Source organism: Marinomonas lutimaris (assembly GCF_019426345.1).
GTDB classification, from domain to species: Bacteria; Pseudomonadota; Gammaproteobacteria; order Pseudomonadales; family Marinomonadaceae; genus Marinomonas; species Marinomonas lutimaris.
The window spans coordinates 1-115,343 of sequence record NZ_JAHLLW010000003.1 but is presented as its reverse complement, the minus strand read 5'-3'; the positions used below and the strand labels follow the sequence as shown (position 1 = coordinate 115,343).

Here is a 115,343-nt window from a genome sequence, read left to right as displayed (position 1 = left end):
ATGATTACGGCGCCATGAAACAAGCGCTGACTCGACGTTACAAGCGAGTTAAAAGTGGCGAACTAGAAGCGCCAGACGTGTTGCTTATTGACGGTGGTAAAGGACAATTAACACAAGCGGAAGCGGTTTTAAAAGAGCTAGGTCTGGTCAATATCTTTTTATTGGGTGTGGCAAAAGGTGATACTCGTAAACCGGGTCTTGAAACCTTATATATCGGCTCCAAAGAAGATGAAGTAGTGTTGCCGCCAGATTCGGCAGCATTGCACTTGATTCAACATATTCGCGATGAAGCTCATAGGTTTGCGGTCAAGAGTCATCGCCGTAGACGAGACAAGAAACGTCGGCACTCGGTATTGGAAGATATTCCAGGTATCGGGCCAAATCGACGCAAAGAGCTGCTGACAGCCTTTGGCGGATACCAAGAGTTGCTCTCAGCTAGTCAGGAAGATATTTCAAAGGTCAAAGGGATTAGTGCCAAAAAAGCGGAAGAAATTTATCTCTACCTTCATAAAAATTAAGCTTGGCTAGATGTTGGTGCATTTAGCGTAATAATTAGGAATAAGATGAACATACCAAATATATTAACTTCCGTGCGGATCTTCATGATCCCCATCTTGGTGGTTATTTACTACTTGCCGTGGGAAGGGCGCTATTACACCTGTGCGATTATTTTTGCCTTGGCAGCCATTACCGACTGGCTAGATGGCTACTTGGCAAGAAAGCTTGACCAAAGTACCGCGTTTGGAGCGTTTTTTGATCCAGTGGCCGACAAACTTATGGTATCGATTGCCTTAGTCTTATTAGTAGCAAGCTATTCTAATCCACTGCTGACGTTAGCCAGCGCTGTCATCGTCGGCCGCGAGATCGTTATATCGGCATTACGTGAATGGATGGCAGAAATGGGCAAGCGCGCCAGCGTAGCGGTTTCATACATTGGCAAACTGAAAACCACCATGCAGATGCTGGCTATTTTCATCTTGCTAGGAAGTCGACCAGACACCATGGTCGCTCATGTGGGAGAGATGGTACTCATTGCTGCAGCCTTGCTAACCCTTTGGTCTATGTATATTTACTTAAAAGCGGCTTGGCCTGAACTAATGTCCAAAGAGTCGAACAAAAACTAAACAGATTTAAAAAAAGTGCCTAAGTTAGCTATTTATTTGGATTTTTTCCTTGACGTGAAAGCTCAAATACATAGAATAGGCACCGTCTTTTGAGACGCGGGAATAGCTCAGTGGTAGAGCACAACCTTGCCAAGGTTGGGGTCGCGAGTTCGAGCCTCGTTTCCCGCTCCAATCAAAAGATGTATCTGATAGAAGGCCGGATGGCAGAGTGGTCATGCAGCGGACTGCAACTCCGTGAACGCCGGTTCGATTCCGACTCCGGCCTCCAAAATCAGATATGCCCGGGTGGTGAAATTGGTAGACACACAAGACTTAAAATCTTGCGCTGAATAAGCGTACCGGTTCGATTCCGGTCCCGGGCACCATTTATGGTGCCTTTTTTTATGCCTGCACTTTCTTATCTTGCTCAATCCCTTTAAATATCGACTCTCCAGCATTTTCTTAGTACTACTTCAAATTGTAAGCTTTTCCCTTTATATGCTATCTTTTCTGAAATTCTGCACCGAAACTGCACCGCACATTGCACCGGAGAATATTCAGTGGCGTCTATTTTTAAAACCGATGATGGATCATGGCGTGCTCAAGTTAGCGTGAAAGGTAAGCGTAAGACGAAGCGTGGCTTCTCTACAAAGCGTGAGGCGCAAGCATGGGCGTCTGAATTAGAGCGTGAAGCTAAAGAAAGTACTTCCTCTGATATTCCAGATCGTCCTTTTAGTGAAGCACTAGAACGCTACCGCGATACGGTCAGTGTGACCAAGCGCGGTCAGAAATTCGAAATCCGAAGAATCGAACGCTGGTTAGGCAAAAGCGCCGATGAGCCAGCAGACCCACTTTGTTATATTTCCCTCCAAGACCTACAATCCAAACACTTTGCCGAATGGCGAGACAGACGCCTACAAAAAGTGGCCGTTGGTACTGTGCTTCGTGAATGGACCGTGTTGTCTTCTATTTGTAGCCAGTGTGCGAAGGAGTGGGGCTGGTTGAGAGAAAACCCAATGACAAGGGTGAAGCGTCCTAAAGAGCCTGAGGCTAGAACGAGACGGCTGTTACCTGGTGAATTTGAACAACTGATGATCGCCACACAATACGACATAGACATACCGCCAGAATCCAAAAGCGAACGTATCGGCGCGGCCATCGTCTTTGCCATAGAAACCGCCATGCGTGCCGGTGAAATTTGCGGCATAACATGGGAAGACGTGAATTTAGAAAGACGAACTGTTCATCTACCCAAAACAAAGAACGGTAATCCTCGTACCGTGCCGTTATCCACCACAGCGGTGAAAGTATTGGAAAAGCTCAAAACACTAGATGACTGCAAGCTAAAAGCCTTTAACCTGAAATCAGATTCGCTAGATGTGAATTTCAGAAAGATACGTAACAAGTGCCTAATAGACGATCTGCACTTTCACGACCTGAGACGGGAAGCACTGACACGACTAGCCACCAAAGTGGACGTGCTAAACCTAGCGAAAATATCAGGCCATACAGACCTAAGAATCCTGCAGCGGGTTTACTACGCACCAGATATGGGTGACATAGCATTGATGTTGGATTAGGAGATATTTCATGACAAATGTAGGCTTTTGTCCATTATGTCGAGAAAATAAAGCCATTGTTAAGTCTCACATTTTCCCTAAATCTCTTTTGGGGTTAGATAGGGAAGCTGTTGTTCCAAAGTTCTTTAAAGGTAATCGATCTGTTAGTGCTGGATCTCCACGTAGGGAGGGGGTGTATGAGAAATTATTATGTAAGGGATGCGAAGATAAAATTGGGGCGTTTGAAAGTTACGGGATAAAAATATTGAAGCAAGCTGAAACACATTTTTGTCGTAGTGATGATTTTTTTTCTATTAAATTTGATTACAAGCTATGGCGGTTATTTTGTTTGAGTATGTTTTGGCGTGCCTCGGTAGCCAAAAGGGTAGAGTATATTGAATGTGATATACCAGAAAATATTTTAGATATGATAAGGGTATCTTTGCTTGATCCTAGTGCCTCAGATTGGCCTACAAACTTGTATCCGATAAGAGTGATTAGATCGGAACAAAGTTGTATTGATATGAGGGGGATGCATATTTTTCCGAAAAAATACATTAGGAACGACAATAGTGAGTTTTTGTATTCGTTTATTAATGGATGGGGTTTTATTTGCTTTCCTGGTCTATATGAAAAAAAATCAAGGCTTGAAGCTCTTTTTTCTTTTGAAGCAAGGAAAGATGTTTTAACTATATTTAAATATATAGATAAAAAAGATAAATTTTTTACGTCTTTCTGGGAAGAATATAGATTGGAATACTACAATAGAAATCATTAAATGCATGGCTAATAAAAAATTATAGGTCAGGAGAAAGTGTATGGATGCTGCAGAAAAATTAAAACAACTAGCTTTAAATTGGACGCCCTATAAATATTGTTATTTTTCTTCATCAGATGGTAATAGATGCTCTAATAGAATAGTAAATGCCCATACGATTCAAAAAAGTGGTGGATTGAAAAATATTTCTGCTAAAAGTCATGTAATGTATTTTAAGCCAATATTCCATAATATCATGAAAAATAATGGTAAATTTGCGCCCAAACTTGAAGGGATAAAAAAAGCATCAACATTTTTTGGTTTTTGTTCTGTACATGATGCAGAGTTATTTTCACCTATTGAGAACAATGTATTTATCGATTGTGAGGAGCATTCACTACTTTTAGGCTATAGAACTTTTTGTAAGGAAATATATGCTAAATCAGAGCAGATGAGGATGCATCAAGAAAGTTACAAAATATTAAAAGATGATCATTCAGATCCTCAATTACTTCGTAATCTGGATATGCAATATCATGGCATGGAGCTTGCTGAATCTGAGCTGTCTTCTTTGAAATTTTATTTGGAAAATTTGATTGTTAATAAGAGATATGAAAGTGTTAAGTTTTTATCTATTAGAACTGCTAGTTTAACTGAATTTATGTGTTCAGGAGCGCTTATTCCAGAGATTTCTTTTAATGGTTATTACATACAGTATTTGGGTCAGCCAAAACATAGTAGCGATTATTTAAGTTTAAATATTTTTTCTTCTGATTTAGGTGGTGTGATTTTGTTTCAGTGGGTTGATGAAAGCCAAAAAAATATAGGTTTCTTGTTAGATCTTCTAAAAAAAGGGTTAAAAAACATACCAGAATATATTACTCGGTTTGTATTTGAATTTTTGGAAAATACATTCATGTCGCCATTGTGGTGGAATTCACTTTCGCAGACTGATAAAAAAATCATTCAAAATAGAGTGATGAATTTCTCTGATCATGAGTCTAATTGCTTATCTGAAGGTAAGGTAGCTTCAGTAGATTGGGATATTACTAGTATTAAGACAAATGTCGTTGAACTAAAACCTTACGAAATATAAAAATATATAAAGCACTAGACCTATGATATGTAAATTTTTCGAATACACAGTTTTACGTTAGTTGGTATTGACTCAAATAACGAGTGAGAGCAGCTTTAAAAAAGCCGCCCAAGTGGCGGTTTTTTTTGTGCCTGGCGTTTGGTTCGACTAGCGCAAAAGGTCAAAACGATTTACTGTAAAGGAAATGACAACAATATGAAGCAATCATACACTCAGATTGCAGTGCAACCACGCTAGAAAAAGCGCAGCACGTCACACCAGTAGTACAAGGGAAGTTATGGCTAACAACAATGCAGGACGTGTCTTCGGCCATATTCCTAGTCAAATTTTTAAAGACCGTGCCGAACTTGCAGAAGCCGCCCACATCAAACCATTAGGCCAACCACACAACGGGCCTGATGTAGAAAGCAACATTCTCTGTCTTTGCCCCAATCACCACGTACTTTTTGATAACGGCGGTTTTACCATTGCTGATGATCTAAGTTTGGTCGGCATAGAGGGCGAATTGAAGGCAGTGAAAAGGCATAAGATTGATTTAGAGTTTATTCAATACCACCGAGAGCACTATCAAGTTTAAAAGAGGCTTCTATATTGAAGTTACTTAGGAAAATAGAGTTATTTTTTATCCATTTAGTTTTTATCAAGGAGAGTGATATGTCTAACGTAGTATTTTTTAGTTTCAAAGAAGAGGATAGAGGTGTTGTTCTAACCGTTAAGGGGCGAGCGGTTAATTCAAATTATACTAGCCTTAATTTCAGAGTAAGAGATTTGCTAACGCGTTGGAAAACTGAAGATGCTGCTGTTATCAAGCAAGCTATTTCTAAAACGATTACTGGTACATCTAGAACAATAGTCTTTGTTGGTAATGAGACCTATACAAGTTACTGGGTTCCCCATGAAGTAAACATGACACTGGCTGCAGAGAAGCCGGTTTACGCGATTAGGCTGAGTGGTACAAATGGGCCTATACCAAAATGTTTGTCTGATAATAAAATTAGAGTATATGCGTGGAGTGAACAAAACCTCCAAGCTCTAGCTACAATGTAGGATTTTTTAATGAATCATCAAGATTATCCGGCTCTATATAGGGCCGCAGATTCCGCATCTAATAACGCACAAGCGAAATATCTGTTGGCAATAAGGTGTCAGATATTTTTGTTTTTAGTAGGTGCTTTATTGTCTGTAAACCCACTTCCAACAAAAGAATATTCATTGTTAAATGCATTAGTTTTTATAGCGGCAATTTGTATATCAATATTGCTTGCTACAAAAAATTATGAAAAGACATGGTATAACTCTCGAGCTCTTGCTGAATCTATAAAGACAGCAAGTTGGCGTTTTATGATGAAAGCTGATCCATTTTTAGATGCAACTTCAATTATCGAGGTGAAGGCTTTATTTGGAAATTTACTTACTGAAATACTTAGAAGTAATAACAACCTCGGAGAAGTTTTAGGAGGAGAAGATAGTAACGAAGAACAAATTACAGCCTTGATGCTTTCTACTCGTAATGGGACATTAGTTGATAGGAAAGCGTTTTATTTGAAGTATCGAATTGATGAGCAAAGAAAGTGGTATGCAACAAAATCTGCATTAAATAAACGAAGAGGTGGGCAGTTTTTTTTCGCATTAATATTGCTTCAGGTTTTTGCTGTTATATCCGTGTTATTAAGGATTGTCTATCCAGAATGGAGTTTGTGGCCAACCGATATTTTTGTAGTTGCCGCAGGTGGGGTTTTGACCTGGATGCAGCTTAAGCGTTATCGAGAGATTACTGCTTCATACTCTCTTGCTGCTCACGAAATTGGAATAATTAGAGGGATGTTAGAAGATTCGGAAACCGATACGAAGTTTTCTGAGTTCGTGAGGGATTCTGAAAATGCATTTTCTAGAGAGCATACTCAATGGGCAGCTAAAAGTGACACCTAAAATTTTTAGATACCATTCATACTAGTAAAATCTAGTTTCGTAAAGTGTTTGAAGTGCAATTACATCTTAAAATGGAATGTGTAATGAAAATATTTATTAGTTGGTCAGGAAATAGAAGTAAAGCTGTCGCAGAGTTGATGAGTGATTGGCTAAAATGCGTAATTCAAGCCTCTCAGCCATGGATTTCAACGAGAGATATTGACAGAGGAGCGATTTGGTTTACAGAAATTAATGATAAATTAAAAGATGTTTCTGTTGGTGTTGTTTGTTTAACTCAAGAGAATAAAGATAAACCTTGGATACTCTTTGAGACAGGAGCGTTGGCTAAAGGATTAACAACAAACCGCGTATGCACTTTATTAGTAGATTTAAAGCCTGAAGACTTACAAGATCCTTTGGGGCAGTTTAATCACACTACAGTTGATAAAAGTAGTGTTTGGGCTTTAACTCGAACAATCAATAGTTGCTTGGATTCTAATGCTTTAGAAGAGCGTATACTTGAACAGGTATTTGAGACGTATTGGCCTGCTTTCAATGACGGTTTTGAAAAAGCAATAAGAGATAATCCACCCCAAGAAAACATACCTCCCCGGTCAGAGCAAGATATATTAAGTGAAATTTTAAATCATACAAGAGGTTTATCTAATAGGATTAGAAAGCTTGAATCTAATGTTAAATTTGATAGTTTCGATAATGCACATTACTTTAAAATACATGATGACGATATAAATAAAAGAGTTTCTGAAATGATTTATTCTGGCGAATATGGTTTAGGGAGTGTTTCTAATTATTTAAATTCATTAGGTTTTGGTAATGAAGAAAAAGATAGGATCATTAATGAAGTTATGGAATCTGAGAAGTTAAATATTAAAGGATTTAAAATAAAAGATACAAAAAATACCAAAGGTAGATAGTGTTTTTATTTTTTTCTATGTTTAAAAAATGAGTGTGTATGGATAAGCCAACAGTGTTTTTTAGTCATTCTTCCGTTGATAAAGATTATATTTCTGCGCTACAAAATGGCGTTAGTAAACGTACATCAGGAACTATAAATATATTTCAATCAAGTGATGGTGAAAGTATTCCTTTTGGAAATAATTGGATTCATAAAACAGAAGAAAATTTACATAAAGCAAAATTAATGTTTGTTTTTGTTTCTCCAGAATCACTCTCATCAAGTTGGATATATTTTGAAACAGGGTTTGCCTATGCGAAAAATGTAAAAGTTATTCCAATTGGAATAAAGGGGGTTGATATTGGTTCACTCAGGCCACCGCTAAATCTTTTGCAGGGATTTAACCTTGTTTCAGAAGAAAGTCTTAATAATTTTATCAGTATATTGAATAAAGAGTTTAAGTATGATTTCCCAATGTCTTTTTCAAAAGAAGATTTTGATTCTTTATTAGAATTGGATTTTGATATTCTATTTGAATCAAATAAATATTTTGAGCAAATAGATTATTTAGAATTTGATTTTCCTCCTTTTTTTGGTGGAGATGATCAAAAAAACCTTATTAGGGAAGACTTTATTGATTTCTTTGGAATGAAATTGAAAACAGACGGTATTGACTCTTCCTTTAATGGCAAAAATGAATTATATGCGCATGGACTAATGGCATATAAAGATATAAGAAAAAGTTCTAGAAGTGTTTTTGTAATTAAAGTTGATCCTTATATGATTAAAAAATATGAAGATACTATTAGTAATGTTTTTAAAGATATGTATGAAGAAAATCCTAAGAAATGTTGGTTTTCAGTAGTCTTTAAAAACTCTATATCATTAGAAACAACTGACTTTAAGGCTTCTTCTAAATTGTCTAAAGTTGAAATAAAAATATCAGAAATTTCAGGTCGTTATTTTGATTTTAGTGGAATGGTTTTTACATTGACGTCTAGAGATGATTCATATATTTATAGTGGGGCTGCGCCACTGGAAAACCTTAGGATTGTTTATAATATGAATGAATTTAATGTTGATAATTTTGTTAGTTTACTAAAAATTCTAAATAAAACTAAGGTTATATCATGAATATTTTTTATTCTATGATAATCTCCATTGAAGCCGTTTGGCTAGATGGCTAAGCGCTTTATAAAATATTCTACTAATTAATGCTTCCTACTTACAAAATTAAAACAGGATTGAATGAGATGGAACTTCAGAAATTTTACGATAAGTTAATAAAACTGCAAAGTGCGGCTATATTTGATAAAGAGTTACGAGACGATGAGGAAGGATTGCCAGCCAACAGTATACAAGGATTTGAGAGTACAGAAAATGGCATAGAGGCAATACTTGGTGAAGATGATGGATTGGTGATTTCGAAGGCAATTGAGGCGTTAGCTGATTTTGTTAAGCTAACCCCAAAAGCCATTGTACATAGTGTTCATGAGGAAGAGATTCTTCCTTTGAAATATGTATATGAAGACTTTCCTATATTCATTGTTGAGTTTGAGTTGCCAAAGGATTCGGAGTGGCGTTAATCAAAGTTGGGTTTTCGCTAGCTTGATCAGGGTGTAGCATTTTATTTTCAATGTACTGAATTGCTCCTTCTTCGGTTAGCGTTTCCATTATTGTGATTTTGAAATTAGGTTTTGGAAAAGCATCAGATAGCTGATTTTTAATAGCCTCAATTGAAGCTCTTGGAACAAAAAAAGCTACTTCAAGTATCTGTCTTCTTCGCTTTATGCTTGTTTTAAAGCGCCTTACGCCTTGAAGTTGTATGTTATTTATTTTGCAGTGAGCGCGAAATTTATTCCATGATTTGTGCATTTCTTCGACATCACTGATATCGGAAAAATGAAAATCTCTTGTTGGTGCGAAATATGCGAAGAGTAATTTATGGCCTTCGCTTTGCATTGCTTTTATCTGGCTCATGAGTGTTTTTGATTGCTGAATGTTCATCTTTTTTGCTCCCTGTTAATAAAGTTTTAAAAAAACCGCCCTTTGGCGGTTTTTTTATGTCTGCTGTAAATCAACTCAGTGTGTCATTTTCTGAGCCAGCGCCCATGACATTACGTCGCTGGCGACCCAACGCAAGTTGGTGCGGTTTTCTGATCCACCGACGTTTCTTGCTTGTGGGAAGATGCGTTTGCACGCTACGTCGCCCATTATTTTCTTTTTAATCAATACGTCTCATTTTCCGAGTGAACTGAAACCGAGGTTGAGCCGTCGAAGGCGGTGTCGATGTTGAAGGTGATCGGGCGGCAGCAGACTTGGCAGTCTTCTATATATTCTTGGCTTTCATCTAGCACTTCTATCACGACGTCGATGCTTTCACCGCAGTAGGGGCATGAAATGTCTGTCTCTAGTAGTTCGCTCATTTGCACCTCTCATCTCACTTTAAGCGTTTCAAAATTACCTATAATTTAATCATAGGTGATAATTAGTCTGCTAGCTTGCGGGTTGATCCCTTTATTTGTATGTCTTTTGTATGAAAATCCACACTTTTATCGATCTGCTTTCACGCTCTTTGTGCAACACTGTTATGATTTAAGCTTCTAAGGTGAGGTGCTGTCATGATCAATTCTATTAAATACTTATCCGTTTTAGCGTTACCTGTGTTGTTGTTTGGTTGTTCTTCTGGGTCTCATGTGGTCACTGGGCAGCAGATGCCAGAGCTTGAAGTAGAGCAAGTAACCATATTCGAACAAGCACCAACGTTTGATTATAAAGTTATTGGCACGGTAAAGGCTTCTAGTGATAACGGCTTTACGGAAGATTCTAGAAAAGAAAAAGCCACTCAAGAGTTGAAAGAGCAAGCTGCTAAAATAGGCGCGAATGGGGTGATTTTAGATGAAGTCACGCAGTTGTCTTTTAGGCGTTTAGGAACGGGCGTTGGTGTTAGTGCTGGCAGTGGTGGTGGAATAGGAACGTCTATTGGCTCGAGCTTTTCGTTCCCGACTACCGAGGCGAAAGGAACGGCAATTTATTACGAGACTGAGTTAACAAAATAACTCGGCGTTTATAAATGCTGTCATGAGTTTTTTAAATGCTTGCGATAATATTTTGTTGTTACCCTCTGACTACATAAACAGATACACTTGCTTTTAGTAAGCATAGAAAATTGATTGAGAGAGCGTTATGTCAGAGTTTGAAGAAAAGGCAAAAGGTCGTCTTACGACTAGGACGGTTGCTATGCCGGGAGATACTAATCCAGCAGGTGATATTTTTGGTGGTTGGGTGGTATCGCAAATGGACATCGCGGCAGGTATATGTGCGGGTCAGCGTGCTCAATCTCGTGTAGTGACGGTTGCCTTGGATGGCATGAGTTTTATTCGCCCCGTAAAAGTTGGTGATATTTTAGGTGTTTATACTAGAGTTGAATCTGTTGGTCGTACGTCTATGAATATTCTAGTGGAAGCTTGGGTGCGTCGTGGCCGTATTGGTCAGCGCGAAAAAGTAACAGAAGGCATGTTCAAGTTTGTTGCGATTGATGAGTCTGGGGCGTCGACACCGATACCGAAAGAAGAAGATCTACCTGATTATGTAATGCATGGATTTGACGACTGATCATTGATTAATTGTTGTTGCATTGCTCGACTTGCTGATGCTTGCTAAAAAATAGATTTTTTTAGTGAGTATTGGTTTGGTTTTGAATGATGCAGAGGGCTTTAATTGCGTTTATTGAAGGGAATGGAAGTCGAGAGCAAAAAAAAAGCGCTTACCGAAGTAAGCGCTTTTTTAACGTTGGTACCAGTAGGCGGACTCGAACCGCCACACCCGAAGGCAACGGATTTTGAATCCGTCGTGTCTACCAATTCCACCATACTGGCCTTGAAAAAGGTGAAACGCATTCTATATTTTTTTCTATAGGTGTCAATCGTTTAACAAAAAAAAATGCATTTAATTTAATTAATCGACTGCATAACTTCTTCTGACCACAACATTGCATCTAAAAACGCTCTATTTAAGATGGTTCTTTCACCTGGGCTCATCTTTTGAATTCTATTCCAGTCTTGTTCTTCGCAATATAGTGTTTGCTTTAAGTAGGCTCCAAGCTCCCCAGTCTGATTGATGATGGCGTCTAAGGCATTTTTGTCTAGGGCTATTTGCTCTAGTACGACCGATTTTTCAACGTTAAAAACCGCGTCTATGCCGGACATCAGTCCAACCATAAATGCAGAGTCTGCCATAGCTGACTTTTTACTCTCAGCAAGCAGCTGGCAGCAGCGGCCACGCGTTAATAACATTTTTAGCAAGGAGCTGGGTTGGTTCGTTGATGAGGTCAGTGTAATCAGTAGAGCCCATTTCTTTAATTGCACCAATCCAAGAAAAATGACAGCTTCTTTTATCGATACAACGGTTTTAGCAACTCCACAGACTGGGCTATTAAGAATTCGCAGTAGTTGGTAAGATAGCTTTGGATTTTTGGTCACTAGGTCTGCTATGGCTTCAATGCTGATGTCTCTATTTTGCAAAGCGTTGACCAGTTCAATGGCACCATGTGTTGCAGAGTCAATTTTTTTGCCTTTGATGAGCTCTGGGCGTTGCAAAAAGTACCCTTGGAATAAATCAAAGCCGAGACTTTTGCAAAGTTCGAACATGGCTAAATCTTCAACCTTTTCGGCAAGCAAGATTAAACCGCGCGATTTAAGTTCGGCGATTTGTATCGCGTGCTGTTCTGGTGGTGTGATCAATACATCTATTTTGACAATGGATACCCACGGCAATAGCGCTTGGTAGTCCGCATCAAATTGATAGTCGTCTAAGGCAAATCGATAGCCAGCAGAACGCCATTTTTGTAATGCGGTAAAAAATTCTGGTGTCAGCCTTTGGTTTTCGAGAATTTCTATGTAGACGGTGTCTGGATCGATGGGAAAGAAAGCATCGGACAACATGAGATCTGTTGTCATGTTAATAAAAAAAGGTTTTCTTAGCTGAGATTCTAATTTGGTAATCCCAATGCATAAGTTGACTAGTACTTGGCTGGTAGCGGCTTCGCCATCAGAAATATTCGCATTTAGGGCATCCTTTCCACGGAATAAAAGCTCATACCCAAAAATTTCTTTTGTCCTTTTGAGTATTGGTTGCTGAGCCATCATTAGATCATCTAACACCGTTGGAAATTCGATCATTATGCTTCTCTTATTATTAAGGCTTATTGCGGTACTGCTTTGTATTGTTAAAACAAAGATTTATCAAAACATAGGTAGGTTTAACATAACAACTCTTTAAGTGTTAGATTTTGTTGTTTGGACTGTTTAAAAATACTTTCTATGATTTGCAAAAAGGTTGACACGGTGGGGAAGCGCCCATAGAATTCTTGCCTGTTTTTGGGGCCTTAGCTCAGCTGGGAGAGCGGTTCGCTGGCAGCGAACAGGTCAGCGGTTCGATCCCGCTAGGCTCCACCAATTATTCTGAAATAAAGCATAATTGGAAAACACTATTCTCAGGACATTCTGTCCACATGCGCTAAGCGCTTTGTGGGGCTATAGCTCAGCTGGGAGAGCGGTTCGCTGGCAGCGAACAGGTCAGCGGTTCGATCCCGCTAGGCTCCACCAATTATTCTGAAATAAAGCATAATTGGAAAACACTATTCTCAGGACATTCTGTCCACATGCGCTAAGCGCTTTGTGGGGCTATAGCTCAGCTGGGAGAGCGGTTCGCTGGCAGCGAACAGGTCAGCGGTTCGATCCCGCTAGGCTCCACCAATTATTCTGAAATAAAGCATAATTGGAAAACACTATTCTCAGGACATTCTGTCCACATGCGCTAAGCGCTTTGTGGGGCTATAGCTCAGCTGGGAGAGCGGTTCGCTGGCAGCGAACAGGTCAGCGGTTCGATCCCGCTTAGCTCCACCATATACTAATGTAAATTCGCATTTCATGTGGTTTTCATAGTGTGCTGAATTGTACGTACCTTCCCTAGTCTTTTTGTATATGATTCGCTTCCTCTCTACGATGGCGGTAGTGTTTTGGTGATTCGTTATACTTTCGTTTAAACCATCGGGTTAGGTGGGCGCTATCAGCAAAGCCGCACTCCTGTGATATTAGGGTAATTGAGAGTGAACTATTGGTCAGAAGCCACTCTGCATGTCGGATGCGCATGTCCCGATAGAAATCGGAGGGCGTAACATTTAGGGAATCCATAAATGCTTTATTTAATTGCCGCATGGTGACGTTGAGCTGTTCAGCGATCTCTTTGATTTCCAGAGGTTCTGCGATCGTTTTTTCCATAATAACCACGGCACGGCGTACCCGAACATCGTTAACCTGCAACACAATGTCGGCAAACTGGTTACCTATATGGGTTTTACTCTTTTCATCATTACCATAATCAAGAATTACCAACTTGAGGGCTTTTCTTGCGAGTAGAGGGCCGCAGTGTGTTTTGACCAGCTCTGCTGCCAAATAGGCTGGGGCAGCACCTCCGATCGAGGTATAGCGACCACCGTCGATAATGTAGGTCTGATCTGATATAGGCAGGGGAGCCGAATACTTTTTTGTGAACTCATTGAAATGTTGGAAATGGATGCTGCAACGATAGCCATCTAATAATCCCAGACCAGCCATAATAAAACTACCGGTGCATATTCCGACAATGGGCAGGCCATGCTCAGCCGCACCCTGAATAAACTTTCCCAGAGTGGGGGCAAGTTGATAGCTACCGCGCAGTATTCCGCCAACGACGACGATGTAATCAAACTCATCGTAGCTGACTTCGGTTATGAGTTTTTTAGGTGCAATCTCAATACCGGAACTGGCACAGATATTATCTTGAGTGTCGGCAACAACTGTCCAGTGACACAGGTTCATCTGGCTGCGATCTGCTGTATCTCCAGCCAATCGTAGAATATCTACGAACGCAGAGAAAGATAACATGCTGAAAAAAGGGCTTAGTACAAAGGCAACGCGTAATTTTGGCTCCAGGTCCTTTACCAACACATCATTTAACGTAAGCATGTCACCTGAATCAGTCATAAGCGCTATAGCCTGTGAGTAAATGTGGATTTGCTATAAATTATAGGGGAGTTAGCTCTTAAAGCACTAATGAAATAATTCAGCATTTCGGGTGTTGTTTATATGGATTTCAGTGAGTACTGGTCTCGTTTTTTCAAGTATTTACTAAGATATAATTTGAAGGAAAAGGGTCAGTAGGGTCAACGCCATGCTCTTTGCTGAAGTAGATTTATGCTCACTTTCAATTCGAGATCTGCCTGAGCTTGAACCATCTTCTCCATCATAGTTTTGCCTAGAATATCCAATGCACCATCGATGATAACACGGCCGATTTCTCCTTCGGCGTGTACCCCGAGCTCTGACATCCTTTTACTTCACCTCATCATCTCCCCTGTATAGAATGCCGGCCAGATACTGGCCGGCAAGGTACGGCTACCTAAGTGCCACATTTCAGCTGCTATATTCTTTAGCAGCATCGAGTAACCAGCCCCAGATGTACTCGCTGTAACTACGCTCAACATAGATATCGAAACTGTCTGCGCCTTTGCGGTGAAGAAATACTTTTGTAATAGCAAGACGAGTCTGCAGACACTGACCCGTTGCAAAGTGTGTATCATTGAAGTTCAGGCTACAGCCTTTTTTCAGCAGATCCACAGCTGATGGCCCCTTCAGGTGAAAACAGCACTGTCCATCTGTCACTGACATATGGATCTGTCCACTATCAGCAAGTCGTTCAGCAAGCTCAGTCTCATTCTGCTCTTCACAGATCAAATACCAGCGTTTGGGATTTGCCCAGATTGCTCTGTACGGACCCTTTTCTGAAACTTCTCCACACTGGCGCGGCAGAGACAACCCTGTCGCAGTTTGGACTGACTGTATAAAGTTACTGTCTTCAGGATTTCCCCAGAGGATAAATTTGCCCTGGAAGCTTACATCAGTCAGTTTTACCTGCTTGAGGTTGGTGCTTTGTTGCAGTAACCGCGTAGTGATAGCGCCGGTTCGCGGCACCTTGTTGGGTTTAGTAATAGCATCAAGCATTGAGCAGCCCCCCATCTTCATCATAAAACAGTGGTTTAGTTACCTGCGCTGTGACAGTTTTGCCATCAATATGCAGGGTTACGTTTTCGCCATGACGATCTAGGCCGTTTTCCAGCATAGCCAGTGCTATAGAGCGGTCCAGAGTGGCACTCATATAGCTGGAAGATACATGGCCCTGAGAGCGAGACAGACCTCCAGTTTTTAGACGAATCTGGGCTCCTTCAGGTATGACATAGCTAGGCTCATCGGTTAGCAAGCCAACCAGCTGACGACGTCCTGGACGGGTAAGATCTGGCAGTTTAAGTGCGCGTTTACCCAGGAAATCAGTTTTTTTCTTGCCAACGGCCCAACTCATACCAAGATCAAAAGGCGTAACCGTGCCGTCAGTTTCTAGGCCTACAGCGATATAGCCTTTTTCTGCCCGCAGGCGATGAATCGCTTCCAAACCAAATGGCTCAATACCTAGCTTTTCACCAGCTTTCATCAGAGCATCCCACAATGCCGGTGCATAACTTGAAGGTACGTTGATTTCATAGCTGTGTTCACCGGTGAAACTGATGCGGAAAACTCGGGCGGGTATATCAGCAACGGTGCCTTTTCGGAACTGCATGTGTGGGAATGCTTCGGTAGACAAATCGATGTCGGTGCCAACCTGGTTCAGTAGTTCACGTGCATTCGGGCCGGCAATGGAAACCGCGGCCCATTGGGTCGTAACAGGGGTCACATAAACATCCCAGTCAAGCCATTCACACTGCAACCACTCTTCGATCCAGTTATAGACGGTTTCAGCGTTACCTGTGGTGGTGGTCATATGGTAATGATTCTCGCCCAGACAGGCGGTAACTCCGTCATCAAAGATAAATCCATCTTCCTTGAGCATTACACCGTAGCGACAAGCACCTAGTTTGAGGGTATTCCAACCATTAGCGTAAAGCATATTGATCAGTTTCAGCGAATCGGGGCCCTGAATATCCAATTTACCCAGTGACGACGCATCAAAAATACCAACACTTCTACGTACCGCACGACACTCACGCAATACAGCCTGTTCACGGCTTTCACCTGCTTCAGGATAAAAGTCAGGACGCATCCAGAGACCGGCTGGCTCAAAGATAGCTCCTGCCTTTTCGTGGGTTTCGTACAGTGAGGTTTTTCGGCGAACCTGGAAAAACTCACCAACCCGGCGTCCGGCCACTGCACCAAATGAGATAGGAGTATAAGGTGGACGGAAGCGCGTCGTACCTACTGCAGGAATGGTACTTTTCTGCTCTTCTGCCAGTATTGCCAGAGCGTTGATGTTTGAAGTACGGCCTTGGTCTGGCCCCATACCGATCGCGGTGTATCGCTTAAGATGCTCTACTGAACGGTAGCCTTCTCGATTAGCCAACTCCACATCGCTGGTGGTGACATCGTTATGCAGATCGACAAATTGCTTGATGCTCTGTTTACGTACAGGTACTCGCCACAATGCTTTAGGAAGGCAGGAGAGTGATTCACTTACTTGTGGATAGTTCGCATCCGTGCTTTTAAAACCTGCATTGGCCAAAGCCTGAGAAGCTGCTTGAGCACCTTCACTCAATGCATCTGCCAGAGTGAAGCTACCATTACAAGACCCGACTGACTGCACCTGCTGAGATACTGTTGCTGAATCAGGACGCAGACAGAGCTGATTTTCATCAAACAGTAGCTTGCCGCCAGCCTGAGAAAACAGATGTACGGTCGGTGTCCAACCCCCAGACTGGATGACCAGGTCACACTGAATCCGCAGATTATCAGATCCCAACGTGTTTTGATTATTCAGGCTGGCGACTTCAACACCAGTAACCCGCTTGTTTCCTAATACGTTATGCACAACAGAGCCGGACAGTAGTTTTATAGTGTTGTTGCGTAGCATATTGCGCACTTCTTGCGGCGGCGATTGGCGATTATCGACAATCGCTTCAACGTTAACACCGCTCTGTTGTAGCTCTATCGCTGTTGCATAAGCGGTATCATTATTGGTAAACAGAACCGCTTTCTGACCAGGTTTTACGCCAAAGCGGTTGATATAGGTGCGGGCACCGGATGCTAGCATAACGCCAGGACGATCATTATTTCCGAACACTAGTGGTCGTTCAATTGAGCCGGTAGCCAGAATGACCTGTCCTGTACGTACTTTCCACAGACGCTCTCTGGCAATTCCACTGCGGCGTATATTGATTGGTAGGTGATCTGTAACCCGTTCCAGAGCGGTCAGAAAGTTACCATCGTAATAACCTGTCAGGGTGGTGCGAGTTAACAGAGTTACATTATCAAAAGGCTGAAGCTCAGCAGTAACAGATTCAGCCCAGTCAGACGTTGTTTGGTTTTCGATCTTTGCGCTATCACTCAGCAAGCTGCCGCCCAGTTTAAAGTCCTGCTCAACTACCAGAATCCTTGCTCCACTGGGGGCTGCCTGACGTGCTGCCATCAGACCCGCAGGCCCAGAGCCTACGATAACCAGATCATAGTGGTCATAACGGTACTCGTAGGTGTCTGCATCTTCTGTTTCAGGCGCTTTACCCAGACCTGCAGAGCTACGTATAGCATGTTCGTATATTTTCCAGAATTTGGCTGGCCACATAAAGGTTTTATAGTAAAAGCCACTTGGCAGAAGACGGGAGAATTTACCAATCACAGCGCCCACATCATTTTCAACACTTGGCCAGCAATGAATACTGCTTGCAGCCATACCTTCATAGATTTCAATCTGGGTGGCGTTAACATTGGTTGTGTGGCGGTCACCGCTACCAACTTGTACATAGGCACTGCATTCCTCAACGCCGGCAGACATGATGCCCCGGGGACGATGTAGTTTAAAACTACGGCCTACCAGATCTACTCCGTTTGCAATCAGAGCGGAAGCTAGAGTGTCACCGGCAACACCGGTATAGCTCTTTTTATTGAAGGTGAAGTTGATCTGTCTATTACGGTCGATCAGGCCACCTTCATTGAGACGATTATTGAACTTGCTCATTTCAGCCCCTCCGGAGCGGCTTCGCCCATTCTGTATACAGCTTTAAATTCATGAGTCTGACTGCAGCGCAATGCATTAAACCATTGGCCGCATCCAAAGCTGTGTTGCCAGCGTTCGGCCTGCATGCCCATCGTGTTTTTTCGGTAGTACATATAGTCAGCCCACTCTTTGTCATCGACCTGATCCGGGTCTTCAGGACGGATGATATGGGCCTGACCACCGTAGTGAAATTCGTGTTCTTCGCGAGCCCCGCAGAAGGGGCAATCAATCAATAGCATGGGATGTCCCTCTGTTAATGCACGCCGGAGGCAGCACCTTCATCAATAAGTCGGCCTGAGGTGAATCGGTCGAGCCCAAAAGGCTTAACCAGTGGATTGGCTTTGTCTTTGGCGACCGTATCAGCCATGAGATGTCCGGCACCTGGTGTTGCTTTAAAGCCACCGGTGCCCCAGCCACCATCAAGGTATAAGCCCTTCACTTCGGTCAGGCCCATGAGTGGGCTGCGGTCCGGGGTGATATCAACGATTCCGGCCCAGTGGCGCATCATCTTGACGCGGCTGAATACTGGATACAGTTCAAGAATTGCTTGCAATGTCTCTTCGTTAACTTCCCAACTTCCGCGTTGTGAATAAGACAAGTACTGATCATTCGAGGCACCTATCACCAATTCCCCTTTATCTGACTGACTGATATAGGCGTGCACAGTGGAGTCATTGATAATGGTATCCATACAGGGCTTCATCGGCTCTGATACCAGTGCTTGTAGCGGAACACTGACCATAGGCAGTTCTAAGCCCGCCATCTTTGTTAGGTGGCCGGAGTGGCCCGCAGCACAGAGCAGTACTTTATCTGCCTTTATTGTACCTTTGGTTGTTTCTACCCCCTTAATCTCATTATTCGTTACGATCAGATCCTGAACTTCGCATTGCTGGATGATATCGACACCCAAAGCATCAGCCCCACGGGCGTAACCCCAGGCGACTGCGTCGTGTCGCGCTGTACCACCTCGGCGTTGTACAATTGCCCCGGTGACTGGGTAGCGTGCGGAAGCTGACAGGTTGGCATTTGGCAGCCATTTCTTCAGCTGCTTCATATCCAGAATTTCTGACTCAATTCCGTTTTCAATCATCGCGTAGTGTCGTTGTAACAGTGTCGACATCTCATGATGTGAGTGAGCTAGGTTAATTAACCCTCGCTGACTGAACATGACGTTATAGTTCAGTTCTTGTGATAAACTTTCCCATAATTTCATGGAGTGTTCGTATAAGCGAGCACTGTCATCACGAAGATAGTTAGAGCGGATAACTGTAGTGTTTCGGCCAGTATTGCCACCGCCAAGCCAGCCTTTTTCAATTACGGCTATGCGTTTAACACCATGCTCTTTAGCAAGATAGTACGCAGAGGCCAGTCCATGTCCGCCGCCACCGACGATAACAACATCGTATTCTTTAGCCGGGGTAGGATTACGCCAGGCGGCCTGCCAGTTCTTATGATGGCTCAAGCTGTGTTGCAGGAGTTTGAAAAAAGAGTACTTCTGCATAATTAACTCCTATGAGAGCGTTTATGTTTATTGATGCCTTCGAATGGATGGCCATTACAATTTAAAAACTTATGCCCAGTTTAAATTGAACGATAAATACGTTTTTTTGAATGGATTCTCTATCGAAGTTGAAAAATGCAGAAGCCTGAGCTTCTGCATAAAAAGATCACCTTAGTGATCCAGAAATCCGCTTCTGCTAATCATTACGCAAGCTGATGAGGCGAGCCGTGATTTTTACTGGTTAATCCCACTCCAGAATGACTTTACCTGATGCACCGGATAGCATGGCGTCGAAGCCTTGTTGGTAATCGTCGATACTGAATCGGTGGGTTATGATCGGCGTCAGGTCCAGTCCACTCTGCAACATCGCGCTTATTTTGTACCAGGTCTCGTACATTTCGCGGCCGTAGATCCCTTTGATAACGAGGCCTTTGAAAATAACTTTACTCCAGTTGATCGCCATGTCATTACTCGGGATTCCCAGCATGGCGATTTTTCCACCGTGATTGATACAGTCGAGCATGCTGTGGAACGCTGATTCCACACCGGACATTTCCAGTCCGACATCGAAACCCTCGTTCATACCCAGTTCCTGCATTACTGCATTCAGATCTTCTTTGGCAACATTAACGGCTCGGGTAACTCCGATCTCTCTCGCCAGATTCAGCCGGTATTCATTTACATCTGTAATAACCACATGACGAGCTCCGACATGACGACAGATAGCTGCAGCCATAATGCCTATGGGGCCGGCGCCAGTAATCAGAACATCTTCTCCGACCAGGTCAAAGGAGAGGGCTGTATGGGCGGCATTACCCAGAGGGTCTAGAATAGCCGCTATCTCATCACTGATAGCTGCTGGAAGTTTAAATGCATTGGCAGCTGGGATAACCAGATACTCTGCGAAAGCGCCCGGGCGATTAACGCCGACCCCGTAGGTTTCTCTGCAAAGATGCTGCTTACCTGCACGACAGTTTCGGCAATGCCCACAGACGATATGTCCTTCGCCAGATACCCTGTCACCCAGTGTAAATCCGGAGACTCCTTTGCCAATCTCAACTACTTCACCGACATATTCATGGCCAATGGTCATCGGCACTGGAATCGTTGCTTGTGACCAGTTATCCCAGTTATAAATGTGAATGTCGGTACCGCAGATCGCTGTTTTGCGGATCTTAATTAACAGGTCCTTGTAACCGGGCTTCGGTGCTGCTTCGTTACGCAACCAAAGCCCGGTTTCTGGCTTTAATTTGGCAAGTGACTTCATTGGATTACTCCTAGTTCGCGGCCTACTTTGGAAAAGGCAGAGATTGCTTTATCAATATGTTCTTTATCCAGTGCTGCAGACATCTGAGTTCTGATACGGGATTTACCTTGTGGTACAACCGGGTAAAAGAAGCCGATAGCGTATACACCTTCTTCAAGTAATCGGGCAGACATTGCCTGAGCCAGTTTGGCATCGCCAAGCATGACAGGAATAATCGGATGCTTACCTGGAACAAGATCAAAGCCCAGCTGGGTCATAGCGCTGCGGAAATATGCAGCGTTACTGTGCAATTTTTCTCGGGATTCGGGAGATTGTTCTAACATATCCAGAACTTTCACCGAAGTGGCCGCAATCACTGGAGCCAAGGTGTTGGAGAATAGATAAGGCCGAGAGCGCTGACGTAGAATTTCAACAATGGAGGCTTTTGCCGAAACGTAGCCGCCAGATGCACCGCCCAGTGCTTTACCTAGGGTGCCGGTAATAATATCTACGCGGTCTATAACATTGCAGTACTCGTGTGTGCCTCGACCGTTCTCACCCATAAAACCAACGGAGTGAGAATCATCGACCATGACCAGTGCACCATATTGTTCTGCTAGATCACAGACTCCCTGTAGGTTTGCAATGGTTCCATCCATGGAAAATACGCCGTCAGTAGCGATCAGTTTATGTCGAGCTCCGGCTTTATCGGCAACCTTCAACTGAGTTTCAAGATCACTCATGTCATTGTTGGCATAGCGGAAACGTTTTGCTTTACACAGGCGTACGCCATCGATAATTGAAGCGTGGTTAAGAGCATCGGATATGATCGCGTCTTCAGGCCCTAATAGAGTTTCAAACAGCCCCGTGTTAGCGTCGAAGCATGAAGAGTACAGAATCGTATCTTCCATTTTTAGGAACTGGCTGATGCGACCTTCCAGCTCTTTATGAATAGTCTGTGTGCCACAGATGAAGCGAACGGACGCCATACCATAGCCATACTGGCTGAGTGCATCTTGAGCGGTTTCGATTAATTGCGGATTATCAGCAAGACCCAGATAGTTATTAGCACATAGGTTAAGCACCTGTTCGCCAGAGGTAATGCTAACCTCTGCTTTCTGATGAGAATCCAGAACCCTCTCTTTTTTAAACAGCCCTTGCTGTTCAATATTCTCAAGTTCGTGTTCAAGATGATCAAAAAATGACTGTTTCACAGAGTATTCTCCTCATTAGTTATTCGGGTTGGCTAAAAAAAGCACTGTGGAGGGATGAAATTGCTTTAGCGATCTGAAAGTCATCAACAATCAACATCAGATTGATACTCTGATATCCAAGGCTGAGCATTTCGGCGTCAATCTGTTTGTCTTGCAGTACCGCAAGGACATTAACTTCGTGCCGAAGAAAGTGATTATGATTAGGTGCGACAATAGCGATGATGGTTTTATCAGTGACCACATTGCAATTACCAAGTCGGGCGAGTTCTTCCAGCGCTCGCTCAAGTTGAGGCGAACTTTCAGTAGAGAAAGATAGAGATATTTCAGAGGTCGAGATCATATCGACAATGATCTGATGCCGCCCCAGCACACTAAATACATCAGCCAGGAAACCTGCATGTTGAAACATTGCCGATGACGTGATGGTTATAATGGTCTGTCGTTCTTTGTAGGCGATGCTGGTAATACTGTATCTCGAAGAGCTGTCTTCGTGAGTAATCAGTGTCCCCGGATGTTCTGGAGCGTTGGTATTCATTACCCGCAAAGGGATCTCAGCCCGGGTTACTGGTTCCAGTGAAGCGGGGTGCAAGATACGGCTACCGAAGCGTGCCAGCTCAGAAGCTTCACGAAAACTCATTTGTGGAATGTTGCGGGCATCGGAGATCAATCCCGGATCAGCACTCATAACACCATTAGTGTCACTCCAGATTTCGCAACTATCTGCCTGCAGTGCTTCGGCAAACAGAGTAGCACTCAGATCGCTACCGTTACGGCCTAATGTGGTGATATTACCGTTTATATCTTTACCGATAAAACCAGTTACGATTGGTATGATCTTGCCCATCTGTTGTAAACGAGTGGGTATTTCTTGTAGATAGTTTGGCAAAGGACGGGCAGCACCAAAGTTAGAATCGGTCAGCAGTCCCAATTCCCAGGCATCAAATGGCAGAGCCTCAAGCCCTTGCTGACGTAGATACCAGGCGATAACTCTGACAGACATTCTTTCACCGAAACTAGCTACGTAGTCGAGTGTACGCTTGCTCAGTTCGCGTACCAGTGAGATACCTCGGAGCAGGGTTGTCAGTTCTTCATACAGCGACTTTAAACAAGTTTCCGGACAGTTAAGCTCTAGGCAGATCTGCTTCTGACGGGCCAGCGCTTTTGTTATATCAAGATTGCCCTCAGCCGCAGCTTTTGCTGAGTCAATCAGTTGTGTCGTTACCCCTTGGTGGGCAGAACAGATTATTAATTGAGACTGTTCTGATCGTTCTTGAATTATTTTGGCTACTTTATCTATTTGTTCCCGGTTTGCGACCGAACTACCGCCAAATTTTATTACTATCATTATATTTGCCTGTTTTGTTTTTTTGCCGCTATGGCCTGTGTGAAGTCGCTGAACATGACTATAAAATAAGCGCCTGAGAGCTCTTTGGATTGAATGAAAGCAGCCTTTTTTTGAACAAAAAAACAGCCGCTCAGGATGTAAGCGGCTGTATACAATCCCTAACTTCCCTTTTGTCAGTTTCAGATGGGTGAGCAAGGGTAGCAGGAGACAATTCTGTTTCGTATGGGGAAGTTCTTTTGCAAGGCTCAGGCAGTGGCAAAGATAATGGTTTTGCTCTGATCAACAAAAATCCGCTTTTCAATGTGGTATTTAATCGCGCGAGCCAGAGTTTGACACTCAATATGCCGGCCTTTTTCTGTCAGATCTTTAGTGTTGTAGGTATGGTCAACTGTCTCTACACACTGAGTAATAATCGGGCCTTCATCCAGATCTGAAGTGACGTAGTGTGCGGTAGCACCGACCAGTTTTACGCCCATATTAAATGCTTGCTCGTAAGGGCGGGCTCCTTTGAAGCACGGCAGCAGAGAGTGGTGAATATTAATCGCCCAACCGTCCAGTTTTTGGCACATATCCTGTGAAAGTACCTGCATATATCTGGCTAGGACAACAAGGTCTGCGTTGGTTTTATGTACAATTTCCATAACCTGGCTTTCTTGCTGGTGTTTAGTTTCAGCGCTGATTGGTAGATGGTAATAGGGGATATCATGCCATTTGGCCAACTCTGCAAGATCAGGGTGGTTAGAGATGATTGCAGGTATTTCAATTTGCAGTTGCTGGGTACGATAACGGTACAACAGATCGTTAAGGCAGTGATCGTGTTTAGATACCAAGATGACTACCCGTGGTTTGTTACTAATCTCTGATAGTTGCCAGTCGATTTCGTATTCCCGTTTTTTTTCATTTAAAACACTATTAAATTCAGCTTCATCAAACGGCTTGCCGTCACCAAAGCAGAAGGCTGTTCGGAAAAAGAAAAGGTTACTTTCGACATCGTCGAATGAATGAACTTCATTCATGTAGGCACCAAACTGAGACAGAGTGGAGGTCAGTAGGTTGAGCACGCCCACTTTTCTGGGAGCGCTTGCTGTAAGGATATGGGTCGTATTTTTATTCATTTCTGGATTCCGTTTAGGTTGTTGGTTGTTAGTCTATTACTCGTTGAGGGCTATTGTTTCATGTAGTACTAGCACTCGATAATGTAGGTAGAAAGGCTTCTAAGGGAGGGGGCTTTATACATTTCCCAAGGAGGTTGGCGTGTACAGGAGATCATCACGGGCCAAGCTCATGCTCAGTACGGCAATAATTAGATGGGTGCATAGCAATTTTTCACCTGAGAACTAGAAAAGAGTTTTGTACTCGCGTAATCAGCTCCGAAAGGTTCTTTAGCCTGTTCAATATCCAGTGATCCGATATCAAAGTATTCGCAGTAGCTGCAATGGCTCTTGGCTGGATAGCATTCTGCTTGCTTATTTTTTAGCACTTCCATAACTAGAGTGTAGGTATAGCTTTCAGATAAAATAAGTTTGATGGGCTCTTCCTGGCGAAAATCTTCACCTATCATTACCTGCCACAGTGCTAGATCGTTTTTCTGAATAGAATCATTTTTATTAAACATAGAGCCGATACTCGCAATTGGGTCAATTGGAGAGCTAACGTTAATTCAGAGTTTTGTATTAGAAATAGAATGCTTCGCACTTAAATTTGAATGAAAGGGTAATCCTCCTGAAATCCAGATTAAGAAGTTCTAGAAGGCTGATATCTGAATATTAAGACGTGCCAATTAAGTGATTTTAGTTGTTGTGTGAGTATTTATGAAATTGATAAATGCTTTAGTCGGGACTCTGGAATAGCGGTTTTTTTAGGGATGGCGTACTTTTTGTACTGAAAAAAGGATTATTCGTACAATTTTTGAATACATGATGGTTGTAAAAATAAGATTGTGGAAATGTGTTGAAAGTTAAAGAGGCTGGAAAACCAGTTAACGAAAAACAATCTATCAGTGTTCATTGGAGTGCATTAATGTCTAAAATAATTGCTACATTTACAATGTTAACCCGAAAAATAGCACATGTTTTAAGTGTTGCTATGTGCGTTGGAGCAGTTACCTCTGCATCTATGGCTTATGCTGACACTCGCCTGAAAATTTCTGGGCAGCATGCACCAGATCATCCGGCTACGCATGCTCTGAACGATGTAGCTAATACAATTAATGGTGCCGATGTTGGGTTAAAAGCTAAGGTTTATCCATCTAACCAGTTGGGTGACTACACGCTTGTTTACGAAGATATCATCCGTGGCAGTGTTGATATTGCGCATTTATCCGTGCCAAGCCAGTTAGATCCAAACCTTGAAGTAAATTTCTTCCCATTCTTGGTGTCTAACTATGATGAGATGCGCAAGGTCTACTCTCCTGGTTCATGTTTTTATAATGCATACAGTAAGATGCAGGAGAATCTGGGTGTACGTTTGATGGGGATTGTTCCTGAAGGCTTTATTGGTGTAGCCCTGACTAAGCCAGCTAAAAATCTGTTTAAGGCTGGTGTGGATAAAGGTGTTCAGATCCGTGTTCCTCCAATTGATACCTTTAAAACTGGTGCCTCAGCAATGGGGTTCCGTGGAATTACAATTGCTTACGCTGACCTGTATCCAGCTTTACAAACGGGCGTGGCGGATGGCTGGATCGGTGGTACAGCTGCGTTGAATTACACAGGTTTCCGTGACGTTATCACCGAGTATGTACCTTATCGTGCCTACGTTGAAGCAACAGCCTATGTTATGAGTCAAAAAAGCTGGGATAAGCTGACTGAAGATCAGCAGAACGTTGTTAGTAATGCTTTAACAAAAGCTGCGCAGGATGCTATTAATCGGGCTGAAGCGGAAGATAGTGAGTATCTGGCGAAGCTAAAGGAAGCAGGAATTAAGGTTCATGATTTTTCAGGTGAGGTTGCCCAAAAAATGGTAGCCGACGTACGTGCTACAGCATGGCCTGCTTTGGAAAAGCGTTTTGGTTCTGAATTGGTTGCATGCATGCAGTCTGACATAGAGTAATTTTACTCCTTAAGGCACTGCACCTGCTTGAACTTTTCAAGTCGGTGCGGTGCCATCATCGAGATGGGCTCTGGACGTCTGGACGGCAGAGCGGCAGGTTTTTCGGGAGTATTAATTATGCTTTTATACAAACTTGAGCAGGTAGAACGGATTATTTTAATTACTTGTAATCTAGCTATTATGCTAATAGTTGTTGCCTCTTTTCTTTCCCGCTATTTGTTTTCGATAGATTTCTATGGAGTAGAGGAAATACTGCTTGTATTTGCTTTTTGGCTCTATTTTATCGGTGCGGCATTTGGGTCCTTTGAGCAATCCCATATTGAAGCTGATTTCATTCAATCGATTTATGGCGATACACCTTTAACGCGTATCACATCATATCTACGGGATATTATTGAAATTGCTGTGCTGCTGGTGCTGACCTATTGGAACTTTCTGTTAATCCAATTTGCAATTGAGCGATGGCCAATCACTCCGAGTTGGAAGATTCCTATTTTACTTCCACAGTCTGCGATTGCTGTTGGTTTCATTCTGATGACATTTCATGCTCTGCTTCACTTTTATTACCGTCTGACCGGTAAAGTTAACAATATGCAACAGAAGGATTAATGCTATGGAAATTGTTGTAATTGCACTTCTAATCCTTTTGTTTACCCTTATTATTGGTGTGCCGGTACCTTTTTCATTCGGAGCAGCAACCATCTTCCTAGTTTATTTCGGAGGGTATAGTCCTGATTCATTAATACCTGTTGGGTATAGTAAAATGAATACGGTCGTTTTGCTGGCTATTCCATTATTTATTCTTGCTGGCGGGCTTATGGAAAAGGGCCGGATAGCTGATCCGTTAGTGAATATAGCCGAAACCGTTTTTGGCCGGCTTAGAGGCGGGCTAGGAGTTGCAGGTGTTCTGGCTTGTGCAGTATTTGGTGCGATATCAGGTAGTGCTGCGGCAACCTTATCCTGCATAGGCTCAGTAATGTTTCCAAAGCTTGCGGAGCGTGGTTATCCTAAAGGACATAGTGCAGCGTTATTGGCTTGTTCTGCCCCGTTAGGTTTACTGATCCCTCCAAGTGCGCTGATGATTCTGTATGCTTGGGTTGCACAATTATCTGTCTTGAAGTGTTTTCTGGCGACTGTGGTGCCTGGTTTGATAGTAGTTGTTCTGCTAACCATTACAAACCTGATCATGCTGCGCAAAAATTCAAATATCAGTGTCAATGAATATGCATCGTCCGGAGAGGTTGTTAGAAAGACCGCCCAGCAAACTGGACGAGCAATACCAGCCTTGTTAATGCCCTTTATTATTCTAGGTGGTATTTATGGTGGTCTAATGACACCAACAGAGGCAGCTGGGGTTGCAGCGTTGTATGCAATTCCTGTGGGCTTCTTAGTTTATCGCGGCCTTAATCTTAAGAATTTTGGCAATGTCTTGGTTGATACAGCGGTCACTACCGGGGTAGTGATGATCATGCTATTCGTAGTGATGATTCTCAGTAGACTCTTTATTTTCGAAGATCTGCCTGATGTTATTCTGAGTGCGTTAAGTAATATATCTGATAATCCATTGATCATTATGCTGATGCTGAACTTATTTATGATCATCATAGGGATGTTGATGGATGATGTCAGTGGGGTGTTGCTATCAACACCGATTCTGTTACCTGTAGCTGTTGAGATTGGAGTAGATCCAATTCATTTTGCGGCGATCTTAGGTGTAAATCTGGGAATGGGAAATATTACTCCGCCAACAGCTCCGCTACTCTACCTGTCTTCCAGAATCAGTAAAGCAAAGATAAACGAAACATTGACTCCAACACTGATCTTAATTACCGGGGCATGGCTACCTGCACTGATGATCACAACATATGTTCCTGAAGTCGCTCTCTGGCTGCCTAACAAGCTTCTAGGACCATAGACATTCAATTAGTTAGTCTGCGAAGAAAGTAGCAGGCATATTTATATAAACTCAAAGTAGTTCTATAGGGGGTTCTCTAATAAAAGCAATTATAATGATTGCTTTTTAAAATTTAGGTGACATTCGTGTTGAAGCACTGTCCGCGTTCATAAACAATTGTTTTATTGCTTTGCCCCATGTTTGCTGCAATGGATTTTGCTTAAAATCCTAGTTTATTTAAACCTTCAGTCTAGTATCGTTCTTTTAGTATCAGTTGCTTAATGGTTGTTAATCTTCGGACGACCTTGGTAGATAGGGTAAGAATTCGAAGCTTATAGATAACTGACTTTCTAATTTATACCAAAAGTATCGGTTATTGGTGAGTTGAACTGCAATTCAAACAGGCTTATGAAGAATCTGTGATATGTTGTCTATATTTGACAAATATAGACAACGGGTGACAGCTTGAAATGAGAGGATTATGAGGTCTATATAGTATGAATATCAGTTTCACTGACAAACAAGCTGCTTACATTGCTGCCCAAGTAAAAGGCGGCGATTTTCAGAATACCAGCGAGGTAGTGCGAGACGCATTACGCCTGCATCAAATCTACCGTCATCGCATAATAGAAGACTTGCGCGCAGAGATAGCTAAAGGTTGGGACGGTGAAGCGAGTCCGAATAAAGTACAGGATATTATTAGTGCTAAGCTGGAAGAAAGACGCGCTTAATGGCTTCTTCTATTGCAAGCTATGAGCTGTCTCCAGAAGCAGAACAAGACTTGAGCAATATTTTTGATTATACCGAAAAGGAATTTGGTCTCGATCAGGCTGTGCAGTATTTAAAAGATCTAGAGCGCTGCTTTATCCAGCTCTGTAACAATCCTAATACCGGGCGTGAACGCACCGAAATTCTCAATGAGCGCTTAAGAGTTGTTCGCGTTCTGCATGGTAGCCGCGATCTACCTAGGCATTTTTGAATAAAGATTTTTAGTAAAGCATCCTTAAATATCTCTTTCCAATGCGCTAGAGCTAGGATGAATTCGTATTCACTTTTTAAACTATTCAGTTCTTCTTTTTTATCGCTTCCAAGGTTAGGCTTATTAGTATTTTATTAAGTTCCTTTCTAACGCGTAGGATTCTTGCATGTTTCAACTTTACACAGGTAACCGCCTAGAGGATTTAGCCGTGTTGCTTGCGAAGATTCTGGCTGTTTCACCACCAGAAAATCCGTTTGATGATGAAGCTATCTTGGTGCAAAACCCTGGCATGGCACAATGGTTGAAAATGTTTTTGGCCGAGTCCCATTCTATTGCCGCAGGTTTGGTGTTTCCTCTGCCTTCTACCTTTGTTTGGCAAACCTTTTCTCAGACGCTTAATGATATTCCCGCGCAAAGTGAATTTAATAAACCTTTCTTAGTATGGCGTTTAATGCGCTTGTTGAATGCTCGTCTTGGTGAGCCAGAGTTTCAGGCGCTTAGTTGGTACCTCGAAGAAGATGACACACAAATTCGCCGCTTTCAGTTATGCAGCAGCATTGCCGATATTTACGATCAATATTTGGTTTACCGTCCGGATTGGATTAAATCTTGGGAAGGCGGCGAGACACAAGATCCTAAGCTGAAAGCCATCTTTGAGCAGCAACCTTGGCAAGCCATTTTGTGGCGCGATCTGGTTGCCGATGTGAGCCAGCAGGGAACATCGCTTTATCATCGTGGTAATTTGATTGAAGCCTTGCATGACGCCACGCAATCGTCTTCTCGGCCAGCTGGTGTGCCTGAGCGTATCTTTATTTTTGGTGTGTCTTCTTTGCCACCAAATACGCTGGAATCTCTTCGCGTGTTGGCGGCTTCTGGTTGGATTGATGTGCATTTATTTTTGCAGAATCCTTGCCGCTTTTACTGGGGGGATGTGGTCGACAAGCATTATTTAGGTCGAGAAATAAAACGCCAAACCCTCAAGCCTGGATTGAGTACCGATACTTTGCATCTTGATGCCAATCCTCTACTGGCAAGCTGGGGGCGTTTGGGGCGAGATTATATTGCTCAGCTACAAGAAATGGCCGACAACGAACTAGAAGTCTTTGAAGACTATCAGAGCGAGCAAGCGAGTGGTTTGCTGCAATGGATTCAGCAAGATGTGCTGACCTTAGAAAACCACGGCTCGCAACAAGAGCGAGACGCTAGCATTACCAATGCTGAGTATCGCCATTCGATTACTGCTGATGATCAAAGTATTCGTGTGCATCGTTGTCACAGCCCATTGCGTGAAGTGGAAGTCTTGCATGATCAGTTGTTGCAAATGTTCGAGAGCGATCCGAGCTTGACGCCAAAAGACGTCATCGTCATGTTGCCCGACGTCAACACCTACAGCCCGTTTGTGAAGGCCGTCTTTGGTGCTGAAAAAAAGAGCGGACAAGCTCAAGTCAGAAAACACATTCCCTTTGCCTTGATTGACCAATCTGGCGGCATGGAAAACCCGATTGTCGATGCCTATTTGTATTTGCTCGGCTTAGGCGAAAGTCGTTTCACCTTGTCTGAATTAATCAGCGTACTTGAAGTCCCTGCGGTGTTGGCGCGTTTTGAATTAACCGCTGATGAATTAGAGCGTATTCGTCAATGGTCGACGGAAGTGGGTATTCGCTGGGGGCTTGATGGCAAAACCGCGCAGCAACATGATTTACCAATACAAGAATCCCATACTTGGCTGAATGGTGTGCGTCGCATGTTATTGGGTTACGCCATGGGTCACGATCATATTTGGGAAGGCACATTAAGTTACGGCGATGTGGAAGGTTTAGAAGCCTCTGTGGCCGGTAAACTCGCAGAGTTTTTGGTCGCCATTAATGATGCTCAAGCGAAATTAATGGAATCCCTCGCGCCGAAAGAATGGATTTCGACCTTGTATTATTTGGCGGAACGATTCTTTTTGGTCGACGAAGACGATGCGTTTCCCGCCTTGTTGAGTAAGCAGCTCGATGCTTTGACGCTGCAATGGCAGCAAGCGCATTTTGATGCGCCATTGGATCAACAAGTGTTACGCCAGCTGCTGTCGCCTTTGTTGCAAGAATCCCAAGGCGGCCAACGCTTCCTAGCGGGACGAGTGAACTTTTGTACCTTGATGCCAATGCGCTCGGTGCCGTTTAAAGTTATTTGTGTGTTGGGCTTAAACGAGGGGGATTATCCACGTAGCGTTGCGCCGATGGGATTTGACCTGATGGTTGGACAATATCGCAGCGGCGATCGAAGCCGACGTGAAGACGATAAATACTTGTTCCTCGAAGCCTTAATGTCAGCCCGAGATTGTTTCTATATCAGCTATGTTGGTCGCAGTATTCAAGATAATAGCGAAAAGAATCCGTCGATCTTAGTAAGTGAGTTGTTGGAATACATCGGCCAGAGTTGCGTGTTTGAAGGCGACCAAGCATTGGCGCCAGATGAAGCGCAGAAAGCCTTGTTAGAGAAACTGATTCTCGAACATCCTTTGCAGCCTTTTAATGCGGCCTATTACTTTCAACCGCAAGGCGCTTTTCAACAGGACGCTTTTCAAGAACAGGGCGCGTTGCAAGAATCTACTGCTCAACTTGATAAACGCTTATACAGTTATGATGAGCAATGGCTGCCTGCCTTGCTCAGTGTTCCTGTGGACGACGAATACCATGAGTTCTCACCACTCGATGGTTTAGAGCAACCAAGGTTAGATCTTGCTCTTGACGAGTTGTCGCGCTTTATCGGGCATCCGACGCGTTACTTTACTCAGCGTCGCTTAAAAGCCTATTTGAGCCTGCAAGAAGAGGAAGAAAAAGAAGACGAGCCGTTCGCTCTGGATGGCTTGGCGGGTTATCAATTACGCGAAGGTTTGCTGCAAGCCATGCTAAAAGGCGATGAAGATCAATTCGTCGAGCGTTTGTCTCTAATGGGCGCGTTGCCTTATGGCGCGTTAGGGCGTTTGTCTTTGCAGCAGAGCCGTGGCCAATGCCGTCAGTTGTTGTCTGTGTTGCAAGGTTATGCGTTGGAAGAGTGTGAACCGATTGAAGTGAATTTGGCCCTTGGCAGTATTGTACTGCAAGCGTGGTTGGATTTACCGACGGCGACGACGCGTTTGTCTTATCGCATCGGTGATTTATCCGCTCATCAAAAAATGCAGGCGTGGATCGAGCATTTGTCCTTATGTGCCCAAGGAACGCCAAAACAGCATCATCTTATTAATCTGACCAAAACCGGCAAGTTGCTGCAGCACAGCTTTATTATCATTCCGCCAAACGATGCCCAAGAACATTTAAATAATATGCTGGCTTTGTTGCAGCAAGGTTTGTGTCAGCCGATTGCCTTGCCCGCCAAAAGCGCCGATGCATGGTGCAAAAGTTATTGTTCGAGCAAAACGCAAGAAGACGCGGATATCGCTTGGGAGCAAGCGTTGAAACTGTATCAAGACAACAGCAGTGCTTTCACTCGCAGCGAGGTGGACGACGCTTATTGGCAGCGCTATTTCCCTGATTTAAATCGCCAAAAGGAACAGTTTGTTGCCTTGTGTGAGCAAATTTGGTTGCCCATGCATCGTCATTTGGAGGTGATGGAATGAGTTTTTCTACCGACCTAGTTTCTGTAAATGAGCCTTCAACTAATGCAGAAGCCTTAAACATGATTCCTGAGCCGCTTAACGCCTTAACCTTCCCATTATTTGGCAAACGCCTAATTGAAGCCAGCGCAGGCACAGGCAAAACCTACACCATTGCTAACTTGTATTTACGTTTGCTGGTGCCAACGGGACAAGATGGTGATCTTGATAAATCACTAACGGTGGATCAAATCTTGGTGGTGACTTTTACCGAAGCCGCCACAGCCGAGCTAAAAGCGCGGATTCGTAATCGTATTCGAGCAGCGAGAAAAGCCTTATTGCAAGGCGAAAGCAGAGATGTTTTTCTGGCGGATTGGATGGCGCAAATGTCAGCCGAACAACGCGCTGGCGCCATTGAAAAGCTGCTGTACGCCGAAAAGCAAATGGACGAAGCGGCGGTGTTTACCATTCATGGTTTTTGTCAGCGCATGTTGAGTCAGAACGCCTTTGAAAGTCGCATGTTGTTTCAACAAACCATTGAGACCGACGAACTCGCGCCATTGTCTATGGCGGTGAAAGACGTTTGGCGCAGTGTGTTTTATCCGATGGACGACACCAAAGCGGCCTTGATTCAGCCAATTTGGTCGAATCCAGATGCTTTGCTGAAAGACTTATATTTACTGAATAATCAGCCTGACGCCAAAATCGCTGTACCAGATTACGACTGGGAAAGTGCATTAAGTCAGGCGCAACAAACCATGTCAGCAGTTCGTGCTATGTGGCTTGATCAATCGCGAGACATTATTGACGCCCTTGAGCGCAGCGGCATTAAACGAACCTTTTGGCGCAAAGATCCGTCGAAAGACATTCAAGCTATCACGCAATGGGCGAACTCGACGCGTTTTGAACTAGACAAGAGCCTAGAAAAATTTGATACCAATGAACACGCCAGCCGATTGAGCAAAGGCGGTGATCTGCCTGCTCACGAATTCTTTGGCTTGGTGCAGTCTTTGCGTGAAAGCTTTCCCGATGCGGGGCGATTAAAAGCGGTCTTGCTGACTCAATTGTGGCAGCAAACTCAAGAGCGCATGAAACGCTGGAAGCGCAGTACTCAATCGCTGACTTTCACCGATTTGCTTACTTCCCTTGATGTGGCGCTGACGCAAGACGAAGCAGGTAAATTAGCGGAACGTATTCGTCACCTTTATCCCATTGCCTTGATCGATGAATTCCAAGACACCGATGCGGTTCAGTATCGAATTTTCTCCACCATTTATGCGCCAGCGCAAGTGGATCAAAACGCCTTAGGTTTGATCATGATCGGCGATCCTAAACAGGCAATTTATGCCTTTCGTGGTGCGGATATTTATACCTATTTGGCGGCGAAAAAGCGTGTCGATAGCGTGTATTCTTTGGCAACCAATTATCGTTCTTCGGCGGCGATGATTCAGTCAGTGAACGGACTTTTTACCACGCAAGCAGAACCCTTTCGTGTCACTGGGATTCCTTTTGTTGAAGTGCAAGATCGTGGCGTTGCAGGTGGCTTTTCTCGACAAGGTCAAACCCAAGCCGCGCTGCAGTTTTTGTATCAACGCAGTGATGAGCCAGTTTCCGCCAAAGAGTATCGTCAAACCATGGCGGAATCTTGTGCGGCGCACCTTCATGAGTTGTTGCTAGAAGGGCAGCAAGGCTCTGCGCTTATAGATGGCAAAGGTGTACGACCAAAAGATGTTGCATTGTTGGTGACTAACTTTAGTCAAGCCAATGCTTTGAAAGACGCCTTGCGTCAGCGTGGTATTTCCAGTGTGTATTTGAGTGACAAAGGCTCGGTGTTTGAAACGGTCGAGGCACGAGAATTATTGATCGTGCTGACGGCGATCTTATCTAATGGACAAGAAAGCAAACTGCGCTCAGCCTTAGCAACCAGTTTAGTCGATTGGTCATTAGAAGATTTGGATACGCTGAATCACGACGATGTCGTGTACGAAAAATGGGGACAAGCCTTTCGTGATTATCTAGATATCTGGGATAAGCAAGGCTTGTTGCCTATGTTGCGTGAATTTATGCAGGACGTATCGCTGGCGGCAAACATGCTTAGCCATACTGGCGGCGAACGTCGCTTGACGGACTTTTTGCATTTGACCGAAAAGCTCCAGCAGAAGTCTCTTGAGTTGGATTCTAAAGAAGGTGTTTTACGCTATCTCAGGTTGGCGATTCAAAACCCCAATGGCAACAGCGACGAGCAAAAGATCCGTCTTGAAACCGATGCTGAACTGGTTCGAATCGTCACCATCCACAAAAGTAAGGGTTTGGAATACCCAATCGTCTATTTACCCTTTGCCTTTACTCCATACAGAGATCAAGACAAATCGGCTTTATATCACGATGCGCAGCAGCAACTGTGGATCGCCATTGATCCCGATGAAGAGCAAACCGAGCTTCATAAAGAGGAATTGTACGCCGCAGAAATTCGCTTGGCTTATGTGGCGTTAACTCGCTCAAAAGAGGCGTGTTTTATTGGCACCATGGATGTGGGGAAAAGCGCCAATAAAACTCGTGGTGCTGTGTCCGATGTCCATCTTAGTGGCGTTGGCGCTTTGATTAGCGAAGGAGAGCCGTTGGAAGCTGGTGACTTGTACCCAAGTATCGAGCGCCTTTGCGAGCGCTATCAAGCAGGTCAAATTCAGCTGTTGGAATTGCCTGATGAGCCGCCGCGTTTACCTAGATTTAAAATGGCACAGGCCGAGTTGACCGATCCTAGTGTGCGACATTTTTCTGGTCGTATAGAGCGAGACTGGTGGGTGGGAAGTTATTCCTCGCTGGTGGTAGAAGACAAAGAGCAACACGATGAAAGTGTGCCTGGCTTGGATGAAACCACACGCTTGCTGGATCCATTGGCGGAAGAAATCGATCTAAAAGACAGTCAAGAAGCGCCAGAGCAAAATCGCTTCACATTCCCCAAAGGCGCCAAGCCGGGAACATTCTTGCATGACACATTGGAAGGCAAAGCGCTGCATGACGTGTCGAGCAATCCTAGCTTTAAGGACTTATTAAAAACCAGTCACCATAAATTAATGGCCGATTTTTATAAAAGACAAGGTTTCGATGAATGGCAGGATGTATTGAGCGAATGGCTAGCAGATATTATTGATACCGAGCTAATGGCGGGAATGAGTTTGGGGAGTTTGACGCCCTCAGCTTGTCGTAAGGAGATGGAGTTTTTTATTCCGGTGACTGGCATGAATGCCTTGCAGTTAGACCGTATTTCCCGTGAGCACGATGCGGTGTCTCGGGTCGCGCCGATGATTCAGGATCGTCCGCTAAAAGGCATGCTAAAAGGCTTTATCGATTTGCTGTTCGAATATCAAGGCCGTTATTACGTGTTGGATTATAAGTCGAACTATTTGGGCGATGATTTTGCTGATTACGAACCTGAGAAATTGGTTCATGCCATTGCCGAGCACAGATATGATCTGCAATATCAACTTTATACCTTGGCTTTGCATCGTTTATTAAAGCAACGCTTGCCAAATTATGATTATGACAAGCATGTGGGTGGCGTGGTGTATTTGTTTCTTCGCGGTATGCAGCCAGAACAGCAAACAGGCGTATTCAAAAGCCGATTAAGCCTTGAACATCTAACCGCCCTAGATAAGCTGTTTAGCGGCGAAAGCGATAAACCAAAAAATGACGAGGCGGTGCAATATGGACTTTTCTAATCAGTTAGGTTTGCTCGACTCTCTTAATGAAACAATGCTTGAAGAAAACTCTTCTGTAGCAACGTCATTCAGTTTGTCTGCTTGGCAAGCTAAAGGTGTATTGCGAGCGATTGATTGTCAGTGGATTGAGCAACTAGCGCAACATGCCAAAGAAGGTAATCTAGATGAAAATAAGAGCGCGGTTCATATCGCTGGCGCTTTATGCAGTGCCTATCTTGGCGCGGGGCATATTTGTGTTGATCTGGCGACTATCTGGCAAACTCCGCCAGAAGGCATTGAACTAGACGAGTTACGAACGGCGTTAGGCAATAGCGGCGTGAAGAGTGTTGCAGCTTGGTGCGAAGCCTTGCAAGCGAGTCGTTTAGTTTCGTTAGCAGAAAGTGTTGTTGAACGTCCTATGGTATTGGCTGGCTCACGTTTGTATTTGTATCGCTATTATCAATATGAACAACAGGTGCTGAATTATCTTAAAGGCCAATTTTCTGTGTCGCCTTTTGATGTCGATGCCGGTTTGTTAGCACAACTTTTTCCTAACCAATCCGATACGGTGGATTGGCAAAAAGTCGCTGTCGCCAATGCAGCGAGCTTGCCTTTTTCAGTGATCAGCGGCGGTCCAGGAACGGGAAAAACAACAACAGTAACTAGGTTGTTGGCTTTGCTGGTGGCTCAGTCTATGGCGGAAGGCAAAGTACTGCGTATTGAACTTGCTGCGCCAACAGGAAAGGCGGCGGCGCGGCTGACGGAATCCATCTCAAAAGCCAAAGCGGCTTTGCCATTAAGTGACGACGTTAAGCTAGCCATTCCAGAGCAAGCCAGTACCTTGCATCGCCTATTAGGCAGTGACTTTGGGCGTAGTCGATTTAAGCATCACAAAGATAATCCTTTGCATTTGGATGTCTTATTAGTAGACGAAGTGTCCATGGTGGATTTGCCAATGATGGCGAAGTTGATTGATGCCATGCCGCCTCATGCTCGACTTATTTTATTAGGAGATAAAGATCAACTTGCCTCTGTTGAAGCGGGCAGTGTGCTCGGTGATTTATCTTACGGCATTGAAGAGGTTTACTTTCAACCAGAATGGGCAGAACGACTGAGTAATCTTACTGGGGAAAATCTAGCCCCGTTTGGTAATCCATCGGCACCGCCAATTAGTCGAGCGCTTACTTTGCTGCGCACCAGTTATCGCTTTGATGCGAATAGCGGCATCGGACACTTAGCAAAAGCAATGAACGCTGGTGACAGCTCTGCCGTGTTGCGTTGCCTTGAGTCCAATTACGCCGATGTGGAGTGGCGAGCGCCAGATGAAGGACAGACTAAAGCGGATATTGCGACGTTGGCTAAAGGCTATGATGATTATTGGGAAGCGGTGCGTCAGAATCTAGATATTGCCAAGTTGTACGAAGTGTTTTCACGTTATCAGATTTTGACAGCGGTTCGCCAAGGTGAGTTTGGTGTCGAGAAGGTGAATGCCCAGCTGGAACAGTATTTTTATCAGCGAGGACGAGTAAAAGACCCCCATGTTTGGTATCCCGGAAAAGCCGTAATGCTAACCCGAAATGATGCAGCATTGGGCTTGTTTAACGGCGATATTGGTCTTTGTATGCCAGATGAGTTTCAGCGTCTTCGTGTGTGGTTTATGCAACCTGATGGCTCTTTTACTGGCTTGTTACCGAGTCGTTTGAGTGAGTTTGAAGTGGTCTTTGCGATGACGGTACATAAATCCCAAGGCTCTGAATTCGATCAGGTTGCCTTGTTATTGCCTATGACACCTTCGCCAGTATTAACCAAAGAGTTGCTTTATACAGGTATTACTCGGGCGAAAAAGTCATTTAGCTTATGGGGATCTAGCGGATTGATTCGGGCAGCGAGCAGCACGCGTATTCAGCGTTATTCTGGCCTTATTGGAGAGCTTTGGCATTGATATTGAAATATTTGGCTCCATTATTCCTGAAATGTTTAAAAAGCGAATAAAAGCGTAGGCTAAATAATCTTGTTGCGCGATTCTTGATGTGATTTTTTTATGTTAGGGTAAGCGGCATTTCAACACTGCAAAAATTTAAAATTTCGACATTATGTAAAGTAGGAAAGAGTAGCAACAATGGCAAAAGAAATTGTTTTAACCGGTGTTACCACCACAGGCACTCCACACCTAGGCAACTATGTGGGAGCAATTCGTCCTGCGATCGAAGCGAGCCGTCAAGAAAATACGGAATCTTACTTCTTTCTTGCGGACTATCATGCGTTGATCAAATGTCAGGATCCAGAACGTGTGAAACAGTCCCGTTTAGAAATCGCGGCGACCTGGCTAGCGTGTGGCTTAGATACTGATAAAGCAACTTTCTACCGTCAGTCTGATATTCCTGAAATTGCCGAATTGAATTGGTTACTGACTTGTGTAACTGCAAAAGGTTTGATGAACCGCGCCCATGCTTATAAAGGCGCTGTCGATGAAAATCTTGCGAACGGCCAAGACCCAGATTTTGGTATTACCATGGGCTTGTTTTGCTACCCAGTGTTAATGGCGGCGGATATTTTGGCGTTTAACGCGCATAAAGTGCCTGTTGGTCGTGATCAAATACAGCATATCGAAATGGCGCGAGACATTGCTGGTCGTTTTAATCATTTATTTGGTGAGCATTTTGTATTACCTGAAGCGGTTGTTGGCGAAGAAGGCTCGATTCTTAAAGGCTTAGATGGCCGTAAAATGAGTAAGAGTTACAACAATACGATTCCATTATTTGATACTGAGAAAAAGCTGCAAAAAGGTATTAATAAGATCAAAACAAACTTGCTAGAACCAGGTGAAGCGAAAGACCCAGATGATTCTACCGTGTTTGATATTTATAAAGCGTTCGCAACTCCAGAACAAACTGCCCAAATGCGTCAGAATTTTGCAGAGGGCATTGCATGGGGCGAAGCGAAGAAGGAACTTTTTGCTTTGGTTAATGGTCAACTATCTGAACCACGTGAAAAATACCTTGAGTTAATTGCTAATCCAACTCATGTAGAAGAAGTTTTACAGGCTGGGGCGGAAAAGGCACGAGCTCGTGCACGTGGAATGATTTCAGACTTACGCAATGCCGTTGGTTTGGTCAATTTTAAATAAAGGAGAGTTTTGTGAAAACAACAGTATTTGCCATGTTAATGGCGTTTGTTTTGGCAATCGGCGCTGGCGGTTATAGTGCGGATGTTCAGGCTAAAAAGTTTGGTGGCGGTAAAAGTTTTGGCAAAAGCTTTTCTGTTTCTAAACCGAAAAGCACTGCAGCTAATACAAGCAACACGACGAACGCTGCAGCTGGCGCTAAAAAGCCTGGATTTTTAGGCGGCTTAGGCGGTGGTTTGTTAGGTGGCTTGTTGGCTGGTGGTCTTTTTGCTGCCTTGTTAGGAAGTGGTGCTTTTGATGGCATTTCTTTCGGAGATATCTTGCTGTTTGCTGTGATTGGTTTCTTGATTTACAAGTTCTTTATCGCACCAAAACGCCGTGCTGCTCAGGCTCAAGCCAGTGGTGCCGGTGCGAATGGTATGTTCCGCGAAATGCCGAATTCAACTCGCGATAATGCTCAGCCTTCTCCAATGTCTGGTATGAGTGGCTTTGGTGCACAACCAGAGATCAAGCTTCCACCAGGATTTAATGAGCAGGCGTTTGTTGCTGAAGCAAAAAATCATTACATCACGCTGCAAAAAGCATGGGATGACAATAATTTTGATGAGATTCTAGATTATGTTAGTCCTGAGCTTTACAACATGTTGGTTGCAGAACGCGCGACTTATGGTGATGACAAGCCTCGTACCGAAGTTATCTCTTTGATGGCCGAGCTGGTTCGTGGTGAATATATTGGTTCAATCGCTTCTATCTCTTTGCAGTTTTCTGGCTGGATCAAAGAAGGTGATCAGACTTCCGATACCAATGAAATTTGGCATTTGGAAAAGAATATGTCTGATGCAAATGGAAATTGGACAATAGTTGGGATACAACAAGGCAACTAATTGTTACTTAACTTTGCTCGTAGGCTCATCACAGTTTGTTTACACTAGACAAAGCTTGTGATGAGTTCTACATTACTCTTATTAAACTGAATATGGATGTGAGCCATGTCTGAATTAGCGCCTATTAAAGAAAATGGGAAAGCCTTAGCGGAATCGAAAAAAGGCGAGTTGTTACAGTATCTAACCTTTAAGCTGATTGACGAGACCTATGGTATTAACGTCATGCAGATTAAAGAAGTGCTACGTTATAGTGAAATCGCCCCGGTTCCAGGAGCGCCTTCTTATGTATTAGGCATTGTTAATTTACGTGGTAATGTCGTGACGGTAGTGGATACTCGAGTACGTTTTAGTTTGCCAGAGTGCACTATTACCGATGATACTCGAATTATTATTATCGAGCATGACGGCGAGCAAGTTGGTTTGCTTGTTGATGCAGTCCAAGAAGTATTCTATTTATACCAAGGTGAAATTGAGCAAAGCCCTAGCGTTGGTAACGATGAAGCATTGAAGTTCATTCAAGGTGTTTATCAGAAAGAAGAAGAGTTGGTTATTTTGCTTGAGCTTAACCGTATGTTTGAACGCAATGATGCACTTGGTATCGAAGCGATGAACTAAGCCAGTCGATTCTTTTCAGAACAAATATAAAAACCATGCCGTTGAGCATGGTTTTTTTGTGTCTAAATATTGTGGTTTCTCGGGGAGGATCTTGAAGCTTATTTTTCCCAATAAGCTTCTTCAAGGCTGTCTTCTCTTTCTGGTAATCCTCTGGATAAGCGAGGCGCGTTTTGAGCAAGGATTTCATAACTCACGCGGTTAGAATATTTACAGATTTGGGCGAAAGAAGAATAGGCTAGAAATGGTGCCAAGTGCTTGCTGGAATTTGGAATCGCTTCTTTATGAAAATGATTCGCGGAAATATCATGCAGCAAGGCTGATAGTGCGCCATCGCCAGCACCATTGGTATTGCGAATCTTTTCTGGCCCACCCATGTATGGGTCTATATGAGAAAAGACTTTAACTGGCTGTTTGCAGGCTTCGCGTAACATCGGGCGGCTAAACTCCCAGCGATTGAAGTCGGCCAAGCTGCCCGATTTAATAGGGTTGGTGGTTTCGCGTTTTAGATCATCTTCCGTGTGACCGCATAAATACATACCGTCAGGACCAGCAGTAAGTAGCACAATGTCTACATGGTCAAGAATGGCGCTCGCGGCTTGTAATGGGTCTGAGAAGCCTGTTAACGCTTCCGCTTCTAGTTCATTCATCGCCAGTACATTGACGTGTTTTTTAATGATTTCCAGCAATTCGTCTCTGTTTTCTTCTACTAGATGCTTGGTGCCTAATGTCAAAACAGTGGGGACTTGGTGATTGTGCGCATACTCTAAGGCTTTTAACATGGCAGGTTTAATGGGTTTGCCTTGATGGCGCAAGGGGTAGGCACATGTGACCAATGCTGCGCTGCCAGCGATGATGTCTTCAGGAATGTGGTCAACGTCTAACTCGTCCATGTCACCGGGAGCGATGGCGAATGTTCGTTCACCATCTGGTGTGATTAGGGTGATGCCGCGGCCAATATCACCAGGTACGCCTTGCAAGTGATTCATGTCGACTTTGCTGCTGGTATGGCAGATATAATGGTAAGCTGGAGAGCCTAAAGTGATGTTGGCTGACATAACACCAAGTAGCACGGATTTATCATCGGCTAGCACAGAATAGTTGTGTATGGTATTGCCAATAGTGCCACCGGCAAAATGATCTGAGATACTGTTTTGTGCCGTTAACTCGCTGTAAATAGCTGAGGCTGTGTCAGCATCGACAAGATTTGATAAGCCTTTTTGGATGTTAAATGTCTCTAGAAATTGATCAGAGACATTGGCGATCACGTCGACAATGGTTTCATCCAAACCAACAATGTAAGTGTCTTTATCGGGACGAACTTCCGATGTCGGCAAAACGGGCTTGGGTTGGGAAACAGGAAAATAATGTTTAAGTTTGCGTTGACCGGGAAACTTCATATTGGTGCTCGTGGGTAAGAGAGTTAAGCGAGTTTAGCAAAGAATTGACCAGTCGGGCAGGATGATCAGCAAGAAAGTAAGGTGAAAATGAACGAATCAGAGTTAGATCGCTATAGTCGTCAGTTATTATTGCCCAATTTTGATATTCAAGGGCAACTTAATCTTTCCCAAGCAAAGGTATTGGTTATTGGCTTGGGTGGATTGGGAAACATTGCCGCCACCTATTTGGCAACTTCCGGAGTGGGCCATTTGATTTTGGCGGATGGCGATCAATTAGAAAGCAGTAATTTACCTCGCCAAGTGCTTTATGATGAAAGTCAGATTGGTTTAAACAAGGTTGATGCAGCGGCGAAGCAAATTGCTCTCAAAAATCCAGCTATCAAAGTGGAGGTTATCGCGCAAAAATTATCGAGTGACTCTCTATTAAAAGCAGTTGAACAAGCAGATGTGGTGTTAGATTGCACGGATAACTTTACCGCTCGACAAGCCATCAATCGTGCTTGTCTATTATTGAAAAAACCATTAGTTAGTGCGGCTGCGATTCGTTGGGAAGGGCAGTTGGTAAGCTTTTTATATGATCAACAATCGACGCCTTGTTATGAGTGTTTGTATCCGTCTTTGTCGGACCAACAACTTAGTTGCAATGAAAGTGGCATCATAGCGCCAGTGGTTGGCTTGTTAGGCGTCTATCAGGCGCTCGAAGCTTTGAAGCTAGCAAGTGGCTGCGGAAAGGTTAAACATGGTGTCTTAAGGTTGTTTGATGGCTTTGAGGGGAGCTGGCGCGAGATGCGTTTAACGCAAGATCCCGAGTGCTCGGCTTGTGCACATGAAACAGGTATGATGGTTTAAACCAGATTGACGCTTGAAAACTCATAGATAGCCCCTATTTTAGTAATTAATATTTTTCTCTAAGAATTTCAGCAGATTTTCGTTAGAATTCACCACAGACTTTTTAGCCGGCCTTTTTTGTGTCAGGCAAGCATACATTTACAGGAGCAATAACATGAGCGATGTTAAACACGCTAAATTAATGATTTTAGGTTCTGGCCCTGCGGGTTATACCGCGGCTGTTTATGCGGCTCGTGCGAACCTTAATCCTGTGATGATTACAGGTATGCAAATGGGTGGTCAGCTGACCACAACTACTGAAGTTGATAACTGGCCGGGTGATGACCAAGGCGTACAAGGCCCAGAATTGATGGAGCGTATGCGTAAGCACGCCGAACGCTTTGAAACAGAAATTATTTTTGACCATGTAAATAAAGTTGATCTGAAAAATCGTCCATTCCGTTTAGAGGGCGACAGTGGTGTTTATACTTGTGATGCTTTGATAATTTCAACTGGTGCAAGTGCTCAGTATCTTGGTATGGAAAGTGAGACAAAGTATATGGGCCAAGGCGTGTCTGCTTGCGCAACATGTGATGGTTTCTTCTACCGTAACCAAGATGTTGCTGTAATCGGTGGTGGTAATACGGCTGTTGAAGAAGCGCTTTACCTTGCTAACATTGCTAAAACCGTTACCGTTATTCACCGTCGTGATAAATTCCGCTCTGAAAAAATTCTATCTGATAAATTGATGGAAAAAGCGAAAAACGGCAATGTGAAAATCGAATGGCACTCTGAACTAGATGAAGTGCTAGGTGATAGCGCTGGGGTAACTGGTGTTCGTATTAAAAACAGCCAAACTGGCGAGAAAAAAGAATTAGCCGTTGCAGGTTTGTTTGTTGCCATTGGTCACAAGCCAAATACTGATATCTTCCAAGGTCAGCTTGAAATGAAAGATGGCTATTTGAAAGTGCAATCTGGTACGCAAGGTAACGCGACTCAAACGAGCATTGAAGGTGTTTTTGCTGCGGGTGATGTGTCTGATCATATTTATCGCCAAGCAATCACATCCGCAGGTACAGGCTGTATGGCGGCGTTGGATGCAGAGCGTTATTTGGATGGTCTTGCCGGTGCAGATCTTTAATTATTAATATAAATAAAAAAACCGATCCTAGGATCGGTTTTTTTATTTCTTAAAGTAATTCGTTTAAAACGAATTACTGAGCGTTGTAAGCTTCGATGCCTTCAACGATGGCTTTTTTCGCTTCTTCTGCGTTTGCCCAACCTTCTACTTTTACCCACTTGCCTTTTTCAAGGGTTTTGTAGTTTTCGAAGAAGTGTTCGATTTGATCGCGTAGCAATTGTGGAATATCGTTCACGTCTTGGATATGACCGTATTCTTTGCTTAGTTTTTCGTGAGGAACGGCTACTAATTTAGCGTCCATACCCGCTTCGTCAGACATGTTCAATACGCCAACTGGACGGCAGCGGATGACAGAGCCAGGTACAACTGGGTAAGGTGTGATAACCAATACGTCAACTGGGTCACCGTCGTCAGCCAAAGTGTTGTTTACATAACCGTAGTTTGCTGGGTAAAACATAGGAGCTGTCATGAAGCGGTCAACAACAAGCGCATCCATGTCTTTATCAACTTCGTATTTTACTGGATTAGCTTGTGCTGGAATTTCGATGATAACGTTGATGTCATTTGGTGCATCTTTACCGGCAGGGATCTTGCTATAGCTCATTATTATTTCTTCCAATGTGTTAAATATGGCCGATATTATAAAAGCTAGAGTGCTTCTATGCTAGTTGTGGAACGCATCCATTCGTAATATTCTCTATTGCAGTAGAATAAAATGAGTAAAAACAGCTCTAAAACGCGTTAACTTATTGCTTTCTTTCTGAATTTAGCTAGTCTTACACTGTGATCAAATTATAGTCGCGAGGACAGTAATGACAAAATCTGAGCTGATAGAGCTGCTAATCGATCAGCAATCCCATTTACCGGTGAAAGATGTAGAGCAAGCAATCAAAGCAATGCTTGAACATATGTCTGATTCTTTGGCAAATGGTGAGCGCATAGAGATACGAGGCTTTGGTAGTTTTTCTCTGCATTATCGAGCACCTAGAATAGGACGAAACCCTAAAACTGGGGAGTCTGTTGAGTTGAGTGCGAAATATGTACCTCATTTTAAACCAGGTAAAGAGTTGAGAGAGTTAGTCAACTTACCTGAAGACGATGAGATCAACGAACTTAACTAATTTACGTCTTATGCCTCGAAATCTTTGAGCTATCACGGCATAATAACGCCATTCTATTTTTGGTAGGTTGTTTTATGCTTAAATGGCTGAAAAGAGTTACTTACACTGTACTCATTGTTTTTTTTCTCGCCGTGGGTGTGTTTTTTGCCATCCGTAATCCACAACTTATTCCTCTTGATCTTGTTTTTTGGCAAGGTCCCGAACTGAGCGTTGCTCTCTACATTATTTTATCTTTTACCGTAGGGGCTTGTGTGGCTCTTTTGGTAAGCTCTGTTGCGTATTTGCGCAGTGAACGCCAGATCAGGGTGTTGACTCGTAAATATGAAAAAGCACGAGATGAAGTGGATGCCTTGCGTAAAGCTTCTATTGCTAAAGAGCTTTCTGTTGGGAAGGAGTAATTGAGTTGACCGAAATTGGGTTGTTTTTGGTTCTTTTTGTCGCGCTCTTTGTTGGCTGGGCAATGGGGCGTAAAAATCCGACCAAGAAAAATAAACAGGCTAAGAAGAATATTCCGACGGATTATTTTCGTGGTCTGAATCATTTGCTTAACGATCAACATTCCGAGGCCATTGATGCCTTTGTTGATTCCTTAGAAGTCAATTCCGATACTTTCGATATTCATCTCACATTGGGTAATTTGTTTCGCAAAAAAGGCGAAATACAAAAAGCCATTAACATCCATCAAAACTTACTTGCTCGCCCTGAAATTTCGCAGCGTGAAATGCGTATGGTGCAATTAGAATTGGCCAGTGACTTTATGTCGGCAGGTTTGTTAGATAGAGCAGGGCGCTTGTTATTAAACATGGCATCCACTTCACGAAAAAGTGAATTTCAGCCAAAAATACTCGCTTTGCTTGTGGATCTTTATGAGTTTGAACAAAGCTGGGACAAAGCGATTCAAATTGGCTCTGAATTAATTAAAGAAGCACCGAGTAAAAAAGAGATTAAGCGTTTAGCGCATTTTCATTGTGAAATGGCGCAAGAGCTACAAAAGAAAGAGCAATGGAAGCAAGCCTTTCAACATTATAAAAATGCCTTAGATGTTGACTCTAGCTGTGTTCGAGCCAGTATTGGTGCTGCGGACGTATTAAATAGCCAGGGGCGTTATCGTGATGCGATCAAAGAACTAAAGCACGCTGCAGAACAAGACCCAGAATTCATTTCGATCATTATCCCTAAGCTAAAAGAATGTTACCAAAAAATATGGGGCAGTGGCGGGTACATTAAGTTTTTACAAGAACAGAATCAGAAAAAGCCTTCTACGGCGTTGATTATGGCACTTGTTCAGCATTACATGGAAACCGATAAAGATTACGCCGAAATGTTTTTGGTCGAGCAGCTTAGGCAGCACCCAACGATTAAAGGCTTCAAAGAGCTAATTAGTTTGCAGCTAGCGGATTCTCAAGGGTATAACCAGCAACATTTGGTGGTTCTATTTGAGCTTATTGATCAGCTGGTTCAAGCAAAGCACAAATATCAATGCCGCCAGTGTGGCTTTCCAGGCCATCAATTGCATTGGCAATGTCCAAGTTGTAAAAATTGGGGTGTGGTGAAACCGATTCATGGTTTGGAAGGCGAATAAAGCCACTGAGCATTCTGACATTTATAAACGATAGAAACTGAAAGAAAGAGGACACTGAATGAGCTGCCAATCCCCTATAGTGGTTGCCCTAGATTACCCAACCATGGCGCAATCTATTGAGATGGCGAAACGACTTGACCCTAAGCATTGTCGAGTGAAAGTCGGCAAAGAGCTATTTACAACAGCTGGTCCTGTGATTTTGGATGAACTGCATAATTTAGGTTTTGAGATTTTTCTTGATCTTAAATTCCATGATATTCCAAATACGGTCGCTAATGCGGTCAGTGTGGCGGCAAAAGCGGGTGTTTGGATGGTAAACGTGCATGCTACGGGCGGCCGTCGAATGATGGAAGCCTCTGCCAATGCGTTGCAGCAACTGACTGATAATAAAACATTGCTTATCGCTGTGACGGTACTGACTAGTATGGATCAAGCTGATCTTTTGGAAATTGGTATAGACTCAACGCCTGAGCAACATGTTAAACGTCTTGCGGCGTTGGCTAAATCTTCTGGAATGGATGGTGTCGTTTGTTCTGCTCAAGAATCCAGTATGCTGTCAGCTGATTTAGGGAAAGACTTTGTTCTAGTCACGCCGGGTATTCGTCCTACAGGTTCTGATCAAGGTGATCAGAAGCGAATTATGACGCCAGTCGAAGCAATGGCTGCAGGCAGTCATTACCTTGTAATGGGGCGTCCTATCACGCAGGCGAGTGATCCTATTGCCGTACTTACGCAGGTAAATGCTGATTTGGGCGTGATGATATAAAATGCTCATTTTGAGTCTTGAAGTCTGATTAAAAAGCTTTTACTCTAAAACCACTTATTTGCTTCAGCATTTGTTGATGCACTAAGTGGTTTTTTATTGGCATGATGCCATCTTTTATTTTTAAAAAGAATTTTAAAAGGATTTTTCTATGACGAATTTCAATCGTATTTTTCGTGCTTGTGTTTCTCGCTTACTTCTTATTGTTTCTCTGGCTTTTATGCCTTTCTCGCTTATCGCTGCAACGCCTTTGGATATAAATACCGCAACGGCTGCCCAGTTTTCCGCTGTGATGTCTGGTGTCGGTGAAAAAAAAGCCGAAGCGATCATTGCTTATCGAGAAGCGAATGGTCGTTTTGATTCCATTGATCAGTTATCGCAAGTTAAAGGTATTGGTGATGCGCTTTTAGCCCGCAACAGGGATTTACTTCAAGTCTCACCAACGGACGAAAGTTCAGAAAATTAGCTTAAATAAAATGCTTGATAAAGTTGTGCTGTTAAAACAAGCGGATTACACGTCCGCTTGTTTTGATGTTAAGGCTTTCATGGCTTGATGTTGGGTTAAAAAGACTTGCCCGCTCAGGTTTTCTATTAGGCTCGACCCCGTTAGTTTATCCATTACTGGGCCTTTGATTTCAGAAAAATGCAGCATGACCCCAGCGGATTTCAATCTATCATCAATGGTTTCTAAACTGTCTAATGCACTGGCATCTATCATGTTGACTGCATTGCACATGAGAATAAGATGTTTGATGTTTTTATGATTAGAGACCAGAGTTAATACATAATCCTCCAGCACTCTAGCGTTGGCAAAGAAGAGGTTTTCATCAATTCGAATGGTGACTATTTCTGGGTCGGTTTCGACTTCAAAACGCTTCACATTGCGAAAGTGTTCAGTTCCTGGAAGACGACCCACTACAGCAATATGGGGATGGCTTGTATGCCAAAGAAAGAACAATAGTGACAAGGAAACCCCAACGATTATGCCAGTCTCCATGCCAATAAATAGCACGGCAAAGAAGGTGGCTAACGAGCCGATAGCTTCTTGTTTAGAGAAACGATACAGCCTTAAGAAGTCTTTAAAATCGATAAGCTGCAAAATAGAGATGGTAATGCTGCTTGCTAGTACCGATGTTGGAAGGTAATAAAAAAGCGGAGTGAAAAACAGCAAGGTTACCAGCATCAGTAGTCCGGTTAAAATCCCCGTCATTGGCGTTTTGGCGCCAGCACTGACATTGACCACCGACCTTGAAAAACCACCTGTCACTGGGAAAGAAGCACTGAGTGCTGCGCCTAAGTTTGCCAATCCTAAACCGACAAGTTCTTGGTTTGGATTAATATCTTGTTTGCGTTTTGCGGCAAAAGATTGAGCAACAGAAACTGATCCAACAAAACCCACAATGCTGATTAGAAAAGCTCCTGATAATAGATCTATCATGGCATCTAAAGTGAATTTCCCGAAGGGTATAGTGGGTAAGTTATTGCTTATATCGCCAACGATTTTGATACCGAGTGAGTCTAGAGAAAACACAGCTACGCAGCTCGTAGTTGCAACGACAACGATGACAGGGCCTGCTTTGCCCAACATGCTAGCGATATTTTCCGTTAATCCAAGTTTACTTAGAGCAGGTGTTAAATAGCGTTTCAGTAGGATTAAAAGAACGATTGAAATTGTACTCAGAATAACCGTTGGTAAATTGATGTCACCGATATGCTGTAGCATACTTCGTGTTAGCTCGATAAGGTTATTGCCATGGGCTTGGACACCAATTAAATGTTTGAATTGCCCAACAGCAATTAAGATTGCAGAAGCACTTATGAAACCAGAAATAACCGGATGACTTAGTAAGTTAGACAAAAAGCCCATTTTTAACAGGCTCATCAAAAGCAAAAACACACCGGATAGAAACGCCAACATCATGGCTATAGCGGCATAGTTTTCACTTCCTGGCAGTGCGAATGGCATAGCAATGGTTGCAGTCATCATTGAGGTGATAGCGACAGGGCCAACAGCAAGTGTGCGGCTAGTACCAAAAAGGGAGTATAAAATAGCAGGAACGATACCTGCGTAAAGACCAACCACGGCGGGTAATCCCGCAAGTAAAGCGTAGCCCATGCTTTGTGGGATCAATAAAATGGTAGCTATAAAACTTGCCAGCGCATCGGTTTGCATGTCTTCACGCGAATAGCCTTTGAGCCAAGCCATTGCAGGAAAGTATTTTTCCAATTTAGTCATTTAACTCACTTAAGTAATATTTTTAATAGAGGTTTGGTGATTATGACGCATTAAAACGTATACATGCTTTCTATGGATATTTTATTATAACCTTATTTCTTTATGTTATATGTGGTGGTGGAATTGGTAAAGCTGAATCTGGATAGTTTTCTTCTTTGAGGCAAATATTGCTGTGATCAAATTGTTACGAGTGATTGAAATACCAGACGGCCCTAGCAAAATTTGCTAATCTATTGAGTCGATTGTAAAGCTAAGGGAAAATATCCGTGTCGCAAGAGTTCCAGGTTGTTTCATCCTATTCACCCGCAGGCGATCAGCCTAAAGCCATTGAAAAACTTGTTCGTGGTGTCGAAGCGGGCTTGGCTCACCAAACATTACTTGGGGTAACAGGCTCAGGTAAAACATACACCATTGCCAATGTCATTTCACAAGTGAAGCGCCCAACGATTGTCATGGCGCACAACAAGACCTTGGCTGCACAGCTTTACGGCGAATTCAAAGAATTCTTCCCCAATAACGCCGTCGAATATTTTGTTTCTTACTACGATTATTACCAGCCGGAAGCGTATGTGGCTGCATCTGATACCTTTATTGAGAAAGACGCGTCAGTTAACGAACACATAGAGCAAATGCGACTGTCGGCGACTAAAGCCTTGTTAGAGCGGGAAGACGTTATTATCGTGGCGACTGTTTCGGCAATTTATGGCTTGGGCGACCCACAATCTTATTTAAAAATGATGTTGCACCTTGATCGTGGTGATCGCATTGATCAGCGTGATGTGTTGCGCCGTTTAGCCGAGCTGCAATACAGCCGCAACGACTTGGTATTAGAGCGTGGTAATTTCCGTGTGCGTGGCGATGTTATTGAAGTCTTTCCTGCTGACTCGGAAGACACGGCAATTCGTATCGAACTATTTGATGACGAAGTCGAAACCTTATCGATGATTGACCCATTAACTAACAAAACCATTCGCAAAGTTCCTCGCGTTACAATTTATCCGAAAACTCACTATGTAACACCAAAAGAAACCGTACAAGCGGCGATTGAACGCATTAAAGTGGAATTGGATCAGCGTCTTGAGCAACTTAAATCGCTTAACAAATTGGTGGAAATGCAACGCCTTGATCAGCGTACGCGATATGATTTAGAAATGATGCAGGAGCTGGGCTACTGCAACGGTATAGAAAACTACTCGCGTTATTTGTCTGGTCGTGAAGAGGGCTCACCACCGCCCACTTTATTCGATTACCTGCCCGCCAATGCTTTGCTCGTTATCGACGAATCTCATGTTACCGTGTCACAAATTGGTGCTATGTACAAAGGTGACAGGTCACGTAAAGAGAACCTAGTTGAATATGGCTTCCGTTTGCCTTCCGCTCTTGATAACCGCCCTATGCGATTTGAAGAGTGGGAACAGATTAAACCGCAAACTATTTTTGTCTCAGCTACACCAGGTAAATACGAAGAAGAACATCAAGATTGGGTGGTTGAGCAAATTGTCCGCCCTACAGGCTTGATAGACCCTATTCTGGAAGTTCGACCTGTTGCAACTCAGGTAGATGATTTGTTGTCTGAAATTAATCTTCGAACACCGATTGGCGAGCGTGTTTTGGTGACCACTTTAACCAAACGCATGGCAGAAGATTTAAGCGACTACCTGAGCGATCATGGTGTTCGAGTACGTTATTTGCATTCTGACATCGACACGGTAGAGCGAGTTGAGATCATTCGAGATTTACGTCTTGGCGAGTTTGATGTGTTAGTTGGTATTAACTTGTTGCGAGAAGGCTTGGATATTCCAGAAGTGAGCCTTGTGGCGATACTTGATGCCGATAAAGAAGGCTTCTTACGCTCGGAAAAATCGCTCATTCAAACCATCGGTCGTGCTGCTCGTAACGTTAATGGTAAAGCGATTTTGTACGCTGATCGTATTACAGGATCCATGGAGAGGGCGATCAGCGAAACGGATCGTCGCCGTGAAAAACAAAAAGCGTACAATGAAGAGCATGGCATCACGCCAGTCGGCATTACCAAATCCGTTGAAGACATCATGGAAGGGGCTTATAACCCAGGTGCGGGCAAACGTGGTAACAAAACTAAGAAAGTCGCTGAGACCGCAAAAGACTACCAGGTTGAAAGCATGGAAGACGTGGCTCAAGTGCGTAAAGCCATGATCCAACTGCAAAAAGAAATGATGCTAGCCTCAGAAGAGCTTAAATTCGAACTAGCGGCGGGTTATCGAGACCAAATTCGCCAGCTACAGAAAAAGTTAAAAGACGTTGGCGAATCATAATAACTCTTGGATTCAAAGTAAGAAAGGAGCCTTGAATGGCCATCACGCTAAGGAACTACAACATAGTCCGCGTTATCGACAACGGTGTTATCGTCAACTGCACTGTGATCGAAATGTGTTACGACTACGCTCTTGTACGATTTAAAGATAAAAAATACAAGGTACCTTACGGCTTAATTGACGAAGTGATCGGTCATGAACTGCTCGTTCCTGTCAGTGAATAATAGTTTTAAAACAAAGGCTTCAAAAAATATCAACGAGGGCTTGTCAAAAGCAAACCTCTGCGTATAATAGCCAACACTTTTTAGGACTATAGCTCAGTTGGTTAGAGCGCTACCTTGACATGGTAGAGGTCAGCAGTTCGAATCTGCTTAGTCCTACCACTATTTTTTACAGTAAAATTATACTTACTACTTTTCTTAATTTAGTGAGTGTAAGTTACGAAAGCCGAACCCAGTGTTCGGCTTTTTTGTATCTGAATTGGTCCATTTTTGTCTCAGCTTTAGCCCATTTTTATCCAAAGTCACTTAAAAATGGTGACCTTTACCCTATTTTTCTGGTGATGTACCTAGTAAAAAACTGTAGTAGTTTTTACCGTCTGTAAATAGTTGTTTTTATTAGGGATGTATTTGTCGCAGAAAAGTACTTTTTTCATTCGAGCGAAAAAGCACGAGATGTCACTCATTCTAGTGTTTTTTTTATGCTTTTCGTCACTAAATGAGCTAATCTGGCCTTATCTAGTGGGTTTTTAACGGACTACCTCCTTGCCGCTCGTATCATCTGATCGATCCTAAACACATTGGCTAAAGTAAATAGCATCGCCAGTTTGTTGTTATTCTTCTTAAGCCTCGATAGATCACTTTCCTAAAACCAAACTGACGCTTTATGATCCGGAATAGGTGCTCTACTTTTGCTCGAATGCTGGCTTTAATATATTCCGTTCGGATCGGTAGCTTGTTTATTCTCGGGTGCAGCTTGAGAAGACGTACTTTGCTTGGCATTTCCGCAATGAGCAAATCGGCTTTGATGTCTTTAAGTTCTGCTCGTTTTGGCGCGCCTCGATAACCTGAATCCGCTGATATAAAAGTCTCTTCACCATGAAGCAGATTTTCTGTCTCTGTGATGTCATGTACGTTAACTTTAAGCTGTGCGTGAGGCTAGTTCTAGCGTTTACGCCAATATGAGGCCGCTATATCCAGGGAATACCAGTAGCTTAGCCTCTTGTTGGGCGGCATTGGCGACCCAGCTTTCTAGTTTGTCGACAAATTCTTCCCATTGGGTGAAAAAGCCAATGTCATATTGTGCCGTCGCCAGTTTAAATACGCTCATATTCTGCCATCTTTCTCATACCAAGGGCTTCATCCAAAAGGTCATGGGTTTAAGGGATTCTTCTTGTTCGCCAATTTCTTTCCAACTGAAATGAGTCGCGAGCTCTGGGCGCTTTTCATAACCACGGTTACGCCAGAATTGATCCAGTGGTTGGTAGTTGGCAGGACTAGCTGGGTGATTATCTGGACGTTGTACAGCGCAAAAACATGAGCGTTTTATTCCTTCAATGCTTTTGGCATGCTCTTCGCGATGATCGAAGAAGGCCACTCCCGCGCCTCGGCCGCGATACTTAGGTAAGAGTACCGATTCGCCACAGTAGAAAATTTCATCAAGGTTGTAACCAGCTTTGATAAAGGGCTGTGTTACTTCATCGGTCTCATAATGTAGTGGCAAACCCGTTGAAGCTCCAACAATTTTATCTCTATCAAAAGCCAATACGATCACACTGTTTGGCGCTTCAATGTAAGTTTTAAGGTAGCGCGCTTCGTAGTTTGTATCGCCATCATAAAGATAGGGAAAGTCGCGGAACACACGCATGCGCAGCTGAGCCAGTTCATCAATGTATTGATTTAAGGCGAAGCCAGATAAACGTTGGAATGTCAGCATAATCTACTCGTTTTGTATCGCGTCAGTAAGCTGGCTTAAGCCGATACTTGGGCGATCCAATCTTCTAGGTTGTAGTAGTTGGTGACGCGTGCGACTTTACCATCGCGAATGTCGAAGAAGGCGCCAGCTGGCAGTTGGTAGGTTTGGTTATTGGCTTCTGGTAAGCCTTCGTCGGTGGCGATGTATTCGCCTAACACAGTGAACTCAACCGCTGCACGATCGCCAGCAGGATTGGACATGATAACGATGTCGACAATGGTTTCTTTGTAGTTTGTGTTCATGCGCTCCATGAAGGCTGCAAAGGTATCTTTGCCTATTTCACGGTCGCCTTGGTTGATATCGTGAATGACATCGTCAGTTAGCAAAGACAAAAAGGTGTCCATGTCTTGAGCATTGAAAGCATTGTAATAGGTTTGCAGTAGTTCAACAGTTGTCTGGCTCATGGCAAAGGTTCCTAAACAAAAAAACAAAGGCTGAATGTTAATTATTTACGGAGCGTCAAGAAAGGTTTTTTTATTGGGTTGGCAAAAACAAGCAATTGCCTGTCGTCTGTGTAGGTTATTGCTAGTATGGAGCTGCTGAATCTTTAATTTTCTGATTAAAGGTTATGTTGAGGTGATAAAACTGATGGCTTAGAGTAATGTCTTATTGGAAAAATGACTGGAGCAGGTGGGCAGTATGAGCATAGATGTAGTGAATCTTGAATTAGAATGCGATACAGATAAAGGATGCGAGGCGATTGATATTATTATCAAGCCTCGGGAAAAAGACCTTGGTGAGTTCACTGTGCGGCGGACGTTGCCAACAGCGCAACGTAAAACCGTTGGTCCGTGGATTTTCTTTGATCATATGGGGCCAGCACATTTTCCAGCGGGTTCAGGTGTTAATGTTCGTCCACATCCACACATCAATTTGGCCACTGTGACCTACCTATTTGAAGGTGAGATTTTACATCGAGATTCTATTGGTAGTGTCGCCACGATTACACCGGGCGATATTAATCTCATGGTGGCAGGTAAGGGCATTACTCACTCAGAGCGAGAGCGTCCTGAGGTGAAAAATGTCCCGCATACTTTACATGGCTTGCAGTTGTGGTTGGCCTTACCTGAAGAAGACGAAGAAATTGAGCCTGCTTTTTATCATTATCCTTCGGCCAGTATTCCTGCCGTATTGGTCGATAATGTTTCTCTTAGAGTCCTAATGGGCACGGCTTATGGCGTAACCTCACCCGTAAAGACCTATGCCGAAACCTTGTATGTTGAAGCTCACATGCAAGACGGGCAACGTTTAACCTTACCGAATGCTGAAGAGCGCGCTATTTATGTAGCGAAAGGCAGCCTGAAAATTAAAGATACGCTAATACCTGAATTTGCCATGGTTATCCTATCAGCTGCTGATGATGTAGTTATTGACGCTACAGCGGATTCGAGAATCGCTTTAATTGGTGGGGAAAAAATTGGTAAGCGCTTTATTGAATGGAATTTTATCTCCAGTCGTAAAGAGCGTGTTGAGCAGGCAAAACGAGACTGGCAAGCTGGGGCGTTTCCAAAAGTCATTGGTGATGAAGATGAGTTTATCCCGTTGCCATAAAGCTCATGTTTAACCATGCTATCGAAGTCAAATCATGATACTGCTTCAGATCTATAATGGCTTAAATAAGATGTTTTGTTGCTGTAACTCGAAAGATAATTTATCTTCCGCTACCATCATGCTTCATTTGATAGCATCATTTGGAAATTAAGATAAGGCAAGCTTACCCTTATTTGTATCTCTACATGGTGTTTTAATGCTATTTATTTTTACTTAAGAGAACGTTTGGTGAAAAACTATGGATCATATACCTCAGCCTAAAGTGTCTGCTGAAAACAGTGTTAAAGACCAGATTATTCTTGCCGCTGACCAGCATTTTCGCCTTTATGGCTATGAAAAAACCAGTGTGTCAGACATTGCAAAGAGCATTGGTATATCTAAAGCTTATGTCTATAAATTTTTCAAATCGAAACAAGCCATTGCCGAAGTTATTTGTAGCAGTTGCTTGCGCAACATTGAAATTGAAGTTGAAAAGGTTGTTGCTTTAAATTTGAGTGCAACAGAAACACTTGAAGGCGCATTAGCTGCTATTGCAAGATCAAGCCTTCGCCTCTTTTTCCAGGAACAAAAGCTTTATGATATCGCGGCCTTTGCAGCGGCTGAGAATTGGCAGTCTGCGATTGATTATAAGGCGAATATGTTGGCTTTTATAACTTCTATTATTAACACAGGTATAGAGTCAGGAGAGTTTAGTAAACAGGTAGAAATAGAAGACAGTACCGAAGTGATTTTTCTTATTTTACGACCTTACTACGATCCGCAGTTGCTTCAATACAATATGGATAAAGCTGAAAGTGATGTGTCTCAGATATCTAAGGTTATTCTTAAATTCTTAAGCTAATCTAAAAAATACCTTCATGGTGACCATTGACTAAGTTGGTCACCAGTATAATAATGGCTTCTTCATCTATTCGAAGAGGCTATTATGTATGTTCTCGTTTCCACGTAGGCTTGCCCCGTTTACTGTAGTGCTTGCCACTTCCCTTATGTTGACTGCCTGTAATGAAGAATCTGTACCGGATCCGAGATTGCAGGCACCCTTAGTCCGTGTTACCTATCCTCAAAAAGTAGAACAAGAGACGCGTACTTTTACCGGTATCGTTGCGGCACGAGTGCAGAGTGATGCTGGTTTTCGAGTACAAGGCAAGGTCTTGGAGCGATTCGTTAGCGCAGGCCAAACTGTGGTGAAAGGTCAGCCTCTCATGCGAGTGGATCCTATTGATTTAACTCTGCAAGCAAAAGCTCAAAAAGAAGCCGTTGCAGCTGCAAAAGCACGAGCACAACAGGCTCAGAGCGATGAAAAGCGCTACCGAGAAATACTTAAGAAAGGATTGATTTCTGCGTCTGTTTACGCAAGCTATAAAGCTGCTTCAGATGTCGCTAAGGCAGAATTAAGCGCAGCTCAGTCACAAGCAGATGTCGCTCTTAACGCTTCTAAATACAGTACGCTCATAGCAGACTCAGATGGCGTGGTAATGGACACTTTTGCTGAACCAGGTCAAGTTGTCGCTCCAGGGCAAGCGGTGGTTCGTATAGCACATGCAGGTCAAAGAGAAGCGATAATCTACCTTCCTGAAACGTTAAGACCAGAATTAGGGTCAACAGGTAGAGCAACTCTTTATAACCCAAATGGTGAGCAAGCATTTGTTTCTGCGACATTGCGACAGCTTTCCGATGTGGCCGATAGTATTACTCGAACATTTGAAGCACGTTATGTGTTGAGTGGTGCGTTAGCTAACGCACCACTTGGCGTCACTGTGAAAGTTGAGCTACCTAACACTCATCAGCTTAATGACACTAGCTTTAATTTACCGATTGGAGCCCTGTACGATAATGGTAAAGACACAGGCATTTGGGTTATTGAAAATACTCAGCAATCTCCTCAAGTTGCATGGCGATCTGTTGATGTGCAACGTATTAGTGCTGAGACGGTAAATATATCCGCTAATATTAAATCTACAGATCAGGTTGTTGCTCTTGGGGCTCACCTTTTAAGTGACAATGAGACGGTAAGAATTAGTAATGGGCAACTGTCTTCAGTAAAGGATGGTAACGTTAATGAGTAAGTTTAACCTTTCAGCTTTAGCGGTACGAGAGCAGTCCGTTACTTTCTTTTTGATTCTTCTAATCTCCATTGCTGGGGTGATTGCTTTTCTAGGTCTTGGTCGCGCTGAAGATCCTCCTTTTACCGTCAAAACAATGACCATTGTGAGTATGTGGCCAGGCGCTACCGCTCAGGAAATGGAGGAGCAGGTTGCTGATAAAATAGAAAAACGCATGCAAGAGCTGCGTTGGTATGATTATACCAGTACTTTTACTCGTCCAGGTCTTGCTTTTACCACTGTTCAGTTGAAGGATAGTACGCCGCCCGCAGATGTTCAGGAGCAGTTTTATCAGGCTCGTAAAAAAGTAGGTGATGAAACCAGTAATTTGCCATCAGGTGTTATTGGGCCCTTTGTGAATGATGAATATGCAGATGTTACCTTTGCTCTTTATGCCTTGAAAGCACAAGGAGAGCCGCATCGTAAATTAGTCCGTGATGCGGAAGAGTTACGTCAGCGTTTGTTGCATATTGAGGGTGTCAAAAAGGTAAACATCATTGGAGAGCAGGCAGAACGAATTTTTGTGTCGTTCTCACATGATAGGTTGGCGACTTTAGGTGTGTCCGCACAAGATATTTTTTCTTCTCTTAATAATCAAAACTTGTTAACGCCAGCTGGTTCTATTGATACCAAAGGGCCGCAAGTTTTTATTAGATTAGATGGAGCGCTCGATACTCTAGATAAGATCCGAAATACCCCAATAGTCGCCCAAGGTCGAACGCTCAAATTATCTGATGTTGCGAGTGTTACTCGAGGTTATGAAGACCCCGCGACTTTCTTCGTTCGTAACAATGGCGAGCCCTCGCTTTTACTTGGCATTATAATGCGAGACGGATGGAATGGATTGGATCTAGGGGAAGCGCTTCAGGAAGAAGTGAAAGCGATTAATGGTGAGTTGCCTCTTGGTATGACGCTGTCAAATGTGACAGATCAATCGGTAAATATTAGCGCTTCGATTGATGAGTTTATGATCAAGTTTTTCGTCGCTCTGTTGGTCGTGATGCTAGTTTGTTTTGTTAGTATGGGCTGGCGAGTCGGTATTGTGGTTGCCGCTGCTGTACCTCTTACATTGGCGTTTGTGTTTGTCGTCATGGCGGCAACGGATAAAAACTTTGATCGAATTACGCTTGGCTCCCTCATATTGGCCCTTGGTTTGCTGGTGGATGATGCCATAATTGCCATCGAAATGATGGTGGTAAAAATGGAAGAGGGCTATAGTCGTGCACAGGCTTCTGCTTATGCATGGAGTCACACTGCAGCGCCTATGCTATCGGGAACATTAGTTACGGCCGTTGGCTTTATGCCAAATGGATTTGCCCGTTCAACAGCTGGTGAATACACCAGTAATATGTTTTGGATCGTGGGTATTTCTCTTATTGTATCTTGGCTTGTTGCTGTGATTTTTACGCCTTATCTAGGTGTAAAGTTATTGCCTAATATCGCTAAAGTTGAAGGTGGTCATGCGGCTATCTATGATACGAAAAACTATAATCGATTCCGCCAAGTTCTAACCTCTGTAATCAGTAAAAAGTGGTTGGTAGCTGTTGTCGTTGTTCTACTTTTTGGTACGGCGGTAGCTGGTATGGGGGTAGTGAAAAAACAATTCTTCCCAACATCTGATCGCCCTGAAGTCTTGGTTGAAGTTCAGATGCCTTATGGTTCTTCAATTAAGCAGACCAGTGGATCTACGAAACTAGTTGAAGAGTGGTTACTTAAACAACCAGAAGCAAAAGTCGTAACATCATATATTGGTCAAGGTGCACCGCGTTTTTACTTGGCTATGTCTCCTGAATTGCCAGATCCTTCCTTTGCTAAGATTGTTGTATTGACTAGCAATCAGGATGAGCGAGAAGCCTTGAAAAATAGGTTACGAGAAGTGGTTGCGAATGGTTTGGCTCCCGAGGCTAGAGTTAGGGTATCGCAATTGGTTTTCGGGCCATATTCTCCTTTCCCTGTAGCTTTCCGAGTTAGTGGTCCAGATATAGATGTGTTGCGTTCTATTTCTTCTCAGGTAAAAGATGTCATGAATGACAGTCCAATGATGCGAACAGTTAATACGGACTGGGGAACGAGAATTCCGACCATGCATTTCAAGCTTGAGCAAGATCGATTGCAGGCATTAGGATTAACAACGAGTAGTGTGTCTCAACAATTACAATTCCTATTGTCGGGTATTCCGATCACCGAAATACGAGAAGATATTCGTACTGTACAAGTGATGGCTCGTGCCGCCGGTGATATTCGCTTAGATCCTAGCAAGATTCAGGATTTTACTCTGATTAATGCATCCGGTAGTCCAATTCCGTTATCGCAAGTGGGCTCTGTTGAGATACGTGAGGAAGAACCTATCCAACGAAGACGTGATCGTGTTCCAACCATGACTGTACAAGGTGATATACAGAATGACCTTCAACCACCAGATGTATCATCGCATATTTACAAGCAGCTAGAGCCAATTATAGCTACGTTGCCACCAGGTTATAAAATAGTGATGGCGGGAAATATTGAAGAATCAGGGAAAGCAACTAAAGCGCTACTTCCTTTATTCCCAATAATGATTGCACTTACTTTGTTGATTATCATGTTTCAAGTCCGCTCGATTCCATCAATGATCATGGTGTTTGCAACTAGCCCACTTGGATTGATTGGTGTTGTGCCTACTTTGTTGGCCTTCCAACAGCCATTTGGTATCAATGCTTTGGTTGGTCTTATCGCACTGTCCGGTATATTGATGCGAAATACATTAATATTGATTGGTCAAATTGAGCAAAACTTGGAAGATGGGCTGGATAATTTTAATGCCGTTATTGAGGCGACGGTACAGAGGGCTAGACCCGTATTATTAACCGCTTTGGCGGCAATTCTAGCCTTTATTCCATTAACTCACTCAGTCTTTTGGGGGACGTTAGCTTATACCCTGATAGGTGGAACATTGGCTGGAACGGTTTTGACTTTGGTCTTCCTTCCTGCCATGTATGCGATTTGGTTTAAGGTAAAACCTGTTAAGTCAGTGGCGCATGTAGAGTAATCTACCTTCCTTAACGCCCATTACCGTCTTGTCATTTCTTCTATATTTGAAGTGTCGGCAAGAAGGTAATGGGCCTTTTTTATTCATATGAAGAATTATTTTCTATAACTATTAACTCGCTGTGCTATCAACCTGCATGATGGCTTTTTTAGGGCGAGTGTCAATTCCTAAACACAGCAAGCCGGTGACTAATGACAAGACAATGTGAGTTAAGTAGAGGTGTTTAAAGTCAATTAGTTGAGGGGCGATGCTACCCACTACAACAACAGTAATGGAAACACCTAATACAGAACTGATTTGACGGACGGCTTGATTCACCGCGCTACCTATTCCAAATCGATTGGCTGGTAGTTTCGCCACCGCTGCGGCGCTTAGCGATGGCAATATCATGCCAATGGCAAGGCCGGTGAAAATCAATCCAGGTAGCCAAGCCCCTAAATAATTAGGAGTGGCTCCCACTTTCAGATAAAACCATAGTCCGCCAGCGGCATATAACATACTTCCAACACACAGTATTAATCTATGCCCAATACGAGCGGCAATTCTTCCTGTGATAATCGCCACAGGAACCACCAATAGAGGGCCAGGAGTAACGGCTATTCCTGCTTGTGGTAGAGAATACTTCCAGATTTCAATGAGAAACAAAAAGTAACTGAAAAACATCATGCTGAATGCGGTACCGAAGGTGACGGTGGCGAGATTAACAAATCGGTAGCTAGGGTCTGCAAATAAAGAAAGATCTAACGCTGGATGAGCGATACGGCGGGACCACATATAAAAAATAGATAAAATGAAAGCACCAGAAATAACGGGTGCGAGTACCGCGAGGCTTAACCAATGCGCATGTTCTGATTGCACAATACCATAAGCCACCGAGCCAATCCCTAGAATCAATAAAAGTACACCAATTGCATCAAATGGCACCCTAGTTTCAGAATTACGCCATTCAGTTAATGTGTCTCGCCCCAGCCATAAGGCGATAGTCCCAAGTGGTAGGTTAATAAAGAAGGCCCAAGACCACCCCAGAATATCCACAACACTTGCGCCAATGCTTGGCCCTAATGCTGCTGCAAGGGCACCGACGGCTCCCCAAAGGCTAACGCCAACGGCGCGTTTTTCTACAGGGAAAGCCCCCAATACAAGAGCCAGAGAGGAAGGGGTAATAAGGGCGGCACCAATGGCCTGTAAGACCCTTGTGGCAATAAGACTTTCTACATTTGGCGCTAACCCACACAGTAACGAAGCCAGTAAAAACAAAGATAGGCCGAGCATAAAAATACGTTTGCGCCCAAACACATCAACAAATCGTCCGGCTGGAACAAGTAGTGCTGCGTACACAATTGTATAAGCATTGAGTACCCATGACATATCAGAAGCCGTGCTTTCTGAAAACTCTACCCTTAATGTATTAAAGGCGGCAAATAAGAGCGTTGTGTCAATAGATACTAAGAAAATAGCAACACTTGCAACCGAAAATACTCGCCAAGGCGATGGGGGGAGAGTGGTATTCATTGTGTTTGGATCTCGTTATGTTGTATAGCTAGTCAATATGATATGTATCATATTTTTTATAAAATAAAGCATTTATGCATGCTTTATTTGTTTTCAAGTAAGCTTTTTAGTGATGCTTTTACGATAGCATCAGCTAATTTTGGGTCATCCACGGCTCTGGCGATAGTGAGTGTTCCAATCATGGTTGCCACTATCGATAATGCTCGCTCATGGGCTTCTGGTTTTCCCCAATCGTCAGTTTGACGTGCTACTAGGTCAACCATTTCTTTTACGCGCTGTGTTATTACATGGCGAATATCATCTGATTGGCGGCTTGTTTCTGAGCCAAGTGCGCCAATAACGCAACCTGTCTCACAGGAATTAATGTGAGAGGGTGACAAATAGGTTTCTAAAAGTTTGGTTAGCGATTCTTGCGGTGGTACCGATGAAACGCTATCCGCTAAAACAGCCAGAACATCCGTCCCTGCTTTGCTAGCAGCCTCTACTAGCATGGCTTCTCTTGAAGGAAAATGCGCATAGAACCCGCCATGGGTCAGACCTGCTTCTTTCATTATGTCTGCAACACTGACGCCGTCGTATCCATTTCGCCGTATCGCTTTTGAAGCCGCTAAGACGATGCGTTCGTGTGTGGCTTCTTTCTTATGATTTGGCTTAGTTTTCTTCATAGTTTCCCCTAGTTTTATGTCGATTATCATAATTGATAAATGTTTAAAACGCCACATCATGTCTAACCTTGAGTCGTGACACGGATTGGTTATTTTAATTTATTCAGTAATCTCAATTGGTTAGAGTCTTTTAACGGATTATTGATAAAAAGCTTAGTTTTTTGCGATAGACAATGTTGGAGTTATAAAATATGATAATCGTAATATTTTTTAACTAAAACTAAGATAAAGGTGTTAAACATGAATATTGAAAATGCGGTTGTTTTGATTACTGGCTCAAACAGAGGGCTTGGTCTTGTATTTGCTCAAGAGGCCCTGAAGCGTGGTGCAAAAAAAGTCTATGCGGCAGCGCGAAACCCAGAAACGGTGACTCTTGAGGGGGTTATTCCTGTAAAACTGGATGTAAACAGTCCAGAAGATATTGCTAGAGTTGTGAAAGAGTGTGGTGATGTGACTTTACTTATTAACAATGCTGGTATTGCCGAGACAGGTGGTATTTTAGGTGATGACGTAGAAGCTTCTTTGCGTCGTCAGATGGAAACTAACGTATATGCACCAATGAAGTTGGCTACCGCATTCGCACCGGTTCTTGCTGCCAACAACGGTGGGGGAATTATCAACGTCGCATCGGTAGCGAGTTGGATAAATCTTCCTATTTTAGCTGCATACTCTGTTACTAAAGCGGCTGTATGGTCTGTTTCTAATGCTATGCGTCATGAGTTAGTTGAGCAAAAAACTCAGGTGCTTACTCTTCATGTTGGTTTTATTGAAACGGATTTAACCAAAGGCTTTGATGTTGACAAGGTTTCCCCTGAAACGGTTGTTGCAAATACTTACAACGCCCTTGAAGCTGGCGAGAATCAGGTATTAGCGGATGAAGCCGCGAAACAGGTCCATCAAGCGCTTTCGACGTACCCTGATATTTACCTGCATGCAATCAAATCCTAACAGTAAATAAATGATTACAGAGCAAAGATGCTCAGACACTTTTTAAATTGTTTGTTATTACTATTATTAGAGGACACTTTATGTCTAAGTCGCAAGTTGTTTTAGTTACTGGTGTTTCATCAGGAATAGGGCGCGCTACAGCTGAAAAATTTGCTCAGCGCGGTTGTCGTGTATTCGGTTCAGTACGTAATCTTGCAAATGCGAAACCATTATCTGGTGTTGAATTAGTCGAAATGGATGTTCGTGATGAAGCTTCTGTTCAACAAGCTATTCAATGGGTTATTGATCGTGCAGGGCGTATTGATGTTCTTGTAAACAACGCAGGTACAACTATTATTGGTGCGGTTGAAGAAACCTCTCCAGCTGAAGCCGCTTCACTTTTTGATTCGAATGTTTTAGGTATTCTTCGTACGGCACGAGCGGTACTTCCGCATATGCGGTCTAAGCGGAGTGGACGAATTGTCAATATAAGTTCGGTTCTTGGTTTTCTTCCCGCGCCTTATATGAGTGTTTACTCTGCTTCTAAACATGCTGTAGAAGGGTTGTCAGAAACTCTAGATCATGAAGTGCGTCAGTTTGGCATTCGTGTCTCTTTAGTTGAGCCCTCTTTCACTAGAACAAATCTTGATATAAGTGCACCTAGCACCGCCGATAAAATTTCAGCTTACGAGCACGAGCTAAACCTTTCTTCGGCAGCCGTTGCAAAAAACGTAAAAAATGCTCCAGAACCTGATGGCGTCGCAAGCACAGTCATTGAAGCGGCTCTTGGTAAATGGAAAATGCGTCATACACCCGCAGGTGAAGCGTCTTTATTAAGAAAATTACGTCGCTTTATGCCGGCAGGCCCTGTTGATAAAAGTTTGCGCAAGGCATTTGGGTTAGGTTGATTCATTCGTTTAAATACTTTGATGTTTTTTTCATCTAGTTCATAAAGACAGGCAAAGGTCTCTTCGTCTGTCTTTGTTTCAAATGTTGATTTGTTTCAAATGTTGATCGTTAAGTGCTTGGAATGAGCACGCTGTCAAAAAAGCGGATGATGCTTTTGTGATCATCGAGCGGCAGAACGTCTGCCACATATTGGTCAGGTCGAACGATGACTATGCAGCCGTTTTTCTTGTTGATTCCTCGTTTGTCATAGAACGAGCTCTCTTCACAAAGAGCGCTGTAGACTTTTTCATAATCCTTTAACCCATGGCAGCCTTTTGATGGCTGTAAAAGCGAATGAATATCGGCTACTTCTATTTCCCGATGAGGTACTTGAAAGACAGCTTGCACATTGATTATGGCATCGATATCTGCATCCTTTGGTGTAAAACGCTGGATAGGAGATGACGGGTTGTTTTGTAAAAACTCGCATAGCGCTTTAACTTTGCAAGTATCGCTCATGAAGTTTTGCTCTCCTGCAAAGGCGAGAATGTGCCAACGACCATCGGCTTTCATGCTGTGGCCAAGGTGTACTGGTTTCGCATCAGCATGGCGAGTTACTTTGGCAGAATGAAAACGCATACCAATGGTTTGTCCTGTTGCTAAACCTTGATGTTGTCCAGACGATACTAAGTCTGACTGCGGATAGTAAATGGCGGTACCGGCGGTGAAGCGACCAAACTGAACAAAGTATTGCTGAAAAGCGGTTGGATCAACACCATCCGGATTGGTTGCAGATTTAGGTTTGGCGCTGAACATTTTCGAAAACTCGCGATCGAAATCGATTAATTGCTGAGCCACAGTTTGTCTTTCGAAAGAATAAGACTGCAGTAATTCTGCATTTGCTCTTCCTGTTAGCACATGGGCAAGTTTCCAGCCTAAATTCCATGTGTCATTAACCGAAGTATTCAGTCCTTGTCCCGCTTTTGGGCTGTGAGTGTGGCAAGCGTCACCAGCTAAAAATACATGAGGTAATCGACCATCTTCGGCGTCATCAAATGCGGTAGTAAGCCGTTGGCCGATTTCATACACGCTCCACCAAGCGATTTCTTTCACCTCGATGGTGTACGGATGCATGATGCGGTTTGCTGCAGCAATAAGGTAATCGGTTGTGATTGATTGCTTGCTGAGTCGTTCATTGTGTTTTAGTTTGTCCAGCTCTATATACAAGCGCACCATGTAACCGCCTTCGCGCGGAATGATCAGCATGTTGCCTTCATTACTGGAATGAATCGCTGATTTTAGGCGAATATCAGGAAAGTCGGTTACTGCCAATACATCCATAACGCCCCATCCTTGATTGATAGAGTCGCCGACCAATTCACGGCCAATGGATTTACGTACTGTGCTCCGAGCACCGTCACACCCAACCACGTATTTGGCTTTAACCGTCTCGATCACGCCAAGATGTTGAGAGTCTAAACGTTCAAACGTCAGTGTCACCGGGTAATCTGTGACTGTTGGATCGACTTCAAGATTGAGTAGTTGGCGGGAGTAATGGGGAACGACTTTCCCTGGCCCGTGGCGCATCACATCAAGAAAGGCGTCATGCACTCTGGCTTGGTTGATGATGACATGAGGCATTTCAGATAAGTCATCTTCCACGTCTTGAATTTTGCTACTGCGTGCAATTTGCTCTGGTTGTTCAGTATTAGGTTTCCAAAAAGCGGTTTCGTTTACCCAGTAGGCTTCTTGCTTAATTTGATCTGCGAAGTCATAGGCTTCAAACATTTCCATGGTACGACAAGCAATACCATCTGCTTGACCTACTAATAAACGATCGTCTTTTTGTTCGACAATACAGGTAGAAATAGAGGCAAATTTCGACAATTGAGCGGCGATATTGAGCCCTGCAGGACCACAACCCACAATCATTACATCGACTTCTGATGGTAGTGGATGTTTTAAAGGCGGAGCGATGACTCGATCTGCAGGATCGGTAATTTTAGGATCGCCTGGGTGAAAGCCTTGTTGATAAAATTGCATGGATTGTCCTCTTATTATTGTCTGTGGCTGGCTATTAGAAATTAAAATATTTGCTGTCTGGAATAGAAATGACTTTAATGTATTCAAGGTATAAGTAAAAATAGATTTTTATCTCAAGACTAATAGAAAACGCATAGATGAACCCTAACTTATTGAAGCAATTAGCCATCGTTGTGAAACAGGGCTCTCTTAGTCGAGCTTGTGAACAGCTGTATATAACTCAGCCAACATTGACGCGTAGTATTCAGCAGTTAGAAATGAGAGTCGGTGCACCAGTGCTTATTCGAACGCGTTATGGCGTACAGCCTACCGAAATAGGTGCAAGATTAGCGCAAATTGGCGAAAGGATTTTGGCTGAAACAGAACAAGGTGAAGAGGTCATTCGACAGTTTCATAGCGGCTATCATAATGAATTTGTGATTGGTATTGATCCGCTTTGGGAATTTGCCACGGTAGAGCAAATGACCGCCTATTTTATGCAAGAAAAGCGTTATGTCTTTCACTTTAGGACGGGCTCCGCGGCCGCGCAGATTGAGTTATTACAAAAGGGTGAACTCGACTTTTTATTGGCACCTGCGCACCTTACAGTTAAGCAGGGGGCGCTTGATAGACAGTTGTTGTTTCGAGATCGCTCCGGTGTTTTTGTTGGGAAAAAATCGGCTCTTAGAGGAGGGGATACCGTTATTTCTCAAGAGATTTTGGAGAAGCAACACTGGATAGCGGCAGGAGCAAATGCCGGCTTTCTTGATCGGCCTAGTGAGATTATCGGGCTCAAAGCTGCCAGCATGGCGTTTACGGGAAGTATTCGCTCTGTTTTACACCTTTTAAATACGTCCGAGGTATTGGTTCGTCTACCTGCTCGTTTAGCCTTAATGACTGGGGTGGTTGAAATTGATCAATTGATCAAGGTGCCAGGACCAAAAGGGCCAAGGCGAGACATCGCGCTTTGGTCAAGAGTGGATAATTTGGAGCGCCCTGAGTGCATGAAAGTTCATGAATTAATTCGTGGTTTTATGCAAACACTGGACGACACTGTATCGACATTTGAATTGGACCTATGACCTAGTTAGGGCGCCGGTTGCTGACGATAAAATTGGCACAGTAGTCGGTAAACATCAGGCATCTCTTTTTTCATCATTTTAGGATCTTCAAAAAAAGTTTCGCTGCATACCGCGAAGAACTCGGCAGGATTAGTTAAAGCATATTCATCGAGCGGCAGGTGTTTATGATGCTGCCAATCCATTCGTAGGTGTTGGAATGATTCTGTGAATATGTCGTGCCATTCGCCAGGCTTCATGTCAGGGTGTATAGGAGGAGCGCCATTTGCGCCATCACGAAGCATATCTAGTTTGTGTGCGAATTCATGAATGACTACATTACTGGCTTTGCCATGACGTGCATGAGCGCCTGTTTCAAGAATGGATTCCCACGATAGAATCAAGGGTCCTCTCTGCCATGCTTCGCCGCTTAGCCCTCGACCTTCAGCGTGTACGACACCATCTTCACTTTGATAAGGATGGTTGGTGATAAAGTCACCTTCGTACAAAATGATGGTTTTACAGTGGGCGTACCAATCTAAACCGAGGTGCAAAATAGGCACACACGCCATAGTGGCAAGTTTTAGGCACATGGCCTCGGTGAATTGAAAGTCGGCACCAGGAGTGACGCCTTTACGAGCAAGAAAATGAAAACTCATATTTCGAAGTTTATCGCGCTCGATGCCTTGGTAACGGCTCATAACGGGCCAATCAGCGATGGCGGATTCCCATTGTTCTACTGTAAATCCCATTGCTTTGATTTGTCTTTTTTCTAGCCAATCGTTAAGCTCTTTGAACATGGTATTTATCTCGGTTAAAGTAACCAATTCTTTCTATATTTTGTGTGATTTTAGTCGTGCAACAATATCATGTCTTCAATTATGATATGCACTAGAGAGTCATTTTAGCGACGATGGTGAGTGTGAAGTGTCCTTAAGCACAATCTCTCCTTAATTCTTATGAATTCCTCCGACTTTGTAGGCTTAATCTCTTACGAATTTACTTATATTATAAGTGTCAAATATATGACGTCATCCTTATTTCGGGGATTGGTTAAGTCCAATTAAGCAACGAGAGAGCTTCTTTTGAAATTATTTACTTCTTTATCTAACATGCGCGCCAATTCATTTTGGCTGATCAAGCATTCCTTAATAACATCCTTGTTAATTAATCTAGTAGGGCATGTGCAGGCAGAGGAATCCGATGTAAAAGTAGATTCTGTTCCAGTGACCGAAAACGTTCAACTAGAGCAGGAGTCAAAAGGGTATGCTTTTTCTAATCAAACTGTGATTGAGATGGCGAAAGAGTTAGCTAAATCCCCAATGAAGCCAGCTGAAAAAGCACCGCAAGCTTTGACCGATATGGATTACCCTACTTATCGACAAATTAACTTCCAGCAAAACCAAGCCGTTTGGGGAAAATCTCTAACAAAATTTTCAGTTCAGTTATTTGCTCCTGGTTTTATATTTAAAGATTTAGTGTCCATTGACGTTGTTGAAAATGGTCGTGCTTTTCCCTTGAATGTATCGTCGGATTCTTTTTCCACTCCGAACCCTGAGATTAGTAAATTGATATCTCAGGTTGGTAAGTACGCTGGATTACGCTTGCACTATCCTCTTAATAAAGCAGATATGAATGATGAGTTTGCAGTCTTTCAGGGCGCTAGTTACTTTCGTGCAATTTCAAAAGGTCAGTCTTATGGATTATCAGCGCGTGGCCTTGCGGTAGATGTGGCGCAGCCAAAGGGTGAAGAATTCCCTATGTTCAAACAGTTCTGGATTGAACGTCCATCATCAAGCCAAGATGCTATTGTTGTTCATGCCTTGTTAGACAGTAAAAGTGTGACAGGCGCGTACCGTTTTGGTATCTACCCAGGAAAACCAACCCGTATCGATGTAAAAGCGACATTGTTTCCAAGAGTGGATTTGAAGAATGTCGGTATAGCACCTCTGACGTCGATGTTTATGTATGACGATATGCTCGATGTTTCTGATGTTCCTGATTACCGCACTGCTGTTCACGACTCTGATGGCTTACAGATTTTAACCGGTAAAGACGAAATGATCTGGCGACCTTTGAACAACCCTAAATCTCTACAAGTCAGTGCTTTTAGTGATGCTTCACCAAAAGGCTTTGGTTTGATTCAGCGTCATCGTAATTTTGAAGACTATCAAGATCTTGAGGCTAGTTACCATACTCGTCCCTCTGCTTGGATTAAACCAATGAATGATTGGGGAGCAGGGCACATAGAGCTAGTTGAGATTCCTTCAAATTCTGAAACAAATGATAATATTGTTGCGTATTGGCAGCCAAAAGAGGGCTTTAAGAAAGGTGAATCTTATACTTATCAATATTTGATGACTTGGTCTAACGATACACCGGTTTCTCTGGATTTGCCTCGTGTTGTTCGTAGTGCCAAAGGAGTGAAGCTATTCAAAACAAACCCAGAGGTGGTAATTGATTTCAATAAAATGCCAGATGTTAATATTGATGATTTGACCATTGATGCCAGCATAAGCAGAGGAAAAATACTCGAAAAGATAGCAGTGAAAAACCCTCATAATAATGGTGTGCGTGTTTACGTTTCTTTTGACCCGCAAGATGTGGATTTGGCTGAGCTAAGAGTTCAGCTTAAACAGGGAGAAACTGCAGTGGCTCCTACTTGGCTGTATCGTTGGACGAAGGAATAATTATGTTAAAGGATAGCGCTACAAAACTAGCATTGCCGCAAGCTGCGGCTTTGGATATGCCGCGTCATACTGTTGATGAAGAGTCTCAAGCTCGTAAGAAACGGCTGCAAAGTTTTGCTTTTACAACACTTTTTGCTCGCTTGTTTGTTTTGGTGGCTACTGCAGGATTGTCTTGGTACGGTGCCACTGAAATGTACAGTGTGCTAAATACCAATGCGATTGCTGGTCTACAGTGGGCTTTCTTGGTTTTATTTTGTATTAACTTTACATGGATTTCCTTTGCGTTCTCCCAAGCTACGTTAGGTTTTATTTTTAAGTTGTGGCCATTTGCGTTCGCTCGTAAAGAGCAAGATGTTGAAGGTGTCACTGCTATTTTATTGCCTGTTTATAATGAAGACCCTTTGCGTATTCGTGCCAATATTCAAGCCATGCATGAAGACTTGATGAAACAGGCTCCGGGTAAATTCGCATTCTTCATTCTAAGTGATACCAATAGAGCAGATGCGTGGATGGCTGAGGAACAGGCGTTTCGTCCTTTGCTAAATGACGACGCGGCAGCTTGCCCTATTTATTACCGTCGTCGTTACAATAATGCCGAACGTAAGGCCGGTAATATTGCTGAATGGGTAACTGGCTATGGTGCAGATTATGAATGCATGATTGTATTAGATGCCGACAGCCTTATGGGGGCAGATTGCTTGATTTCACTGACTCGTCGTATGGCGGCAGAACCAGGTTTGGGCTTGATTCAAACTTTGCCAACGATTATTCGTGCCAACACTTTATATAGTCGCATTCAGCAGTTCGCTAACCATTGTTTTGGCCCTATTTATGCGTCTGGCTTGGCGGCGTGGCACGGTTATTCTTCTAACTTCTGGGGACATAACGCCATTATTCGTACCAAAGCCTTTGCTGATGCTTGTGGTTTACCCGTATTAGAAGGTAAAGCACCTTTCGGTGGGCATGTGATGAGCCATGACTTTATGGAGGCTGCTTTATTACGCCGTGCGGGTTGGGGCGTACGTTTTGATACTGATTTGACCGCCTCTTATGAAGAAGCACCGCCATCACTAGTAGATGTCATTGTTCGAGATCGTCGTTGGTGTCAAGGTAACTTGCAGCACAAGGCGTTTGTTTTTGCCAAAGGGTTCCATTTCGCCACGCGTTTGCATTTAGTGTCAGGCATTATGTCTTATCTAAGTGCTGTTTTCTGGTTGATGTTGATTGTGGTTGGTTTTGCTTTGGCGGTTCAGGCGTACTTTGTTCGTCCAGAATATTTCGCCAATCCATCTTTATTTCCAACGTGGCCGGTATTTGATTTCGAAAAAGCACGTTCTTTGTTCATCTTATCCATGGCGTTGGTGTTAGCGCCAAAAGTCTATGGTTGGATGTCGGCTATGTTGAATTTTCGACGCTGCATGCAATTTGGCGGACCGATCTTACTGACATTGAGCACCTTAGTAGAGACAGTGCTGTCAGCTTTGTATGCGCCGATTCTGATGTTGTCTCAATTCCAAGTTGTTTATGATGTCTTTAAAGGCCGCGACAGTGGTTGGAAGCCTCAGTCTCGTGATGACGGCGCAACTTCGTGGAAAGTCGCTGCTCGCGCGCACTGTAGCCATACTTTATTGGGGTTAGGGTTGGCGAGTGGGGCGTTATTCTTAAGTATCGAATTGTTCTATTGGTCTTTGCCAATTAGTTTTGGCCTGATTTTGTCTATTCCATTATCTTGGATTAGTGGTGGCGCTAAGCGTGGCAATGTGATCCATTATTTAGGCCTTATGCGCGCACCAGAAGAAAAGCGTCCACATGCCATTATTAATATGCAAAGCCATTACGACGCAGCGCAAAGTGATTTGAATTTTGATTACGCTTCGTCTTCTCTGAAGCGTTTATCATCTGATGCAGCGTTATTCTATTGGCATCTTGCTCAAATGCCAGAAGACGAGCCTAATAAAGAGTTTTCTCGTGCTTGGATTTGTGCCGAATGGCAAATTATCAACAGCGAGAATATTCAAAGTCTGTTAGATCATCTAAATGAAAAAGAATGCCTTGCCATCTTGCAACATCGAGAGCTTATGGCGGCAATGGAGAAATACTTGCCTGAAAATGAACGTGCGAGTAAGCAGGCTGAAGCGATGGTATTAGCTTAGTTTTAGTATGCGGCACAGCGAGAAACAAAAGTATGCTTTTCGTTGTGCTTAAGTTGATCAAGTCATAAAGCTGATGTTATGAAAAATTGCAAAAAAGGGAATTCACTTAACGGGAATTCCCTTTTTCTTTTAGCTGTTTTATTTATTCTGGGGGCAGGTTTAGTATCTGGAGTTTCCTCCCCGCTCACCATAAGGCTTGCTGTTACGGAAGTGCTTTGTCTTACCATGTTCAGCGGCTTTCAGCGCCTGTTTCTCGCGAACGCGTTCTGCGTCTTCCATACTTAGCTCTGCTGGCTCACGAGGTGTTTGGCCTTCTGGGATAATGCGTTTTCGTGGTGGGAGTTCGAATTGCTCAGAGGACACTCGTGGTAGGTTTTTAAACTTATAAAGGTAGAAAATTTCTACTTTCTCCCGTGCCCAGTCAGTTTTCTTGAGAAACTTCATACTGGATTCAATGCTGGGGTTTGTCTTGAAGCAGTTGATATTTAGGTAGGCATAAAGAATCTCAAAACCATAGTGATCAACTATCTGGGTGAGAAGTTCTTGTAATCCCAGACCGTGTAGAGGATTGTTTGTGTAGTTGATCTCATCGTTCATAAAAGTGTCCGGTAATAAGTCGAAATATTGAAAAGCGCTCTGAATGGGTCATCATACCTGCGATGCATTGAAAGTAAACGAGATCTCATCACATAGCTGTTAATATTAGTTGGTATTATGAGTTTAGTTATTAAGAGGTAGAAAGTAATGGTACACATTAAGCAACCTCAATTACTTCTCACAGCAAGCGAGATGGGTATGGCGGATAAAGCCGCTGTGGTGGCAGGAGTTCCTGCTATGGATTTGATGGCCGCAGCTGGAAAGGCTGTCGCCGATGCTGTACTTAATCGTTGGTCTAAATGTTCTGTACTAGTGCTTTGTGGGCCTGGGAATAATGGCGGTGATGGTTTTGTTGTCGCCAAGCTTTTGCAAGTTGCTGGTTGGCCAGTACGTCTGGCGTTTTTAGGTCCTGTTGAAAAATTATCGCCTGAAGCCACGCATTTTTTTCATGCTTGGTGCGGTGAGGTTGAAGCGTATTCGGTCGATTTATTAGAACAAACAGATTTGGTTATCGACGCCATGTTTGGAGCGGGTTTGACTCGCCCTTTAGAAGGCAAGGCTCGCGATATGGTTGATGCCATGATTGAGCGTAAAATACCAATTTGTGCGGTGGATGTTCCTAGTGGTGTTGATGGCACAACAGGCGCTGCGCTTGGAAAGGTTGCTCCTGCAGAGTTAACAGTGACTTTCTTTCGTAAAAAGCCGGGGCATTTATTGTTTCCCGGTCGAGGCTTGTGTGGTGAGATTGTCGTTGCTGATATTGGTATTCCTGTCACTGTGCTGGGTGAGTTAAAGCTGCAAACTTGGGAAAATAGCCCTGAGCTTTGGTATCGAAATTATCCTTGGCCACGATTAGATGGACACAAGTTTCATCGCGGACATGCGTTGGTGTTTGGCGGTGAAAATATTACGGGGGCGAGCCGTTTAACCGCTCGTGGTGCTATGCGAATGGGCGCGGGTTTGGTCACCTTAGCTGTGCCGGTAAAAGCATGGGCTGTGTATGCCACTGCGATGACTAGTGTGATGGTGGCTAAGTTAGAGCAGAGCCAAGAAGCGGAAGATTTTGAAGAATTGTTATTAGATCCTCGTCATAATGCTATTGCAGTGGGGCCGGGTGCTGGTTTGGCTGGCTTTGAAAGCATTCGTACGCGAAAAATTGTTATGACGGCACTTGCTACCAATCGTGCAACAGTATTGGATGCCGACGCACTTAGTGCCTTCGCCAATGATCCGCAAGTGCTTTTTGACGCCATTACTGGTCTTTGTGTAATGACGCCTCATGAAGGGGAATTTGCTCGGTTATTTCTTGATGTTAATAAAAGCCACTCTGACGACAAGCTAACGCGTGCTCGACTTGCTGCCAAACAAAGTGGCGCTGTCGTGGTATTAAAAGGCGCTGATACAGTGATTGCCTCTCCTGATGGTCGAGCGATTATTAATTCAAACGCTCCTGCAGATTTGGCAACCGGTGGATCTGGAGATGTATTGGCAGGCTTTATCGTTGGATTGCTTGCTCAAGGTGTTGAGCCTTTTTATGCCGCAGCGGCTGCGGTTTGGCTGCATGGTGAAGTCGGCAATGAGGTTGGAGCAGGGCTTATTGCCGAAGATTTACCTGAGCATCTTCCGAAAGTGCTGGCGGCTTTTAAGAGGCAATACTTCAGCGCTTAAACATGATTTTTTAGATAAAACAAAAAAGGCCTTGTTTGCTCTCGTTATTTAAACGTTTGCGGGACAAGGCCTTTTTTAATCTAGCGTTCTAGATTGGTAGCTGAATTAGCTTACCATTTTATGAGGGTCGATAACGAATTTCTTCGCTGCGCCGCCATCGAAATCTGCATAACCTTGTGGTGCTTGGTCAAGTGAAATCATTTGTACGTTAACTGCTTTTGCAATGTCGATTTTATCAAACAAGATGGCTTGCATTAGAGCTCGATGGTATTTCATTACTGGACATTGACCAGTATGGAGTGAATGAGATTTCGCCCAACCTAGACCAAAGCGCATGCTTAGGCTGCCTTGTTTTGCTGCTTCATCAGTAGCACCTGGATCTTCTGTTACGTACAGACCTGGAATACCAATTTGTCCACCAGCGCGTGTCATTTGCATTGCAGAGTTCAATACGACAGCAGGGGATTCTTGGTGGTGGTTACAACCACAGGCATGAGCTTCGAAACCCACACAATCGACAAAAGCATCGACTTCGCGGTCACCAAGAATCGCTTCAATTTTATCTTGAATATCGCCTTCTTGAGTAAGATCGATAGTTTCACAGCCGAAAGAACGTGCTTGGTTAAGACGGTCTTCCACCATGTCACCGACAATGACACAGGCTGCACCAAGTAGGTGAGCAGATGCTGCAGCGGCTAAACCAACAGGGCCAGCGCCAGCTATGTAAACCGTAGAGCCTGGACCCACGCCAGCCGTGACACAGCCATGGAAGCCAGTTGGGAAAATATCAGACAGCAGCGTGAGGCTTTGGATTTTCTCACGAGCTTGGTCTGCATCGGGGAATTTAAGCAAGTTGAAATCGGCGTAAGGCACCATGACATAGTCAGCTTGACCGCCAACCCAGCCACCCATGTCCACGTAACCATAAGCCGCACCGGGGCGAGCAGGGTTCACGTTTAAACAAATGCCAGTTTTGCCTTCTTTACAATTACGGCAGCGACCGCAGGCAATGTTAAAAGGTACGGAAACTAAGTCGCCAACCTTGATGAACTCTACGTCGCGGCCACATTCGATGACTTCGCCGGTGATTTCATGACCGAGTACTAAGCCTTTTGGTGCGGTTGTTCGGCCACGTACCATGTGTTGATCACTGCCACAGATATTAGTGGTAACGACTTTTAGAATAACGCCATGATCACAACGGCGTTTGCCAATCGCGAGTTCAGGGAAGGGGATGGCTTCGACTTTGACAGTGCCATTACCTTGATAAATAACACCTCGGTTTGCGTAATTATGCATATAGACATCCTTTTTTGCAGTTGTTTTTGTTGTGTGCATGACTGGTTATTTTGTCACCAGTGAAAAAAAGAATAATCCTTTATGCGACATAAAAGCATGCTGAAAACGACTTAAATGCAATGGATTCTCATTGTTCCTTATTTTGTCCCTTATTTTGTCCTCTATTACGATTATTAAGCATACGTATTAATCAACACATCCAGCATGGCGGCAGCAGCGATGGAGAGATTAGATCTGGGTTGGCAAATCACGCCGACGCGTCGACGAATTTCGGGTTCTATTACTGGTCGGCAGATTGCGCCTTGTTCCATGGCTTGTTGTCGGCATAACGCAGGGACAACAGCGACGCCCATGCCTTCACTAACCATGCGTCCCACGGTGGCTAATTGGTGCGCATCAAAGGCGACGTTGAGTTCGATTCCAGCTTCTTGAAGTGTATTTTCTATCATGGTACGCACGCTGGAAGGGCGCTGTAAGGTGATGAAGTCGTATTTTAACAGGGCTTGCCAAGCAATCGTTTCTTGGGTTTCCAGTGGGTGATCTTTGGGTAAGATGGCGATGAATCTGTCTTCATAAAGGGGATGGAAAGACAAATCCACAAGGTTACTTGGTTCGAAAGAAATCCCCAGTTCTACTTGGTTATTACGGACCATTTCGACTACTACATCGGATAACACATCATCAATGGCGACCTGAATGCTCGGGTAGGATGCATGGTAATTACGAATCGCTTTTGGCAGCAATGACGCTGCAAACGACGGCATGGAAGCAATGGTTATTTTCCCCAATTGCAATGCAAAGCGTTGCTTCATTTCGTCTTCGGCGTTTTCCCATTGTGCTAACAATCGTCTGGCTAGTGGCACTAGGGCTTCGCCTTCTGGTGTTAAGGCTATATGGCGTGTTGTGCGAGTTAGTAACTTCCCTCCTAAATTATCTTCTAAACTTTTAATCGATAGGCTTAAAGCGGGCTGTGATAAATGCAGCTGAGTGGCGGCGCTGGCAAAGCTCATTGACTCGGCAACAGCGAGAAAAGCTTTCACTTGTTTGACGTTCATTTAAAAATACTTCTTTGTGATTATTGTTTTGAAAAACTTATTAATAAATAGAAAAAACAAATTTAATTAATTTATGTCCTTAGGTCAAACTGGCTGGAAGCTAAAAATAACAAATTAGGAGAAGAACTATGGCCGGTTTTGACAAAGTCGTCGCTTCTTATGAAGAGGCCATGATCGGGTTAGAAGATGATATGACGCTACTGGCTGGCGGTTTTGGCCTGTGTGGTATCCCTGAAAACCTGATTGCTGAAATCAAACGCAAAGGCACAAAAGGTTTAACTGTTGTGTCGAATAACTGCGGTGTGGATGGTTTTGGCTTGGGGATTCTGCTGGAAGACAAGCAAGTGCGCAAAATGGTGTCGTCTTATGTTGGCGAAAATGCCTTGTTCGAAAAGCAATTATTGAATGGTGAATTAGAAGTAGAACTCACCCCACAAGGCACGCTAGCGGAAAAAATGCGCGCTGGTGGCGCGGGTATTCCCGCTTTTTACACCGCTACTGGCGTGGGTACGCCTGTCGCGGAAGGCAAGGAAACCAAAGAATTTAATGGCCGTGAATACCTGTTGGAAGAAGCCATCGTTGGTGACTTCGCCATCGTTAAAGGCTGGAAAGCTGACAGATACGGAAATGTCATTTATCGCCACACCGCACAGAACTTCAATCCTTTGGCCGCAACCGCTGGCAAAATCACCGTAGTAGAAGTAGAAGAAATCGTCGAAATAGGTGAACTAGATCCTGCTCACATCCATACGCCCGGCATTTATGTGGATCGAGTGGTGCTCGGTACATTTGAAAAGCGCATCGAAAAAAGAACCGTTAAGGCAGCAGAATAAAATAATAGAATAAAAAAGAGGTTTTTTATGTCACTTACTAGAGAGCAAATGGCCCAACGTGTTGCCCAAGAATTACAAGACGGTTTTTACGTCAATCTTGGTATTGGTATTCCTACCTTGGTTGCCAATTATGTACCGAAAAATATGGATGTCATGCTGCAATCGGAAAATGGCTTGCTTGGTATGGGCGAGTTTCCTACCGAAGAAACCATTGATGCAGATCTGATTAACGCCGGTAAACAAACGGTTACCACTGTGAAAGGCGCGTCGATTTTTTCATCCGCTGAATCCTTCGCCATGATCCGTGGTGGTCATGTAGATTTGACCGTGTTGGGTGCTTTTGAAGTGGATGTAAATGGCAATATTGCTTCGTGGATGATTCCCAATAAGTTAATCAAGGGCATGGGCGGCGCGATGGATTTGGTGGCTGGCGCAGAGAATATCATCGTCACCATGACTCATGCTTCTAAAGACGGCGAATCAAAGCTGCTGTCTAATTGTTCTTTACCACTCACTGGCAAAGGTTGTATCAAAAAAGTCCTGACGGATTTAGCTTGGTTAGAAATTGAAGACGGCGCTTTTGTGTTAAAAGAAAGAGCGCCGGGGGTTTCAGTTGAAGAAATTATTGCAAAAACTCAAGGTAAACTCATTGTGCCCGATCATGTACCTGAAATGGCATTTTTATAGCAATAAACAATAGTAATAAAGAATAAATAATAGCAATGAACAATTAATAAAAACTATAGGAGCTGTCTTATGAAAGCCGTTATCGTTGCTGCTGCAAGAACACCTATCGGTGCTTTTAATGGCACTTTATCTTCGTTGAGTGCGGTGCAATTAGGTACTCAACTATTGTCAGGCATGTTAGCCAAACAACCTATTTTGAAAGATCACATTGAAGAAGTGATTTTAGGTCAAGTACTGGCTGCCGGCTGCGGTCAAAACCCAGCTCGCCAAACAGCTATTCATGCAGGATTGCCAAAGCAGGTTTCTGCTATGACGATTAATAAAGTCTGTGGCTCTGGTTTAAAAGCTGTGCAACTCGCTGCGCAAGCTGTGTTGAACGGTGATGCCAGCATGGTGGTCGCTGGCGGACAGGAAAGCATGAGCCAAGCCGCTCATGTATTACCCAATAGCCGATCAGGCAAAAAAATGGGCAATTGGGAGCTGCTGGATTCCATGGTGACAGATGGTTTATGGGATGCGTTTAACGATTATCACATGGGCCAAACGGCCGAAAATATTGCTAACCGCTGGGATATTAGTCGCCAAGAGCAAGACGTATTTGCGGCAAACTCTCAACAAAAAGCTGTACGAGCGCAAGCTGCAGGGCATTTTGTTGAAGAGATCCTGCCCATTTCGGTTCCTCAGCGCAAAGGCGAGCCCGTTATTGTTGATACGGATGAGCAGATCCGGCCCGATACTACAACTGACTCTCTTGCCAAATTACGTCCCGCATTTGTCAAAGACGGTACTGTTACTGCTGGTAATGCATCGTCTTTGAACGATGGTGCTGCCATGGTGATAGTGACATCGGATGTTGAAGCCAAACGTTTGGGCTTGCCGATTTTAGCCGTCATTGAAGCGGCAAGCGGCGCGGGTGTTGATCCTGAAATCATGGGAACGGGTCCTATTGCCGCGACTCAAAAAGTACTCAAAAGAGCCAATTGGCAAGTGTCTGATTTGGATCTAATTGAAGCCAATGAAGCCTTTGCTGTGCAGTCACTTTGTGTCAATAAAGAACTTGGTTTGGATGCTAGTAAGGTAAACGTGAACGGCGGCGCATTGGCTCTTGGCCATCCTATTGGTGCTTCTGGTTGTCGAGTTCTGGTGACATTACTCCATGAAATGCAGCGTCAGGGTCTTAAAAAAGGTTTGGCGACTTTGTGTATTGGCGGCGGAATGGGCGTTGCTATGTTGGTTTCTCGTTAAAAGATTTTGCTAAAAAATATGTCATTAATAAGCGTAACAAAGTGATACAGCAGAAAGAGGGCCCTTAGTTAGTTTCTCTTTTTTGCTTTCGCTTTTCTCGTCCAATAAAAAATATAAAAAACAGGATAAAACTGATGAATACTCTCGAACAAAAACAAACAGGTTTACAAAAAGTAAGCCAATTCTTCGTTACCTTGTTACAGCGTTACCTTCCTGATCCTTTTATTTTCGCCATAGTCTTAACATTTGCTGTATTTTTATTGGTGATGCCGAGTACCGGACAAGGGCCAATGCAAGTGGTGAATGCGTGGGCTGGCGGCTTTTGGAATTTACTTAGTTTTTCGATGCAAATGGCAATGGTCGTAGTAACAGGGCATGCCATGGCAAGTGCGCCAGCATTTAAACGTAAACTGGCTATGTTGGCAGGCGTGGCAACGACGCCAGGCCAAGCCATTATTTTAGTCACGGTAATCAGTGCGATGGCGTGTTGGGTTAACTGGGGCTTCGGCTTAGTGGTGGGTGCTATTTTTGCCAAAGAAATTGCCACTCGTGTAAAAGGCGTTGATTATCGTTTATTGATTGCTTCTGCTTACAGTGGCTTTTTGTTCTGGCATGGTGGATTGTCGGGTTCTATCCCCTTGTCTATTGCGGGTGGTGCGAATATAGAAAAGGTTACAAATGGTGCTGTGATGGGGCCGATTCCAACCTCTGAGACAATTTTCTCAACGATGAATTTAACGATTCTGGCGGTGATGTTTATTACGATTCCATTATTGAATCGTTTGATGCATCCAGCACCGCAAGATACGGTTACAATTGACTCTGAATTATTAAAAGAGCAAGTCGTTGAGACCCCAAATAAAGCAGATATGAGTCCGGCAGAGCGTCTTGAAAACAGCCGTGTTTTGTCATTGCTTTTAGGCGCGATGGGCTTTGCTTATATTATTTATTACTTTGTAAATAATGGTTTTGCTCTGAACTTAAACGTCGTGAACTTTACCTTCTTGTTTTCAGCTGTTTTGCTTCATGGAACACCAAAAAGTTTGTTGAACTCTGTTTCTCAAGGAGCGCGTAACTGCTCTGGTATTCTGCTGCAATTCCCATTCTACGCAGGGATTATGGGCATGATGACAGCAACGGGAGATTCTGGTGCGTCGTTGGCTGGGGTGATTTCACAGGCGTTTGTTTCTATTTCTAATGAAACTACTTTCCCTTTATTCACCTTTTTGAGTGCTGGTATCGTTAACTTCTTTGTTCCTTCCGGCGGTGGCCAGTGGGCGGTGCAAGCGCCAATCATGATGCCTGCGGGCGCTGCGCTAGGCGTGGATGCTGCGAAAACGGCCATGGCTATTGCTTGGGGCGATGCATGGACAAACATGATTCAACCATTCTGGGCGTTACCTGCATTAGCTATTGCAGGGCTTGGCGCAAAAGATGTAATGGGTTATTGCTTGATGGCATTGATTGGATCAGGTGTGATTATTTCTCTTGGTTTTTTGATTTTTTAAGAGACCTTATCATTAGATGAGTTTGCCAATTTTTTATTTGGTATGAAGAAAAACCACTGTCTAACACTGTTAGACAGTGGCTTTTATATTTTTACATAGCCTATTTTTTGATGATTTGTAAAAGTGCACAAAAATATCGTATTTATAGGGATTTCCTCACCAACAGCCCTTAAATGATTAAATTGTTATAGATGTAATTTAGTGCAGTTTTTGTCTTAAAATCTCTTTATAATTAGCCCCTTTTATATTTACAAAGCAGGAGCAGGTAAAAAATGGGCAGGTATAGAGGTACGGATTTTAATAATCAAAAAGGGCTTATGAGACTACGGAAGTATTTACTAGGCTTTGGTTTGATTTGTGTATTTCCTGCTTATGCAGATGTTAACTGGATGTCTGCAACGTTAGATAACGACTTTTTTGTTAATGAAGATAATGGCTATACGAATGGCATTTATGTTTCGTATTTTGAAGTTAACGATACCTCTGAATCCGTTCAATCACCTGCCTTTTGGGTTAAACCATTATTGTGGAGCCTGCCGAATCGAGACCTTAGTACTTCCATTAATATCTACAGTGGCGGCCAAACATTAACAACGCCATATGATATTGAAGAGAAAGTTCCTGCTGAGGGGACCTTTCCTTATTCTGCATTATTGAGTTTTACGAATACCTATATTGCGATAGCTTCTGATTATGCAGATAGAGTCAGTACCACTTTGGGGGTTGTTGGGCCTATTGCTATGGGTGAGCAAACACAAAAAGCCGTTCATCGAGTTATTAGTGCTAGAAATCCAAAAGGCTGGGATACACAGTTAGAGAATGAGGTTGTGTTCCAGCTTTCTCGAGGACGGACTTGGCGAACTTGGATCGCCGATTCCGGTAAAGTAGACTTTTTAACAGGTGTAGATAGCAGTGTTGGTACGCTACGAAGCGAAGTTAGTACCGGTTTTATGTTGCGTTATGGACGAAATCTTGAGGATTCGTATGCTACCGTTTTATTGGCAGAATCCAGAACCTCTAACCCGATAGCTGTTAATAAGGGCTGGTTTGTTTTTGCTGGGGTTGAGTTTACTTATACGTTTAATCAAATATTTACCGATGGTAATACCTTCCGTAACAGCCGATCCATAGACTACGAGCATGGTAATAATATGTTTTCCTCTGGTTTAACCTACTCTTGGGGGGATATGGCTTTAGCCTTTGCCATTAATTCACCTTTTACTTTTAATGGTGATAAAGATGATCGAGAGATGGACAAGTTTACTCGTTACGGTACAGTGACATTTTCATGGCAGATTTAGCCACGCCTAAACAATAATCCACATAAAAAGCCTTCTATTTATTAGATTAAATAGAAGGCTTTTTGCATTCCTCATGTAACGATTTCTAACCCGCTAATGTAGTCAGGTAAGCAGCCCATTCAGTCGGCTTGCCATAGTAAGAGCTATGAGGTAAACGGATTAGCTTGCCATCTTTTTCTATGATCAGTGTTGGAAAACCACTTACTTGCCATTGACTCATCAATGTGTGGCTATTTTGAATGGCTTTATGCATTTCTGGCTCAGAAGCCGCTATTTTTTCATTCCACTCTGATTCGGGCAAACCGATTGATGCCGCCATTTTTTGCAGGGCTGCAAATTCATGTAAGTGTTCGCCTTTTAGGTAATGCGCTTGCTGAATCGTTGTTAGCATTTTATGAGCATCTACTCCCATATTTTGTCCAACTAGAAATGCTCTTGTGGTCGAGTAAGAATCCACCACATAGTCATCATTTCCTGCGACTCTAGCGCGATAGTCATCACCAAATTGTACATTTGTCATCTGAGTAATTTGTCTATCAGCTTGTATAATATGTTGTCTAAAAGACGCTTCAATTGCGCGTTTTGGAATCATGCCCCCAGGATGATAGATGATTTCGAAATCTGGAGTTTGGGCCAAAATATCAATCAAAGGAGAGGCTGCATAGCACCAACCACACATTGGATCGAAGAAGTAATGAACTTTTACCATTTCATTTCACCTTTATGGACTTTTGCTGCGATGTTTAGGTTTAAAGCACCTTGAGCGTTAGGGTATTTCGTTGTCATTGTCTTAATTAATTCAGCACTGTCTTTGCTGTCTTTCTTCGCTTTTTGGAACGTTGTGATGTAGTTAAGAGAGAAGGTAATGTTATCTGCAGTCAACTCGGTACCTTGAGTCATGTGACCAGGAACAACCGTTGTTGGTTTCAGCGCAAGCATTTCTTGCAACTGTGCTTTCCAAGCAGCTTGAGTCTCATCAGACTGCGCATCCGCCATCCATAGATGCATATTACCGAATACCGCTACGTTACCCAAAATGGCTTTGTTTACAGGAATCCAAAGGTAAGGACGACTTGCCAAAACACCTTCAGTACCACGAATCTCAATAGTCTGACCATCAACAGTCAAAGTAGACTGAGTGTAAGCCTTAGGAACGATAGGATTAACTGGTGCGTTTGCACCCATTTGAGGTCCCCAAAAAGCCAATTTACCAGCCAGTTTTTGTTCAATTGCAGCTTTTACCGCAGGAGTCGTAATGATATCGGCTTTAGGGAAAATAGTGTGCAGAGTCTCGGCACCGAAGTAATAATCAGGGTCCGCTTGGCTAATAAAAATAGTTTTTAGCTCTTTATTGGAATCCAATACTTTTGCAGCAATGCGAAGAGCATCGGCTTTAGTAAAACCAGCATCAACAACCATAGCTTCGGTTTCGCCATAAACCAAAGTTGACGTAACACCAAAGCTGTCAGGCGCTGCATTATATATATCTAGAGTTAATGGTTTAGTGTCTGCTGCAAAAGCAGAATGAGCGATAAGTGCAGAAGCCGCCAATATAATCAGTTTTTTCATGTTTCTCTCCAAAGAGTGATTGTTTAATTCATGTGGCCATAATAGAGAATTGACGTGCTCGGAAAAATACACAAAAATGAGCATGATTGTTTCTTATATCGTGCAAGTGGGTGAGTAGAATTATGGACAGAGTGATAGCCGCTAAAGTTTTTATCGATGTTGCCCAATCGCGGAGCTTTTCTCGCACCGCAGATCGTTTGAATATGTCACGACCAATGGTGACGCGGTATATAGAAGCGATGGAGGATTGGTTAAAGATTCGTTTGTTGCATCGCACAACACGAAAAATATCACTGACTAGTGCTGGTGAAGCCTGCTTAAAAGACGTCGAGCTTTGGTTGGAGCAAGCCGATAATATTATCTCCTTGGTGAATACCAGCGAGGAGTTGTCAGGTTTGATGCGAATCACCTCCAGCATGTCATTTGGATTTTCTCAACTGATGCCTGCCATTCAAGACTTCATGGATCAACATCCTAAAGTTCATATTGATATCGATTTAGAAGACAGCACCGCAGATTTAACCGAAAAAAGTATCGACCTTGCCATACGGATTGCCTCGAACCCTGATCCTTCTTTAATAGGTAAACCCATTGCTGTTTGTGAATCTGTTTTGGTAGCTTCTCCGGCTTACCTTGAAAAAGCTCGCCAAACCATAGGTGACATTCAGCATCCACAAGACTTAATAAACCACGATTGCTTGGGTTACAAAAACTTAGAACGTCACATCTGGCATCTATCCCAGCATGACCAATTTGAATCTGTTTCTTTGGATTGTCGTTTAAGCATCAATGAAGCAACGGCACTTTTGCATGCTACATTGAATGGAATGGGTGTTTGTCTTCAGCCTACTTATTTAGCCAATCGCTACATTAACGACGGCAGCCTTTGCCATGTCCTGCCGGAATGGAAACCCAAAGACCTGATTATCTACGCGCTTTATTCGTCTCGAAAGCATTTATCACCCAATGTTCGCGCTTTAATCGATCATCTAGACAGCTACTTTGCTAAGCATCCTTGGTAATGATTTACCCAATAACCACGAAAGGATTCCGCAATTTGAATTTTTGAAGGGATTAGGAAGGGGGAAAATTGGTAAAAGCAGCTTAGAACGAGTCATTACCTGACTAAGTACGTGTTTCGTAAATACCCCCCCCCCTGATTCTCGAATCTGTTTTAACAAGGCTTGGTTGGTGAGGTTGTTTTCATCAACTAAGTCGATCATGTATGGGCTGTTTAAATCGTCTAATTCAATACGAAGAGTGGGGATGATGTCTGCTAGTGAGCGCTGTTTATCGAATTGTGTTCGCAGATATAATGCGCAGAGCTGATAACAGAGCAGGGATTTCATCGACAATAATGCTCCAGAGAATATCATCCTCTACGCCTAAATAGCCGTGAATCAGACGGTTGCGTGTTGCCACTATCATTCTCCAAGGGATGTCACTGTTTTCAGAGCGAATAGTGTCAGGTATGTGCGTAGCGGCTTCGCCTATTAATTCAATATTTCTAAGCGTTGCATCGTATGTGAGGTTATTGCTGATAAAACTTGCTTGATTCATACCTTCTGTATAGGAAAGTACTTTCTCGGCGAAGCCGATCATATCGTCAATATAGAGTCGCCACTCTCGTTGTCCTGCTTCAAACATTGACTTTATCTCGCTCTACATAAGGTCGAAGTTCTGGTCTTAATGCTTTATCCGTCACTAAATCAACGGGGCAACCAAGTAAGTCTTCTAAATAAAATTGAACGCCGAAATAGCGTTTTGCCGTGGCGCAGCCATCAAAGGTGACTAACACATCAATATCACTCTGTGGCGATGCAGTGTTGCGTGCAGTAGAACCAAACAAGGCTAGGTCGATAACACCATAGCGCCTTGCTAATTCTTTTTTACTATCTGCTAGTATTTGTAAAGCACGATGCTTATCCATACTTAACACCCATGTTGTTGTGTTGAAAGTAATTATAGCGTGAATTTAGTATTCAGCGACAAAAACCACTCCGCCAACGCTTGCCATTGTTGTTCTGACTGAGCGGCGAGCATTTCGCCGTCTAGCATGGTTGGACTGTATTCTTGGCCGTCGAGTGTGCGGCATATACCGCCTACTTCGGTGTGAATTAGTACGCCAGCGGCGTGATCCCAGGGCAGCATTTTGTAGGTCAAACTGAAGTTGAAGTGACCTAGGGCGATTTGTCGATACGCTGGGCAAGAGGGCAAGTTGTTGATGCGGACGAAGCGGCTTGCTTTGAGGGCGAAGTCTTGTTTTTTCTGACCTGTGTAAGAGTTTACCGACATGATGCCGAAAAGTTTGTCGAGGTTAAGCTCTGCGTCTGGGTGTATTTGCAAGGCCAACGGAGCTTGGGCGGGCGTTTGATGTTTGCCTTTTTCACTCATGGCGGTACGTTGGAAAAATGCACCTTCGCCTAGGTTGGCGTAAATCCAGTCGTCGTTTACTGGGTCGTACAGCAAGCCAAAACGTGTGACGCCTTTTACCACTACTGCGAGTATCAGGCCGAACTCGGGAGAACCATGAGCGTAGTTCCATGTGCCGTCGATAGGGTCGATGATGACGCAGGTGTCTGCTGTGGCTATTTTGTCTGTAGTGGATGGGTCTTCAGCGACGGCTTCCTCACCAACAATTTCCCAATCTGGAAAAGCGGCTTGAATTTCATCGGTAATGAATGCCTCGCTGGCTTTGTCGGCTAGGGTGACTAGGTCCGTTAAGCTGCTCTTGGTTTCTACATCTGCGGCGCTTAACTGGCGAAAGCTTGGCATGACGATCTCTTGGCCTGCTCTACGGACGATGCTGATCAGTCTTTCTTGAGTTGGTTTATCGAGGTTCATACGCCGCCATTCCTTTTATCTGACTTAGATGAGATTGGATTATACCTGATGAGTACGAGAATTAATGGTTACTTAGTTTAGTTTTGAATCGTTTTAATATATAAAAAAAGATCTATTGAATAATCATTAGATCTTTTTTATATAGTTATTGGCTGCTTTATATGTTGAGTGCTGATTAAGACATGATAAGTCCGCCATCGACATTAATTGCTTGTCCTGTAATGTAAGCGGCGTCAGGACCCGCTAGGAAAGCTATTAGCCCTGCCACTTCCTTTACTGTGCCTGCACGTTTCATCGGGATGTTTTCTACCCAAGAGTCCATTAGTTCACCCGGTTTAAAATCTCCCATTAGTTGGCCCCATACACGGTCATTGTAGTCCCACATATCGGTATGTATGATGCCAGGGCAGATAGAATTCACCGTAATGTTATCTGTTGCCACTTCTTTGGCTAAGCTTTGAGTTAGTCCGATGACGCCAAATTTGCTAGCAGCGTAATGAGGTGTATAGATAAAACCATCTCTTGCTTGACCTGAAGCTGTGTTGATTAGACGACCACCGTTACCTGCTTTTTTCATGTAGCTGATGGCTTCTTTACAGCAAAAAAACATGCCTTTGGTATTTACATCTAGAGTCATATCCCAGTCTTTTTCAGTGACATCTTCTAGCTTTGAAATACGAATGACTCCTGCATTTTGAATGGAAATGTCTATAGATCCCATTAATTCAAATGCTTGTTTATAAAAAGCTTTAATAGAGTTTACCGAGCTTACGTCGCATTCGAGAAAGCTGATAATTTGTTGCGGATAATCGATTTTTAGTTTTTCTACTGTTTGAGAGTAATCTTTGTCTATTGTGCCGACAACAACGTTGAATCCGTCGTGTAAAAAACGCTCAGTAATACCTAAACCTATTCCTTTGTTACCACCACATACGACAACATTTTTATATTTATTAGTCATAAAGCCACCTGCTACTACTAGTATTTTTTGTGTTTTGAATAAAAATCCACATTAGAATATTTAATCATTCCAGGTCAATAAGAAGTTGTTTTGTTGGTTCTGTTTTTTTAATTGCTTGACAGCTTATCCGATGAATGACTAGTATGTATTGAATAATTAAACGTACATGAATAAATATTCAATACAAGTATAAAAACAAATAATTTATTGGAGTGATAGCTATGCTGCGTAGCCGAGTTGGTGCATCTTTCTTATTCGGTGGTTCTACAGGCCCATTAATTGGTCTGTTGCTACTCTGTTTTTTCCTCTCTTTTACGACTGAGTCGTTCTTTTCGTTACGAAATTTTGTCAACATTCTCGATCAAATAACGGTTCTAGGTATTCTTGCCGTTGGAATGACTTTTGTGATTTTAATTGGCGGGATTGATCTTTCTGTTGGTTCCATACTTGCCTTGTGCGGCATGGTTATGGGCTATTTTGCTAAAGAGTTAGGTTGGTCGATGGAAGCAGCTATCGCGGTTGGCTTACTTGCTTCTGCTTTGGCTGGTCTTGTGTCTGGGTCGTTAATTGCTTTTTTCCGCGTTCCTGCGTTTATCGCTACCTTGGCGATGATGTCTGCTGCCCGAGGGTTAGCCAATATGGTTAGTGATGGGCATCAAATTATTAGTTTTCCGGCTTGGTTTAATTTGATGGCAGTTATCCGTTACGGCGGTATTTTGACTATTACGGTTGGCATTATGCTCGCTGTGTTTGTTATTTGTTGGGCCTATCTTAAATTCACTTCGGGCGGACGTAGCCTATACGCTATTGGTGGTAACGCAGAAGTTGCCCGTCTTGCAGGTATTAAAGTGAAGCTACATACGGTCGGTGTTTATGTCTTTGCTGCGGTTTTGTCTGGTGTGGCTGGAGTATTACTTGGCGCTAGGCTTGATTCTGTACAGCCTCAAGCAGGTGTTTCATATGAACTTGATGCTATCGCTGCTGTGGTTATTGGTGGCACTAGTTTGTCGGGCGGCACAGGCAGTTTAGTTGGCACCATTATTGGGGTTTTGATTATTGGTGTTCTGCGTAATGGGCTGAATCTTTTAGGCGTTTCTCCTTTCATGCAACAAGTGGTGATTGGTCTTGTTATTGCGTTAGCTGTCTCTATCGAGGCATTGAAAAAGAAATAAAAATGGATGCGTTGGTAATCAAATGAATGGATGTTAGATCGAAGTGTAAATCATCCGATGCTTTTATTGGATGATCTTAGAAGCCGCGGACAAGTGTTAAGCGGTATTTAATAAAAATAATAATCTAGGAGGGGAACCCCTTATGAAAACTAAAAAATTGTTATTAGCGTGCGCTGTTTCCGCTTCTCTTGTGTCCGCAGGTGCTGGCGCAGCAGAAGTCAAAAAAATAGGTTTGGCTGTGCCTAACCTGTCTGCTAATTACTTTATCCAGATTAAAGAATCTGTTGAAGAATATGCTGCGAAAAAGGGTATTAAGGTTATTACGGTTAATGCCAATGACGACAGCTCTACGCAGGTAAGCCAAGTTCAAGATTTGATGACTCAAAATATTGATGCTTTTTTGTATATTCCAGCTGGTGCTGCGGCGGCAACTGTTCCGCCTCGTTTAGCTCGTGCTGCTGGGATTCCAGTGGTGAATTTAGATCGTAATGCTGAAACTGAGCCTGGTGATACCTTTATCGCGGGTGAGGGGGTTAAATCTGCTTATGAGGTTTGTAATCACATTATTGGACTTGCAAATGGCAAGGGCGAAATGATTATGATCCATGGCCAAAAGGGGGTAACTCCAGAAGTTAACCGTACCAAAGGCTGTGAGCAAGCAATCGCTGAAAACCCAGGAGTAAAATTAGTCGCTAACCAATGGAGTGAGCGTTGGTCACAAGATGAAGGTTTTTCTATTACTCAAAATCTACTTCAGGCTTATCCAAAAGTTAATTTGATTTTTGGCCAAGCTGATGGTTTAGCAATGGGGGCCGCTAAGGCTGTGGCTGCTTCGGGTACAAAACAAAGAGTGTTTGTCGGCGGTTATGATGGTGATACTGGTGCATTGCTTGCTATCCAAAAAGGCGTGTTTGATGTAACTGCAACACAGAGTACACGTGCTATGGGGCGTTTAGCTGTAGATTCGGCAATCAAGCTTGCTGCTGGTGGCTCGGTACCAAAAGAGCAGATTATTGATGCAGTCTTAACGACGTCTGCAAACGTTGATGCATTTATTGTTGATCATCCGTAATCGTTAATTCTGGAGCTAACAAAATCATGACGACTGAACGAAAACCTATACTCACTCTGCGTCAAATTCGGAAAAGCTTTGGCCCGACAGAAGTGTTACACGGTATAGATCTTGAGGTTTACCCTGGAGAAGTCGTGGCGTTGTTGGGTGAAAACGGCGCTGGTAAGTCGACAACTTCCAATATCATTGCTGGTGGTTTTCACCAAAGCTCTGGGGAAATGACATGGATGGGTGAAACTTATTCTCCCAATAGTCCGCGAGAAGCAATCAATTCAGGCCTTGTACTTATCCATCAGGAGCTGCGACTACTGGAGCATCTATCTATTGCTGAAAATGTTTTTATCGGTCGTTGGCCGAGCAAAGGCGGTTTTGTTAGCCGTAGAGAGATGGAGCAGCGAGCACAAGCTCAGATAGAAAGACTTGGTCTGAACATTTCGGCATCCACTTTGGTGCGCGGTCTTTCAACCGCCAACCAGCAACTGATAGAAATAGCCAAAGCTCTTGCTCTTAACGCCAAGCTATTAATATTAGATGAGCCGACAGCAGCCCTTGGTGGAGCTGAGACTGAACTTTTGTTTAAACAAATTGAACGGTTAAAAGCTGATGGTGTTGGGATTATTTATATTTCTCATCGCTTGGAAGAGATACGTAAAGTGGCTGACCGTCTGGTGGTTATGCGTGATGGAAATACAGTAGAAAACTTTGATACTGGCGATGTTCCGATTCGAACCATTGTTGAAAGCATGGTAGGACGAGACCTCAACCAGATGTTTCCCGCCATACCGGTACCGAAAGACGAGATATGTATAGAAGTTAAAAATTTGTCGTCGCCAAATGGTACGTTTCACGATATTAGTTTCTCGGTCAAAAAAGGCGAAATATTTGGTATTGCTGGTCTTATTGGTGCTGGTAGAACTGAAATGGTTCGTGCGATAACAGGCGCAGACCCAATAGCAGCGGGACAAGTATTTTTGCATGGTAAGGACATTACGCCTAAGACCCCAACGAGTTCTATTGAGAATGGTGTGGTATTGGTGCCAGAGGATCGAAAGCTACAAGGGTTGGTACTCGACCACTCCATAGAAGACAACATCGCCTATGCGAATTTATCCACGATTTCCAAATTCGGCTTTATTCGTCCTGGTAGTATCAAAAAATACGCAGCAGCGGGTATAGCTCGTTTTGGTGTAAAGGGCAGCGGTGGGCAAAACGCAGGTGAAATGTCTGGTGGTAATCAGCAAAAAGTGATTCTGGCTAAATGGCTGGCAAAAGATCCTAAAGTAGTTGTCCTTGATGAACCCACCCGAGGCATTGATGTTGGTGCTCGATCCTCTATCTACGAAATCATCGTTGAATTAGCTAATAAAGGCATTGCTGTCATTGTGGTTAGTTCGGATCTTGAAGAAGTGTTGGGTATTTCCAATCGCATTATGGTCATGGCTGAAGGGAAAATGACGGGGATTTTGGACCGTGATAAGGCGAATGATGTCTCGGTAATGGAGTTAGCGACAGCCTTCGGATAGGTAGGGTTTGTCTATGATTGTAAATTTTAAATATCTTCAATAGGTAAATATGATGCTTGATTTCAATATAAATGCAGCCAAACTTTTTGATTTATCTGGACGAGTGGCTATGGTCACTGGAGCTGGAAGTGGAATAGGGCAATGCATTGCTCAGGCTTTGGCTAGTGCTGGTGCTAAGGTTACTTGTTTTGATTTGCGCGATGACGGCGGTTTAGCTGACACGGTGCAAAGCATTAAAAGCATGGGTGGTGACGCGATTTCTTATACTGGCGACGTGTGTGATTTTGAATCTTTACGATCGGCTGTTCAGTTGACAGAAGACACTTATGGCCGTCTTGATATTGCTGTGAATGCTGCTGGGATTGCTAATGCCAATCCTGCGTTAGATATGCAACCAGACCAATGGCAGCGAGTGATTGATATTAATCTGACTGGTATTTGGCATTCTTGTAAAGCTCAAGCTGAATTAATGGAAAAAAGCGGTGGAGGCTCAATTGTCAATATCGCTTCCATGTCTGGCGTGATTGTGAACCGTGGCTTGGAGCAGGCTCATTACAACACATCTAAAGCCGGCGTAATCCATCTAACAAAAAGCCTAGCAATGGAATGGGTCGATAAAAACATACGTGTTAACTCTATTAGTCCTGGTTACACCGCAACACCAATGAACACTCGACCAGAAATGATCCATCAAACTAAAGAATTTGAACGTCAAACGCCAATGGGAAGAATGGCAAGAGTTGATGAAATGGCAGGGCCTGCGATTTTCTTGTCTTCTGATGCGGCGTCATTTTGTACAGGTGTAGATTTATTGGTTGATGGTGGATTTGTCTGCTGGTAAATCAGCAGACTTTTTTTGACCAAGCAGAATAAATATTCAGGTGGGAAATTTAATTCATGCCGCCTTATTTAACAGGAGGATATATGAATCCTTTTAAACTAGAAGTTGAGGAGCTTGAACGTAAAGCACGTTCAGTCCGAAGAAAGATCATTAAACTAAATGCGAACAGCCCAGCGGGCGGGCACACAGGGGCTGATTTGTCTCAGGTGGAAATTGTTACCGCTTTGTATTTTCGTATATTGAATTGTGCGCCAGATCGTTTAACTGATGATACTCGTGACATCTATATTCAATCTAAAGGTCATGCTGTTGGTGGTTATTACTGCTGTCTTGCTGAGGCGGGTTATTTTCCTGAAGCATGGCTGCCAACGTATCAACATAATGACTCTCATTTGCCAGGTCATCCTGTTCGTCAGAAAACGCCAGGAGTGGAATTAAACACAGGTGCTTTGGGGCATGGTCTTCCTGTTGCAGTAGGGTTGGCTTTGGCTGCGAAACGTGATGCTAGCCCAAGAAAAGTGTATGTATTAACGGGAGATGGTGAATTAGCGGAGGGCAGTAACTGGGAAGCGGCTTTGGTGGCGGCTCACTATAAACTTGATAACCTTATTGTGATCAATGATAAGAATAACTTGCAGCTAGCAGGATCCACTGAATCGATTATGAAAACTGACCCGCTAGATAAAAAGTGGCAGGCGTTTGGTTTTAATGTCACTCAATGTGATGGCAATAATGTGGCCTCGGTTGTTGAGACTCTAGAAGGGCTTAAAGCAGAAGGTAAACCTAATGTGGTGATTGCCAATACGATAAAAGGTGCAGGGGTTTCTTTTATTGCCGGGCGTCCAGAATGGCATCATAGAGTGCCTAAAGGTGATGAAGTGGAACTTGCATTAAAGGAGTTAAGTGATGTCTAACAGTGAACATTTTGCCAATATTATGGTGCAGTGCTTTATCGATGCCGTTCAAAATGGTGTCGATCTCGTTCCTGTCGTTGCGGATTCAACTTCTACTGCAAAGATTAAACCTTTTGTAGATGCTTTTCCTGATCGCCTTGTTAATGTTGGGATTGCCGAGCAAGTATTAGTCGGTACCGCGGCAGGCTTGGCGCTGGCGGGAAAAGTTGCTGTAACTTGTAATGCCGCGCCTTTTTTAATTTCTCGTGCAAATGAACAGGTAAAAGTGGATGTTTGCTATAACAATACCAATGTAAAATTGTTTGGATTGAATTCAGGTGCTAGTTACGGACCTTTGGCGAGCACTCATCATTCAATAGATGACATTAGTGTGATGAGAGGATTTGGTAATATTAGAATTTTTGCACCTAGTTGCCCACGAGAATGTAAGCAAATCATTGATTATGTGATAGCAGAGGAAGGCCCCGCTTACATTCGTATGGATGGTAAAGCATTGCCTGAATTGCATGATGAAAATTATCAGTTTGTTGCTGGTGAACCGTCTTTGCTGCGCTCGGGAAAACAAGTCGTTATTTGTGCTTTGGGGTCTGTGGTTCACGAAGCCGTAGCCGCATCAGATATACTGAAAGAACAAGGAATTGACGTATCTGTGGTCAATGTGTCATCCATTCGTCCTCTTAATAAACAGGCTTTGGCTAAGATGCTTGGCGAGACGAAGCATATTATCAGTGTGGAAGAACATAATATTAATGGCGGACTGGGTAGCGTGGTTGCCGAAATTATGGCGGAACAGGGCATTGTTGCCAAATTAGTACGTCTTGGTATAGAAGATGGTGGTTATGCCGCCGCAGGTGATCGTCCTTATACTCGAAAAATGCTATCTATTGATAGTATGGGGATTGTTGCTGTGTGCCAACAGCTGTTGCAAAGCGAGATATTGAATGCGTAAGGTGATTTTAGCCATAGATGAAGGAACGACAAATGTTAAGTCGTTACTTTTGGATCCGCTCGGAAAAGTCATTGGTAAAGGTTCTGTCCCTTTGTCGATTAGTCATCCCTCAGTTGGGTTGGTTGAGCAGGATCCTCTTGAAATCATCGAAAAGATGAAAGAGTCTATTGCACTAGCAGTAGGCTCGATTGCTGAAAGTGTTCAAATTGAAGCGATTGCAATCAGTAATCAGCGGGAATCTGTTCTACTTTGGGAAAGAAGTACCGGCAGACCTTTGACTCCGGTTATCAGCTGGCAGTGCCGGCGTTCAGAGTCTCTTTGTGAGACCTTACGTCAAGATGATGTATTTAGTCGTTATGTACAACAATCGACAGGGTTAACCCTTGATCCGATGTTTCCCGCTACGAAAGTTTCCATGGCTCTGCAACAAATTCCTGACGGTCATATTCGAGCGGAAAAAGGAGATATTTGTATCGGCACTATTAATACTTGGATGGTTTGGAATTTGACCAATAACGTATTTGTGACCGATGCCTCTAATGCCTCTCGAACACAGCTTTATAATATTGGTAAGCAAGTTTGGGATGATACTATTTTAGAGCGATTAAGGATTCCTAATGCAGCCTTGCCTCCTGTTGTGGCTTCTTCTCATATCGTTGGTTTGACTCGTAAGTTTGGTGTGCTTCAACAAGGTATTCCTGTGGCATCTCAAATAGGCGACTCTCATGCTGCTTTATTTGGTCATGGCGGTTATAAAACGGGGGTTGTTAAAGCAACCTATGGGACAGGCAGTTCAGTGATGGCCGCGATGCCGAAACTACCGGATATTCGCGATGAGATCAGTACCACTATAGCATGGGACGATTCGATATTATTTTATGGTTTAGAGGGCAATATTACTCATACTGGCTCAGCGATAGATTGGACTAGACGCATGCTAGGCGTTGAAAATATGGACGCTATGTGTCAATTGGCTGCTCAGGCGGATATCGATCATTCTGTATTTTTTGTACCGGCCTTGTCTGGACTTGGTGCACCTTACTGGGATTTAGATGCGACTGGTATTTTTTGTGGGCTGAAAAGCGCAACAGAGCGAGCGGATCTTGCTCGAGCGGCTTTTGAGTCGGTACTCTTTCAGGTAGCAGATGTGTTTTATGTCATTGCCGAAGAATTACCAGAAGCAATAGAGTGTCTTTGCGTCGATGGTGGTCCAACATTGAATGATTGGTTGATGCAGGCCCAGGCAGATTTACTTGGCGTTCCTATTCGTCGAGGAGGTGTTGCTGAGGTCTCCGCGGTTGGTGCTGGTTATCTTGCTGGGCTTGCAATTGGCTGGTGGAATAATAAGGAAGCGCTCTCAGCATTTGAAAGTGATGGAACGCTATTTACTCCCAGACAAGGTAAATATGATTACTGGCAAAACCGCTACCATGGATGGGCATTGGCTGTTAAGAAATGTCGCTTAGGTTAACGTTTCAAAATTGCTTCAGCAGTGATTCTATCAGTGATTAGCACATCAATGTAGTTTCCAGATAAAGCGCCTTTTATGGCTTCTACTTTATCTAGGCCGCCCGCTAGAGCAACGACGAGTTCACATGATTCAAGTTGTTCTAGCGACATACCTATTACAGGGTCATCTTCAAGCTTAATAACCGGCTTACCTTCTTTATCGTAGTAATGTAGACAAATGTCGCCTACGGCACCTTTGCTAGCCAGTTCTTTTAATATCTTTGTATCGTAGTAGTTGCCAGAATTTCGTAGTAGGTTCGATGGTTCAAGCATGCCGATGCCGACAATGGCAAGGTTTACTTTATTAAACATTTCCACTACTTCTGATACTTCGTCTGTGCTGAGCAGTTTATTTTTGTCTTCTAGAGAATGCTCAATACTTTGTGCTGGCAGCATAAAGGCATCACAGGACAGAATATCCGCCATGTTTTGCGTTAGTATGGTTGCCTGAATATTTCCATTGTGTCCGACACCACCTAACACTTGAATAACGCCTTTTGCTTTTGCTTTGGTTGAGTGTAAGTGGTCGACCATGGAGCGAATGGTATCACTCCAAGAAGAGATACCAATTAGATCACCGTCTCGTAATGAAGTATCTAAATAATGGGCGGCTGAAGAGCCTATCACACGTTTGATCTGTGTATCACTGGGGTTATCTTCAATGTCGACGACAATTACATTAGAGACGTTGAAACGCTGTTGAATTTGGGATTCTAAACCAATAAAAACAGAAGGAGGCTGAATAACACTGATTTTTACTATGCCTTCTTTGAGGCATCGAGTAATCGCTCTAGACACTTGAGATTGTGATAGTCGTAGTGTTTTTGCAATGTCTGCTTGTTTTAAACCATCTTGGTAATAGAGTGTAGCTATTTTTAATAGTAGTCTTTTTTCATCAGCTTTTGACATTATCTCTTGGTCTCTCAACGGTCTTTTATTCTTGAGAACAATAATAAAGGTCGTACCATCAAAATACTATCTTTTCGCCTGTTTAGCGGCTGATAACAGCCACTATCACTACATAAGCGAATCAGGTCACACAATACTATTTTACGCCAGTTGCCTTGCACCGCTACTGTCACTTTGGTGGTGTAGTAAGTTGTCGATTGTGGTTTCTGCGATGTGGTTAAGGGCTTCTATGGTGAAGTAGCCTTGATGACCAGTCACGACGACGTTAGGGAAGGTGAGCATAAGCTGAAAAACACTGTCTTGAATAATGTGTGATGACATGTCTTCAAAGAAGATTTTGTTTTCTTGTTCGTATACATCTAAACCTAGATAACCGATTTTTCCGCTGTAAAGTGCGTCGATTGCTTCTTGGGCATGGACGAGTGCGCCACGGCTGGTGTTGATGATCATCACGCCGTCTTTCATTTTTGCTAGGCTGTCTTTGTTGATTAGGTGATGGGTTGAAGGGTTCAAGGGACAATGTAGGCTGATGATGTCACTTTTTTGGTAGATTTCATCGAGCGAAATGTATTGGCAGCCTTGATCGATAAGTTCTTGTGACGGATATAAGTCATAACACAAAACATGGCAGCCGAAGCCTTTCATAATGCGACAAAACGCTGCGCCAATTCGTCCTGTACCAATGCAGCCGACGGTTTTTCCTTCTAAGTTAAAGCCCATTAACCCTTCTAACGCAAAGTTGCCTTCTTTGACCCTGTGATAAGCACGATGTGTTTTTCGGTTTAATGTCATGATGAGTGCGACAGCATGTTCGGCGACAGAGGTTGGGCTGTAATCTGGAACGTGAAATACCTTGATTCCTTCTTTTTTGGCTGCATCCAGGTCGACGTTATTGAATCCTGCGCAGCGCAAGGCGATGGTTTTGACGCCTTGTTGCTTTAAACACTGAATGACTTCGGCATTAACATCGTCGTTGACGAAACAAGAGACGGCCTCGAAACCTTTTACTAAGCTGATGGTTTCCATACTTAGACGGCTTTCAAAGTAGCTCATGGATAAGTCTGTTACGTCGGCGAATGTAGATAGAGTTCTTTTGTCGTAAGGCTTGCAGGAGAAAACAGCGACTTTCATAAAACGTGATCCTGTCGTTTTGTTAGAAAATAGTATGTTAGTTATAGCTTAAAAAAGGCTGCTGATGTGTTTTTTATGGTCAATGTGTTGATTTAAGACAATGAGTTTATGTCAAAAGAAGAAAAGTTTGTCTTATGTGAGGTGCGTAAAAAATTGTAATCTCGGTTAGTTTTTATCGCACATTATTAAGTTATAAGTTATTAATTCATCTACACTTAAGAATAAATTTTGCCACCCTAATTACGCCTTTTTAGGTGTTCATGCAGAATAAGATCTTTGCCAGGAGGCAAACGTGAATTGGATATCATCTGAAAATATACATAACCGTTGGGTGATGCTTACTTTACTGGTGGGGGTATTGATCACGTGCTTTGTTACTTATAACGTTCAGCACTCAAACGAAGAAAGAATTAAGCAGGCTGCTTACGATACATCGGTTAATTTAAAGCAGGAAGTTGCTTCAAGAATAGAGCTTTACCAGTATGGACTTCGCGGTGCGCGCGGTGCTGTACTTACGGCTGGTGAAAATACGATAACACGCGATATTTTTGAACAATATAGCCGATCGAGAGACGTTGATAATGAATTCGCGGGCGCTCGCGGTTTTGGTTTTATTCGCCGAGTCCCACAATCAGATGTAGATGTTTTCACCTCAAAGGCTCGTCAAGATGGTTGGCCGGACTTTTCCATTAAAATGCTTAACCCCAATTTCAATGAGCATTATGTTATTCAATACATCGAACCGGTAGAACGCAATCGTCAGGCTGTTGGGTTGGATATTGCTTCTGAGAAAAATCGTCGAGAAGCTGCGGCATCTTCTTTATACACAGGAGAGGTTCGTTTGACTGGGCCCATTACCTTAGTGCAAGCAACCGGAAAGCCTCAACAGTCTTTTTTAATTCTTATGCCTATTTATCGTGGCGGCGGCACACCTGAAACTCAGGCTGAACGAATCGAAAAGGGTTTTGGTTGGAGTTATGCGCCTTTATTAATGGAAGAGGTGTTGGCGGGATTAAATTATGACCCAACTAAATTCCATTATGAGATTTTTGATATTACGGACTTAGATGATCAAATTCTTTTCTACAATAGCGGTGAAATAAAAAATGATGATTATGAGCAAGTTCAAACCGCGCTAGTTTATGGTCGTCAATGGCAAAGTAAATTGCATGTTTCTCCAGCGTTTATTGCTGACTTGCATCTTCCTGATCCATTTGTTTTTTTAGTGGTTGGCTTGTTAATTAGTTTATTGAGTACGGGTTTAGTTGTAGTGGTTCGAGTGAACATGGTCCGTCAGCGTGAAGTGATGGCCCATCAGTCAAGAATCACGGCGTTAGTAGAAAGCTCTGCAGACGGCATTATTAGTAAAAGCCTAGATGGCGTTATTATTAGCTGGAATAAAGGGGCTGAGTCAATTTTCGGTTACACAAAGGAGGAGGTTATTGGGCAAAAAGTGCTTGATCTACTAGTCCCAAACTCGCTTCAAGATGAAGATAGAGCGATCTTTACGAGTGTCAAAGGCAAAAAAGAATCCATATCTATAGAGACTCGAAGAAAGACTAAAGCAGGCACAGAAGTCCCTGTCTCTTTGACCTTTTCGCCTATTTTTAATGACGATTATGGCATTATAGGTGTTTCTCAAAGTGTGCGTGACATTTCCGAACGGAAAAAAGCGGAAGCTAAAATTCGAGAGTTAAATGCTAATTTAGAGAATCAAGTTAAGGAGCGAACCGCCGAGCTAGTTGAGCTTAATTTGCTCTTGAATGATGTCCTTAATGCCTCTTCAGAAGTTTCAATTATTGCCACTGATACGAATGGCATTATTTCACTATTTAATAATGGCGCTGAGAGAATGTTGGGGTATTCAGCTGAGGAAGTAGTCGGTCAGATAACACCAGTGAGGTTTCATGTCGAGTCTGAAATTGAGCTGCAACGAGCTGAGATATTTAAAACCACAGGAACGCATCTAGCTAACGACATGGAGGTCTTTATTTTTCGGGCTTTGCGTGACAACTATGATAGACAAGAATGGACTTATGTTAATAAGCATGGCATAGCTCACCCTGTCTCCTTGGTGGTTACGCCAATGAAAAATAGTGATCAAGAGGTGATTGGTTTTCTTGGTATAGCGATGGATATTTCTGAGCAAAAGAAAAGCCAACGCGAGCTTATTTATACCAGAGACCAATTGTTATTAGCCGCAGAGGTCGCTGAGCTTGGGATTTGGACTTGGGATATAGAAGATGACACTCTTGAGTGGAGTGATTCAATGTTCGAAATATACCATCTTCCTAAGTCTCAAAAACAAGAAGGCATTAAATACATAGACTGGTATAGCCGAGTTCATCCTGATGATAGGGCGATGGCTGAAGCCGCGTTGAAAGGGGCTATTGAAGGAATTATTGAATACAATTTAGTATTCCGAATCGTTTTACCGGATGAGAGTGTTCGTTTTATTTTTGCCAGAGCATCTTTACAAAAAAATGCTGAAGGCAAAATGACCAAAATAACAGGCATTAACCGTGATATTACTCAAGAGCGTGAGCTGGAAGATTGGCTTCGAAAAGCAAAAGACGAAGCCGATGCTGCTAGTGCAGCAAAGTCGAGCTTTCTAGCAAATATGAGTCATGAAATTCGTACACCGATGAACGCAATTCTTGGCATGCTGCATTTGGCAAAACGCACAGACCTGACACCGCAACAAAGTGATTACATTTCAAAAGCACAGATATCCGCTAAATCTTTATTGCGTTTAATTAATGATGTTTTAGATTTTTCTAAAGTCGATGCTGGAAAGCTAGAATTAGAGAGAGCGCCGTTTGAAGTCGAAGAGTTATTATGTGAACTCTCTACTGTTCTATCTGGAAGCTCCTTAGGAAAAGACGTAGAGCTGATTTTTGATATTGATAAAGACATTCCCGCTTATCTTATCGGCGACAAATTACGTCTGCTGCAAATATTGATTAATCTAGTTAGCAACGCTGTAAAATTCACCTTAGAAGGTAGTGTTGTTTTGGAAATCAGGCAGCAACTTGTTGACTCAGGAATATCTCGTTTAACTATTTCTGTAAAAGACACCGGTATTGGCATTGCTCAGGACCAGATAGACTCTATTTTTGACGTATTTTCTCAAGCAGAGTCCTCTACGGCGCGACGCTTCGGCGGCTCAGGTTTGGGATTAGTGATTTGTCGTCGCTTTGTGGAGCTAATGGGCGGCTCCTTACATGTCGATAGCGTATTGGGTAAAGGTAGCCGTTTTTACTTTACGGTGGATTTTCCTGTTGCAGATATCCAGATTGAAAAGCTACCTAATCAAACATCGGCAAAATCGCTGCGTATTTTAATTGTCGATACGAATGTGGCTACTCAAGTTATTTTTGCTCGCATGGCATTTAGTCTTGGCTGGATGAGTGAAAAAACAGAGTCACTGGAACACGCTATCCAATTAGTTCAAGAGGCTGCTATACAAAACAATGCCTACGATGTTGTCTTATTAGATACAAAAACATCCGATTTCAGCGGACAAAAAAGTATTGAGAGTATAAATGCGGTTACTTCTTCACCTGAAAATCAGCCGAAAATAATTTTGTTGGCCAGCATGATGAGCAATCAATTAGACAATGAGCTTGAGTCTGTCGCTGGCTATTTATTGAAGCCTGTTACTTTGAGCAAATTATCTGAAGCTGTTTATCAATCTCTCTCTGACGTGAAAATACCATTATTGATAGACAACAATAATGGTCATGAAGAAGGGCGTTTAGTTGGCGTGTCTTTGTTATTAGTAGAAGATAATGCTTTTAACCGACAGGTAGCGACAGAATTATTGATCGCCGAAGGGGCTAACGTCACAGTGGCCGAAAGCGGTTTAGAAGGTGTTGCTATGGTATTGAATCGAGAAGAAGAAAAGTTCGACTTGGTTCTGATGGACATGCAAATGCCCGACGTGGATGGCTTAGAAGCAACCAAGCAAATTCGTAAGGACGCGAGATTTACTTCACTTCCTATTATTGCCATGACAGCGAATGTTTCGGAAGCCGATCGTCAGGCTTGTTTTAATGCTGGTATGAATGATCATATTGGGAAGCCTTTAGACATAGATCAAATGGTTGCCAGCATTCTTAAATATACCCATAAGAGTAATTTGCTAGCGTCAGATCAGAAAGATGAGAGTTCTTCATCACAGAGTGTTGAATTGGCTGCAGAGCTCAGTGAATACGAATCCATAGCGTCTATCTTGAGTCGATTTGGTGGCAGTGCTGATCTGTATAAGAGTGTTGTTGAAGGTTTTACTCTGGAAGCAAATGATTTATTAGAAAAAATAAAAGAGGGTGCCAATGAGAAGGACAGTGTTAAAACACGGGAGAATCTTCACACCCTAAAAGGCGCAGCTCTGACAATGGGATTATTGAAATTTTCTAATCACTTATTTGCTTTTGAAAATGTATTAAAAACATCCGAAGATAGTACAGAGATTGAAGCGTGTTTAATTTCTATTAATACGGACGAACTGATTATCGAGTTAGAAGAGGGGCTTGCTATCATCTTTGAGCAAATACAGCGACATATTTGATAGGTGTTAGAACATAGGTGTTTGCCAATCGATTTTAAGAGGCTGATCATTAGATGATTGGCCTCTTTTTTGTCAATGACTACTTAGATTTTGATTATTTAGACTTCAATTATTTAGATAAGGTGTCTAGCGTTTTTAATAGCCAATCTAATTCATTTTCGTCTTCTAAGCGTGCTGCCATGATTTGTTCATGTTCCATGACACGCTCGCTTATAGTGAGGAAAAATTTCTCGCCTTTTTTGGTCATAAATAAAGCATAAGAACGGCGATCATTGATGGCTGGACGGCGTTCAATAATGTCCATCTGTTCCAATTTGTCGACTGCGGCAACCATGGCTGATCTGTCATTACCAAGGGCTTGAGCGACGGCTGTTTGAGTTAAACCTGGATTACGTTCCACTATAGCAATAATTGCAAATAGACCTGGGCTGATACCGAGGTCAGAACAGACTTCAGAAAACTTGCTGAAAAAGTTCATTTGAGCGCGACGTAAGCGATAACCAAGTAGGCTATTAAGAATTCCAAAATCTACTGATTGGTCTGTTTTTTTTGTATCGTCAGCCATTAGAGTCTCATTTTTAATCGAATAGACGAGCATTGTAATATAAAAATGCTAATTTGGTGTAATGCTAAACTATTTTGATTTGTCTATAACTTAAAATAACCTAAAAGAGCTGGCTTGAATACCAGCTCTTTTGGTGTTTTATTAGCCAATTAGATGGACTAATCCGAGAGTGATACTCGGGAAGAGTATTAACAAGGCAACCCTAACAAAGTCAGAAATTAAGAAGGGGATAACGCCTTTAAAGCATTCTTTGAGCTTTAAAGAATCATCAAACGATTTAATAATGAATACGTTCATACCTACGGGGGGAGTAATTAACCCCACTTCAACAACGATCAAAGCTAATATGCCAAACCAAATACCCAAGTCTGCTTGTGGTATGCCGAAGTCCATTGCCATAATCATGGGGAAGTAGATCGGAATCGTCAGCAGAATCATCGCTAAGCTATCCAAGAAACAACCCATAACCAGATAGGTTAATAGCATGACAACTAAGATGGTATAAGGCGAAAGTCCAGAATTTTGAATAAGCTCAACGCCTAAGTCTGGTAATCTTGAAAGTGCGATAAAGACACTAAAAAGATCCGCACCTAATACGATGAAGAAGATCATTGCAGAAGATACTGCGGTTTTCATCAAGCAGACTAGCAAACCATCAAGGCGCATTTTTCCGTGAGTGAATGCTAGGATTGCTGTCAAAATAACACCAACAGATGCAGCCTCTGTAGGCGTGAAAATCCCTAAATAGATACCGCCCAATACAATGAGAAAAATCCCTGTAATGTGCCAAACGTCTTTAGTTGATTTTATCTTTTGCGCAAAGGTGGTTTTTTCACCGCGTGGACCTGCTTCAGGGTATAAACGCACATAAATAGCAATCGCGAGAATATAACCACCTGCCGCTAAGAAGCCTGGAACAAAGGCCGCAATAAACATTTTAGAAATGTTTTGCTCGGTTAGTACCGCGAAGATGATTAGCACCATAGAAGGAGGAATCAAAATCCCTAATGTTCCGCCAGCGGCCAGAGCACCCGCAGCAAGACTACCAGAGTAATTGAGGCGCTTCATTTCAGGTAAGGCAACTTTACCCATGGTGGATGCCGTTGCCAGTGATGACCCGCAAATAGCGCCAAACGCCGCACATCCAGCAATAGCAGCCATGGCAATACCGCCACGTTGGCGGCCGATCCATGTATTGCAGGTCCTAAACAGTTCAGCGGTAATGCCAGATCGGGTAGCGAGTTCACCCATTAATAAGAAGAGCGGCACAACCGATAAATCATAACTTGAAAATTTAGAAACAGGAGTTGTACCTAAATATTCTAATAAAGCGGGAAAACCACCAATCATCGAGTAACCAACCGCGCCACACACCAACATAGATAGCGCAATTGGAATGCGGATACTCATTAAAACTAAGAGTACCGCCATCATTAAAAATGCCAGTTCGATATTACTCATGATTACCTCCACGAAGCGTAGCGAGCAAGCGATATAGACCGCATAAGCCGCACAGTGTCATTGCAACGACACCAACAATAAAAGTCCACCAAGTGGGGAGTTCAAGCAGCATACTTTGTTCTAAATATTCTTTTGCTTCCATGCCGCTTAGACTCATACGATAAGCAAAAGTAAAAGCAACAACCGTAAAGACGATGTCGCTAATAATTTCTAAAGTAAGCAAGGTGCTGGGTTTGCAGCCAGCAGTAAACAAATCAACAATGACGTGGCCTTTGCGTATATAGCAAGCAGGGAGAAAAAGAAATATGGCCATGCCTAAGCCCATTTCCGTGATTTCATAATCCCCTTCAATTGATTGACCTATCGTGGTTCGGCCGATAATGCTAGCGACGGTGACCGCCGCTACCACCAACATGATAAACCCACCTGTCAGTGCAAATATGTCCGAGAGGCGCCCTAGGAAAGAGCGCTGTAAGTCGGTAGTAAAACGTATCATGTTAAATCATCCTACGTGCGGTATGGCTTAAAATTTTTCGTATTTCTTGATAAGGTCTTTGGCTTCATCTAGTAGACGTTGTCCGTCATAACCATCATCATTCATTTCTTTTAGCCATTGCTCAGTGACAGGCGCAAGCTTAGCTTTCCAGCGATCGAATTCAGCGCCTTCAATAGAACTGAAAGTATTGCCGCGTTTTATAGCATCACCGCGAGCGCCCACTTCATAAGCATCGAAGGCATCCCCGATAAAGCCTGCTAGTGGAACACCAGAGTTGTTATCGATTACTTTTTTGAGATCCGCTGGAAGTTTTGCGTAAGCATCTTTGTTCATCGCGAAAATGAAGAATTGAGTGTAAAGACCACGATCCCCTTTGAACTCAGTATGATGCGGCGCTAATTCGTCAATTTTTAATGGTTTGACCACTTCGAAAGGTAGTGCCGCTACGTCAATAACACCTTTGGATAGGGCGCTTGGCATACTGGGTACCGGCATAAAGATAGTATTAGCACCGAGTAAACCGAATGCGTCAGCCATCATTTTGTTCGGCGCACGAACTTTGAGGCCGTTAACATCTTCAAGTGATTTAATGTCTTTATCTCGGGAATGAAGTGAGCCAGGAAAATGCGTATGCATAGCAAGTAGGTGAACGTCTTTTAGTTCATCTTGCATTTCTTTTTCAGCATATTCTTGTAATGCCATACTTGTGATACGAGCGCTTAGGGGCATAAAAGGTAATTCAAACACCGTGGCTTTTGGAAAGCGCCCCGGAGTATAGCCGCCGACCGTCCAAGTAATATCAACCACACCTTTACGAGTTTGATCGAAAAGTTGTGGTGGCTTACCACCTAGTTGCATCGCAGGATAAATATCAATTTTAATACGGCCATTGGATTCGGCTTCTACTTTCTCAGCCCAAGGCTGTAGAAAATTAGTGTGTGCATTAGACACAGGTGGAAGCATGTGATGGAGCTTGAAGGTGTATTCAGGTTCTGCAGCGATGGCATTGATGGATAGAATCGAGCCAGCGAGTAACGCCAAGCTTTGTAGTTTGAACTTTTTCATTTTTATCACCTTTATTTTTTTTATGTAGTGTTTTTATTTTATTAAATGACTTTATTTTAGAGAGTGAGTCCGATACGTCCATCATCGCTACACACAGAATCTCTTTGGTATTCACTCCTGACGGCCACTAAGAACTATCTCCTTTGTGACATAAATTGTTGTGCTTTTCAACAATCGAGTTTATAGAATTTTTAACCAAGGTATTCAAAAAAGTCATACGAAAAAATACTGTAAACTAAAATAGTTACGAATTTTAAAGTGTGCTTTTTGTTCTACTAAGCATGAGCGCAATTTAAATACCTAACGAAAGTACATTGCACTTTAAAGATCTTTATACTTTTCGATTAATGCTTTGGTTTTATCTAATAGACGTTGGCCATCGTAGCCATCTTTATTCATGTCTTTAACCCACTTATCCGCGATTGGAGCCATGGACTTTTCCCAGCGCTGATGTTCTGCACCTTCAATGTAATCAAAGGTATTGCCACGATCTACTGCAAATTTACGAGCAAATAATTCGTAGCTATCGAAAAGCTCACCAATGTGGCCAGCTAATGTAATACCTGAGTTATTGTCGATGACCTTTTGTAAGTCAGCGGGCATGCTTTCATATACTTTTTTATTCATCGAAAAAATAAAGGTATTTGTATATAAGCCGGTGCCTTTGAACTCAGTATGGTGGCCAACAAGTTCATGGATTTTCATTGGTAGAACAACTTCATATGGTAAGACTGCGACGTCTATAACACCTTTGGACAGTGAGCTTGGCATTTCTGTTACTGGTAAAAATACGGTATTAGCACCCACTAAATTGAAGGCTTCTGACATTGCTTTATTTGGCGCGCGAACTTTTAACCCCTGTAAGTCTTCAAGTGTTTTAATTCTTTTGTCGCGAGAGTGAAGAGAGCCGGGAGTATGGGTATGAACCGCCAATAAATGAACATCTTTTAGTTCATCTTGCATTTCTGTTTCAGCGTATTCTTGTAACGCCATACTGGTGATTTTTGCAGTATTCGGAATAAATGGTAATTCAAAAGACGTCATTTTAGGAAAACGACCAGGAGTGTAACCAGCAACAGTCCAAGAGATATCGACAATACCTTTGCGCGTTTGGTCAAAAAGCTGCGCGGGTTTACCGCCTAATTGCATAGCCGGATAAATATCAATATGAATACGGCCATTGGATTCTTTTTCTACTTTTTTTGCCCACGGCTCTAGAAAATTGCTATGAGCATTTGAGGCAGGTGGAAGCATGTGGTGTAGCTTGAGATTAAACTCAGGCTCTGCCGCTAAAGAAGTGATAGATAACATTGAGCTAGCAATTATCGCTAAGCCTGTTAGTTGGATTTTTTTCATTTTATTCACCTTTATTTTATTTTTATTAGAAGATCTCTAAAAGTGCTTTTTTATTTATAAAGAGGCATAAAGTTACTAAGAGCCTTTTCTGCCATGTCGAGTCAAGGTTTCTATGACTGCCATCGTTTTGTCACGACCCAAATCATAGTTTGTTTTTCACATACATTGTTGATTCTTTCAACATTTTGCCCATTGGATTTTTACTCATGGTATTCAAAAAAAGTAATGCCGATAAAAAATGTTTGTAAAAAAAATAGTTGTAATGTACAACATAATGAATCCCACCCAACTAAACAACTATAAAAGCGATGTGAGGGTACAAAATGAGCAAGGTTATTTCCCTAGCGCAAGCCGCTGATTTGATTCCTGATGGTGCCAATGTGGCTTGGTCCACTGTCGGTATGTCTTATTTTGCTGAGGCTGTTGCAAAAGCGGTTGAACAGCGTTTTAAAGAAACAGATCATCCGCAGCAATTAACTCTTATCCATGACTGTGGTTGTGGTGATGGTAAAGACGCTGGTATGTCCCATATGGCGCATCCTAATTTGGTGAAACGCTTGATCTCTGGTCACACAGGGCAAGCACCAAAAATGGCACAAATGATTACAGATAATGCCATTGAAGCTTATCTGCTTCCTCAAGGTGTATTGACTACCATGTGGCGTCAGATTGCAGGAAATAAACCGGGTGTGATTACCAAAATTGGTATGGGAACTTATGTTGATCCTTTGATTAGTGGCGGTAAAGTAACGTCTTTAACCACAGAAGATCTGGTTAAACGCATCGAAATTGAAGACGAAGAGTGGCTACTTTATAAAAAATTCCCATTAGATGTCGTGGTTATCCGTGCCACTACGGCTGATGAAAATGGCAACTTATCGGTAGAAGAAGAAGCCATGCTAGCGGAAATTTTGCCAATGGCGCAAGCGGCTAAAAATAGCGGCGGCATTGTGATTGCACAAGTGAAATACATTGCTGAGCGTCACTCTATCCATCCCAAAGAAGTTAAAGTGCCTGGCGTATTGGTGGACTACATCACAGTCGCGCCTGCCGAAGATCACAAACAAACCATCACAACGACTTACAATCCAGGCTTAGCGGGTAATTCTCGTGTGCCACTAAATGCTTTACCTCCTATGGCATTCAGCGACCGCAAAGTCATTGCCCGTCGTGCAGCTATGGAGCTGAAAGCTAACGTCATGGTGAACCTTGGCATCGGTATGCCAGACGGTGTCGCCGCAATTGCCGCAGAAGAAAAAGTCTCCCATTTGTTTACTTTAACAACCGAGCTCGGCACTTACGGCGGTATTCCCGCGTCTGGTGGGGATTTTGGGGCTGCGTGGAATGCGGATGCGATTATTGAGCATGAAGCTCAGTTCGATTTTTATGACGGCGGCGGTTTGGATATTGCTTTCTTAGGACTGGCTCAAGCGGATAAAAATGGCAATTTAAACGTCAGTAAATTTGGTCCAAAAGTAGTTGGGCCAGGTGGCTTTATCAATATTTCCCAGAGTGCCAAGAAAGTGGTGTTCTGCGGTACCTTGGTGAACGGCGCGAAGCTTGGTTTTGAAAACGGCCAAATGAAAGTGTTGGAAGAAGGTAAGGTGCAGAAATTTGTCGAAGCCGTTGACCACATTACCTTTAGTGGTGCTGTTGCGAGAGGAAATCATCAGCCAGTCGTGTTTGTTACTGAGCGTTGTGTGTTGGAGCTACGTCAAGAAGGCATGGTGTTAACGGAAATTGCGCCCGGATTGGATTTGGAAAAAGACGTACTCAGTGCAATGGCTTTCCGCCCAATTATTGCTGATGACCTTAAAACCATGCCAGCAGCCATCTTTGCTGAGCAGTGGGGTGGTTTGGGCGACATCATGGCAGCGGCTAACCAAGAGTAAAAATAACAAGAATAAGCGAGGAAACCTTATGTCTATCAAGAATGTAGAAATTCCCTACGGCGCTTACTGGAGTACGCCGTTTACCAAATGGCAGGGCTCTTTGCAGCATTTGCATTCAATGAAATTTGCAGCTCATGTTGCAAAGTCCGAATTGGCGAAACGTAATATCGATCCAAAGGTATTCGATTCAGGCGTATTGGGCATGACGGTTAATCAGTATCAATCTTTTAACGGCGCACCTTGGCCTTTGTATGATATTGGTGCGGTAAACACAGCAGGTCATGCGGTTAACCAAGTTTGTGCGACCAGTGCTCGTGGTTTGTTTGCTGCTGCGTCGGAAATCGTCTGTGGCATGGCGAATATCTCTCTCTTGATGACGGCAGATCGCTGTTCAAATGGCCCGCATATTTATTATCCAAATGCGAAAGGTCCAGCCGGTGCATCGGAAGACCAAGTAACTTATAACATGATGAACGATTGTGTTGGCGGCCATTCGATGATGCAAACGGGTGAAAACGTTGCTAAGCGTTTTGACATCACTCGTGAAGAATTGGATTTAGTCACTTACCGTCGTTATGAACAATATCAATATGCTTTGAAAGATGATCAAGCTTTTCAAAAGCGTTATATGACGCTGCCTTTGTCTGTGCCAACGGCTAACTTCAAAAAAGAAGACACGGTAATTACTGGCGATGAAGGGGTTTTCCCAACGACGCTGGAGGGCTTGCAAAAGCTGAAACCGATTCAAGAAGGTGGTGTGATCACCTTTGGTAACCAAACGCATCCTGCTGATGGTAATGCCTCTGCGATTCTTTGTCGTTCAGAAGAGGTGGCGTCTTTAACTTCTCGCCCAGAAATTAAGATCGAAGTGCTTGGTTTTGGCCAAGCCCGAGATGATCTTGCTTACATGCCAGCGGCACCAATAGAAGCGGCGAAACGTGCTCTAGCTGTAGCGGGGGTCGATATTAAACAAGTGAAAGCGATTAAAACACACAATCCATTTGCGGTTAATGATGTGGCTTTTGCAAAAGCTATGAACATTGATGTGATGACCATGAACAATTACGGCTGCTCGTTAATTTGGGGTCATCCTCAAGGGCCAACGGGTATGCGTGCCATTATTGAGCTTATTGAAGAGTTGGTTATCAATGGCGGCGGTTATGGTTTGTTCACTGGTTGTGCAGCGGGTGATACCGGCATGGCCGTAGTAATCAAAGTTTCAGACCGCTAATTATAAGATTAAAGGTAATCCAAGATGACATATCAATTTATTAATTACTCCGTAGAAAATGGCGTGGCGCATTTGCAGCTTAATCGCCCAGAAAAGAAAAATGCCATCAATGACAGCTTATGTCTTGAGATTGAACACGTGTTTTTGAATTTAACCGATGACGTGAATGTCATTGTGTTTTCAGGTAGCGGCCCGGAATTTTGCTCTGGTCTGGATTTGCAAGAGCACAAAGCCCGTGAGCCATTTGAAGTGGTGAAGCACTCTAATATGTGGCACCGCGTGTTTGGTCATATTAGTGATTCAGGCATTCCTGTCGTAGCTGCTATGCATGGCGCGGTGATTGGCGGCGGTTTGGAATTGGCGATTTGTGCCCATGTTCGTGTCAGTGAAGAAAATACCTTTTACCGTCTGCCTGAGGGTAAACATGGCATCTTTGTTGGCGGTGGCGCATCGGTAAATGTATCCAATGTGATTGGTGCCAGCCGCATGACAGAAATGATGCTGACGGGACGTGATGTAAGAGCCGAAGAAGGTTTGCGTATTGGCTTGGCACATTATGTTGTTGGCAATGGTGAAGCCTTGGCAAAAGCCTTTGAAATCGCAGAAGGCATCGGCAAAAACTCGAAATACTCCAACTGGGCCATGACCACAGGTCTAAGCCGTATTAGCAATATGTCGGCACAAGATGGTCTGTACACTGAATCATTGATTTGTGGCATTACGCAAACCAGCGATGAAGTAAAAGCGCGTATTGATGCGTTTTTGAATCGTAAAAAAAGCTAAGAAGTTTTGCCTTTGGTAATGCATACCATGAATCTTGATATTTAATTCACTTGCGCCTGTTTCGCAAGCTCAACGCGTCAGCGTGAATCAAATACCAAGGTTCTTTTTATCAAAGAACAAGGAAAAGACTGAGTAAATCTGCCCTTTGTCATAAAAATAACAGCAAGATCAGGAGTATTTAGATGCAAATTCAAGACAAACATTTTGTGGTGACAGGTTCAGCTTCGGGCATTGGTGAAGCAGTGGCGCGTCGCCTTCATAGCTTGGGGGCGAAAGTCACTTTAGCGGATGTAAATGAAGAAGGTTTAGCGCGTGTGAAAGCCTCTTTAGGTGAGCGCGTACAAGGTTGCGTGACCGACATCGTTGATGAGAATTCGGTACAAAGTGCGATTGATCAAGCCGTTGAAGCCTTTGGTCCTATTAGTGGTTTAGTGAACTGCGCAGGTATTCCAGGCGCAGAGCGTATTGTCGGTCGTGAAGGGCCACATCGCTTGGCATCATTTCAACGTGCGGTATCGGTTAACTTAATTGGTACTTTTAATATGATTCGTTTGGTTGCTGACAAAATGCAGCATAACGAGCAAGAAGCCAATTTAGAGCGCGGCGTGATTATCAACACAGCATCTGTAGCGGCGTTTGATGGTCAGATCGGGCAAGCAGGTTATGCCGCTTCCAAAGGTGGTGTGTGCGCCATGACTTTGCCAATTGCTCGTGAATTAGCACGCTTTGGTATTCGAGTGATGACCATAGCTCCGGGATTATTTAAAACGCCAATGATGGATGTTTTGCCGGAAGAAGTGCAAAAATCTTTGGGCGAATCTGTGCCATTTCCACCGCGTCTTGGTGAGCCTGATGAATACGCGTCTTTGGCACAACATATTATTGAGAATGGCATGCTGAATGGCGAAGTGATTCGTCTTGACGGTGCGATTCGTATGGCTGCGAAGTAACTCGGAGTTGATGATGAACTATCAAGCTCCTTACAAAGATATGCAGTTGCTAGTGGCACAAGCCTATCAACAGCAAGGTCTTGATGCTCTTGAGTCACTGGAAGGCTTTGATCCTGAACTGGCTAATGCGGTGATGGACGAAGCGGCGAAATTTGCTACTGGTGTGCTTGCTCCATTGAACCAAGTTGGTGATGTGCAAGGTTGTCGCTTTCGAGACGGGAAAGTGATTACAGCTGATGGCTGGAAAGAGGCGTATCAGCAATTTGCCGAATCTGGCTGGATCGGTTTGGCATTGCCTGAGGAGTTTGGTGGTCAAGGTCTGCCAAAATACATTGCCCAGCCTGTAAACGAAATGTGGCTGTCAGCGAATTTGGCCTTTGTGATGTTTCAAGCTTTAGCACAAGGCGGTTCAGAGATTTTATTGAATTTTGCCAACGAATCTATTCAAAGCCGTTATTTACCAAAAATAGTTAGCGGCGAATGGACCGTGGCGATGGCGCTAACTGAGCCTAATGCAGGATCGGATTTAGGCGCACTGAATACTAAGGCGATTCAACAAGCTGACAGCACTTATAAAATCAAAGGTCAGAAGATTTTCATTACCTATGGTGATCATGATCTTACCGACAATATTGCCCATCTAGTGCTTGCCAGAACGCCAGATGCGCCCGCTGGAAGCTGCGGTATTTCGTTATTTATCGTACCTAAATATCGTGTTGCTGATGATGGCGTATTAGGTGAGTTTAACGATGTCCGCTGTACTGGAATTGAACACAAAATGGGACTTCATGGTAGCCCAACTTGTTCTATTAGTTACGGCGATCAAGATGATTGTGTGGGGGAATTAGTTGGCGAATTGAATCAAGGCTTAATGGCCATGTTTGTTTTGATGAACGAAGCCCGTCTAAGTTGTGGTTTGCAAGGTGTTGCTTTGGGCGAACTTGGTTATCAGCGTGCATTGGAGTATGCCCAAGAGCGAACTCAAGGTACGAATAGTCAAGGCGAAAAAGTGGCCATTGTTGAACATGCCGATGTGAAACGTATGTTGTTAGAAATGCGTTCGGAAACCTTTGCATTACGTGCTTTGGGTTATCAGATTGCTGCGCAAATTGATGCGACCGAAGCGGCAGACAATCATGAAGGAACGAATCAATCAAAAAAAGATCGAGTCGCTTTGCTTACGCCGATTTTTAAAGCCTTTGCGACTGAGCGTGCCAATGTGATGGCAGGCCAAGTGATTCAGGTGTTTGGCGGTATGGGCTTCGTAGAAGAAACCGGTGTTGCTCAAATTATGCGCGATGCTCGTGTCACCACCATATATGAAGGCACAACGGGCATTCAAGCCCGAGATTTGATGTTTAGAAAAATACGTGGTGACCAAGGTAAAGCATTAACTGAGTTATTAGCAGAAATAACTCAGTTGGCTCAGCCTTTTGGGTCTGACGATGTGTTTGCCTCTATGGCGACAGAAGCGCGGCTGGTGGTTACTAAAGTGACGTCATTACTGGATTCACACTTGCTGAATCTGAATGTCGATCATAACGGTTTACTGGCTGTGTCTGTGCCTTTCTTGGAGGCTATGGGCATTCTATGTTGCACATGGCAGATATTTAATGTGCTGGCTTATCAGCAAGCACAAGATAACACCGACGAGGCTTATATGGAGAATATTAGAGCCTTGACAGCATTCTATGGTGCTTATCGTTTGCCTTCTGCGATGGCGGCTTTGAAGGTCGTTGAAAATGCTGGTTTGGGTATCAGTGAATATGAATTTTGAAGCAGGCCGTTTAGGTCTGAAGTCGAGAAAACAATAACAATTCGGCAGTGGTTAATAAACCACTCCCTAAAACTCTAGCCATAAAAATAATCATAGAGCCCTGAAGGGCAAAAGATGAGAGTGGGAGCAAAAATATGA

The 115,343-nt window shown here is 43.3% G+C and carries 104 protein-coding genes, 9 tRNA genes and 1 pseudogene (1 of these 114 running past the window's edge); 70 read left to right on the top strand and 44 right to left on the bottom strand.

The features are described from left to right. The 14 genes from uvrC to KPL72_RS05510 form a co-directional block, all read left to right on the top strand. Positions 1-518: the 3' portion of an excinuclease ABC subunit UvrC gene (gene uvrC / locus KPL72_RS05575; protein ID WP_219702128.1), read on the top strand. The gene continues 1,306 nt to the left of window position 1, outside the view; only the last 518 of its 1,824 coding nucleotides appear in the window; its start codon lies off the left edge, out of view; it ends in the stop codon at positions 516-518. A 45-nt stretch (positions 519-563) separates the two neighbouring features. Continuing rightward, positions 564-1,124 carry a CDP-diacylglycerol--glycerol-3-phosphate 3-phosphatidyltransferase gene (gene pgsA / locus KPL72_RS05570; protein ID WP_212915994.1) on the top strand — a complete coding sequence of 187 codons (561 nt, stop codon included), beginning with the start codon at positions 564-566 and terminating at the stop codon, positions 1,122-1,124. Positions 1,125-1,220: 96 nt separating this feature from the next. Next, a tRNA-Gly gene (locus KPL72_RS05565) sits at positions 1,221-1,295 on the top strand. A gap of 23 nt (positions 1,296-1,318) precedes the next feature. After that, positions 1,319-1,392, top strand: a tRNA-Cys gene (locus KPL72_RS05560). Positions 1,393-1,403: 11 nt separating this feature from the next. Beyond that, positions 1,404-1,489, top strand: a tRNA-Leu gene (locus KPL72_RS05555). Between the two features lie 174 nt (positions 1,490-1,663). Further along, positions 1,664-2,683, top strand: a complete 1,020-nt coding sequence (locus KPL72_RS05550) for a tyrosine-type recombinase/integrase (RefSeq protein ID WP_219702127.1) — start codon at positions 1,664-1,666, stop codon at positions 2,681-2,683. Between the two features lie 10 nt (positions 2,684-2,693). Then, a complete protein-coding gene (locus KPL72_RS05545; protein ID WP_219702126.1) occupies positions 2,694-3,440 on the top strand; it encodes a hypothetical protein in 747 nt (248 codons plus the stop codon). A 40-nt stretch (positions 3,441-3,480) separates the two neighbouring features. Beyond that, positions 3,481-4,515, top strand: a complete 1,035-nt coding sequence (locus tag KPL72_RS05540; RefSeq protein WP_219702125.1) for a hypothetical protein — start codon at positions 3,481-3,483, stop codon at positions 4,513-4,515. Positions 4,516-4,792: 277 nt separating this feature from the next. After that, a complete protein-coding gene (locus KPL72_RS05535) occupies positions 4,793-5,092 on the top strand; it encodes an HNH endonuclease (protein ID WP_219702124.1) in 300 nt (99 codons plus the stop codon). A gap of 77 nt (positions 5,093-5,169) precedes the next feature. Continuing rightward, the gene (locus tag KPL72_RS05530) at positions 5,170-5,562 is read left to right on the top strand and encodes a TIR domain-containing protein (protein ID WP_219702123.1); all 393 of its coding nucleotides are present in this window, start codon (positions 5,170-5,172) and stop codon (positions 5,560-5,562) included. 9 nt (positions 5,563-5,571) lie between these two features. Then, positions 5,572-6,444: a DUF4231 domain-containing protein gene (locus tag KPL72_RS05525; RefSeq protein WP_219702122.1), complete on the top strand. Its 873-nt coding sequence runs from the start codon at positions 5,572-5,574 to the stop codon at positions 6,442-6,444. A gap of 83 nt (positions 6,445-6,527) precedes the next feature. After that, positions 6,528-7,358, top strand: a complete 831-nt coding sequence (locus tag KPL72_RS05520; RefSeq protein ID WP_219702121.1) for a TIR domain-containing protein — start codon at positions 6,528-6,530, stop codon at positions 7,356-7,358. Positions 7,359-7,396: 38 nt separating this feature from the next. Beyond that, positions 7,397-8,473: a toll/interleukin-1 receptor domain-containing protein gene (locus KPL72_RS05515; protein ID WP_219702120.1), complete on the top strand. Its 1,077-nt coding sequence runs from the start codon at positions 7,397-7,399 to the stop codon at positions 8,471-8,473. A gap of 119 nt (positions 8,474-8,592) precedes the next feature. Beyond that, positions 8,593-8,925 (top strand): hypothetical protein, encoded by a 333-nt coding sequence (locus KPL72_RS05510; RefSeq protein ID WP_219702119.1) that lies wholly within the window; start codon positions 8,593-8,595, stop codon positions 8,923-8,925. Here the strand turns inward: KPL72_RS05510 and KPL72_RS05505 are convergent. From KPL72_RS05505 to KPL72_RS05500, 3 genes are all read right to left on the bottom strand, one after another. Beyond that, a complete protein-coding gene (locus KPL72_RS05505; protein ID WP_219702118.1) occupies positions 8,882-9,346 on the bottom strand; it encodes a hypothetical protein in 465 nt (154 codons plus the stop codon). The two genes, KPL72_RS05510 and KPL72_RS05505, sit on opposite strands and share 44 nt — an antisense overlap. A 75-nt stretch (positions 9,347-9,421) precedes the next feature. Next, on the bottom strand, positions 9,422-9,553 hold the full coding sequence (locus KPL72_RS21340) for a hypothetical protein (protein ID WP_283247978.1): 132 nt from the start codon (positions 9,551-9,553) through the stop codon (positions 9,422-9,424). Positions 9,554-9,567: 14 nt separating this feature from the next. Next, the gene (locus KPL72_RS05500) at positions 9,568-9,765 is read right to left on the bottom strand and encodes a CPXCG motif-containing cysteine-rich protein (RefSeq protein ID WP_100187045.1); all 198 of its coding nucleotides are present in this window, start codon (positions 9,763-9,765) and stop codon (positions 9,568-9,570) included. 195 nt (positions 9,766-9,960) lie between these two features. Here KPL72_RS05500 and KPL72_RS05495 point away from each other — a divergent pair, with 195 nt between their 5' ends. Both KPL72_RS05495 and KPL72_RS05490 read left to right on the top strand, forming a co-directional pair. Beyond that, positions 9,961-10,398, top strand: coding sequence for a DUF4156 domain-containing protein (locus tag KPL72_RS05495; RefSeq protein WP_219702117.1), 438 nt, complete (start codon positions 9,961-9,963; stop codon positions 10,396-10,398). 127 nt (positions 10,399-10,525) lie between these two features. Beyond that, positions 10,526-10,954 (top strand): acyl-CoA thioesterase, encoded by a 429-nt coding sequence (locus KPL72_RS05490; protein ID WP_113916532.1) that lies wholly within the window; start codon positions 10,526-10,528, stop codon positions 10,952-10,954. Between the two features lie 178 nt (positions 10,955-11,132). Here KPL72_RS05490 and KPL72_RS05485 read toward each other — a convergent pair. Continuing rightward, a tRNA-Leu gene (locus KPL72_RS05485) sits at positions 11,133-11,217 on the bottom strand. Between the two features lie 75 nt (positions 11,218-11,292). Continuing rightward, positions 11,293-12,519 (bottom strand): EAL and HDOD domain-containing protein, encoded by a 1,227-nt coding sequence (locus KPL72_RS05480; protein ID WP_219702116.1) that lies wholly within the window; start codon positions 12,517-12,519, stop codon positions 11,293-11,295. A 200-nt stretch (positions 12,520-12,719) separates the two neighbouring features. Here KPL72_RS05480 and KPL72_RS05475 point away from each other — a divergent pair. The 4 genes from KPL72_RS05475 to KPL72_RS05460 all read left to right on the top strand — a co-directional run bounded on the left by KPL72_RS05475 (position 12,720) and on the right by KPL72_RS05460 (position 13,245). Continuing rightward, positions 12,720-12,795 (top strand) — tRNA-Ala (locus KPL72_RS05475). Between the two features lie 74 nt (positions 12,796-12,869). Beyond that, positions 12,870-12,945, top strand: a tRNA-Ala gene (locus KPL72_RS05470). A 74-nt stretch (positions 12,946-13,019) separates the two neighbouring features. Further along, positions 13,020-13,095: transfer RNA gene (locus tag KPL72_RS05465), tRNA-Ala, on the top strand. A 74-nt stretch (positions 13,096-13,169) separates the two neighbouring features. Next, positions 13,170-13,245 (top strand) — tRNA-Ala (locus KPL72_RS05460). Positions 13,246-13,308: 63 nt separating this feature from the next. Here KPL72_RS05460 and KPL72_RS05455 read toward each other — a convergent pair. The 11 genes from KPL72_RS05455 to KPL72_RS05405 all read right to left on the bottom strand — a co-directional run bounded on the left by KPL72_RS05455 (position 13,309) and on the right by KPL72_RS05405 (position 25,336). Next, on the bottom strand, positions 13,309-14,364 hold the full coding sequence (locus KPL72_RS05455; RefSeq protein ID WP_219702115.1) for a GlxA family transcriptional regulator: 1,056 nt from the start codon (positions 14,362-14,364) through the stop codon (positions 13,309-13,311). 179 nt (positions 14,365-14,543) lie between these two features. Further along, positions 14,544-14,708, bottom strand: a complete 165-nt coding sequence (locus KPL72_RS05450; RefSeq protein WP_219702114.1) for a proline racemase family protein — start codon at positions 14,706-14,708, stop codon at positions 14,544-14,546. Positions 14,709-14,793: 85 nt separating this feature from the next. After that, complete coding sequence (locus KPL72_RS05445) at positions 14,794-15,381, bottom strand: sarcosine oxidase subunit gamma (protein WP_219702113.1); 588 nt, start codon at positions 15,379-15,381, stop codon at positions 14,794-14,796. Continuing rightward, complete coding sequence (locus KPL72_RS05440; protein ID WP_219702112.1) at positions 15,374-18,376, bottom strand: sarcosine oxidase subunit alpha family protein; 3,003 nt, start codon at positions 18,374-18,376, stop codon at positions 15,374-15,376. Before KPL72_RS05440 ends, KPL72_RS05445 begins: the two co-directional genes overlap by 8 nt. Continuing rightward, positions 18,373-18,654: a sarcosine oxidase subunit delta gene (locus tag KPL72_RS05435; protein WP_219702111.1), complete on the bottom strand. Its 282-nt coding sequence runs from the start codon at positions 18,652-18,654 to the stop codon at positions 18,373-18,375. The genes KPL72_RS05440 and KPL72_RS05435 overlap by 4 nt, the downstream gene beginning before the upstream one ends. 14 nt (positions 18,655-18,668) lie before the next feature. Continuing rightward, positions 18,669-19,916 (bottom strand): sarcosine oxidase subunit beta family protein, encoded by a 1,248-nt coding sequence (locus tag KPL72_RS05430; RefSeq protein WP_219702110.1) that lies wholly within the window; start codon positions 19,914-19,916, stop codon positions 18,669-18,671. A 241-nt stretch (positions 19,917-20,157) separates the two neighbouring features. Continuing rightward, a complete protein-coding gene (gene tdh, locus KPL72_RS05425) occupies positions 20,158-21,183 on the bottom strand; it encodes an L-threonine 3-dehydrogenase (RefSeq protein ID WP_219702109.1) in 1,026 nt (341 codons plus the stop codon). Further along, on the bottom strand, positions 21,180-22,376 hold the full coding sequence (locus KPL72_RS05420; protein ID WP_219702108.1) for a glycine C-acetyltransferase: 1,197 nt from the start codon (positions 22,374-22,376) through the stop codon (positions 21,180-21,182). The genes tdh and KPL72_RS05420 overlap by 4 nt, the downstream gene beginning before the upstream one ends. Positions 22,377-22,395: 19 nt before the next feature. Then, the gene (locus KPL72_RS05415; protein WP_219702107.1) at positions 22,396-23,721 is read right to left on the bottom strand and encodes an aspartate kinase; all 1,326 of its coding nucleotides are present in this window, start codon (positions 23,719-23,721) and stop codon (positions 22,396-22,398) included. 245 nt (positions 23,722-23,966) lie between these two features. Next, positions 23,967-24,836: a formyltetrahydrofolate deformylase gene (gene purU / locus KPL72_RS05410; protein WP_219702106.1), complete on the bottom strand. Its 870-nt coding sequence runs from the start codon at positions 24,834-24,836 to the stop codon at positions 23,967-23,969. 188 nt (positions 24,837-25,024) lie between these two features. After that, complete coding sequence (locus tag KPL72_RS05405; protein ID WP_219702105.1) at positions 25,025-25,336, bottom strand: hypothetical protein; 312 nt, start codon at positions 25,334-25,336, stop codon at positions 25,025-25,027. A gap of 404 nt (positions 25,337-25,740) precedes the next feature. Here KPL72_RS05405 and dctP point away from each other — a divergent pair, with 404 nt between their 5' ends. The 11 genes from dctP to KPL72_RS05350 all read left to right on the top strand — a co-directional run bounded on the left by dctP (position 25,741) and on the right by KPL72_RS05350 (position 41,540). Then, positions 25,741-26,769, top strand: coding sequence for a TRAP transporter substrate-binding protein DctP (gene dctP / locus KPL72_RS05400; protein ID WP_219702104.1), 1,029 nt, complete (start codon positions 25,741-25,743; stop codon positions 26,767-26,769). Positions 26,770-26,796: 27 nt separating this feature from the next. Beyond that, positions 26,797-27,378: a TRAP transporter small permease gene (locus tag KPL72_RS05395; RefSeq protein WP_219702103.1), complete on the top strand. Its 582-nt coding sequence runs from the start codon at positions 26,797-26,799 to the stop codon at positions 27,376-27,378. A gap of 4 nt (positions 27,379-27,382) precedes the next feature. Continuing rightward, positions 27,383-28,684 (top strand): TRAP transporter large permease, encoded by a 1,302-nt coding sequence (locus KPL72_RS05390; protein ID WP_219702102.1) that lies wholly within the window; start codon positions 27,383-27,385, stop codon positions 28,682-28,684. A 476-nt stretch (positions 28,685-29,160) separates the two neighbouring features. Beyond that, positions 29,161-29,394, top strand: a complete 234-nt coding sequence (locus KPL72_RS05385; RefSeq protein ID WP_219702101.1) for a type II toxin-antitoxin system ParD family antitoxin — start codon at positions 29,161-29,163, stop codon at positions 29,392-29,394. Continuing rightward, positions 29,394-29,642, top strand: a complete 249-nt coding sequence (locus tag KPL72_RS05380) for a type II toxin-antitoxin system RelE/ParE family toxin (protein ID WP_219702100.1) — start codon at positions 29,394-29,396, stop codon at positions 29,640-29,642. Before KPL72_RS05385 ends, KPL72_RS05380 begins: the two co-directional genes overlap by 1 nt. Before the next feature lie 166 nt (positions 29,643-29,808). After that, positions 29,809-33,243: an exodeoxyribonuclease V subunit gamma gene (recC, locus tag KPL72_RS05375; RefSeq protein WP_219702099.1), complete on the top strand. Its 3,435-nt coding sequence runs from the start codon at positions 29,809-29,811 to the stop codon at positions 33,241-33,243. Further along, positions 33,240-36,938: an exodeoxyribonuclease V subunit beta gene (gene recB, locus KPL72_RS05370; protein ID WP_249422111.1), complete on the top strand. Its 3,699-nt coding sequence runs from the start codon at positions 33,240-33,242 to the stop codon at positions 36,936-36,938. Before recC ends, recB begins: the two co-directional genes overlap by 4 nt. Continuing rightward, positions 36,925-38,859, top strand: a complete 1,935-nt coding sequence (gene recD / locus KPL72_RS05365; protein ID WP_219702098.1) for an exodeoxyribonuclease V subunit alpha — start codon at positions 36,925-36,927, stop codon at positions 38,857-38,859. The genes recB and recD overlap by 14 nt, the downstream gene beginning before the upstream one ends. Before the next feature lie 177 nt (positions 38,860-39,036). Further along, positions 39,037-40,044 (top strand): tryptophan--tRNA ligase, encoded by a 1,008-nt coding sequence (locus KPL72_RS05360; protein WP_212915963.1) that lies wholly within the window; start codon positions 39,037-39,039, stop codon positions 40,042-40,044. Between the two features lie 11 nt (positions 40,045-40,055). Beyond that, positions 40,056-40,925, top strand: coding sequence for a Tim44 domain-containing protein (locus tag KPL72_RS05355; protein ID WP_219702097.1), 870 nt, complete (start codon positions 40,056-40,058; stop codon positions 40,923-40,925). Between the two features lie 105 nt (positions 40,926-41,030). Next, the gene (locus KPL72_RS05350; protein ID WP_249411601.1) at positions 41,031-41,540 is read left to right on the top strand and encodes a chemotaxis protein CheW; all 510 of its coding nucleotides are present in this window, start codon (positions 41,031-41,033) and stop codon (positions 41,538-41,540) included. Between the two features lie 98 nt (positions 41,541-41,638). Here the strand turns inward: KPL72_RS05350 and KPL72_RS05345 are convergent, their stop codons facing one another. Further along, positions 41,639-42,937 carry an inosine/guanosine kinase gene (locus KPL72_RS05345; protein WP_219702096.1) on the bottom strand — a complete coding sequence of 433 codons (1,299 nt, stop codon included), beginning with the start codon at positions 42,935-42,937 and terminating at the stop codon, positions 41,639-41,641. 87 nt (positions 42,938-43,024) lie between these two features. Here KPL72_RS05345 and KPL72_RS05340 point away from each other — a divergent pair, with 87 nt between their 5' ends. Continuing rightward, complete coding sequence (locus KPL72_RS05340) at positions 43,025-43,786, top strand: HesA/MoeB/ThiF family protein (RefSeq protein WP_219702219.1); 762 nt, start codon at positions 43,025-43,027, stop codon at positions 43,784-43,786. A gap of 154 nt (positions 43,787-43,940) precedes the next feature. Beyond that, positions 43,941-44,906 carry a thioredoxin-disulfide reductase gene (gene trxB / locus KPL72_RS05335; protein ID WP_212915960.1) on the top strand — a complete coding sequence of 322 codons (966 nt, stop codon included), beginning with the start codon at positions 43,941-43,943 and terminating at the stop codon, positions 44,904-44,906. A gap of 73 nt (positions 44,907-44,979) precedes the next feature. On the opposite strand, the gene ppa is transcribed toward trxB, so the two are convergent. Beyond that, positions 44,980-45,510, bottom strand: coding sequence for an inorganic diphosphatase (ppa, locus tag KPL72_RS05330; RefSeq protein WP_072841202.1), 531 nt, complete (start codon positions 45,508-45,510; stop codon positions 44,980-44,982). 208 nt (positions 45,511-45,718) lie between these two features. Here ppa and ihfB point away from each other — a divergent pair, with 208 nt between their 5' ends. The 5 genes from ihfB (at position 45,719) to KPL72_RS05305 (ending at position 48,838) form a co-directional block, all read left to right on the top strand. Continuing rightward, positions 45,719-46,027 carry an integration host factor subunit beta gene (ihfB, locus tag KPL72_RS05325; protein ID WP_212915959.1) on the top strand — a complete coding sequence of 103 codons (309 nt, stop codon included), beginning with the start codon at positions 45,719-45,721 and terminating at the stop codon, positions 46,025-46,027. Positions 46,028-46,101: 74 nt separating this feature from the next. Next, the gene (locus KPL72_RS05320; RefSeq protein WP_212915958.1) at positions 46,102-46,425 is read left to right on the top strand and encodes a LapA family protein; all 324 of its coding nucleotides are present in this window, start codon (positions 46,102-46,104) and stop codon (positions 46,423-46,425) included. Positions 46,426-46,430: 5 nt separating this feature from the next. Further along, entirely contained in the window at positions 46,431-47,609 is a 1,179-nt protein-coding gene (gene lapB / locus KPL72_RS05315) for a lipopolysaccharide assembly protein LapB (RefSeq protein ID WP_212915957.1), read from the top strand. 58 nt (positions 47,610-47,667) lie between these two features. Beyond that, a complete protein-coding gene (pyrF, locus tag KPL72_RS05310) occupies positions 47,668-48,375 on the top strand; it encodes an orotidine-5'-phosphate decarboxylase (protein WP_212915956.1) in 708 nt (235 codons plus the stop codon). Positions 48,376-48,523: 148 nt separating this feature from the next. Further along, positions 48,524-48,838 carry a ComEA family DNA-binding protein gene (locus tag KPL72_RS05305; RefSeq protein WP_219702095.1) on the top strand — a complete coding sequence of 105 codons (315 nt, stop codon included), beginning with the start codon at positions 48,524-48,526 and terminating at the stop codon, positions 48,836-48,838. A 45-nt stretch (positions 48,839-48,883) separates the two neighbouring features. On the opposite strand, the gene KPL72_RS05300 is transcribed toward KPL72_RS05305, so the two are convergent. Beyond that, complete coding sequence (locus tag KPL72_RS05300) at positions 48,884-50,608, bottom strand: SulP family inorganic anion transporter (RefSeq protein WP_219702094.1); 1,725 nt, start codon at positions 50,606-50,608, stop codon at positions 48,884-48,886. Between the two features lie 266 nt (positions 50,609-50,874). Here KPL72_RS05300 and uvrB point away from each other — a divergent pair, with 266 nt between their 5' ends. From uvrB to KPL72_RS05285, 3 genes are all read left to right on the top strand, one after another. Further along, entirely contained in the window at positions 50,875-52,902 is a 2,028-nt protein-coding gene (gene uvrB / locus KPL72_RS05295; protein ID WP_212915953.1) for an excinuclease ABC subunit UvrB, read from the top strand. A 35-nt stretch (positions 52,903-52,937) separates the two neighbouring features. Beyond that, entirely contained in the window at positions 52,938-53,126 is a 189-nt protein-coding gene (locus KPL72_RS05290; protein ID WP_048814087.1) for a hypothetical protein, read from the top strand. A gap of 82 nt (positions 53,127-53,208) precedes the next feature. Continuing rightward, positions 53,209-53,285 (top strand) — tRNA-Val (locus tag KPL72_RS05285). Between the two features lie 373 nt (positions 53,286-53,658). Here the strand turns inward: KPL72_RS05285 and KPL72_RS05280 are convergent. The 4 genes and pseudogenes from KPL72_RS05280 to KPL72_RS05265 all read right to left on the bottom strand — a co-directional run. Further along, positions 53,659-54,091: pseudogene (locus KPL72_RS05280) on the bottom strand (transposase); the annotation flags it as partial. Beyond that, the gene (locus tag KPL72_RS05275) at positions 54,073-54,231 is read right to left on the bottom strand and encodes a hypothetical protein (RefSeq protein ID WP_212915952.1); all 159 of its coding nucleotides are present in this window, start codon (positions 54,229-54,231) and stop codon (positions 54,073-54,075) included. The gene KPL72_RS05275 and the pseudogene KPL72_RS05280, both read right to left, overlap by 19 nt. Positions 54,232-54,246: 15 nt before the next feature. Continuing rightward, positions 54,247-54,837 (bottom strand): GNAT family N-acetyltransferase, encoded by a 591-nt coding sequence (locus KPL72_RS05270; protein WP_219702093.1) that lies wholly within the window; start codon positions 54,835-54,837, stop codon positions 54,247-54,249. Between the two features lie 35 nt (positions 54,838-54,872). After that, on the bottom strand, positions 54,873-55,280 hold the full coding sequence (locus KPL72_RS05265; protein ID WP_219702092.1) for a ketosteroid isomerase-related protein: 408 nt from the start codon (positions 55,278-55,280) through the stop codon (positions 54,873-54,875). 235 nt (positions 55,281-55,515) lie between these two features. Between KPL72_RS05265 and KPL72_RS05260 the strand changes: the two genes are divergently transcribed. The 4 genes from KPL72_RS05260 (at position 55,516) to KPL72_RS05245 (ending at position 61,557) form a co-directional block, all read left to right on the top strand. Beyond that, entirely contained in the window at positions 55,516-56,427 is a 912-nt protein-coding gene (locus KPL72_RS05260) for a pirin family protein (RefSeq protein ID WP_219702091.1), read from the top strand. A 238-nt stretch (positions 56,428-56,665) separates the two neighbouring features. Then, positions 56,666-57,268, top strand: a complete 603-nt coding sequence (locus KPL72_RS05255) for a TetR/AcrR family transcriptional regulator (RefSeq protein WP_212915948.1) — start codon at positions 56,666-56,668, stop codon at positions 57,266-57,268. Between the two features lie 88 nt (positions 57,269-57,356). Then, positions 57,357-58,493 (top strand): efflux RND transporter periplasmic adaptor subunit, encoded by a 1,137-nt coding sequence (locus KPL72_RS05250; RefSeq protein ID WP_219702090.1) that lies wholly within the window; start codon positions 57,357-57,359, stop codon positions 58,491-58,493. Then, positions 58,486-61,557, top strand: coding sequence for an efflux RND transporter permease subunit (locus KPL72_RS05245; RefSeq protein ID WP_219702089.1), 3,072 nt, complete (start codon positions 58,486-58,488; stop codon positions 61,555-61,557). The genes KPL72_RS05250 and KPL72_RS05245 overlap by 8 nt, the downstream gene beginning before the upstream one ends. Positions 61,558-61,668: 111 nt before the next feature. Here KPL72_RS05245 and KPL72_RS05240 read toward each other — a convergent pair whose 3' ends face one another. Continuing rightward, positions 61,669-63,069, bottom strand: a complete 1,401-nt coding sequence (locus KPL72_RS05240; RefSeq protein WP_219702088.1) for a DHA2 family efflux MFS transporter permease subunit — start codon at positions 63,067-63,069, stop codon at positions 61,669-61,671. A gap of 83 nt (positions 63,070-63,152) precedes the next feature. Continuing rightward, a complete protein-coding gene (locus KPL72_RS05235; protein ID WP_219702087.1) occupies positions 63,153-63,734 on the bottom strand; it encodes a TetR/AcrR family transcriptional regulator in 582 nt (193 codons plus the stop codon). A gap of 240 nt (positions 63,735-63,974) precedes the next feature. Between KPL72_RS05235 and KPL72_RS05230 the strand changes: the two genes are divergently transcribed. Both KPL72_RS05230 and KPL72_RS05225 read left to right on the top strand, forming a co-directional pair. After that, entirely contained in the window at positions 63,975-64,682 is a 708-nt protein-coding gene (locus tag KPL72_RS05230; RefSeq protein ID WP_219702086.1) for an SDR family oxidoreductase, read from the top strand. Between the two features lie 80 nt (positions 64,683-64,762). Next, positions 64,763-65,569, top strand: a complete 807-nt coding sequence (locus KPL72_RS05225) for an oxidoreductase (RefSeq protein ID WP_219702085.1) — start codon at positions 64,763-64,765, stop codon at positions 65,567-65,569. 109 nt (positions 65,570-65,678) lie between these two features. On the opposite strand, the gene KPL72_RS05220 is transcribed toward KPL72_RS05225, so the two are convergent. Then, complete coding sequence (locus tag KPL72_RS05220) at positions 65,679-67,592, bottom strand: FAD-binding monooxygenase (protein ID WP_219702084.1); 1,914 nt, start codon at positions 67,590-67,592, stop codon at positions 65,679-65,681. 137 nt (positions 67,593-67,729) lie between these two features. Here KPL72_RS05220 and KPL72_RS05215 point away from each other — a divergent pair, with 137 nt between their 5' ends. Beyond that, the gene (locus KPL72_RS05215; protein WP_212915942.1) at positions 67,730-68,653 is read left to right on the top strand and encodes a LysR family transcriptional regulator; all 924 of its coding nucleotides are present in this window, start codon (positions 67,730-67,732) and stop codon (positions 68,651-68,653) included. A 5-nt stretch (positions 68,654-68,658) separates the two neighbouring features. Here KPL72_RS05215 and KPL72_RS05210 read toward each other — a convergent pair whose 3' ends face one another. Beyond that, the gene (locus tag KPL72_RS05210; protein WP_219702083.1) at positions 68,659-69,429 is read right to left on the bottom strand and encodes a M90 family metallopeptidase; all 771 of its coding nucleotides are present in this window, start codon (positions 69,427-69,429) and stop codon (positions 68,659-68,661) included. Positions 69,430-69,714: 285 nt separating this feature from the next. Here KPL72_RS05210 and KPL72_RS05205 point away from each other — a divergent pair, with 285 nt between their 5' ends. Both KPL72_RS05205 and mdoH read left to right on the top strand, forming a co-directional pair. Further along, positions 69,715-71,319 (top strand): glucan biosynthesis protein G, encoded by a 1,605-nt coding sequence (locus KPL72_RS05205; RefSeq protein ID WP_249422110.1) that lies wholly within the window; start codon positions 69,715-69,717, stop codon positions 71,317-71,319. 2 nt (positions 71,320-71,321) lie between these two features. Beyond that, the gene (gene mdoH, locus KPL72_RS05200; protein WP_219702082.1) at positions 71,322-73,472 is read left to right on the top strand and encodes a glucans biosynthesis glucosyltransferase MdoH; all 2,151 of its coding nucleotides are present in this window, start codon (positions 71,322-71,324) and stop codon (positions 73,470-73,472) included. A 159-nt stretch (positions 73,473-73,631) separates the two neighbouring features. On the opposite strand, the gene KPL72_RS05195 is transcribed toward mdoH, so the two are convergent. Next, entirely contained in the window at positions 73,632-74,069 is a 438-nt protein-coding gene (locus KPL72_RS05195; RefSeq protein ID WP_219702081.1) for a VF530 family protein, read from the bottom strand. Positions 74,070-74,216: 147 nt separating this feature from the next. On the opposite strand from KPL72_RS05195, the gene KPL72_RS05190 reads away from it, so the two are divergent. Then, positions 74,217-75,737, top strand: a complete 1,521-nt coding sequence (locus tag KPL72_RS05190; RefSeq protein WP_219702080.1) for an NAD(P)H-hydrate dehydratase — start codon at positions 74,217-74,219, stop codon at positions 75,735-75,737. A gap of 105 nt (positions 75,738-75,842) precedes the next feature. On the opposite strand, the gene fdhA is transcribed toward KPL72_RS05190, so the two are convergent. Both fdhA and KPL72_RS05180 read right to left on the bottom strand, forming a co-directional pair. Next, on the bottom strand, positions 75,843-77,036 hold the full coding sequence (fdhA, locus tag KPL72_RS05185) for a formaldehyde dehydrogenase, glutathione-independent (protein WP_212915937.1): 1,194 nt from the start codon (positions 77,034-77,036) through the stop codon (positions 75,843-75,845). Between the two features lie 173 nt (positions 77,037-77,209). Then, positions 77,210-78,091 carry a LysR family transcriptional regulator gene (locus KPL72_RS05180; protein ID WP_212915936.1) on the bottom strand — a complete coding sequence of 294 codons (882 nt, stop codon included), beginning with the start codon at positions 78,089-78,091 and terminating at the stop codon, positions 77,210-77,212. A gap of 128 nt (positions 78,092-78,219) precedes the next feature. Here KPL72_RS05180 and KPL72_RS05175 point away from each other — a divergent pair, with 128 nt between their 5' ends. The 5 genes from KPL72_RS05175 to KPL72_RS05155 all read left to right on the top strand — a co-directional run bounded on the left by KPL72_RS05175 (position 78,220) and on the right by KPL72_RS05155 (position 83,665). Then, positions 78,220-78,924 (top strand): CoA transferase subunit A, encoded by a 705-nt coding sequence (locus tag KPL72_RS05175; protein WP_219702079.1) that lies wholly within the window; start codon positions 78,220-78,222, stop codon positions 78,922-78,924. Between the two features lie 27 nt (positions 78,925-78,951). After that, positions 78,952-79,611: a CoA transferase subunit B gene (locus KPL72_RS05170; RefSeq protein WP_212915934.1), complete on the top strand. Its 660-nt coding sequence runs from the start codon at positions 78,952-78,954 to the stop codon at positions 79,609-79,611. Positions 79,612-79,680: 69 nt separating this feature from the next. Continuing rightward, entirely contained in the window at positions 79,681-80,856 is a 1,176-nt protein-coding gene (locus KPL72_RS05165; RefSeq protein ID WP_219702078.1) for an acetyl-CoA C-acetyltransferase, read from the top strand. Positions 80,857-80,990: 134 nt separating this feature from the next. Next, complete coding sequence (locus KPL72_RS05160; RefSeq protein WP_212915932.1) at positions 80,991-82,364, top strand: short-chain fatty acid transporter; 1,374 nt, start codon at positions 80,991-80,993, stop codon at positions 82,362-82,364. Between the two features lie 272 nt (positions 82,365-82,636). Beyond that, on the top strand, positions 82,637-83,665 hold the full coding sequence (locus KPL72_RS05155; protein ID WP_219702077.1) for a lipid A deacylase LpxR family protein: 1,029 nt from the start codon (positions 82,637-82,639) through the stop codon (positions 83,663-83,665). Between the two features lie 85 nt (positions 83,666-83,750). On the opposite strand, the gene KPL72_RS05150 is transcribed toward KPL72_RS05155, so the two are convergent. Next, positions 83,751-84,374: a DsbA family protein gene (locus KPL72_RS05150; RefSeq protein WP_219702076.1), complete on the bottom strand. Its 624-nt coding sequence runs from the start codon at positions 84,372-84,374 to the stop codon at positions 83,751-83,753. Then, positions 84,368-85,234, bottom strand: coding sequence for an MBL fold metallo-hydrolase (locus KPL72_RS05145; protein WP_219702075.1), 867 nt, complete (start codon positions 85,232-85,234; stop codon positions 84,368-84,370). The genes KPL72_RS05150 and KPL72_RS05145 overlap by 7 nt, the downstream gene beginning before the upstream one ends. A gap of 122 nt (positions 85,235-85,356) precedes the next feature. Here KPL72_RS05145 and KPL72_RS05140 point away from each other — a divergent pair, with 122 nt between their 5' ends. Then, a complete protein-coding gene (locus KPL72_RS05140; RefSeq protein ID WP_219702074.1) occupies positions 85,357-86,256 on the top strand; it encodes a LysR family transcriptional regulator in 900 nt (299 codons plus the stop codon). Here the strand turns inward: KPL72_RS05140 and KPL72_RS05135 are convergent. The 5 genes from KPL72_RS05135 to KPL72_RS05115 form a co-directional block, all read right to left on the bottom strand. Continuing rightward, positions 86,224-86,583 carry a hypothetical protein gene (locus tag KPL72_RS05135; RefSeq protein WP_219702073.1) on the bottom strand — a complete coding sequence of 120 codons (360 nt, stop codon included), beginning with the start codon at positions 86,581-86,583 and terminating at the stop codon, positions 86,224-86,226. The genes KPL72_RS05140 and KPL72_RS05135 overlap by 33 nt on opposite strands. Further along, entirely contained in the window at positions 86,525-86,881 is a 357-nt protein-coding gene (locus tag KPL72_RS05130) for a HepT-like ribonuclease domain-containing protein (protein WP_219702072.1), read from the bottom strand. Before KPL72_RS05130 ends, KPL72_RS05135 begins: the two co-directional genes overlap by 59 nt. Then, on the bottom strand, positions 86,874-87,164 hold the full coding sequence (locus KPL72_RS05125; protein ID WP_219702071.1) for a nucleotidyltransferase family protein: 291 nt from the start codon (positions 87,162-87,164) through the stop codon (positions 86,874-86,876). Before KPL72_RS05125 ends, KPL72_RS05130 begins: the two co-directional genes overlap by 8 nt. A 32-nt stretch (positions 87,165-87,196) precedes the next feature. Continuing rightward, on the bottom strand, positions 87,197-88,078 hold the full coding sequence (locus KPL72_RS05120) for an inositol monophosphatase family protein (protein ID WP_219702070.1): 882 nt from the start codon (positions 88,076-88,078) through the stop codon (positions 87,197-87,199). A gap of 175 nt (positions 88,079-88,253) precedes the next feature. Beyond that, positions 88,254-89,039, bottom strand: a complete 786-nt coding sequence (locus KPL72_RS05115; RefSeq protein WP_219702069.1) for an SDR family oxidoreductase — start codon at positions 89,037-89,039, stop codon at positions 88,254-88,256. 221 nt (positions 89,040-89,260) lie between these two features. Between KPL72_RS05115 and KPL72_RS05110 the strand changes: the two genes are divergently transcribed. The 7 genes from KPL72_RS05110 (at position 89,261) to KPL72_RS05080 (ending at position 96,981) form a co-directional block, all read left to right on the top strand. After that, the gene (locus tag KPL72_RS05110) at positions 89,261-90,211 is read left to right on the top strand and encodes an ABC transporter permease (protein ID WP_219702068.1); all 951 of its coding nucleotides are present in this window, start codon (positions 89,261-89,263) and stop codon (positions 90,209-90,211) included. Between the two features lie 142 nt (positions 90,212-90,353). Next, positions 90,354-91,283, top strand: a complete 930-nt coding sequence (locus tag KPL72_RS05105) for a substrate-binding domain-containing protein (RefSeq protein ID WP_212915922.1) — start codon at positions 90,354-90,356, stop codon at positions 91,281-91,283. A gap of 26 nt (positions 91,284-91,309) precedes the next feature. Further along, complete coding sequence (locus KPL72_RS05100; protein WP_219702067.1) at positions 91,310-92,806, top strand: sugar ABC transporter ATP-binding protein; 1,497 nt, start codon at positions 91,310-91,312, stop codon at positions 92,804-92,806. Between the two features lie 52 nt (positions 92,807-92,858). Beyond that, on the top strand, positions 92,859-93,647 hold the full coding sequence (locus KPL72_RS05095; protein WP_249422109.1) for an SDR family oxidoreductase: 789 nt from the start codon (positions 92,859-92,861) through the stop codon (positions 93,645-93,647). A gap of 83 nt (positions 93,648-93,730) precedes the next feature. Further along, positions 93,731-94,561, top strand: coding sequence for a transketolase (locus tag KPL72_RS05090; protein WP_212915919.1), 831 nt, complete (start codon positions 93,731-93,733; stop codon positions 94,559-94,561). Then, entirely contained in the window at positions 94,554-95,510 is a 957-nt protein-coding gene (locus tag KPL72_RS05085; protein WP_219702066.1) for a transketolase family protein, read from the top strand. Before KPL72_RS05090 ends, KPL72_RS05085 begins: the two co-directional genes overlap by 8 nt. Continuing rightward, the gene (locus KPL72_RS05080) at positions 95,503-96,981 is read left to right on the top strand and encodes an FGGY family carbohydrate kinase (RefSeq protein ID WP_212915917.1); all 1,479 of its coding nucleotides are present in this window, start codon (positions 95,503-95,505) and stop codon (positions 96,979-96,981) included. The genes KPL72_RS05085 and KPL72_RS05080 overlap by 8 nt, the downstream gene beginning before the upstream one ends. On the opposite strand, the gene KPL72_RS05075 is transcribed toward KPL72_RS05080, so the two are convergent. Beyond that, a complete protein-coding gene (locus KPL72_RS05075) occupies positions 96,978-97,928 on the bottom strand; it encodes a sugar-binding transcriptional regulator (RefSeq protein ID WP_212915916.1) in 951 nt (316 codons plus the stop codon). The genes KPL72_RS05080 and KPL72_RS05075 overlap by 4 nt on opposite strands. Positions 97,929-98,069: 141 nt before the next feature. After that, on the bottom strand, positions 98,070-99,059 hold the full coding sequence (locus KPL72_RS05070; protein WP_212915915.1) for a 2-hydroxyacid dehydrogenase: 990 nt from the start codon (positions 99,057-99,059) through the stop codon (positions 98,070-98,072). A gap of 292 nt (positions 99,060-99,351) precedes the next feature. Here KPL72_RS05070 and KPL72_RS05065 point away from each other — a divergent pair, with 292 nt between their 5' ends. Next, complete coding sequence (locus tag KPL72_RS05065; RefSeq protein ID WP_219702065.1) at positions 99,352-103,629, top strand: CHASE domain-containing protein; 4,278 nt, start codon at positions 99,352-99,354, stop codon at positions 103,627-103,629. Positions 103,630-103,738: 109 nt separating this feature from the next. Here the strand turns inward: KPL72_RS05065 and KPL72_RS05060 are convergent, their stop codons facing one another. The 5 genes from KPL72_RS05060 to KPL72_RS05040 form a co-directional block, all read right to left on the bottom strand. Then, a complete protein-coding gene (locus KPL72_RS05060) occupies positions 103,739-104,194 on the bottom strand; it encodes a MarR family winged helix-turn-helix transcriptional regulator (RefSeq protein WP_212915913.1) in 456 nt (151 codons plus the stop codon). A gap of 141 nt (positions 104,195-104,335) precedes the next feature. Next, positions 104,336-105,655: a TRAP transporter large permease gene (locus KPL72_RS05055; RefSeq protein ID WP_212915912.1), complete on the bottom strand. Its 1,320-nt coding sequence runs from the start codon at positions 105,653-105,655 to the stop codon at positions 104,336-104,338. Beyond that, positions 105,648-106,151, bottom strand: a complete 504-nt coding sequence (locus KPL72_RS05050) for a TRAP transporter small permease (RefSeq protein WP_212915911.1) — start codon at positions 106,149-106,151, stop codon at positions 105,648-105,650. Before KPL72_RS05050 ends, KPL72_RS05055 begins: the two co-directional genes overlap by 8 nt. 27 nt (positions 106,152-106,178) lie before the next feature. Next, positions 106,179-107,216, bottom strand: coding sequence for a TRAP transporter substrate-binding protein (locus KPL72_RS05045; RefSeq protein WP_212915910.1), 1,038 nt, complete (start codon positions 107,214-107,216; stop codon positions 106,179-106,181). Between the two features lie 321 nt (positions 107,217-107,537). Next, a complete protein-coding gene (locus KPL72_RS05040; RefSeq protein WP_212915909.1) occupies positions 107,538-108,572 on the bottom strand; it encodes a TRAP transporter substrate-binding protein in 1,035 nt (344 codons plus the stop codon). 323 nt (positions 108,573-108,895) lie between these two features. Between KPL72_RS05040 and KPL72_RS05035 the strand changes: the two genes are divergently transcribed. The 5 genes from KPL72_RS05035 to KPL72_RS05015 all read left to right on the top strand — a co-directional run bounded on the left by KPL72_RS05035 (position 108,896) and on the right by KPL72_RS05015 (position 115,205). Next, positions 108,896-110,464 carry an acyl CoA:acetate/3-ketoacid CoA transferase gene (locus KPL72_RS05035; RefSeq protein ID WP_219702064.1) on the top strand — a complete coding sequence of 523 codons (1,569 nt, stop codon included), beginning with the start codon at positions 108,896-108,898 and terminating at the stop codon, positions 110,462-110,464. A 28-nt stretch (positions 110,465-110,492) separates the two neighbouring features. Then, positions 110,493-111,695 carry a thiolase family protein gene (locus KPL72_RS05030; protein WP_114411900.1) on the top strand — a complete coding sequence of 401 codons (1,203 nt, stop codon included), beginning with the start codon at positions 110,493-110,495 and terminating at the stop codon, positions 111,693-111,695. Positions 111,696-111,719: 24 nt separating this feature from the next. Next, the gene (locus KPL72_RS05025; protein WP_114411901.1) at positions 111,720-112,478 is read left to right on the top strand and encodes a crotonase/enoyl-CoA hydratase family protein; all 759 of its coding nucleotides are present in this window, start codon (positions 111,720-111,722) and stop codon (positions 112,476-112,478) included. Between the two features lie 182 nt (positions 112,479-112,660). Beyond that, positions 112,661-113,428 carry a 3-hydroxyacyl-CoA dehydrogenase gene (locus KPL72_RS05020; RefSeq protein ID WP_212915905.1) on the top strand — a complete coding sequence of 256 codons (768 nt, stop codon included), beginning with the start codon at positions 112,661-112,663 and terminating at the stop codon, positions 113,426-113,428. 13 nt (positions 113,429-113,441) lie between these two features. Then, positions 113,442-115,205 (top strand): acyl-CoA dehydrogenase family protein, encoded by a 1,764-nt coding sequence (locus KPL72_RS05015; protein ID WP_219702063.1) that lies wholly within the window; start codon positions 113,442-113,444, stop codon positions 115,203-115,205. Positions 115,206-115,343 lie beyond the last annotated feature (138 nt).

Bases quoted from the DNA above. Each gene is read 5' to 3' on its own strand.
- pgsA (WP_212915994.1), top strand. From the start codon at position 564: ATGAACATACCAAATATATTAACTTCCGTGCGGATCTTCATGATCCCC.
- KPL72_RS05545 (WP_219702126.1), top strand. From the start codon at position 2,694: ATGACAAATGTAGGCTTTTGTCCATTATGTCGAGAAAATAAAGCCATT.
- KPL72_RS05540 (WP_219702125.1), top strand. From the start codon at position 3,481: ATGGATGCTGCAGAAAAATTAAAACAACTAGCTTTAAATTGGACGCCC.
- KPL72_RS05535 (WP_219702124.1), top strand. From the start codon at position 4,793: ATGGCTAACAACAATGCAGGACGTGTCTTCGGCCATATTCCTAGTCAA.
- KPL72_RS05530 (WP_219702123.1), top strand. From the start codon at position 5,170: ATGTCTAACGTAGTATTTTTTAGTTTCAAAGAAGAGGATAGAGGTGTT.
- KPL72_RS05525 (WP_219702122.1), top strand. From the start codon at position 5,572: ATGAATCATCAAGATTATCCGGCTCTATATAGGGCCGCAGATTCCGCA.
- KPL72_RS05520 (WP_219702121.1), top strand. From the start codon at position 6,528: ATGAAAATATTTATTAGTTGGTCAGGAAATAGAAGTAAAGCTGTCGCA.
- KPL72_RS05515 (WP_219702120.1), top strand. From the start codon at position 7,397: ATGGATAAGCCAACAGTGTTTTTTAGTCATTCTTCCGTTGATAAAGAT.
- KPL72_RS05510 (WP_219702119.1), top strand. From the start codon at position 8,593: ATGGAACTTCAGAAATTTTACGATAAGTTAATAAAACTGCAAAGTGCG.
- KPL72_RS05505 (WP_219702118.1), bottom strand. From the start codon at position 9,346: ATGAACATTCAGCAATCAAAAACACTCATGAGCCAGATAAAAGCAATG.
- KPL72_RS21340 (WP_283247978.1), bottom strand. From the start codon at position 9,553: ATGGGCGACGTAGCGTGCAAACGCATCTTCCCACAAGCAAGAAACGTC.
- KPL72_RS05500 (WP_100187045.1), bottom strand. From the start codon at position 9,765: ATGAGCGAACTACTAGAGACAGACATTTCATGCCCCTACTGCGGTGAA.
- KPL72_RS05495 (WP_219702117.1), top strand. From the start codon at position 9,961: ATGATCAATTCTATTAAATACTTATCCGTTTTAGCGTTACCTGTGTTG.
- KPL72_RS05490 (WP_113916532.1), top strand. From the start codon at position 10,526: ATGTCAGAGTTTGAAGAAAAGGCAAAAGGTCGTCTTACGACTAGGACG.
- KPL72_RS05480 (WP_219702116.1), bottom strand. From the start codon at position 12,519: ATGATCGAATTTCCAACGGTGTTAGATGATCTAATGATGGCTCAGCAA.
- KPL72_RS05455 (WP_219702115.1), bottom strand. From the start codon at position 14,364: ATGACTGATTCAGGTGACATGCTTACGTTAAATGATGTGTTGGTAAAG.
- KPL72_RS05450 (WP_219702114.1), bottom strand. From the start codon at position 14,708: ATGTCAGAGCTCGGGGTACACGCCGAAGGAGAAATCGGCCGTGTTATC.
- KPL72_RS05445 (WP_219702113.1), bottom strand. From the start codon at position 15,381: ATGCTTGATGCTATTACTAAACCCAACAAGGTGCCGCGAACCGGCGCT.
- KPL72_RS05440 (WP_219702112.1), bottom strand. From the start codon at position 18,376: ATGAGCAAGTTCAATAATCGTCTCAATGAAGGTGGCCTGATCGACCGT.
- KPL72_RS05435 (WP_219702111.1), bottom strand. From the start codon at position 18,654: ATGCTATTGATTGATTGCCCCTTCTGCGGGGCTCGCGAAGAACACGAA.
- KPL72_RS05430 (WP_219702110.1), bottom strand. From the start codon at position 19,916: ATGCAGAAGTACTCTTTTTTCAAACTCCTGCAACACAGCTTGAGCCAT.
- tdh (WP_219702109.1), bottom strand. From the start codon at position 21,183: ATGAAGTCACTTGCCAAATTAAAGCCAGAAACCGGGCTTTGGTTGCGT.
- KPL72_RS05415 (WP_219702107.1), bottom strand. From the start codon at position 23,721: ATGATAGTAATAAAATTTGGCGGTAGTTCGGTCGCAAACCGGGAACAA.
- purU (WP_219702106.1), bottom strand. From the start codon at position 24,836: ATGAATAAAAATACGACCCATATCCTTACAGCAAGCGCTCCCAGAAAA.
- KPL72_RS05405 (WP_219702105.1), bottom strand. From the start codon at position 25,336: ATGTTTAATAAAAATGATTCTATTCAGAAAAACGATCTAGCACTGTGG.
- dctP (WP_219702104.1), top strand. From the start codon at position 25,741: ATGTCTAAAATAATTGCTACATTTACAATGTTAACCCGAAAAATAGCA.
- KPL72_RS05390 (WP_219702102.1), top strand. From the start codon at position 27,383: ATGGAAATTGTTGTAATTGCACTTCTAATCCTTTTGTTTACCCTTATT.
- KPL72_RS05385 (WP_219702101.1), top strand. From the start codon at position 29,161: ATGAATATCAGTTTCACTGACAAACAAGCTGCTTACATTGCTGCCCAA.
- KPL72_RS05380 (WP_219702100.1), top strand. From the start codon at position 29,394: ATGGCTTCTTCTATTGCAAGCTATGAGCTGTCTCCAGAAGCAGAACAA.
- recC (WP_219702099.1), top strand. From the start codon at position 29,809: ATGTTTCAACTTTACACAGGTAACCGCCTAGAGGATTTAGCCGTGTTG.
- recB (WP_249422111.1), top strand. From the start codon at position 33,240: ATGAGTTTTTCTACCGACCTAGTTTCTGTAAATGAGCCTTCAACTAAT.
- recD (WP_219702098.1), top strand. From the start codon at position 36,925: ATGGACTTTTCTAATCAGTTAGGTTTGCTCGACTCTCTTAATGAAACA.
- KPL72_RS05360 (WP_212915963.1), top strand. From the start codon at position 39,037: ATGGCAAAAGAAATTGTTTTAACCGGTGTTACCACCACAGGCACTCCA.
- KPL72_RS05350 (WP_249411601.1), top strand. From the start codon at position 41,031: ATGTCTGAATTAGCGCCTATTAAAGAAAATGGGAAAGCCTTAGCGGAA.
- KPL72_RS05345 (WP_219702096.1), bottom strand. From the start codon at position 42,937: ATGAAGTTTCCCGGTCAACGCAAACTTAAACATTATTTTCCTGTTTCC.
- KPL72_RS05340 (WP_219702219.1), top strand. From the start codon at position 43,025: ATGAACGAATCAGAGTTAGATCGCTATAGTCGTCAGTTATTATTGCCC.
- trxB (WP_212915960.1), top strand. From the start codon at position 43,941: ATGAGCGATGTTAAACACGCTAAATTAATGATTTTAGGTTCTGGCCCT.
- ppa (WP_072841202.1), bottom strand. From the start codon at position 45,510: ATGAGCTATAGCAAGATCCCTGCCGGTAAAGATGCACCAAATGACATC.
- ihfB (WP_212915959.1), top strand. From the start codon at position 45,719: ATGACAAAATCTGAGCTGATAGAGCTGCTAATCGATCAGCAATCCCAT.
- KPL72_RS05320 (WP_212915958.1), top strand. From the start codon at position 46,102: ATGCTTAAATGGCTGAAAAGAGTTACTTACACTGTACTCATTGTTTTT.
- pyrF (WP_212915956.1), top strand. From the start codon at position 47,668: ATGAGCTGCCAATCCCCTATAGTGGTTGCCCTAGATTACCCAACCATG.
- KPL72_RS05305 (WP_219702095.1), top strand. From the start codon at position 48,524: ATGACGAATTTCAATCGTATTTTTCGTGCTTGTGTTTCTCGCTTACTT.
- KPL72_RS05300 (WP_219702094.1), bottom strand. From the start codon at position 50,608: ATGACTAAATTGGAAAAATACTTTCCTGCAATGGCTTGGCTCAAAGGC.
- KPL72_RS05290 (WP_048814087.1), top strand. From the start codon at position 52,938: ATGGCCATCACGCTAAGGAACTACAACATAGTCCGCGTTATCGACAAC.
- KPL72_RS05275 (WP_212915952.1), bottom strand. From the start codon at position 54,231: ATGAGCGTATTTAAACTGGCGACGGCACAATATGACATTGGCTTTTTC.
- KPL72_RS05270 (WP_219702093.1), bottom strand. From the start codon at position 54,837: ATGCTGACATTCCAACGTTTATCTGGCTTCGCCTTAAATCAATACATT.
- KPL72_RS05265 (WP_219702092.1), bottom strand. From the start codon at position 55,280: ATGAGCCAGACAACTGTTGAACTACTGCAAACCTATTACAATGCTTTC.
- KPL72_RS05260 (WP_219702091.1), top strand. From the start codon at position 55,516: ATGAGCATAGATGTAGTGAATCTTGAATTAGAATGCGATACAGATAAA.
- KPL72_RS05255 (WP_212915948.1), top strand. From the start codon at position 56,666: ATGGATCATATACCTCAGCCTAAAGTGTCTGCTGAAAACAGTGTTAAA.
- KPL72_RS05250 (WP_219702090.1), top strand. From the start codon at position 57,357: ATGTTCTCGTTTCCACGTAGGCTTGCCCCGTTTACTGTAGTGCTTGCC.
- KPL72_RS05245 (WP_219702089.1), top strand. From the start codon at position 58,486: ATGAGTAAGTTTAACCTTTCAGCTTTAGCGGTACGAGAGCAGTCCGTT.
- KPL72_RS05240 (WP_219702088.1), bottom strand. From the start codon at position 63,069: ATGAATACCACTCTCCCCCCATCGCCTTGGCGAGTATTTTCGGTTGCA.
- KPL72_RS05235 (WP_219702087.1), bottom strand. From the start codon at position 63,734: ATGAAGAAAACTAAGCCAAATCATAAGAAAGAAGCCACACACGAACGC.
- KPL72_RS05230 (WP_219702086.1), top strand. From the start codon at position 63,975: ATGAATATTGAAAATGCGGTTGTTTTGATTACTGGCTCAAACAGAGGG.
- KPL72_RS05225 (WP_219702085.1), top strand. From the start codon at position 64,763: ATGTCTAAGTCGCAAGTTGTTTTAGTTACTGGTGTTTCATCAGGAATA.
- KPL72_RS05220 (WP_219702084.1), bottom strand. From the start codon at position 67,592: ATGCAATTTTATCAACAAGGCTTTCACCCAGGCGATCCTAAAATTACC.
- KPL72_RS05215 (WP_212915942.1), top strand. From the start codon at position 67,730: ATGAACCCTAACTTATTGAAGCAATTAGCCATCGTTGTGAAACAGGGC.
- KPL72_RS05210 (WP_219702083.1), bottom strand. From the start codon at position 69,429: ATGTTCAAAGAGCTTAACGATTGGCTAGAAAAAAGACAAATCAAAGCA.
- mdoH (WP_219702082.1), top strand. From the start codon at position 71,322: ATGTTAAAGGATAGCGCTACAAAACTAGCATTGCCGCAAGCTGCGGCT.
- KPL72_RS05195 (WP_219702081.1), bottom strand. From the start codon at position 74,069: ATGAACGATGAGATCAACTACACAAACAATCCTCTACACGGTCTGGGA.
- KPL72_RS05190 (WP_219702080.1), top strand. From the start codon at position 74,217: ATGGTACACATTAAGCAACCTCAATTACTTCTCACAGCAAGCGAGATG.
- fdhA (WP_212915937.1), bottom strand. From the start codon at position 77,036: ATGCATAATTACGCAAACCGAGGTGTTATTTATCAAGGTAATGGCACT.
- KPL72_RS05180 (WP_212915936.1), bottom strand. From the start codon at position 78,091: ATGAACGTCAAACAAGTGAAAGCTTTTCTCGCTGTTGCCGAGTCAATG.
- KPL72_RS05175 (WP_219702079.1), top strand. From the start codon at position 78,220: ATGGCCGGTTTTGACAAAGTCGTCGCTTCTTATGAAGAGGCCATGATC.
- KPL72_RS05170 (WP_212915934.1), top strand. From the start codon at position 78,952: ATGTCACTTACTAGAGAGCAAATGGCCCAACGTGTTGCCCAAGAATTA.
- KPL72_RS05165 (WP_219702078.1), top strand. From the start codon at position 79,681: ATGAAAGCCGTTATCGTTGCTGCTGCAAGAACACCTATCGGTGCTTTT.
- KPL72_RS05160 (WP_212915932.1), top strand. From the start codon at position 80,991: ATGAATACTCTCGAACAAAAACAAACAGGTTTACAAAAAGTAAGCCAA.
- KPL72_RS05155 (WP_219702077.1), top strand. From the start codon at position 82,637: ATGGGCAGGTATAGAGGTACGGATTTTAATAATCAAAAAGGGCTTATG.
- KPL72_RS05150 (WP_219702076.1), bottom strand. From the start codon at position 84,374: ATGGTAAAAGTTCATTACTTCTTCGATCCAATGTGTGGTTGGTGCTAT.
- KPL72_RS05145 (WP_219702075.1), bottom strand. From the start codon at position 85,234: ATGAAAAAACTGATTATATTGGCGGCTTCTGCACTTATCGCTCATTCT.
- KPL72_RS05140 (WP_219702074.1), top strand. From the start codon at position 85,357: ATGGACAGAGTGATAGCCGCTAAAGTTTTTATCGATGTTGCCCAATCG.
- KPL72_RS05135 (WP_219702073.1), bottom strand. From the start codon at position 86,583: ATGAAATCCCTGCTCTGTTATCAGCTCTGCGCATTATATCTGCGAACA.
- KPL72_RS05130 (WP_219702072.1), bottom strand. From the start codon at position 86,881: ATGTTTGAAGCAGGACAACGAGAGTGGCGACTCTATATTGACGATATG.
- KPL72_RS05125 (WP_219702071.1), bottom strand. From the start codon at position 87,164: ATGGATAAGCATCGTGCTTTACAAATACTAGCAGATAGTAAAAAAGAA.
- KPL72_RS05120 (WP_219702070.1), bottom strand. From the start codon at position 88,078: ATGAACCTCGATAAACCAACTCAAGAAAGACTGATCAGCATCGTCCGT.
- KPL72_RS05115 (WP_219702069.1), bottom strand. From the start codon at position 89,039: ATGACTAATAAATATAAAAATGTTGTCGTATGTGGTGGTAACAAAGGA.
- KPL72_RS05110 (WP_219702068.1), top strand. From the start codon at position 89,261: ATGCTGCGTAGCCGAGTTGGTGCATCTTTCTTATTCGGTGGTTCTACA.
- KPL72_RS05105 (WP_212915922.1), top strand. From the start codon at position 90,354: ATGAAAACTAAAAAATTGTTATTAGCGTGCGCTGTTTCCGCTTCTCTT.
- KPL72_RS05100 (WP_219702067.1), top strand. From the start codon at position 91,310: ATGACGACTGAACGAAAACCTATACTCACTCTGCGTCAAATTCGGAAA.
- KPL72_RS05095 (WP_249422109.1), top strand. From the start codon at position 92,859: ATGCTTGATTTCAATATAAATGCAGCCAAACTTTTTGATTTATCTGGA.
- KPL72_RS05090 (WP_212915919.1), top strand. From the start codon at position 93,731: ATGAATCCTTTTAAACTAGAAGTTGAGGAGCTTGAACGTAAAGCACGT.
- KPL72_RS05085 (WP_219702066.1), top strand. From the start codon at position 94,554: ATGTCTAACAGTGAACATTTTGCCAATATTATGGTGCAGTGCTTTATC.
- KPL72_RS05080 (WP_212915917.1), top strand. From the start codon at position 95,503: ATGCGTAAGGTGATTTTAGCCATAGATGAAGGAACGACAAATGTTAAG.
- KPL72_RS05075 (WP_212915916.1), bottom strand. From the start codon at position 97,928: ATGTCAAAAGCTGATGAAAAAAGACTACTATTAAAAATAGCTACACTC.
- KPL72_RS05070 (WP_212915915.1), bottom strand. From the start codon at position 99,059: ATGAAAGTCGCTGTTTTCTCCTGCAAGCCTTACGACAAAAGAACTCTA.
- KPL72_RS05060 (WP_212915913.1), bottom strand. From the start codon at position 104,194: ATGGCTGACGATACAAAAAAAACAGACCAATCAGTAGATTTTGGAATT.
- KPL72_RS05055 (WP_212915912.1), bottom strand. From the start codon at position 105,655: ATGAGTAATATCGAACTGGCATTTTTAATGATGGCGGTACTCTTAGTT.
- KPL72_RS05050 (WP_212915911.1), bottom strand. From the start codon at position 106,151: ATGATACGTTTTACTACCGACTTACAGCGCTCTTTCCTAGGGCGCCTC.
- KPL72_RS05045 (WP_212915910.1), bottom strand. From the start codon at position 107,216: ATGAAAAAGTTCAAACTACAAAGCTTGGCGTTACTCGCTGGCTCGATT.
- KPL72_RS05040 (WP_212915909.1), bottom strand. From the start codon at position 108,572: ATGAAAAAAATCCAACTAACAGGCTTAGCGATAATTGCTAGCTCAATG.
- KPL72_RS05035 (WP_219702064.1), top strand. From the start codon at position 108,896: ATGAGCAAGGTTATTTCCCTAGCGCAAGCCGCTGATTTGATTCCTGAT.
- KPL72_RS05030 (WP_114411900.1), top strand. From the start codon at position 110,493: ATGTCTATCAAGAATGTAGAAATTCCCTACGGCGCTTACTGGAGTACG.
- KPL72_RS05025 (WP_114411901.1), top strand. From the start codon at position 111,720: ATGACATATCAATTTATTAATTACTCCGTAGAAAATGGCGTGGCGCAT.
- KPL72_RS05020 (WP_212915905.1), top strand. From the start codon at position 112,661: ATGCAAATTCAAGACAAACATTTTGTGGTGACAGGTTCAGCTTCGGGC.
- KPL72_RS05015 (WP_219702063.1), top strand. From the start codon at position 113,442: ATGAACTATCAAGCTCCTTACAAAGATATGCAGTTGCTAGTGGCACAA.